Genomic DNA, 111,961 nt, shown 5'->3' on the forward strand with positions numbered 1-111,961 from the left:
GGCTGGTGCACCAGCGCTATCCCTACAATTGGGTGCCGAAGAAGGGCTATTGGAAGCGCCTCGTCCAGGCACACAAGCTGCACCATGCGACAACCTGCAAGGAAGGCGCGGTGAGCTTTGGCTTCGTGCTGGCACCTGACCCGCAGAAGCTACGCGTCAAGCTCCGTGAGCTGAAGGAAAAGCGCCGGGCGGCGGGGACCGCCTAAGCCGCGATCGTCTTGGCGAAGTAGCCGCGGATGAACTCTGCGAGCAGCGCCAGCGGTTTGTCCTTGCCGACAGCTCTCACCGCATTGTCGAGATGCTTGTTGGCGAGCGCCGTGCCGCCATCGATGCTGGCCCGCCCGCCAAGGGCCGCGGTCGACTTGCCCTCGTCCATGCCCGTGGTCTTGCCCGCTGTCGCCTCGCAGGCCGTCTGGTCGAGGACGTCGTCGAAGGCTTGATAGGCAAGGCCCAGAGCGCGGCCATAGGCCCTGAGGGCGCGGCGATCTTGGTCAGAGCAATTGCCCGAAGCGACGCCTCCACATTCGGCTGCCGCGATGAAGAGAGCACCCGTCTTGCCCTCATGGATAGCGTCGAGGGAGGCGGTGTTCTCGCCGGAATTGAGGTCGAGCGCCTGGCCATGCACCAGCCCCTGCCAGCCGACAGCGCGGGTGATGATGCGGAGGATTTCGATGCGCCGTTCAGCTTCCAGCGAAGGCGCCTGGGCGACGATCTCGTAGGCACCGTTGATAAGGCCGATCCCTGCGAGGATTGCAATGTCCTGGCCATATTCGGAGTGCGCCGTCGGCACGCCCCGTCGCAGGTCGGCGTCGTCCATGGCGGGCAAATCGTCAAAGACGAGCGAAGAGGTGTGGATCATCTCGATCGCGCAGGCTGCATCGAGAGCGTCCTCGATCGTGCCGCCGTGCGAGCGGGAGGCGATGAGGGTGATGATGGCGCGGAGGCGTTTGCCGGGTGCAAGGAGGCTATGGCGCGCAGCAGCGGCTGGTCCCTTGGGGTGACCCTCGGGTACAAGCTGGGCGAGCCTGACATTGATCAGCTCGCGCAGAGATTCGAGATCGAGCCCTGAGCCCAGTTGTGCTGCCATGGTTCCTTCTCCCGTAGGTGAAGGATATGGCTGAAACGGTTCCCGAGGAAAGGACTGAAACGCCAGTGCCGCACCTTCGTGCAGCTTCGGGCGCCTAAGCGGTGCGGCGAAGCTCGCGGATAGCGGTCAGCGCTTCGTCGACCGAGCTCTGGATCTGCTCCTTGAGCGCAACGCGGACCTCGAAGACGTCCTCGTCAGTGCCGGTCATCTTTTCAGCGCGTTCGCAATAGGCGCCGACGGTCCATGCACCGATCCCGCGCGAGGCACCCTTGAGAGCGTGGGCGATAGAGCGCCACTCCTCGTTCGGGCCTTCAGGGTTCAGAAGACGGAGGCAACGCGCAACCTGACCCTCGAAGATGGTCAGAACTTCGTCCCGCAGCGCCGCATCCCCTGCAACGTAACGGTCCAGATGATCAAAATCGATGGCTTGGTCAGTCATGGGGAGACAGTAACAGTCGAGCGTTAATGTCCCGTCTTCAAAGCCTTGATTTTGTCTTCACTTGGTGAGCGCGGAGCCTAGCGCTGGTACTTGATGAACGGGGTCTTCTTGGCGATCCGGTCGTAGAGCTTGCGCGCTTCGGCATTGTCGTCGGCGGTCAGCCAGTAGACGGCCCCGAACCCGCGCCTGTCGGCTTCAGCGTAGACGGCTTCGATCAGCGCCCGGCCGACCCCCTGCCCCCGGGCTTTTGGCGGTGCGAAGAGATCCTGAAGGTAGCAGACGTTGGCTTCCTTCCAGCAGTGCCGGTGCTCCATGTAATGGACGAGGCCAACCGCCTCGCCGCCTTCCCACGCGATGAAACCGCAAGGGTCATAGGGCTCGGCCGAGAGAAGCCGGGTGAAGGTTGAGGCGTAGACCTCTTCGGGCACGCCTGATTCGTAGAACTCGAGGTAGCCGCGCCAGAGGTCTCGCCAGACCCCGCGGTCGGCCTCGGTGATCGGCCGGACCTCGACCATCAATCCCTCGGCGAGATGACGTGATCGACGAACTCGCGAAGGCCCGTCTGGCGACGGCGTTTCAGGCGCTCGGCCTGGAGGATAGCGCGAAGCTGGGTGTCAGCCTTGTCGATGTCGTCGTTGAGGATGACATAGTCATACTCGGCATAGTGCCCGATTTCCTCGTCCGCCTGCTCCATCCGCTTGGCGATGACGTCGTCACTGTCCTGCTTACGGCGGCGCAGGCGGTCCTCCAGCGTGTCGCGAGAGGGCGGCAGGATGAAGACGGAGACCACGTCGCCGCCGGCGCGCTCATCGAGCTGCTGCTTCCCCTGCCAGTCGATGTCGAAGAGGATGTCCCGGCCCTCTTCGAGGGTGTTGAACACCGCTTCCTTGGGCGTGCCGTACTTGTTGCCGAAGACCGTGGCGCTTTCGAGGAAGAGGCCTTCCTCATCCATGGCTTCGAACTTTTCGAGGTCGGTGAAGTGGTAATCCTTCCCGTCGATCTCGCCCGGGCGCATCGGCCTTGTGGTGGCGGAGACGGACAGTTCGATCTCGGCATCGGTTCCGAGGAGACGTTTGGACAGAGTCGTCTTGCCCGCGCCCGAGGGGCTCGAGAGGACGAGAAGGAGGCCGCGGCGCTGGATCGAGACGGGGTTCGGCATCGGGCGGATCTACTCCTGACAGGCAAAGAAAGGCTTCAAGCACACCCCGTCCGGCTAGGCGAGGTTCAGGACCTGCTCGCGAAGAGAATCGACCATTTCCTTGAGGTCGAGGCCCTGGTTCTTGAGGGCAGCGGTGGGGAGCTTGGCCGTCAGGGTGCTCGCCTCGCGCATCAGCTCCTGCGTCAGGAACTCAAGCCTCCGCCCCGGCGTGCCGCCCTTGGCGAGGAGCTCGGTGAAGGAGGCGAGATGCACTTCCAGCCGGTCGAGCTCTTCGGAGACATCGGCCTTGATGGCGAGCATGGCCGCTTCCTGCGCGATGCGGTCAGGGGAGACGTGCTCAGCGAGGAGTTCTCCGAGTTGGGTCCTGAGGCGCTCGGCCATCTGGTCACGGGCGCCGGCGACGTCGTTGCGGATCGAGCCGACACGGTTGGTCATGTCTTCGCAGCGTTCGGTGAGGAAGGCGGCGATGCGGGCGCCTTCGGTGCGGCGAGCCTGGAGGAGCGCGTCGAGGCCTTCGCGGAAGCTTGCTTCGAGTGTGTCGAGGTCAGCTTCAGTCAGGGCTGCGTCATTGGTCGGCGGGGCGAGGACACCGCGCATGGCGAGGATCGCTTCGGGTCGTGGCTTGTCGCAGTCGACGGCCAGCTGGACCTTGGAGATCGCGGCAGCGGCAGCAGCGAGCGCTTCGTCATCGACGACAAGGCCGGTCAGAGCTTCGCTGCGGTCGAGCTTGAGCGAGATCTGGGCATTGCCGCGCCCAAGCGCCCTGCCCGCTTCGCGGATCTTGGGCTCCAAGGGGTCGGTGCCGACGGGCAGCTTGATCTTGAGGTCGAGGCCGCGGCCGTTGACGGATCTCAGCTCCCAGCGCCAGCCGAGGGTTTCGGAGCTGCCTTCAGCGACCCCGAAGCCCGTCATGGACTGGAGCGCGGAGGCGGCTCCTTCGCTCACTGGCCCTGCGCCTTGCGGGCCCGCTCAATGGCGCGCCAGCGCTGGACGTTGGCCTGATGCTCACGGAGCGTCGCGGCGAAGGCGTGACCGCCCGTGCCGTCGGCGACGAAGTAGAGATCGTTCGTGTCCGCAGGATTGAGGACTGCCGCAAGGGACTCCTTGCCGGGGTTGGCGATGGCCGTCGGCGGTAGGCCGCCGTGCCGGTAGGAGTTGTAGAGGTTGTCGGAATTGTTGAGCTCCGACTGGCGAAGACCACGGCCCAGCGGCTCACCGCCGGTGATGCCGTAGATGATGGTCGGGTCGGACTGGAGGCGCATGCCGCGGCGGAGCCTGTTGACGAACACGGCAGCCACACGCGGGCGCTCTTCGGGGACAGCCGTTTCCTTCTCGACGATCGAAGCGAGGATGACCGCCTCTTCGCGGGTCTTGATCGGCAGGTCCGGCTGGCGGTTTGGCCAGAGCTCGTCGAGCATCTCTTCGTGGGCGGCGACCATGCGGGCGACGAGCGCGTTCCGCGTCTCGCCCCGCTGGTAGGCATAGGTTTCAGGCAGGAGATGGCCTTCGGTGGGGAGCTCCGTCGCCTCACCTTCGAGCATCTCCGCAGCGGTCACGAGACGCGCGGCCTGGGCCACGGTGACGCCTTCGGGGATCGTGACGAAGCGCAGGAGCGGGTCGCCCTCGGCGAGGATCTCGGAGACATCCTTGATGGAGCTGCCGCCTGGCACGACGAACTCACCGGCTCGCAGTTCCTCAGCGAGGCCCGTGGCACGGCCGTAGTAGTAGAAGAGGCCCGGCTCTTCGATGATGCCCGCGACGGCGAGCTTGGTCTCGACGCGCTTGAGGCTGTCGCCCTGCTCCACCCAGACGATGGACTCTTCGCTCAGGGGGCCATCGGCCTGCACACGCCGGGCAAGCTCGAACGCCACGAAGCTCATCGCGGCGAGGACCGCGAGAACGAGGAGAATCAGAACGCGGGCGAAGCCTTCACTGCCGCGCATCTGATTAGACTTTTCGCATGATGACCGATGCATTGGTGCCCCCAAAGCCGAAGCTGTTGGATAGCACGCAATCGACCTGTTTCTCCACCGGTTCCTTCGCCGCAAGGTTGATCGGCGTTTCGACCGACGGATTGTCGAGGTTCAGGGTCGCGGGGCAGATCCCGTCATGCATGGCGAGGAGCGAGTAAATCGCCTCAATCGCGCCTGCTGCACCAAGAAGGTGACCGACCGAAGACTTGGTCGAGGACATGACCAGCCCGTCTGCGTCGGAGCCAAATAGGCGCTCGACAGCGCGCAGCTCAGCTTCGTCGCCGAGGGGCGTCGAGGTGCCGTGGGCATTGACGTAGCCGATGTCGGAAGCCGCAACGCCTGCGCGCTTCATGGCCATTTCCATGGCGCGGTAGCCGCCATTGCCGTCCTCTGCCGGGGCGGTGACGTGGTAGGCGTCGCCCGAAAGGCCATAGCCGATGACTTCGCCATAGATCTTGGCGCCGCGGGCCTTGGCCTGCTCCATCTCTTCAAGAACGATGATTCCCGCGCCCTCGCCCATCAGGAAGCCATCGCGGTCCTTGTCGTAGGGACGCGAGGCCGCTTCGGGGTTGTCGTTGAAGCCCGTCGTCAGGGCCTTGCAGGCGAGGAAGCCTGCATAGCCGATGCGGCAGATCGAACTCTCTGTGCCGCCAGCAACCATGGCATCAGCGTCGCCGAAAGCGATCAGGCGCGCTGCATCGCCAATGGCATGGACGCCCGTCGCGCAGGCCGTGACGACGGAATGGTTCGGGCCTTTGAGGCCGTGCTTCATGGAAACCTGGCCGGAGGCGAGGTTAATCAGGCAGCTGGGGATGAAGAACGGCGAGACCTTGCGCGGTCCCTTCTCATTCATCAGCTGGGTGGTCTGGGCGATGCCGTCGAGGCCGCCAATGCCCGACCCGATGAGAACGCCTGTGCGCTCTTTCTGCTCCTCTGTGTCGAGGGGCAGGCCGGAGTCAGCCAGCGCCATCTCCGCGGCGCCCATGCCGAAGATGATGAAATCCTCCATCCGACGCTGTTCCTTCGGAGGAACCCAGTCGTCGGCATTGAAGGCGAGATCGCCCTCGCGTGGGACCGGCGCGCCGATCTTACAGGCGAGGTCGGACACGTCGAAGCGCTCGTCGATACGGCGCGCACCCGATTTGCCCTCGAGCAGAGCCTTCCACGGCCCCTGCCAGGGTTCTTCGCGCGTACCGCTGCCGACGGGGGTGACAAGGCCAAGCCCAGTCACTGCAACACGTCTCATCATGGGGGACCTCCTCACCGCAGCCGGCATTCGGAGGAATTTTCAGCGGACGGGCAGCGCAGGAACCGGCTCAGCCTGCGCCCCGCCCGGACAAAGAGCTTAGGACTGGCGCTCTTTGATGAAGTTGATGGCGTCGCCGACCGTCTGGATGGTCTCAGCGGCGTCGTCAGGGATCTCGATGTCGAATTCTTCTTCGAAAGCCATGACCAGTTCGACGATGTCGAGGCTGTCTGCACCGAGGTCGTCGATGAAGCTGGCCTTCGGCTCGACCTTCGCAGCGTCCACATCGAGGTGTTCGACGGTGATTTTCTGAACGCGTGCTTCGATATCCGACATGGGTAACTCCTTATTCGTCTCTCAGAATCGTTCCGAGAGCCGTTTGATGATCTTCGCGCTGTAAGGGAAGCAAAAAGGCCGCGCAAGGCGGCCTTTCTACGAATATCATGGCTATTCTGCGGCGAGCCGCTCGGTTTCGCTTCCTCCGCCGTCTCCTTCGGAGCGCACGGGCAGCGGCTCTTTGAAGGTGAGCGTGCGGTAGGGGAAGGGGATCTCGATCCCAGCATTGTCGAGGGCTTCCTTGATCGCCTGAACGACCTTGTCCCGGCTTTCGTGCATGTCCAGCGGCTCGGGCCTCGCCCACCAGCGGACGTTGAAGTTGATCGAGCTGGCGCCGAATTCAGCTGCAAAAACCTGGGGTTTCTTGTCTGCTCCGAAGTCGAGCTTGTCGAGCGCGCCCTGAATCACCTCGCGGGCATGGGCGACGTCTTCGTCATAGCCGACGCCTGCCACGATGTCGTAGCGGCGGTAATCAGGATCGGTCCAAACGCGGACCGGGTTCTCGAAGAGATGGGCGTTCGGGACAAGCACCAGCTCGCCATCGACCCGGCGGAGATAGGTGTCCCTGAGCGTGATGTGCTCGATCCGGCCTTCGACGCCATCCGCCTGTATGTAGTCGCCTATGGCCATCGTCTTTCTTGCGAGGATCAGGACCCCGGCCATGAAGTTCTTGAAGATGTCCTGGAAGGCGATGCCAATGACGATGCCGCCGACGCCGAGACCGGCGACGATGGACCCGGCATTGATCGAGGGGAAGAGGACCGTCAGCGCTGCGAAGCCTCCGAAGAGCCACACGCCAACACCAGAGAGCGTCTTGAAGAGGTCCTTCAGCGACTGGCGCGTGTCAGCACGGTTGGCCAGCCATCCGACGATAAGGCGCACGGTGCGGGCGATGACCCAGGTGATGAGAAGAATGACCGCGACGACCACGAGCTTGGGCGTCAGCGCTAGGGCGCCATCCCAATAGTCGGCGAAGCGTTCGGTGAGATAACCCGGGAGATCCGAGATGCTCGTGACTTCAGACGGCTTGGCAGCGTCTGCCGTCGGCGACGCGCCAGGGTTTTCGGGGTTTGCGTTCTGCTGATCCTGCATGATGCAGTGCAAACGCCACCGATGACCAGACGTTCACCCGGCTCGCGAGGGCGTGAAGGTCTGCTGATGGGCCGGATGAGGGAGAGGAGTGGGTCACTCCCCTGCCCTCATGCGCAATCAGATCATCGCCATACCGCCATTCACGTGGATCGTCTGACCCGTGACGTAGGCGGCTTCGTCCGAGGCGAGGAACGCTGCGGCAGCGGCGATCTCTTCCGGCGTGCCCATGCGCTGGGCCGGGATGTTGTTGTTGATCGCAGCCTTCTGGTCGTCATTGAGGGCTTCGGTCATGGCCGTGGCGATGAAGCCCGGCGCGATGCAGTTCGCGGTGATGCCGCGGCTCGCGACCTCGGCGGCGAGGCTCTTGGTCATGCCAATCATGCCCGCCTTGGAGGCGGCGTAGTTCGACTGGCCCGGGTTGCCGGTGACGCCGACGATCGACGTGATGCCGATGATCCGGCCCCTCTTCGCCTTCATCATACCGCGCAGGCAGGCCTTGGCGAGGTGCCACGACGCCGTGAGGTTCACCTTGATGACATCGTCGAAGTCCTCCGCCTTCATCCGCATCATCAGATTGTCTTTGGTGATGCCTGCGTTGGCCACGAGGATTTCAAGGCCGCCCATCGCGTCCTGGGCGCGCTTCGGCAGCTCGTCACAGGCCTCAAGATCGGAGAGGTCAGCGGGCAGCACGTGCACGCGCTCGCCAAGATCCGAGGCGAGCGCTTCGAGTTTGCCTTCGTTGCGGCCGGAGATGGCGACGGTAGCGCCCTGTCCATGGAGGGTGCGGGCAATGGCCTCGCCAATGCCGCCGGTGGCGCCGGTGATGAGAGCGGTTTTGTCGGTCAGTGAAAACATGGCCGCTGGTTAGGCGGTGCCGGGGCAGCTGTCACGCGGGCAGTGCTGCCGGATCGAAACCTTTAGACCTCTGCTTCCTGCCTGGAAGATTGTTCAGCGCCGCCGAGTACCTGCTCAATCGCCTGCTTGAGGGTATCGGGTTTGAGGGGCTTGGGCACGAAGCCGTTGACCCCGACCTCGATCATGGCGGTCTGGTCGATTTCCATGGCGTCCGCAGTCACCGCGATGATCGGGAGGTTTCTCCGGCTATCGCTCCGCCCACGGATGGCGCGGACAAGGCCCTCGCCGTCGAGCTTGGGCATATGGCGATCCGTGAGCAGAATATCGAAGTCAGCTGCTTCGAGGATCTCAAGCGCCTCGGCACCGTCCTCAGCGAAGACTGGCACAGCGCCCCAAGCCCTCAAGAACTCTCCGAGCACGAGCCGGTTGACCGCGTGGTCCTCGGCAACGAGCACACGCAAGCCGTCAAAGCCGCCGAACTGGAGGGAGGAGGCAGGCTCGTCAGACGTCTGTTCAGCAGCCTCTTGCAAGGGAAGCGTCACCGCAAACTCGGTCTCGCCCGGTGTCGACCGGACCAGCTCGATAGCTCCGCCCATCAGTGTACAGAGCTGGTCAGAGATGGAGAGCCCAAGGCCGGTTCCGCCGTAGCGGCGGCTGGTATCCTGCTCGCCCTGCTCGAACGGCTTGAAGAGCGTACCTGCGGCTTCAGGCGTGATCCCCTTGCCTGTATCGATTACGCCGAAGCGGAGCTGTGAGCGGTCGGGCCGTCCAACGCGAACGGTGACGCTGCCCGTTTCGGTGAACTTGATTGCATTGGAGACGAGGTTGCTGAGGACCTGCCTCAAACGCTGGTCGTCGCCAACCACGCGCCTTGGGATGTCGTCGGCGATCTCCAGATCGAGGGACAGGCCCTTGCCATTGGCGGTCTCGCGGAACGTCTGCTGCACGGTGGCGAGGAGCACCCGAAGATCGAAGGGCCTCGGGTCGAAGGCGATCTTGCCCGCCTCGATCTTGGAGAAGTCGAGGACGTCGTTGAGGAGCGCGAGAAGGTGCTCACCGGATCCCTTCACATTGACGAGGAGGTCGTTCTGGCGGTCGAGGAGCGGACCGGGCCCGCGCGACAGGAGCGCCTCCGTCAGTCCGAGCACGCCATTCATTGGTGTACGGAGCTCATGGCTCATGACAGCGAGGAACTCGCTCTTAGCCTGCGCCGCGCGCTCGGCTCTTCGCCACGCCTTCTCGAAGCTCTGGAGCGCGCGCTCACCACCATAACTCAGCGCTGCTGACAGGCTGGTTGCGAGGGTCAGTGCGAAGAACGCCTGGAAAAGGCGCTGCTGCGCCGGCCCGGGGGTCCATCCGGGGTAGTCCGTCGAGCCGGAAAGCGTGATGCTGTACTGCATGAGCAGCACCAGCGTCGCGAACCCGTAAAGCACAAGCGAGGAGCGCCAGCCACCGATGAAGGCCGCCATCATCGGTGCCACGACGATGAACGGAAGAAGGGCACTGTGGATGCCAGCACCCTCGCTTGCGACGATGAGGCCGCCTAAACAGAAGACGCCAAAGGCGGCGACATAAAATGGCGGGAACTTGACCCAGCGAAGAAGGTGCGCGGTCGCGAGAAAGGCGACAATGCAGCCAAGGCTTGCCCAGTGGTCACTAGTCCAGGCGCGGTAGGTGTACCACATGCCCGCAAGGTTGAGGACCTGAAGCCCAACGAAGATCCAGGCGACATAGTAAGTGGCGCGGGCGCGCATCATATCCCAAGGACGCATCTCCTTGGAAATACGAAGAAACTTCTCGTAGCGCTTCAATACCTCTTGGGACATGCCATGCAGTCCTGGTCGCCAAGCCTCTGATAGTGAGGGCAAATGGTTGCCAGCGTCTCAATTCTGCATGGGCAAAGACTAGGACCAGTCTAGAGATTTAATCGCGTCCATGTCCTTCGGGTCGCCGAAGTTGGCGGTTTGCTTGGATCCGTCGATCTTTTTCATCATGCCGGAGAGGACTTTGCCTGCTCCGAGTTCGAGGAAGGTCTCTGCACCCTGCTCGCTCAGCGTGCGGATGCAGTCCTGCCAGCGGACGCGGCCGGTGACCTGTTCGGTCAGTGTGCGGCGGACCTCTTCAGGCGTAGTGACGAGGGTCTGGTCGACGTTCGCGATGACCGGCTTCTGCGGTGCTTCGACGGTCGCTTCGGCGAGAGCTTCGGCCATGCGCTCTTGTGCCGGGGCCATGCCGCGGGAGTGGAAGGCGGCCGAGACGTCGAGCTTCAGCGCGCGCTTGGCGCCCTTGTCCTTGGCGAGGATGCAGGCCTTGTCGATGCCTGCGGACGGGCCGGACAGCACGGCCTGTCCGGGGCAGTTGTCGTTGGCGAGCTCAACGCCAGCCTCAGCGGCGACGGCTTCTGCGTCCTCGATCGACAGGCCGAGAATCGCGGCCATGGCGCCCTCGCCCACCGGCATGGCGGACTGCATGGCATCACCGCGGATACGGAGGAGCTTGGCCGTGGTGCGGAGCCAGAGCGAGCCTGCGCAAGCGTGGGCGGAATATTCGCCGAGAGAGTGACCTGCAAGGCCGACGACCTTGTCGAGGGTAAGGCCGGCCTCATCCATCAGCACCCGGAAGGCCGCAACGGAACAGGCCATCAGCGCAGGCTGGGCGTTGGTGGTGAGGGTCAGCTCTTCCTGGGAGCCTTCCCACATGAGCTTGGAGAGGTTCTGGGAGAGCGCCTCGTCCACCTCCTGGAAGACCTCGCGGGCCACGGCAAAATTATCGCTGAGCTCCTTGCCCATGCCGACCTTCTGGCTCCCCTGACCGGGGAAGATGAGCGCGAGATGGGACATGGATGGCCTCCTTCAGTGAAACTGAGGAGCGTCTAGCGGGCGGCGGATGGCTTCGCAATCCGCCCTACGGTGGCCTACTCAGTGCCAACTTCCCGGCTGACCGGAGGGAGAGCCGGGATCCAAGACCTGAACTTTCTCGCAGAAAGCGCGTATCGGTCCATGGGTCCCGGATAAGCGCTTTCGCACTTTCCGGGAAAGCGTTCAGCGGGGCCTAGCGCAGCTTGACCGCCGTACCGTTGCAGCTGACCATCAGCATGCTTCCCTTTTGCGTGTCGACGGCTTCGTAGTCGATGTCGACGCCGACAACCGCATCGGCGCCCAGCTTCTTTGCTTCGTCGCGCATGTCGGCCATGGCGTGGTTTCTCGCCTCGCGCAGGGCCTTCTGGTAGCCGCCTGAGCGCCCGCCGATGATGTCGCGCACGCCTGCGAAGAGGTCGCGGAAGTAGTTGACGCCGAGGATCGCCTCGCCTGCCGCAATGCCGAGCACTTCGGTAGTCTCGCGCCCAGGAACGCTGTCGGTTGTGGTGATGATGGTCATTTCGTCAGTGTCCCCCGTGCCGGGTAGTCGTTCTTCATGATGTACTCGAGCCCGCTCGCGAGATCATCGAAGGGCGGCCTCGAGAATGGGACGCTCTGGACATAGGCAGCGTAAAGCTCCCCCGTCGGACGGATCAGGAACAATCCGGGCTCGGAGAAAACTTCCGGCTCTGACTCTTGGAAGCCCTCCGAGATATAGAGCCCCCATTCCCGCGCGGTGGCTTCGGGCAGGTCGTGGAGCAGCGTAAGGCCGTTCAGCTCCCAGTTTTCATAGGCCTTGGACGCCCGCTTCTGGCTGTCCATGGAGATCGCGACCGTGGTCACGCCGAGCTCCTCAAACCGCTCGCGGTGCTCAAGGAACTGCTTCAGCTGCTTCTTGCAGATCGGGCAGTGAAGCCCTCGGTAGAAGATCAGCATGGTGAAGTTCTGCGCGGCGGAGTTAGCCAGCCGCCAGCTGTCTCCACCAAGCATCGGCACTTCGAGTTCGGGAACGATTTTTCCGGGTGTGAGCATGGGATCCTCCTTTGCCATCGGGGACAGCGTGGGAGGGATGTAGGTTCCGGATCCCAGACAGCAAAAGGCCCGGTCAGCCCTCTCGCTGACCGGGCCTTCGTGCCCCCTCTGGACAGCCGCTTTTAGGCCGCGTCCTGAGCTGTGTAGACCTTCGTGGTGACTTCGCCGTCGAGTTTGAAGGCGGCGACGACGCGGTCGAGATGGTCGAACTCGTGCTTGGCTTCGCCGATAGCATGGGTGTTGCGGTCGACGAGGGTGTTGTTGCCTTGCGTCAGGCGATCGAGGTCGGACATGGCCGCGTTGATCTCGCGCAAGGTCAGGTTCTGACTGTCCGTGGCCTGAGAGACCTCGTCGATCAGGACCACGTTCTGGGAGACTTCCTCGACGATGGCCTTGAGGTCCTCGGCAGCCTTGGAGACGAGCGTCACGCCGCCCTTGATCTCCTCATTGGACTGACCGATCAGCTGGCCGATCTCTTTCGATGCATTGGCCGTGGACTGAGCAAGGTTCCTGACCTCTGCCGCGACGACTGCGAAGCCTTTGCCTGCCTCGCCCGCACGGGCGGCTTCGACAGAAGCGTTGAGCGCGAGGAGGTTGGTCTGGAAGGCGATCGATTCGATCACGGAGGTGATCTCGGTCACTTTCTTCGACGACTTGGCGACGCGGTCCATCGCTTCGTTCGCCTCGGTCATGACGCGGCCGCCCTGTTCAGCGCGATCCTGCGTATGGCGAGCATTGTCGCGCATCTCGCTGGTCCGCTTGGCGGTGCTTTCGACCGTGGTAGTGAAGCTCTGGAGCGACGCGGAGGTCTCTTCGAGGGTCGCCGCCTGGGTCGAGGTCTGGGCCGACAGTTCGTCCACGGAGCTCATCAGCTCGTTGAGGGACGAACCGACGCGGCTCGACGTGTTACGCAGATTATTGATGACGTTCTTCAGGCCATCGGCGGAGAAGTTCACACCATCGCGAAGGTCCGCGAACGCGCCTTCGAAATCGCCTTCGATCCGCTTCGTCAGGTCTGAGTCCTGAAGAGCCTTCAGCACGAAGATCGTCTCTTCGAGGCCACCCTTCACCGTGCCCACAAGGGCATTGAGGTTGGCAGCGAGCTCATTCAGCTCCTCGTCCTCGAAGTCAGCTTCCACAGTCTTGGAGAAGTCGCCGGACTGGGCCGCGCGGACCACTTCGCCGATCGACGAGCCGAGCTTCTGGATCATCGCGCGGCGTTCAGCCTCGAGACGTTCCTGGGCTTCGATCTCGGCCTGGCGCTGGCGTTCGGCGGCGGCTTCGCGCTCTTCCTGGGCCTTGCGTTCAGCTTCAGCGCGCTCTTCGAGGCGGCGTTTTTCTTCTTCCGCCTTCTCGCGCATGGCCTTGGCTTCGGCGTCTTGACGCTTCTTCTCGGCGATGCGCTCCTTCTCGGCAGCCTCTTCGCGGAGCTGGCGCTCACGTTCTTCGGCGGCGAGTTTTTCCTGGCGGCGCTGTTCTTCTTCCTGACGGCGGCGCTCGGCAGCGGCCTCGCGCTCCTGACGGGCAAGCTCTTCGGCCTCCGCCTTCTCTTTCATCAGGCGCGCTTCTTCTTCGAGGCGCTTGCGCTCCGCTTCGGCTTCGGCCTCGCGTTGACGTTCGCGGGCTTCCATCTCTTTCTGAGCGGCTTCTTCCTTGAGCTGACGTTCGCGTTCGGCAGCAGCTTCGCGTTCCTGACGGGCGCGCTCTTCTGCTTCCTGACGTTCCTTCTCAGCCTGCATCTCGGCCTTGCGGCGCTCCTCGGCAGCTTCGCGCTCACGGCGCTCCGCTTCGAGGGCCTGCTCCTGAGCAGCGAGCATCTCCTTGTTCATTTCCTCCGCCTTCAGAGCGTTCTCGCGGAACACTTCGAGGGCTCGGGCCATGGTGCCGATCTCGTCCTGAATATCGAGGCCTTCGGGCTTCTGGGTCAGGTCGCCTTCGGACACCTTGTTCATGACACCCGAAAGGGCATCCATGCGGCGCAAGATCCCTCTGTGGACGTAGAAATAGCCAAGCCCGACGGCGACGCCGAGGCTGATCACCGCGATGATCGAGAGGATCCAGGTGTTGGCTTCCGCGCTGGCGAGCGTCTTGGCTGCAGCGGCGTCAGCTGCGCCGGAGATGTCGGTCATCAGCTCGGAAATGGCTTCGTTCTGGCGCTGCACGGCGGCCTGAGCGAGGACGCGGGCGTCATCGGCGCTGGCGAAGTTTGAGAGCTCGTCACGGCGCACTGCGAAAAGGCCTGCCTCACCGGTGCCTGCGTTCAAGAACGCATCGGCAGCGGTACGGACGGCTTCGGTCGCGCTGGCGCCGAGGATGGCGAGGTTGATCCGCACATCGTCAGCATAGAGGGCGAAATCGCTTTCGAGGCCCGAAATGGCTGCCGGGTCTTCAAGAAGCGAAAGGTCCGAATAGAGCGTGGCGATGGTCTTCACCGACAGCCCGAGGCGCAGGAGCGTCTCGACGTCGGCGCCAGACGCGCCGTCGATGGCTTCTTCGAGGGCTTCGCTCAGCGTGCCTTGCGTCGCCTTGGCAGATGCGATGATGTCCATGCGCTGAAAGCGGCGCTCGAGATAAGCACCGTTCGCTTCGTGCACGGAATTGGTGGCGTCCATCAGGGACGTCCGGGCTTCCTCGACATTGATGAGGTGGCCCTCGCCGACGATTTCAGCGTCAAGCTCGCTGACGATCGTGGCGCTGTCTTCAAAACGGGTCAGGAAGCGCTGGTAGTTTTCCTCCCGCGCTTCCATCGTTTGCGAGCCGATCAGGTCGCCGACATCGTCGCCGAGGCGTTCCGATGCCGAAGCGAGTTCACTCGCGTGCCGGGCCTGGGGCAACTTCTGCATGCTGACCTGTCGGACAGCCTCCGATGTCGCAAAAAGCGCGACGACAGCGATCGCCAATGCAATGAGCTGCAGCAAGGCCGACGTTGTCAGCCCGCTGAGTAACCGTGTCCGGATCGTTGTAAAACGATGCATGTGCCCCAAGCCCTCTTTTTACTCAGACGGGTGATCAGCCCGTCAGTTTGAATTGAATCTTTTTGGTCAGAGTTGCCGGCTTGCCCGGCTCAAACTTCCAGCGCTGAACTGCGCGGGTCGCTGCCGTGTCGAAAATGCCCGGCGGCGTCGCGGAGACCACGGTGGCCGACGAGACACTGCCGTCATCACCGACGACGATGCTGACGATAACCTCGCCCTCGAGATCACGGCGTTCGGCTGCGCGCGGGTATTCCGGCGGAACTGCTTTCACCAGCGCAGGTTCCTGCGCCATTGCGAAACTCGAGCCCACCGATCCCAGGAACACAGCCGCAAGGGCGGCCGGAATCGAGGCGCGAGCAGATTTTTTGGTACTGATCATTGCTCTCTCCTCATGCGCCGGACCCCCTCCGGCGATGAGCAATGAGTAGCGCTTGGCTCTTAAGACTGCGTCATCAAACAGCCAATAAAGGCCTGCGCCAGATGCTTCTTTTAGAAAGAAGCGCTTAAGATTTGCGCAGGTTTGCTTTGAAAGCCGGTGCCGGAAGCCCTGCGATTCTTAGGCTTTTCTGAGAGATTACGCTTAACAGCGGGCCCCTGACCGATTGGGGCGGAAATAAGGAATGTTGGTGGCCGGGTAAGGCAAAGCGGCGGCCCGTCTGCCGGACCGCCGCTCTTTTGTTAGTTCAGCATCTGGCCCTCTGGCGCCCCGGAGAGCGGCGAGGAGCCGCCGAGGCGGAAGGCTTCACGCCCTGCCAGCGGCTTGCCGTTGAGGGTCAGGCCGTTCTCATCGGCGTCGATCAGGAGGCCCATGCCGTCTTTCACCTCGCCGGAGAGGATCCGCTCAGCCAGCGGGTCCTGCACAGCCTTCTGGATGACGCGCTTCAGGGGACGCGCACCGAAGGCCGGGTCATAGCCGGCTTCCGCCAGCCACTCGCGAGCCCCTTCCTGCAGGTCGATCGTGATCTTCCGCTCGACCAGGAGCTTTTCGAGGCGGGCCATCTGGATGTCGACGATCGCGCCCATCTGTGCCCGCTTGAGCCGGGAGAAGAGGATGATTTCGTCGAGGCGGTTCAGGAACTCGGGCCTGAACGCGCCGCGCACGGCATCCATCACCTGCGGCCGGACAAGCTCGACCTCCTGATCCTCCGCGAGGCCGGTCATGAACTCGGACCCAAGATTCGAGGTCAGGATGATGAGCGTGTTGCGGAAATCGACCACCCTCCCCTGACTGTCGGTCAGGCGGCCCTCGTCGAGGACCTGCAGGAGGATGTTGAAGACATCCGGGTGCGCCTTTTCCACCTCGTCGAAGAGGACGACTTGATAGGGACGCCTGCGGACGGCCTCGGTCAGGACGCCGCCTTCTTCATAGCCGACATAGCCCGGAGGCGCGCCGACCAGGCGGGAGACGGCGTGCTTCTCCATGTACTCCGACATGTCGATCCGCTGGATCGCCGTGTCATCGTCGAAGAGGAACGCTGCCAGCGCCTTGGTCAGCTCGGTCTTGCCGACACCCGTCGGGCCGAGGAACAGGAAGCTGCCCAGCGGTCGGTTAGGGTCCTGAAGACCGGCTCGCGCACGCCTGACCGCCGAAGCAACGGCGACCACGGCCTCGTCTTGCCCGACGACACGCTTGTGGAGAGCATCCTCCATCTTGAGGAGCTTCTCGCGCTCGCCTTCGAGCATCTTGTCGACGGGGATGCCGGTCCATTTGGAGACGACCTGCGCGACGGCCTCGGCATCCACGACTTCCTGCACGAGGTCGCCGGGGTCTGCGTTCTGGGCCGTTTCGAGCTCCTTCTCGACCTGCGGGATGCGGCCATATTTGAGCTCAGACGCACGGGCGAGGTCGCCGGTGCGTTCGGCATCGGCCAGCTCGGCACGCATGCGGTCGAGCTGCTCCTTCAGCTCCGTGGACGAAGCGAGAGCTGCACGCTCGCCTTCCCACTGGGCTGTCAGCTCAGCGGAGCGCTGCTCCATGTCGGCGAGCTCGATTTCGAGGGTCTGGAGACGGTCCTTCGACGCATCGTCCTCTTCCTTGAGGAGAGCCTCGCGCTCGATCTTCATCTGAATGATCTGACGGTCGAGATTATCGAGCTCTTCAGGCTTGGAATCGACAGCCATGCGCAGGCGCGAAGCCGCCTCGTCCACGAGGTCGATGGCCTTGTCCGGCAAGAAGCGGTCGGTGATGTAGCGGTTCGACAGAGTCGACGCGGCCACGATGGCGCCGTCGGAGATCCTGACCCCGTGGTGGAGCTCGTACTTCTCCTTGAGGCCACGCAGGATCGAGACGGTGTCCTCGACCGTGGGTTCGGAGACGAACACCGCCTGAAAACGCCTTGCGAGGGCCGCGTCCTTTTCGACGTGCTTGCGGTACTCATCGAGGGTCGTGGCACCGACGCAGTGGAGCTCACCTCGCGCGAGCGCAGGCTTCAGGAGGTTTGACGCATCCATCGCGCCGTCGGATTTGCCTGCGCCGACCAGCGTATGCATCTCGTCGATGAAGAGGATGATGCCGCCCTCGGCCGCTTCGACTTCCTGCAGGACGGCCTTCAGCCGCTCCTCGAACTCGCCGCGGTACTTCGCGCCTGCGATGAGCGCGCCCATGTCGAGGGAGAGGAGCTGCTTGTCCTTCAGGCTCTCCGGCACGTCACCATCGACGATCCTGAGGGCGAGGCCCTCGGCGATGGCGGTCTTGCCGACACCCGGCTCACCGATGAGGACAGGGTTGTTCTTGGTCCGGCGCGACAGGATCTGCATGGCGCGGCGGATCTCCTCGTCGCGGCCGATGATCGGGTCGAGCTTGCCTTCCCGGGCCCTCGCGGTGAGGTCAGCGGCGTAGCGCTTCAGAGCGTCATAGGCCTGCTCGGCGCTGGCACTGTCAGCGGTGCGGCCCTTGCGGATTTCGTTGATAGCGGTGTTGAGCGCCTGGGGGCTGGCTTTCGCTTTGGCCAGCGCGTCCTTGGCGCTACCTTCCATTCCGAGGGCCACGAGGATGCGTTCAGCGGTGACGAAGCTGTCGCCTGCCTTCTTCGCGATCTCTTTGGCGCGGGTCAGCACCTTGGCGAGATCTTGCGCGAGATAGGTCTGCGCACCCTCGCCTTCGACCGAAGGCAGCTTGGAAAGCGCCTGATCGGAGAGCTGGAGCGCAATGGCAGGGTCTCCGCCAGCGCGGCGGATAAGGTTGGAAGCGAGCCCCTCGCTGTCATCCAGCATCGCCTTCAGGAGGTGATGGGGCGTGATCTGTTGGTGGCTTTCCCGGACGGCAATCGTCTGGGCAGCCTGAATGAGACCGCGTGCACGGTCGGTGAAGTTCTCAAATTGCATAGCGACCTCTGTTGAGCATCGAACATTCCGGCGCCCCAGATGGCAGCGCCTTCCGAGAATGTGGGGATTAGCAGGTCCAGTTCAACGGCAGGTTGCGGCGAAACTGTCCGGACAGGCGCGCATCCACTTGATCGCAGCCCCGCTCTTGCGGTGCGCGGTGGTTACCCGCAGACCCTTGGGGACGTTTTTTCGGGGCCCAGCATGACCTTTTCGACCCTCTCCCGCGCCATTCTCATCGGCGCGTCCAGCATCGCCCTTCTCGCGGCCTGCGGGAACAACCGGGCCGAAGAGGCCGCTCCCACCGAGACCAGCGCCCCGGCGGCGAGCCCTGAAACCACCGCAGAAATGAGCGAAGACGCCCTCCTCGATCAGATCATCGCGGAGAGCACCAAGGCCTATTTCCGGGCCCATCCACGGAACGCCAGCTACGCCAACCTCTCGGCAGAAGATGCGGGCGGACGCTACAACAACCGGTTCGAGACCCCGGGGATCGCCGGTGTCGAAGAGCGCCGCGCCGTGGCCCAGCGCCTCAAGGACCGACTCGCTGGCCTCGACATGGACAAGCTCTCGCCCAAGCACCGCGAGATGGCCATGATCCTGACCGCGCAGGATGCCGATCTCGCTGAGCTCTACTCGATTGCTGACGATGCTGGCTACGTCCTCGGCGGCAGCTATCACAGCCCCTACGTCTTCAATCAGATCAGCGGCCTGCACGTCGACCTGCCGCAGTTCATGACGCAGGCACACGGCCTGTCGAACGCTGCCGACGCGGAAGCCTATGTCGAGCGGCTCGATGCTTTCTACGACCTCTTCATGGGCGATATCGAGATCTTCGAAGCCAACGCTGGCGCAGGTGTTCTGCCCCCTGACTATGCCATGGAAGGCGCGATCAACAACGCAGCCCGCTTTATCGCAGGCGAACCCGAGGACAACATCCTCGTGTCCCACCTCGCCGGAACGCTCGAAGAGCTGAGCGTCGAGAACCGCGACGAGCTGGTGGCGAGCGCCGTCGCCGCGGTCGAAACCTCCGTCTACCCCGCATATGAAGCACTTCTCGAAATGCTGCGCCGGCATCAGGATGACGCCACCCACGACGCCGGCATCTGGGATATTCCCCAGGGCGACGATCTCTACGCAGCCCTCGCCAAGGTGAATGGCGAGAGCGAGCGCACGCCTGGCGGCATCCACGAGCTGGGCCTCGCCGAAGTGGGCCGTATCCACAAAGCGATGGAAGCCCGCTTCGAGCAGATCGGCATGACCGAAGGCTCGATCGGCGATCGGCTCGCGGCGCTCACGGCGGACCCCGAGCAGCTCTTCCCGAACACGGACGAAGGCCGCGAAGAGCTTCTCTCCTATGTCCGGGAGCTCGCCGAGGAAGCCGACGACGTGATGGCCGACTACTTCCTCGTCATGCCGTCAATCGGCGTCGAGGTGGTCCGGGTCCCCGAATATGCCGAGCAAGGCGCACCGGGCGGTTATTACCTTCAGCCTGCTGAAGATGGCTCACGCCCGGGTCTCTACTTCATCAATTTGCGGGATACGGCGACCCAGCCGAAGTTCTCGCTGCCGACCCTCACCTATCACGAGGCCACGCCAGGCCACCACTTCCAGCTGGCCCTCGCCGTCGATGACAAGCAGACGCCCCTGCGCGTGCGTCAGGTCGCCTCGACCAATGGCTTCGCGGAAGGCTGGGCGCTCTACTCCGAAAGCCTTGCCGAGGAAGTCGGTCTTTATGCAGACGATCCCTATGGCGACATCGGCCGCCTGCGTGACGAGCTCTTCCGCGCCGTCCGCCTCGTCGTCGATACGGGGATGCACGAGAAGCGCTGGTCACGCGAGGAAGCGATCGATTACATGGTCGCCAATGCTGGCATGGAGCCTTCAGGCGTTGCCATCGAGATCGAGCGCTACTCCGTCTGGCCTGGCCAGGCCCTCGCCTACAAGATCGGCATGCTGAAGATCCAGGAACTGCGCGCAGCAGCTGAAGAGGCCCTCGGTGAGGATTTCGATATCGGCGCCTTCCACTATCAGGTCCTTCGCGACGGCGGTGCGCCGATGCCGGTCCTGAAAGAGCGGATCCAGGCCTGGGTCGAGGATGGTGGCCCGGCGCCTGAGCTCAACTGAGGGCGGCGGCGATGAAGCTCTACGGATACTGGCGCTCTGGCACGTCCTACCGCGTGCGGGTCGCACTGGCGCTCAAGGGCGTCCAAGTCGAGCAGGTCGCCGTCAACCTTCTGGAGGCGGAGCATAAGGGTGAGGAATATCTTGCCCTCAACCCACAAGGGCTGGTCCCTTCGCTGATCCTCGACGACGGGACGGTGATCAACCAGAGCCCAGCAATCCTCGAATATATCGACGAGGCGCTGGCAGGCCCGGATCTTCTGCCCAAGGACGCGCTTGGCCGTGCGAAGGCCCGTCAGTATGCGGCGATGATCGGGTGCGACATCCATCCGGTGCAGAACCTCCGCATCCTGAAATACATTCAGAACGAGCTTGGTCATGAGCGCGACGAAGCCTTCAATTTTGCCGCGCACTGGATCGACGTCGGCTTTGCCGCGATGGAAGAGCAGCTGTCGCGTGACAGCTGGTCTGGTCCCTTCGTGATGGGCGAGAAGCCGACGCTTCCCGACTGCTACCTCCTGCCCCAGCTCTACGCCGGCCGCAGATTCGGCGCATCGGTTGAGCGGTACACGAAGCTTCTCAAGATTGAAGAGGCCCTCAACGCCCTCCCCGCCGTCGCCGCGGCGCACCCCGACCAACAGGCGGACGCGCAGGTCTAGGGCTGCCTCTCGGGATCTGCGTTGCGTAGCCTCTGCGCCCGGATCGCAACGCTCTGCGGCAGGCGATGAGCGGGCGGGCGTTCCACAAAGCTTCGCCGCTGAGTGTCGATGCGGATCTCGGCTGCTGTGCCGATCGCCCAACCGCGGCGTGTGATTCGATGCTCTGTCGACAGCGGCTCCCGGACGCTCGCAATGATCGAGTGACACGCCGAGCCAAGGAAAGCGCGCAGTCTTCCGCTCGCGAAACACTCCGGACCTGTCTCTAGCCGCCTGCTGCCTGCTGCCTGCTGCCTGCTGCCTGCTGCCTGCTGCCTGCTGCCTGCTGCCTGCTGCCTGCTGCCTGCTGCCTGCTGCCTGCTGCCTGCTCGGGCCGTCAGCGATGATGCGGAGCAGGTCCAGACAAAATCATGCCGACGACGAACATGCCTTCAGCCAAGAAAAAAGGGCCGCGTGTCGATCACACGCGACCCTTGGAAGGATCACTCCGCCCCGGAGGAGCCGAGGCGCTGTTGGCCTTAGCCCTCTTCGGCGGGGGCTTCGGTTTCTTCAGAGGCGTCTTCAGCTTCCTCATCGTCGAGGCCCCGCTCGGCCCTGACGAGAGACTCTGCCGTTTCGCCGCCTTCTTCGACCTGAGCGACAAGCTCACGACAGGAGGCGATCTGCTCGTCGGGAACTTCCGTCCGGCCGCCAAGCTCGATCACGTCGAGGATCGATTCGCAGCGCGTGATCTCACGCTCCTTACGCTCGATTGCCTGGCGCAGCTCGACTTCGCGCTGTTGCGCGAGCGTGCTTTCGATCGTGTCGATGTAGGTCACCCACGAACGCGACGTAGCCCCCTGACCAGGGTATCGGCCTGCACGGACAAACTCGCGGCGTGCTGCGGCACGGCTTTCGGCACTATCGCTGTCCTCTTGGAACAGAGCGGTACCGATGAGCACGTAAGCATTGCCGATCTCGCGCTCGGTCAAGCCACCACGGCGGATCGCTTCACGGAGGTTGCGAATGGCAAGCTGGTAGCGCTCGTCAGCGAGATAGCTCTGACCCAGCTGGTAGTAGAGCGAACCGTCGCTGCGCTTCGGTGCGGCTTCGGCGAGGATCGCGATAGCCTCGTCCTGCTCACGAGCCGCGGCCCAGAGCTGGGCGAGAAGCTCGAGATTGCTGAGGTTACGCTCGACATTGCCAGCCTGCATCTCAGACGAGAGCAGCTTGGCACCGCGGAACGGGTTGTTCTGGTCGTAGTAGAACTGCGCCAGCGTCCGGATCTTGCCGCCATCGGTGATGAGGCCTGCTTTGTAAGCAAGCTCGAGCACCGCGAGGGCGTCAGCGTTCCGGTTCGCCTCGTTGTAGAGGAAGGCCAGCTGCGACCAGTAGCTCTCCGTATTCGGGAAGAAGTTCACGGCCTGCTCGAGGAGATCACGGCGCTTCGCGCTCATGTTCAGCTCGGAATAGATGAGGTTCAGGAGGCCATAATAGTTCTCGGTTCTGTTCCCTGCTGCTTGGTCAAGCTGCAGAGCACGCTCTGCAGGTCCCATGGCGCCGCGATAGTCATCCTTCTGGGCGTAAGCACCAGCGATGATGAAGTAGTCGCTGGCCTCTGCGTCCTGCGGGAAGTCGCGGACATAGTCCTGCATGAAGCGGATAGCGGCATCGAACTGCTCGGTCTGATAGTAGAGCTGCGCAATACCGCGGATGAGGTTCTTCTCACGCGCCGAGGGAAGGACATCGAGTTCCAACGCGCGACGGAAGTCACGGATGGCGCCCTGATAGTTCTCGACCTGGAAGTAGAAGTTACCGCGGATCTCGAGCGCCGTTGCCTCGTCATAAGGCGGGATGCTGCGCGAGAGGAGCTGGTCCAGACGGGCAATTGCCTGTTGGAACTGCGGAGGCTCTTCGTTGGCGAGGTTGAGGGCGTCATTGAGGGCCCGGCCCGAACGCTCAGAGAGGGTCTGACGCGAACGGCGTTGATCCTCGGCTTCTCGCTCGGCCTGCGTCTGCTGAGCAGCGAAGGCAGGAGCGGATACGACACCCGTTCCAGCGAGCATCAGCGCAATACACGCGGCCGATGCCTGGCGGCGGAGGTTCGAATGCTGACTTAGAAGCTTCATCGTCTCTTATCCGCCAATCTCGAAGCGAATGACCGTGCGCACACCGCGACGGGGAACCGCCTCGCCTTTCACGATCTTCGGCTGATACTTCCAGCGCTCTGCAGCGCGGATAGCGTAGCGTTCGTAGCAACGATCCGAGCTCTCGAGGACGCGGACGTTCACGACATTACCGTCCGGCGTCACGTCAAACTCAAGCGACACATACTCGGTGCCTTCGTCGTCATCGATGCAGCGTTCAAAGCCCGACGGGTTGACCCGCACGAGGGGCTGGGCGTCGCGGTCAGGGTTGAAGCCCGAACCGATGTCGACATCCGTGCCGAAATCAGGAGCAGCTGCGCTGACGCCTTCGACCTGCGGCTGGAAATTCTGCCGCTGGATCGCCGGAGGCGGCGGCGGCGGAGCGTCAAGCTTGGGACGCTCGAACCGGCGCTGGTTCTGGATCTCGGAGTCCTCGATCTGGTTGGTGATGCTGATATTCACCGGTTCCTTGTCTTCGCCGAGATCAACCTCTCCAGGAGCGATCTGGGACCACATCAACAGGAAGAGGCCCATAACAACGACAGCGGCGAGCGGAACGCCAACGACTGTCCGGATGATGCCACCCATGTTCTTCCTCCAATCAGCCATTCCCGCGCATCAGCGACGGGTGGCCTTGAAATTCTACTCAGCGACGGTCGACAGAGCGACGTCGGAAATGCCTGCGTCCTTGACCTGCTGAAGCACGTCGAGGGTGATCTCGGACTTCGCGCCTGCGTCAGCCTGAACAACAGCGTTTCCCTTCGGCGTTTCGCGGCGAAGTTCTTCAACCTTGTACCGGACCTCGGACAGCTCAACCTGTTCCTTGTTAATCCAGATCTGGTCGTTTTCATCGACAGCGACGAGAACTGCAGGTTTCTGCTCAACCTGCGTTTCTGCCACCGGACGGATCACGTCGACGCCGGGTTCCTTGATGAAGGTCGACGTCACGATGAAGAAGATCAGCATGATGAAGACGATGTCGAGAAGCGGCGTGATGTTGACGTCTTCTTCTTCTTCAGCTGCTGACTGCAGCGACTTTCTAGCCATCTGAACACCTATCGGTTCGGTTCAAACTACGCCTCTCGGCGCGGATACGGAGCGGGCACGGTCCCGAAGGACCGGACCCGGTTATTGCTTGGCCTGCGGCGCCAGGATGATCCGGGCGTAGCGGTCCGGTCCTGCTGCCTGGCGGGCTTCGTCGAGGGTCGTAACCATGATGCCCGTTTCACTGTCTCCAGCGGCAGAGATGATGACGACGCCTTTCGGCTCTTTCGCCATGAACTCTTCCACGACCGGCTTGGTCGATTTGGGGTCCACGACCCGGACATCGTCCACCAGCACGAAACCATCAGCCTGCACCGTAAGAAGGAGTGACGGCGGCGGAGCCGTGTCGTTTTCTTCTTCGTTCGGGGTCGGAAGATTGGGGTTCAGACCATCTTCATACACGAACGTCGCCGTCACGATGAAGAAGATCAGCATGATGAAGACGATGTCGAGGAGCGGCGTAATGTTGACGTCTGACGCCTCACCCGCTCCGCGTGCTCTTCTGCGCATCGCTTAGTCCTCCAGCGCAAGCTTGTCGGCGGCAGTGGCCACGGCTTGCTTCTGTTGGCGCTCAAGGAAGTTGAGCGCGATGATGCCCGAGAGCGATGCAACCAGACCCGCCATCGTGGGGATCGTAGCCTTCGAGATACCGCCAGCCATGAGCCGAGCGTTCGAAGAACCGGTCACGGCCATGACGTCGAACACCTCGATCATCCCGGTGACGGTTCCGAGGAGACCGAGAAGCGGAGACACCGCAACAAGCCCCTTGATGAAACCGAAATTGCTCCGGGCTTCGAGATCGACTTCGGAGATCAGCTTCTCGCGGACCGCCTTGGCGTACCAGGAACGGTGCTCGTCGCGAGCCGCCCAGCTCCGCTCGGCCTTTTTCTGGACCGAGCCGCGCGAGGCGAGGAAGTAGATGATCCGCTCCACAATCAGTGCCCACATAATGAAGGTCACGATCATGATGAAGCCGAGGACCGGGCCTCCCGCGAGGAGGAAGGCCTGAATCGCATCGAATGGGTTCAGGAGAATTTCCATAGACAACCTCCCGAGGTTGCCGAGGCGCGCTGGTTAGCGCGTCTCAGCGTGAGCGGCGATCATCCCAGCGGCCTGCTCTTCCAGGATCGAACCGATCGAACGGGCAGTACCCGAAGCCAGTGCGTGGAGGAGAAGGAGAGGGATAGCAGCGATAAGGCCCATAGCGGTCGTGATGAGCGCGAGGGAGATACCACCAGCCATGATCTGCGGGTCACCGGTACCGAACAGCGTGATCTGCTGGAAGGTCTGGATCATACCCACAACGGTACCGAGGAGACCGACGAGCGGTGCGATCGCGGCAAGAACCTTGAGAAGGTTGAGGCCGGAGTCGAGCTTCGGAAGCTCCTTGAGGACAGCGTCGTCGAGCTTGAGCGCGAGGGTCTCGGTGTCGGCGTTGGTGTTGCTGTCGTAGGCCATCATGATGCGGCCGAGAGCGTTGCCGCGCGAAGGCGACTTGCGGCGCATCTGGCTCTTCACGCCAGACTTCTGCGACGACAGGGTGACCAGCTTGTAGACGCCGATCAGCACGCCGAGCACGAGAATGCCGGTGATGAAGTAACCGAAGATACCGCCCGAGTGGAAGCGCTCTTCAAGAGTCGGGGTCTCGATGACGAGGCCGAGGATCTGGCCGAGCGACGGGTCGATCGTACCAGCGCGGAGGCCGTCACCGGAGAAGCCAGCGACACCGCGGGCGTTGGCGACAGCGTCAGCCGTACCTGGGTTACGTGCGAGCTGCTTCAGGCGGGCGCGGCCGTCCTGCAGAGCCTGCATCGTGTAGTAGTTGCCCGACGAGTCGAAGGCGACGAACGGACCGATACGGGTGATCGTGCCGGTGTTGTTCTCACCGCGAGCGTTCACGACAGTCGCGTCGAAGGTCGAGGTGTTCGACTGAGCTACGATCTGCTCGAACATCACGTCGGTGATGTAGCGGAGCTGGGTGTCCGACGGGAGTTTGTCCGACTGGGCAATCTCCTGGAGCGGCTCAACGCGACCCGGGAACTGGGCCGAGATGACCGAGTCCTGAAGCTGGGCAGCGAAGTCACCAGCAGCCGAACGTGCGGCACCGAAGAGCTCGCCGAAGTCGCCTTGGGCGGCTTGCAGCTCGCTGGTCAGCTCACCGATCGTGGCGTCGTTCTGCTCGTACTCGGCAGCGAGACGGTCCGATTCGGCGTCAGCTGCGTCGACCTGGCGACGGACTTCCGCAAGGCGAGCTGCCTGGCGGTTACGCTCGGCGAGGAACTCGGCCTCACGCTGCTGGTCCGCTGCCCGGGCTGCACGCTGCTCTGCACGAGCTGCGTTCAGGACGTCCTGGAGCGAGATGTTGTTGTTCTGGGCGGAAGCGGTCCCTGCCGTGGCCGCGAGAATCGCGGCGCCAGCGATGAGACCTTTGCTGAGTTTCTGAAGCATCATCATCCTCTTGATCTCGAATGACCGTTATTCGGCGGGAGCGGTCGAAACCGCTTCGATTGCAGCTTGCGGAGCCTTGACCGGAACCTGGAGCAGACCCGGGGGCAGCTGTTCCTTGGCCATGCGGAGGCCCATGCGAACGTCGTCGAGGAACGAGCGGTCAAGATCGTCCCAAGCGCCGGTTGCCTGGTTGTAGATGCGGAGGCCGCTGTCGTCGGCGGTCTTATAGATAAGAGCGATACGACCGATGCGGAGGAACTCGACGGTGAGCTCCTGATCGCCATCAACGACAGTGCCGTTATAAGCCTGGATCGTGCGGCCGTACTCGTTCTCGATCTGGTAGGCCTCGATGATCAGGCGGTAGCGCGAAGCTGCCGTCTGGGTCGGGTCAGCCATGACCGAGTCAAGACGGTCGAGGCGAGCCTGACGCTCGGCCGTGAGGAAAGGAATGTCAGCGGCGACGATGCGCTTGAGCTGCTCGAGCATGTCACCGATCAGCGGAACGACGGCCTGCTCGAGGCCTTCGACGTTCGCGATGTCGGTGCGGAGACCAGCGATCTGCTCGACCTGGTTCTCGATCTCGGCGCGCTGGCTGTCATTGAACCGGCGCAGGAGATCGAGCTGCTTGGTCGCAGCGCGGTAGTCATTGAGCAGTTCTTTGGCCTGGTCGTCGAGTTGCTCGACGCGCTGCTGCGAAGCAGCACCGTCACGGGCCGTTTGGCGGCTGATGTCGAGAGCCTGACTGAATTGTGCCGATGCGGGAACGCTCACCGACAGTCCGGCGACCATCGCCGTGCCGAGCAGCGCGATCTTCTTGTGCATGTGCTTCACCTTCAAGTGTCTCCACCCATCATGGTAACAAGCGCCGCAGCCAGAAGTGCCCGACGCCCTAAAAACTTTCTTCTCGTTGGGGGTGCTGGTCCGCATCGCGAACCGTTCCGCCCCACCTTACCCAGCCGCCTAGAGAGCGGAACCAAACCATGAAGCCAAACTGTCCATTTGGCAACAAATGTGACGCACGTGGTGAACACGAGCGTTCATGGCCCTCCCAGCGGGTGTCTGTTGGCAGCTTCTGCCCACAGACAGGTGACCGTGACGTAAAAACGTTCCGGGATCAATCGGGAGATCGCCTCTAAGGCGAATTTTCACGAAACTTTATCACGAACTGAACGCGACGTGATCGTCATTAGGACGTCAACGGACGATCGCGCTCACAAAAGAAGAAAAGATGGCTGGGGTGGCAGGATTCGAACCTGCGCATGGCGATACCAAAAACCGCTGCCTTACCACTTGGCGACACCCCAGCAGGGAGAGGCGTGAATAACGACCTCCGCCTAGGGATGCAACGCTAAATCGACATGAAATTTTGCCGCGCTTTTCCGATTGCGCGTACCTGGTGATCTCGCTATGGGCGCGGTTCTTCGGAGTGTAGCTCAGCCTGGTAGAGCACTGTCTTCGGGAGGCAGGGGCCGGAGGTTCGAATCCTCTCACTCCGACCATTCATAAAGAAGGAGCGGTCGCCAATGGATCGCCCACTGAACGGTCGAATCACTGTGGCGGGCCAGATTTCGCCCGACCAACTCCCAGCTATCAAAGCATCCGGTCACAATGTGCTCGTTGATTCGCGCCCCGACCAAGAGGTCGGAGACGATCTTCAGTCGGAACGCATGCGGATCGCGGCGGAAGCTGCGGGGCTGACCTTCCACTATATACCCATGACGCCGGGGCAGATGCCTGAGCCGTCAGCTGTCGCGGATTTCCTCGCGGCGCTTCAGGGCGGGAAGGTCTTTGCCTATTGCGGAGGCGGTCCCCGGGCGATCGTGCTGGCGAGCTTCGCCGCGGCCCAGGAAGGCAAGCCAATCGAAGAGATCCTTGACGACGCACGGTCGGCAGGGATCGACCTCTCCCCTGCTCGCCAACAGCTGATCGAACGCGGCGCGTCCGAGGGCTGATTCGCTCAGATTTCGTTGGGTTTCACGTCGTCGCCGAGGGCTTCGAGCCTCGCGGCGAGACCCGGATAGCTGGGGTCGATGACGGCTGCGCGTTCATAGAGGCCGGCTGCGCCGCGGACATTGCCTTCTTCCGCCTCGAAGTCGCCAGCGGCGATGAGGATCGCGGGATTATCCGGCTCCAAGGAAGCTGCTTTTTCGAAGTGCTTACGGGCTTCGTCGAGCTGGCGGACCGAACGGGCGACCTTGGCCCTGACAATCCAGACGCCGGGATGGCTTGGCGCGAGCTTGGATGCTGTTTCGGAGAGCTCTCTGGCGACAGAGACTTCGCGAGCTTCGAGGGCGACCAGCGCACGCTCGCAAAGGATGCCGACACCCACTTCCGGGCCGGTCTCAACAGAACAAACCTCCCGCCCGTAAGGCTGGAGGTCAGCTGCCTGAACGGCAGAGAAAAGAAGAATCGGCAACAACATCGGGTGAGACGCTAACCGAAGCGGGTTAACGCGCCAACCGAGAACACGATCAGAGTGAAGCCTGACAGGTGACCATAAGGTCAGGCGTCAGACTGCACCCCGAAGGGCTTAGCCCTGGCGTGCTTTGAAGCGGCGCTGCGTCTTGTTGATCACGTAGATGCGGCCCTTACGGCGCACCACGCGGCAGTCACGGTGACGGTTCTTCAGCGATTTGATCGAGCTGCGGACTTTCATCGGGGTCTCTCGCGAGGGAATTCACAAAGCGCGCCCCATGCAGCAACAGGCAGGGGTTCGTCAAGGATCAGAAGAGGTCCCCCTGCCCCTCTTTTTGCTGTTTTGGCGTCTTTTTCATCGAAGCCGCCCCGACACGGTGCTCTCCGTCCGCGAAAGTGAGCGTCAGCGCGCTGGCCTTGGCGGCTGAGGCCTTCGATTTGACGAGCTTCCCGTCGCAGTCAGTGACGAGGGCGAAGCCCCTTTCGAGGACGCCGCGATAGCTGACCGAGCCGAGCAGCCTTCCGGCCTGCGCCACCTTGTCGGCCCTTGCGTCGAGCCTCGCCATGAGGAGCCCTCCGGGCAGCTTCGCTTGGGCGAGCTTGGCCTCCATCTTCTCGACGGGCCTTAAGAGGAGAGACGGGACGAATCGCGGCGCGGCGCGGCTGAGCGCCAGCTCCCGGGATGAGGTCAGCCTGTCGGCGAGCGCAGAGAGCCTGGTCTCGGCACGGTCGAGGCGCTGCTCTGCCGTGCGGGTCAGGTTGTCCGGGGTGCCGAGGCCGCGAATCGCACTGCCGAGAGACAGCCGGGCGTTCTCCACGAGCGATGAGACCCCGCGGGAAAGCCGCGCTTCGGCCTGGGCGACGCGCGCGAGGAGTTCGCTCCTCACCGGAACGGCGAGCTCTGCCGCTGCCGTAGGCGTGGGCGCGCGGAGGTCGGAGGCGAAGTCGATCAGCGTCGTGTCGGTCTCGTGCCCGACAGCGGAGATCAGGGGAATCAGACTCGCCGCGGCGGCCCGGACCACGTCCTCGTCATTGAAGCACCAGAGGTCTTCAAGGCTGCCCCCGCCCCTTGCGACGATGATCACGTCGGGGCGCATTTCTTCGGTCAGGTTCGCGAAGCCCTTGATGCCCCGGACGATGCCCCTGGGTGCGCTCTCGCCCTGAACGAGGGTGGGCCAGACCATGACATGGCTTGGGAATCGGTCGCGCAGGCGGTGGAGGATGTCCCGGATCACCGCGCCCGATGGCGAGGTGACGACGCCGATGCGCCTAGGCAGCGACGGGATCGAACGCTTGCGGTCAGGATCGAAGAGCCCTTCAGCGGCGAGCTTCTTCTTTCTCTCTTCATAGAGCGCCATCAGCGCGCCCGCGCCGGCTGGCGAGAGCTGGTCGATGATGAGCTGGTAGCGGGACTGGCCGGGGAAGGTGGAGAGCCGCCCCTGGGCGATGACCTCCATCCCCTGCTCAGGCTTCACGGCCTGGCGCTGGGCCGTGCCCTTCCACATGACCGAGGAGAGAACGGCGCGCTCATCCTTCAGGTCGAGATAAACATGCCCCGACCCCGCGCGGGTCACGCGGCCAAGCTCGCCCCGTACACGGACATATCCGAAGCTGTCCTCAAGGGTCTTCTTGACCTGACCTGAGAGCTCGGAAACGGAGAATTCGGGGACGTTCTCGGACATGGATAGGGTTTGCCGCGGCTGGCCTTGTCACGCAACTGCGGGAAAAGCGAAGCTTCGCTAAAATCTGAAGTGTCCAGTTGAGAATGGCTTCAGCTGCACGCCATAGCTCAGGTGCAACGAGAACAATAATCCCCATCATAATCAGCTTACAAAGGATCAGCGTTCATGCTGAAAAGGATAGCGCTCGCGCTTTGCGCGGCGATCGGCCCGGCGCAGGCGGAAGAGACCGTCATCATCGGGTCGAGCACAGTCGCGCCCTACGCAAGGGCGGTCATTTCTCACATTCAGGGCACACTGACCAACAAGCTGCGGATTGATCCGCAGGGCTCGAACGCGGGGATCAGAGCGCTTTGCTCGGGAGCGAAGCCGCTCACGCTTTCATCGCGAAGGATGGCTCGGGACGAGCAGAGTGTCTGCGCGGAAACCCTCGGGACGCGGCTCTCGGAGTTCGCGATCGGCAACAACGGTGTTGTGCTCGTGACCTACCGCGAGACGGCACTGCCCAATTTCTCCGTGACCCGGGAGGAGCTTTTCAGGGCGCTCGCAAAGAATGTTCCGGATGCTGACTGCCAGCTGGTCCCCAATGAAGCGCTGACATGGAGAGATGTCTCAGAACGTCTGCCAGATGTCCCTATCAAAGTGTTCGGCCCCTCTGCCCGTCACGGCACCTACTCCTCCTTCGTGGACCTCGCCTTGGCTAAAGGCGCCAAGCGCAACTCTTGCCACGCGGCGCTGGAAGCGCAGGAGCAGGGCGCGATGGAGCGGACAGCGAAAGCATTGCGGACGGATGGCGTCTTTGTCGTTATGAACGAGGAGCGTTCCGATCTCGTCCTTAATCTGCACAAGGAACAAGGTGCCCTCGGGATCCTCGATTATGGAGCGTCACAGCGACTGAAGACGCATCTGCAAGTCGTTCGGGTTGAGGGACGTGCACCGACCAAGTTGACTTTGGGAGACGGTAGCTACCCTCTCGCCTCCCCACTTTGGATGTATCTAAATGACGCCGCCGTCGATCTCGATGAGGATTTGAAGGCGTTCAGAAACGCCTTCATGGCCGAGGAAGCGATAGGCCCAGGGGGTTATCTCAGCCGGATCGGCCTCATCCCTGCGAGGCACTGATCAGCTGCCCGAAGGACTGACGGGGTTGTAGGTGGCGGCGTCCTGGTCGCGGGCGCGCTCGGCTTCGATCTCTTCCTCGACGTCGTTGGGACGGCCGAACTCTTCGATCTGCTGGCGGCGGCGGACCTCGGCGAGGGCGCGCTCGTATTGCTCCTGCACCTCCTTGGGCACTTCGAGGCCCGAGGGGTAGCCGAATTCCTGCGGGTCCACGACGCGGCGAAGGGGGCCGTAGCGGATCTGGCGCCTTCCGGTGCCGAGCTCCGAGGCGAAGCGGTTCCAGTCATCGCCATAGGTGGCAAGCTCGGCCCGCCAGCCTGAGAGGATCTCGCGGCCTGCGCATTCGAGCGCCTGCTCGCGGTTGCCGGAGAAGACGCGGTAGCAGTCGATACCGACGACGCCGTCAGGACGGCCCTCGCCTGCGTCCACTTCAGGAAGTGCGACGGAGGGAACGTCGACGCCGATCTGGGCGGCGGTGACCTGCTCGCCAAGCTCTTCTTCCGGCGCAGCATCGCCAACCTGTTCGCCGACATCCTCGCCTTCTTCGATGGCGTTGCCTTCGGGGATAGTGTCGGCGCCGATGACGGCCTCTTCGGCTTCCTCGACCTCTTCGGAGAGATTTTCGGGGACGGGGTCAGGCTCATTCGGCAGGGCGTCGAAGAGACGGACAGTAACGACGCGCTCGCCGGGGCCTGCGTTCACGATGCCCTTGGCGACGAACGACGTGTAGCCCGCGGCGAGGCCTGCGATCAGGAGAAGGTTGAGGACACCGGAGGCTGCGTAGGGGGTCCCCTGGCGCACACGGCCGAGGGCCGCCGCGATCTTCGGACGGCGTTTCCAGCGGCGCAGGTGCACCCCCGCCCGAAGAAACCTCATTCTCATCATGGACCTCAGCCTCAACCCCAGCATAAAGCCGGTCACGTGACATAAGATAGAGGGTTACGACTTGAAGATCCTGCTCATCGGAAGCGGCGGCCGAGAACACGCCCTTGCCTGGAAAATCGCGCAGAGTCAGCTGGTTAGCCGCCTCGTGTGTGCCTCCTCCAACCCGGGGATGGCCGAGGCAGGCGATTGCCGCGACATCGCTGACCCTATCGTTTTCGCGAAAGAAGAAGGGATCGACCTGGTCGTGGTGGGTCCCGAGCAGCCTTTGGCGGAGGGTCTGGCGGACCGGCTGGAGGCCGAGGGCATCCCCTGCTTCGGCCCTGTGAAGGCGGGCGCGACGCTCGAAACCTCCAAGGCTTTCACCAAGGAAATCTGCGACGCGGCCGGCGTTCCGACGGCGCGGTATGGGCACTTCACCGAAAGCTCCTCGGCGAAGGCGTTCCTGAAGGAGTTCAAGGCGCCTTACGTCGTGAAGGCTGACGGGCTGGCGGCTGGAAAAGGCGTCATCATCGCAGACGACCTCGCCCGCGCTGAGGCGGCGGTGGACGAGCTTCTCAAGGTCTCCTGCTCTGTCGTCATCGAGGAGTTCATGGAGGGCTGGGAGGTCTCCGTCTTCGCCGTGACCGATGGCGAGAGCATCCAGCGCTTCGGCTCGGCGGGCGATTACAAGCGTGCCCATGATGGCGATGAGGGTCCCAACACGGGCGGCATGGGCGCAGTTTCTCCGCACCCGAACTTTTCCCGTGAGCTCGAAGACCAGGCCTATGCCGAGATTATCGAGCCGACCCTCCGTGAGCTGAAGAAGCGCGACATCGCCTATCGCGGTGTGCTTTACGCAGGGCTGATGATCACCGCCGAAGGTCCGAAACTCGTCGAGTATAATTGCCGGTTCGGTGATCCAGAATGCCAGATTCTCATGCGCCGTCTGCGCTCGGACGTCGTCCCCTCCCTCTGGGGCGCAGCGACGGGCAGGCTGGCCGGCGTGGGGCTCGACTGGAAGGATGAGGCGGGCGTGCTCGTGACCTACGCAGCCGAGGGTTATCCGGGTGCGTATGAAAAGGGTTCGGAGATCCAGGGCCTCGATGAGGTGCACAAGGACTTCGACACCTACGTCTTCCATGCAGGGACGAAGAACGACGGCGAGAAGATCCTCGCCAATGGAGGGCGTGTGCTGAGCGTTACGGCCCTTGGAGACGACATCCCCTCGGCCCGCGCGAAAGCCTACAAGGCGGCAGAAACGATTGACTGGCCGGAAGGTTTCTACCGGACGGACATCGCCAAGGGTCTCTGACTCACGCGCGTGCCTCCGCGCCCTGCCCGCGCTACCTTCCGAGGGCGATATTCCTTCGGAGGGCACCGGCATGACTGACATCAACCTCTCCCGCAGAGCCGTCACGGGCGCGCTCGGCGCTGCTGCAGCCCTGCCGATGCTTGGGGGCGTCTCGTTTGCGCAGGGCGGAGCGAAGGCCGTCGGCCAGCCCATGCCCCGCGGCGTCCGCCTTCCCGAAACACCGCCCCCTGCCCCGTCCGAAGGCTCGGTGGGCATCGCGATCGTTGGACTCGGCGGCTATGCGCTGAGGCAGATCATGCCTGCGTTCGCAGGGGCAAAGCACGTCCACATCGCGGGCCTCGTCTCAGGCAACCGCGAGAAGGCCGAGGAGGTCGCCGCAGCCTATGGCCTCGAAGACGACCAGATCTACGGCTACGACAATTACGCCGATATCGCGGGCGATGACCGGATCGACGCGGTCTATATCATTCTGCCGACGGGCCTCCATGAGAAGTACACGGTGGATGCTTTCACGGCGGGCAAGCATGTCCTCTGCGAGAAGCCAATGGCCATGGACCCCGGTGAATGCGAGCGCATGATCGCCGCGGGCAAGCGTGCAGGCCGTAGGCTGATGATCGGGTATCGGTGCCACTTCGAGCCCTTCAACCTCAAGGCCATGGAGATCACCAAAGGCGGTGGTCTCGGACCCCTCCGGCTGATCCAGACTCAGCACCAATATTCCGTAGGCGAAGGGGTGACGCCCCAAAACAACTGGCGCTTCAACCGCGCGCTGGCTGGCGGCGGGCCGCTTGAGGACTACGGCATCTATGGCGTGCAGGCGGCGCTCTATCTTTCCGGCGAGATGCCGACGCGCATTTCCGCGACACAGATGCTGATGCCCGACGATCCGAGGTTCACGGAGATCGTCCCCTTCATAGCCTCGCAGTTCACCTTCCCCTCGGGCGCGGCTGCGCAGCTCACCACGGGCTACAATGTCGATGGCCTCAACCGCGTCGATGCCTGGGGCTCTCGGCATACCCTCAAGATGAACCGCGCCACGGCCTATTCCGGACAGGAGATGCAGCTCACCGGCAGCGGCAAGGACGAGTCGCTGAACCCCGGCGATCCGTCGGTGCAGTTTGCCCAGATGATGGACCATTTCGGCCAGGCGGTGCGCGACGGCTCACCCATCCTCACGGGCGGAGAGATGGGCCTCCGCGATACGAGGCTGATCGAAGCGATCTACCGTTCAGCTGACCGAGAACGGCCGGTTGGCATCAGGCCTGATGGCACGATGCGCCGTCTCTGAAGAGAGCGTTCGTCACCCTGAAACCCCCGGCTGGCCTTGGGTTGGGCCAGCCCCGGCAGGGTTTGGGGGGTGATGAACACTTGGCGGGATCGATAAATATTTGCAGGAAATAGCTGGATTAAAAACTCAACTAATTCAATGTGATTCAAAGGTAGCAACCTGGGAGATGCAGATGCTCTTCCTCACGCGCAATCGTATAGTGCTATATATTACATCGACTTATTCAGCGATGCCAAGAGTCTACATTTAGTATTTAGGTAAGGATGCACCCCTGATTCGGTCCGATTCCGTTTATTTTCCTAAAATACAAAATACTCCGGGGGAACGGAGTATAGATGATGGAACAGGGAAATAACCAGTCGGGCAGCGTTCTCACTGACGACCAGATGCTTCAAGCCATTTCGGATCTTTTAGTTTCGACAAGGGCTTACCAGAACCGTAGCGACAGAGCCTATGCTGATGAACTCGTCGGCAGGATCGTCGAATCCATGAGCGAAGAGGGCAAGGTGAAGGCTGCGAGCTTCCTCGCGCGCCTTTCGAGCCCGCCCGAGGAACTGCTTCGCGAGCTGACCCTTTCTTCGACCGAAGCGGCCAAGGAAATTCTCTCCGCGCGCTATGTCTCGGACGCAATCCTGATGGAGTCGGCGTCGAAGGGTCCTGAGCTGCGCGAGATCATTGCGCGCCGCCCCCAGCTTTCCGAGCCGGTGGTCAACAAGCTCCTCTTCCACGAAGAGGCTGCGGTCGAGGGGCTCCTCCTCTCAAGGCCAGAGATCCAGCTTTCGAACAGCCGCGCTGCGCGCCTGATTAGCCGTGCTGACCGGGAGTCGACTCTCGGTTACCTTCTCAGCACCCGGAACGACATCACACCCCGCCTGAGCCTGAGGCTCTTCTGGCAGGTGAATACGGACAGTCGCAAAGCTATCCTGCGGAAGTTCAACGCCGATCCCAAGTTTGCAGCCGAGATCTTCACCAAGATGCTCGCCAGTGGTGCCCAACCCGCCAAGCATGACAGCGTCGGCTCGCTGGCGCGTCTGATTGCCGGGGTCCTTAAAGCTGACAGCGGCGATGGCCGGGTCTCGATCGAGGCGGAGGAGCTTCGCCAGTTCCGTGCGAAACCGCATACCGCGATCATCCAGAGCATTGCCGGCAAGGCCAACATCTCAGCAGAACTCGCCCGGAAGATCTCGGACGATTATGACGGCGACAGCTTCGCGATCCTCTGCCGGGCCGCCGGCGTGTCGGAGAAGACCTTCGCCAAGCTCGCCGCCGCGAAGCCGCCCAAGCCGGTGGGTCACGCACCGATGGACGCCGACAACCGCGAACGCCTGAAGGCTGTCTTCACGATGCTCAACGCCTCCGCTGCCATCGCGATCCTCAGCTATTGGGAGATCGACATTGTCGAGCAGGACAAGGCCGAGAAGCGCCGCAGGCTCGCCATGGACCTCAAGGCCATGGAAGAGCGCCTGACCGCGGAATTCGGTGAAGAGCGCAAGGACCTGATGGCTGCCGGCGAGCAGCCGCGGAAGAAGGTTCTGGGGGTCTTCTAAACCCCTGGAGCCAAGCCTGCGCGCAGCGCAGCAGCTCGCCGCGAACGGGCGGGATGCACCCAAGCTCCCGCCCCGCCTCGCTGCCAACCATCACAAACAATCCTTCATCGTTTGAGTGTTTGATGCCTGCCTAGCGAAGTGAGGGCAGGCTAATGACGGATAAGGGAAAACCAGAAGCTGGCCTGTCTGACGCGGCCATGGTCGCCGCTGTCTCGGAGCTTCTTGCGTCCGGTGGAGGCTTCAGCGCTGGTGTCGACAAGCACTACGCACAGGAGCTGGTCGGCCGGATCGTCGATGTCATGGGCGAAGCCGGCAAGGTCAAAACCGCCAAGCTCATCGTCAAGATGTCCAACCCGCCCGAGGATCTTCTGAGGCAGCTCGTGCTCGCTTCGAACGAAGCCGCGCAGGTCATCATCTCGACCAAGGTCGTCACCGATGCGGTCCTGATGGAAGCCGCTTCGCGCTCGCCTGAGCTGCGGGAGATCATCGCCCGCCGCCCGCAACTCTCCGAGCCCGTCGTGAACAGGCTCCTCTTTCACGAAGAGCCGCAGATCGAGGCGATCGTGCTGCCACGGCCTGAAGCTCCGATCTCGACGAGCCGGGCCAAGCGCCTCATCTCCCGCGTCCAGAATGGCGACAGCCTCGGCGCGATGCTCGCCAACCGCTTCGACCTCTCGCCCCGGCTTGCGCTGCGCCTTTTCTGGCGGGTCGATGCGGACAGCCGTCAGGCCATCCTGCGGAAGTTCAAATCTGATCCGTGCTTCGCAGCCGAGATCTTCGTCCGCCTACTGAAGAGTGCGGAGCCGGGCGGGAAGAGCGCTGGTCTCGTCAGCATGGCGAAGCTTGTCTCCACCGTCGCAAACGCCGACCGGGGTCCGGCTTCCCAGAGCGTTGCTTCGAGCGACCTGACCGAGTTCAGGACGAAAGCGACGACCTCATCCGTAATGAAGGTCGCCGAGCAGGCCAATATCAGCATCGAGCTCAGCAAGAGAATCGCCGCTGACTTCGATGGGGATGCCTTCGCGATCCTCGTGCGCGCCGTCGGCGTCAACGAGAAGTCTGCGGCGAAGCTCTTCGCGCTGAAGTCGCCGAAACCGGCCGGTCGGGACGAGCTCGATCCCTCCAACAAAGAGCGGCTGCGCTCCGTGTACGAATCGCTTCCGGTAGCGCGCGCGGTTGGCATCCTGAGCTATTGGGAGATCGACCTCGCCGAGCAGGCCAGAACGGCCATGGACCAGCAGCTCGAAGAGGACATCAACTCCCTCAAGAACCGCGTCGCTGAAGAGTTCTCCGAGGCCGGGGACGCGTCCGCGCCTGAAGTCGAGGACGAGGCGGCTCCAGCCGAAGAGCCTGTAGGCGAAGCTCCGGGCAAGAAGCGCTTCGGGCTCTTCTAGTCTCGCTCCTGACCCGCTGACGGTGTGAGGTGACAAGGTGCGGCGCAGCAACTAAGGCCGCGCCCATGAGAATCTTCATCGACACCGCTGATACGACCGAGCTCCAGGAGGCCTTCGATACGGGCCTCGTGGACGGCTGCACCACCAACCCCTCGCTGATCGCCAAGTCCGGCAAGGACTTCAAGGAAGTGATCGGAGAGATCTGCAAGATGACCGACGGCCCGGTCTCGGCAGAAGTTGCCTCCACCGAGGCTGACATGATGATCAAGGAAGGCCTGCGTCTTGCGCAGATTGCCGACAATGTGGTCGTCAAACTCCCCCTCACCTGGGACGGCCTGAAAGCCTGCCGGGCCCTGTCGGAGGAGAACATCGACACCAATGTAACGCTCTGCTTCACGGCGACCCAGGCCTGGCTCGCTGCGAAAGCTGGCGCGACCTACATCTCGCCGTTCATCGGCCGCCTCGACGATCTCGGCCAGCAGGGCATGGAGCTGATCGGTGAGATCCGCGGTCTCTACGACGCGCAGGATTACGACACCCAGATCCTCGCCGCTTCGATCCGTGGGCCGCTGCACGTGAAAGAAGCCGCCCTCCTCGGCGCTGACGTCGCGACGATCCCGCCGAAGGTCTTCAAGTCGCTCCTCAACCATCCGCTGACGGACAAGGGCCTCGACGCTTTCGTCAAGGATTGGGCAGGCACGGGTCAGACGATCCTCTAGCGCTTTACGGCATTGCTGGAATCAAAAGAGCCGCCCGGAATTTCCGAGGCGGCTCTTTCTTTGGGGCGGGTCTTGGGCCTTACAGCAAGGATCAAAACAGAACCGTCAGTTTGCTGATGGCGAGACCCAGACCGCTGGTGACGATCACGATCGTAGCAACCCAAGCGAGGGTGAGTGCGGTGTTTGAAAACGAAGACATGGCCTATTTCCTTTCTCGAATGAATGGCGGGGGATCCGCCGGGGTCGTGGACTCTAAGACTAGCGCCTTATTGATATTCGATATGGGACTGATTGGCCGACTTACAAGGGCGAACTCAGATTATTTGCACACTGTCAAACACTTTTTTTGACGCCGTTGACGCATGCTGAACAACAAAAAAGGGCCGCAGGACCAGTAAGGTCCTGCGGCCCTTCTCCCTACCGGGCCCTCCGTGGACGGAAGGTGGGACATCGGGGCGAACCGCCCGCCGATGGGCCCGGAAAGCTGTTCGTGTCAGATGCGGTCGAAGGCCGAGTGCATCTGCGCAAGAATGTCGTCGGCTGCCTCTTCGACCAGCTGGTCAAGGGTGTTGAGGCGGCAGGTTTCGACCATGCGAGCTTCATCAGCACCCGAAGCTTCGCCGCAGAATGTGTCGGCAGCGTTCTCGAGGATCGTGTAGACCTCGGCGCGGCCTTCGGCGGTGGTAAGCATGTCGGCTTCGTACTGGACATCCAGGAGCGCGGTCATGTTGGAGCTGGCGAGCGTGGCGGCGGCGATGGTTGCGATGATCATGGTCATTCCCTCTTCTCTTTCCCATTGCTCAGGATACAGACCAGGGTTCCGGTGTGAGCCGGTCTCTCCCCTGGGGTCGCCAGAGCGGTTTCCTCTTCGGTGGTGGAGCGGGGCCTCTCTCCCCTCTCCGGTGCTTCGGTATGGCTGAACGCCGTATCGATCTTCGATATTATTGCTTTTCGATGAGATACAAGGACCCGCGGCAAAAAATTTCTTGACTGGGTGCTTTTTTCTAGGGCTCACCGCGAAAGCGTCTGCGTATCAGGCGCAAAGATAGGTTTTGACCGAGCGGCTGAAACGCAGCAAATGCGCGGGATGCACGGCAGTTTCGAGGCAGCGAAGAAGGATGCAGGCGGTTGGGCGAAAGCCGCGACCGCAGCTGCAGTTAGCGCTGCGTTTCTTCTGGTTTTTGCCAAGGCCTGGGCCTTTTTCGCCAGCGGCTCGGTGGCGGTGCTCGGGTCCCTCGCCGATAGCGGCCTCGATCTCGTCGGGAGCCTCGCCGCATCTTTTGCGGTGCGGTATGCCGCCCTCCCCGCGGATGACGACCACCGGTTCGGCCACCAGAAGGCCGAGGCCGTGTCAGCGCTCGGCCAAAGCTTCCTGATTTCAGCCTCCGCGCTGTTCCTGGCCGTAGAGAGCTTCAAGCGGCTGATCTCGCCCCAGCCGGTCGAACAAGCGGGCGCAGCAATGGCTGTCCTCGTCCTCGGCCTTGTCGTCACCGTCGCACTCGTGACGTTCCAGACCTTCGCATTGCGCAAGTCGGGCTCCCTCGTCGTGGAGGGGGACAGGGCCCACTATCTGGGCGACGTGATCGCCCACGGCGGCGCGCTGATCGCTGTGTTTCTCTCGGCTCAGTACGGGTTCCTGCGGCTTGATGCGGTGGCGGGCCTCGTGGCGGCAGGCTTCCTCGCATGGTCAGTGTGGGAGCTCGTCACCAAGGCGCTGCCCCAAGTGATGGATCAGGAGCTGCCCGACGAGGACAAGGAGCGCATCATCGCCCTCATCGGCGAGGTCGAAGGCGCGCTCGACTTCCACAATCTGCGCACGCGGCGCTCAGGCGGCAGGCGGTTCGTGCAGCTCCACCTCGACCTCGATGGCGACATGAGCCTGCGCGATGCCCATGCCATCGCGGACCGCGTGGAGCGCCATATCTCGGGCGCCTTTCCCGACGCCGACGTCATCGTCCATCAGGACCCGGTTGACAAAAGCGACCCATGAAAAAGGGGCCCCGGAGGGCCCCTTTGTAAGCTCTGATTTGTGGCGATCAGGAATCCTGAAGCGCAGCAATCCAGCCGCCGTCATTCATAACTTCCAGACGCCAGTCGCCAAGATCGGCGACCATGCTGTCCACAAGATCCTGCGTGCAGTCGTTGAGGGTGCCGACGGTCACGCCGTTGCGGATGTCGTTACGGCACTCACGCGAGGCTGCCTTCACGAACGAAGAATAGACTTCCTTGCGGCCCTCATGGGTTTCGAGCAGCTCGCGGTCGAAGCTGACCTCGGTGTCGAGGGCAAAGGCAGACGGAGCTGCGGCGGTGACGGTGAGGGCAGCGATAGCGGCGGTGATGGCTTTTTTCATGGTGGGGTCTCCTCTTCCTTGACCTTTGTTGGCCGCATTCAGGCAGGCGTCAGGGTTCGGCCGAAGCCGTCCTCATGCCCTGGCGATCGCCGGGATGCGGGGTACACTGTTGAAGCTCCGCCAAGAGGGCTCTCCCACCCTCTCCGCGGTACGCGATCCAGAGCCTCTCTGTGCCTTGCATCGATATTCGATATTATCGCTTTTCGATGAAATACAAGAAGGCCCGCCGCAAAAAATTGCAGCAGGCCGTTTCTCTCAAGAACTCAATATCTTCGCTATTCAGCGAGGCAGGCAAGGCCCTTCCCGCGGTCGTCCGCACACTCATAAACCCGCACCCAGTCGACAAGCAGCTGGTTCGGATAGGTGTCCTCATCGACGCCGAGATCATTGAAAGGCTCGGACAGGTTACCGCCTACAGCGAGGTTGAGGATCAGGTAGAACGGCTGGTCGAAGGGTGCATTGTCATTGCCTGCCGCAGCCGGGGAGTTCACGAACCACTCGTGGTTTCTGACCGTGTAATGAAGAACGTCATCCACGAAAAAGTGCATGATGCCTTCCGCCCATTCGACCGACCAGACATGCCAGCCATCGGCAGGGTTTACGTTGCCGGGCAGGTTCGTCTTGTCGGTGATGAAGCGGTTGTTCGGCCAGAGATCACCGAAGTGAAGCGCCGAGGAGGTCCGGTTCTCGCCCACGTCGCCCGCGCACTCATTGCAGGTCGCTCCGAGGTTCACGGCTTCCATGATGTCGATCTCGCCGTAGAGAGGCCAGGTATCGCCGTAGGTCTCCGTCGCGCCGAGCATCCAGAACGCAGGCCACGTCCCCTGCCCCGCCGGGAGCTTGGCACGGATGGAGATACGACCGTAAGTCCACTCACCCCGTCCGCCTAGTGTACGGACTTTTCCTGAAGTGTAGGGTTGGGTCCGCTCGCCTTCCTGATCGGGATTGGTCTCGATCGAGTAGGTTCGGCCGGTGAACTCTTCCTCGAGAGCAACGAGGCGGAGCAGGCCGTTGACGACTTCGACATTGTCCTCGCGCTTAGTATAACACTGGCGCTCGTCATTGCCGCCGCCCCAGCAGGCTTCCTCAGCGATCCACTTGGTATCGTCGAGCGTGTCGCCGTCGAACTCGTCAGACCACACCAGATTCCAGCCCTTGCCCTCGGGATGATGGCTAGGACCGTCTGGTGCAGCAGCGGGGACCGGTGGCCGCTCAGGCTCCTCCGAAGCGGGCGGAGGGTCGGCAGGCGGTGGTGCAGGCTGCTGCACGGGAGGTGTGCTGGAGGAAGAACCGCCTCCCCCGCCGCTGCTGCAGGATGAGAGCGCGAGGCTGCCAGCGACGATGATCGCGGTGGCGGTTTTCAACGGAAGAGACATGGCCGGGGTCCCTGAAAAGCGTTGGGACCAAGAAAACCTGCACTTCGCACGGGTTTCAAGAACAATGCGGCAACCCGCCCCGCGGACGCGGCGAGCGGGATAAAAAAGGGCGGCGAGGTCTCCCCCGCCGCCCTGTTCTTGAGCCCTTCTAAACCCCTAAGACTGGTCGACCCGGCCGAGGTTCATCACCTTGGTCCAGGCATCGACGAAGTCGTCCACGAACTCGTCCTCTGCGCCGTCATAGGCATAGCGCTCGACGACTGCGCGGAGTTCCGAGTTCGAACCGAAGACGAGGTCGACATCCGTGGCGCGCCACTTCTCTTCGCCCGTCATGCGGTTCGATCCGACGAAGACGCCTTCCTGGCCCTCGGCAGGCTTCCATGCAGTCCGCATGTCGAGGAGGTTCTGGAAGAAGTCGTTCGTCAGCGTACCCGGGTTATCGACAAGGATACCTTCTTCCACGCCGCCCGCATTGGCGCCGAGAGAACGCATACCGCCCATCAGCACCGTCATTTCCGGAACCGTCAGTGTCAGGAGGTCCGCCCTGTCGACCATGCGCTGGACGCGGGTCAGGCGGCCCTCGACGGTTCCGTAGTTGCGGAAGGCGTCATAGGTCGGCTCGAGCCAGTCGAAGGACGCAGCATCGGTCATCTCCTCGGTGGCATCGCCGCGGCCCGGGGTGAAGGGCACGGTGATGTCATGGCCAGCATCGGACGCCGCTTTCTCGATGGCTGCCGCGCCAGCAAGAACGATCATGTCCGCCATGGAGATCTGACGACCGCCCGGGGCCCGGTCATTGAACTCTCCTTGAATGCCTTCAAGGACCGAGAGCACCTTGTCGAGCTCGGCAGGGTTGTTGACTTCCCAGCCGTTCTGCGGGGCGAAGCGAATACGTGCACCGTTGGTCCCGCCTCGATTATCCGTACCGCGATAGCTTGCTGCCGATGCCCATGCCGTGCGGACGAGCTCTCCGACGGTGAGCTCCGTATCCAGAATGTCAGCCTTCAGATTGGCGATGTCCCGGCGATTGACGAGCTGGTAGTCAGGGGCCTCGACCGGGTCCTGCCAGACGAAAGTCTCTTCCGGCGCCATGTCGCCGAGATAGCCCTCGCGCGGACCCATGTCCCGGTGCGTCAGCTTGAACCATGCCTTGGCGAAGGCCAGCTCGAACTCCTCCGGATCATTGAGGAAGCGCGTGGTGATCTCGCGGTAGGCTGGATCCTCTTTCAGCGCGATGTCCGTGGTCAGCATCATCGGCGCGTGGCGGATGTCCTCGCGGTGCGCATCGGGGACAAGCTGCTGGGCTTCTTCCTCGACAGGCTTCCACTGGATCGCGCCTGCGGGGCTTTCCGTCTTCTCCCACTCGAACTGGTAGAGGAAGGTCAGGTACTGGTGCGTCCAGCGGGCGGGGTCAGCCGTCCATGCGCCTTCGAGGCCGGAGGTGACGGTGTCCTCCGCATTGCCCTTGCCGCACTTGTTGTTCCAACCGACGCCCTGCCCCGCGATGCCGGTCGCAGCCGGTTCGCGGGAGAGGCATTCCTCTGGCTTATGCGCGCCGTGGGCCTTGCCGAAGGTGTGCCCGCCAGCGATCAGCGCGACGGTCTCCTCGTCATTCATCGCCATACGGCCGAATGTCTCGCGGATATCCGCTGCGGCCGCGATGGGATCATGGCTTCGGTTCGGGCCTTCTGGGTTCACATAGATAAGGCCCATGACGGAAGCGCCGAGGGGCTTCTTCAGCTTGCCGTCCTCGTCATAGCGCTTGTTGTTGGCGAGGAAGTCTTCCTCCGCACCCCAATAAACGAGCTCAGGCTGCCATGCGTCTTCACGGCCACCAGCGAAACCGATGGTCTCAAAGCCCATGGACTCCATGGCGACGTTGCCCGTGAGGACCATCAGGTCGGACCATGAGAGCGCGTGGCCATACTTGGCCTTGATCGGCCAGAGGAGCCTTCTCGCCTTGTCGAGGTTGGTATTGTCCGGCCACGAATTAAGCGGCTCGAAACGAAGCTGCCCGCCCGCTGCGCCGCCACGGCCATCGGCAAGACGGTAGGTGCCTGCGGAGTGCCAAGCCATGCGGATGAAGAAAGGTCCGTAGTGCCCGTAATCGGCTGGCCACCAATCCTGGGAGGTGGTCATGACCTCCTCGATGTCGGCTTTCACCTCGGCAAGGTCGAGCTTCGCAAACTCCTTGGCATAGTCGAAGTCTGGGCCGAGCGGGTTTGAGTCCGCCTCGTGCTGGCGGAGGGGTGAGAGGTCGACGGTCTCGGGCCACCAGAAGCGGTTGGGCTTGGGCATGCCTTGGGCGATCGGCGTCGCCAGCGCGCGCTCGGCCTCAGTGGTGCCTTCGAAAGCTTCGCCTGCGCCTTCCGCCGGAGCAGCGACACGCTCCTCGGCCGGAAGCTCAGCGCCGCGGGGCTGCTGGGCGCTTGCGGTATCGACCCGCTCGCTACTGTCAGAACCACCGCACGCCGCGAGCGCCAGAGCGCTCAGGGACACGCCAATCAGGGACCATCGGGAAAATCTTGCCATCACTTCCTCCATCAAGGGGAGGCTCGCTCGGCCAGCCCGCGACCACGCGGAATGAGGGTGCCGGAGCCGCCTCTTCTCGGAATGAGAATAGTCCGGTGCCCCCATGCGACCCATCGGATAATACAGATATCTGCAATCGACTGGCCCGATGGCCCGGAAGCCAAACCGTGCCTTGCCCTCACGCCGCTTTTCAGGTAGCGGCCCCGCTTCGAGTAGTGGTCGTCTGGCACCTTGGGATTGTCCCGCCGCCAGATGAGCCGAAGGCGGTCCAGCGTTCCCGCGCCCCGTCTCCACTGCCAGACAAGGGTGCAAGTACCTATGGCTCTCTACGAGCACATCTTCATTGCGCGCCAGGACGTAAGCCCCGCGCAAGTCGACCTCCTCACCGAGGAACTCCACGACATCATCAAGGAAAACGGTGGCTCGGTCGAAAAGGCCGAATATTGGGGCCTCCGCAACCTTCAGTACAAAATCAAAAAGAACCGCAAGGGCCATTACAGCCTGATGCAGATCGATGCGCCGCACGACGCGGTCACCGAGATGGAGCGTCAGATGCGCCTTAAAGAGGACATCCTGCGTTTCATGACCCTGCGCGTCGACGAGTTCGATCCTGAGCCCTCGCCGGTGATGAGCCGCCGTGACCGGGATGACCGCCGCGACGACCGCCGTGGAGACAGAGGAGACCGCCGCTAATGGCCAAGACCTTTTTCCGCCGCCGCAAGACCTGCCCGTTCTCGGGCGAGAAGGCGCCGAAGATCGACTACAAGGATCCCAAGCTTCTCGGACGCTACGTCTCCGAGAAAGGTAAGATCATCCCGTCGCGCATCTCGGCTGTCTCCGCGAAGAAACAGCGTGAACTGGCCCGCGCCATCAAGCGCGCCCGCTTCCTCGCGCTCCTTCCCTACGTTTCGCAGGACTAAGACATGACCCAGGTTATTCTCCTCGAACGCGTCGAGAAGCTCGGTTCGATCGGTGACGAAGTCGCCGTGAAGCCTGGCTTCGCCCGCAACTTCCTCATCCCGCAAGGCAAGGCCCTGCGCGCCAACGCTGCGAACCGTGCAAAGTTCGAAGCCGAGCGCTCGGCCATCGAAGCCCGCAACGCTGAAGAGCGCGAGAAGGCTGAACAGCTTTCCCGTTCGGTCGCCGACAAGCAGTTCGTCGTCGTCCGCTCTGCGTCGGATGCTGGCATGCTCTACGGTTCGGTTTCGGCTCGCGACATCGCCGAGATCGCTTCGACCAAGAAGCTCAAGCTCGACCGCCACAACGTCCTGCTCGATGGTCCGCTTAAGACCCTCGGGATCTTCCCGGTGCGCGTCCGCCTGCACCCTGAAGTGACCGTTGGCATCGAGATCAACATCGCCCGCTCGACCGAAGAGGCCGAGAAGCAGGCACGCGGTGAAGACATCTTCGCCCGCGAAAAAGAAGAAGTCGAACAGGTCACCGGCACGGGTGAGTTCGACGAAGACGGCGCCGTCCCTGTCGAAGCTCCGGCAGAAGAAGGCACCACGGAAAACGTCACCGACACTCCGTAAGCCGATCTTCAAAGATCCAAGGAAAAGCCCCGCATGTTCTGCATGCGGGGCTTTTTTGTAGGCAAATCAGTCCGTTCGGCACGGTCTGCTACTCTCGAGCCGGACCTCGTGAAACAATCCTAGTAGCGGCAAAGCCCTGGCGCGCCGATGGTCCAGCGGACGCCCTGCTGATCCGTGCCGTAGATCGGGCCGTCTGAGAGCCTTGCCCAGCCGGGTACCGAGACGACCGCCTGGCCATAGGCCGTCGGGATCGAGAAATAGTTCCGGTCACGGCGGTAAAGCTCCCGTCCCGCAGCGCGGTTCAGCTCCGCCCCGCTCCTCACGGTGGCGTAGACGAGCCGCTGCCTGCCATTGCCGCGGGAGACACAGACCTGGAGCGAGCGGGAGTTAAAGCCCGTATCGCCATAACGGCCATAGCCGGAGGGCGCGCCATACTGGCTTTCATACTGCGCCTGCTGGAGCCCTTGGGATATCCCGGTGATCAACGCTGCCTGCTCTTCCGGGGTGAGTTCACATCCCGTTGTTCCAGCAACAAGGATAACGGACAGTCCCAGTCGGCGCAGCATTGCTCTCTCCAGTTCCCGTCCTCAGAGGATGGGCCATTCTTAACCCATGTCAAAAGCGCGATGCAGCTGGGGGTGCGCACGCTTTGCCCCGCGAATCGGGAAAGCTTCAGCTTTCTTCGCCCCTCAGTTTTTGAGATGGTCGCCCCATGCCTGACGGATCAGCCCTCCCCGCCACCCTCGGTGGCCCCGACGAGAAGAAGCTCCCCTACTCTATTGACGCGGAGCAGGCGCTGCTTGGCGCGGTGCTTTACGACAATGAGGTCTTCTACAAGGTCAACGGGTACCTGAAGCCTGAGCATTTTTACGACCCGCTGCACGGCAAGATCTACGAAGCGTGCGACAAGCTCATCAGCTCGGGGCGCCTCGCCTCGCCTGTGATGCTGAACACCTATTTTGGGGATGAGACGGCGTTCCATGAGGCAGGCGGCGAGCGTTATCTCGTTTCGCTGGCGCAGGCGGTGCCGACGACGGTGGGCGCAGCTGACTATGGCCGGCTGATCTTCGACCTGCATACGAGCCGTGGTCTGATCAATATTGGCAGCCAGATGATCGAGCGCGCCAACACCGCCGACATCGACGACAACCCCAGAGGCCAGGTCGAAGCGGCGGAGAAAGAGCTCTACGCCCTTGCCGAGACGGGCCATTATGGCGGCGGTTTCGAGAGCTTCGAAAGCGCGCTGACGACGGCAATCAACATTGCCCAGGCTGCTTTCCAGCGCGGCGGCGGCCTCTCCGGCGTGACGTCTGGTCTTCGCGATCTCGATGGCAAGCTTGGTGGCCTTCACGGCTCGGACCTCATCATCCTCGCAGGGCGTCCCTCGATGGGAAAGACGGCCCTCGCGACCAACATCGCGGTCAACGCAGCCAAGGCCTTCGTTCCTGAAAAGGCCGCAGACGGATCATACAAGAACAAAGAAGGCGCCCGCGTCGGCTTCTTCAGTCTCGAGATGAGCTCGGACCAGCTCGCCTCGCGTATCCTCGCGGAGTTCTCCGGCGTTGCCTCCGACAAGATCCGGCGCGGCGACATCAACGAGCAGGACTTCGTCGAAATCTACGACGCCGCCGGAAAGCTCGAGCAACTGCCGCTCTACATTGACGACACGGGTGGCCTGACCATCGCGCAGGTTGCGGCCCGCGCGCGACGTCTCAAGCGCATGAACGGGCTCGACATGCTGGTCATCGACTATCTCCAGCTGCTCGCCGGCTCGAAGAAAGCAGGCGAGAACCGTGTCCAGGAGCTGACCGAGATCACGACGGGTCTTAAGGCTCTAGCGAAAGAGCTCAGCGTGCCGATCATCGCGCTCTCGCAGCTCTCGCGTCAGGTCGAAAACCGCGAGGACAAGCGGCCCCAGCTCTCGGACCTTCGTGAATCGGGCTCGATCGAGCAGGACGCCGACGTCGTCATGTTCGTCTATCGCGAGGAATACTATCTCGGCCGGACCGAGCCTCGCGAGGGTACGCCTGAGCATATCGAGTGGCAGCAGAAGATGGATGACGTGCACGGCATGGCCGAAGTCATCATCGGCAAGCAGCGCCACGGCCCCATTGGCACAGTGAAACTGAGCTTCGCGCCTGAGCTGACCCGCTTCGGCGACTATGCCGACCCTGACCGCTACCCACAGCAGTACTGATCAGGTGACGGACTACCGCCCTCGCCTGACGGTCGATCTCGCAGCGGTGCGGCGGAACCTTCGCGCGCTGAAGAACATCAGGCCCGGCGTGGAGATCATGCCGGTGGTCAAGGCGGATTGCTACGGCCTCGGCGCGGAAGCGGTCGTGCCCGTGCTGGTCGATGGCGGATGCAGCGCGTTCTACGTGTCTTATCTCGAAGAGGCTCAGGCTCTGGAGAAAGTCGCCCGCGGCGCGGTGTTCTACATCCTCAACGCAGGCTCCGGCGCTGGTCCGTGGACGGAGGAGCACCGACCGGTGCATTACGACGCCGAGGCGTTGAAGGCCTGGCAGAGTGGCCCTTGCGGCGTCCAGATCGACATCGGCATGAACCGGGTCGGGATGCCGCTTTCTGCGTTGGAGGATATGGCGCCGCGTGAGGATGTGAGCCTCGTAATCGGCCATATGAGTGATGCCGGTGATCCGTCGTCGGAGCGCAATGCAGACCAGCGCGCGCGGTTTGAGGAGATTAAGTCAAAGCTGCGCCAGACCTTCCCGCGCGCCCGCTTCGGCCTCTCCGCCACTGGTGGCCTCCTGCAAAAAGAGACCGTCGAAGAGGACTGCCTGCGGCCCGGCGTTGGGCTTTATGGCGCGGCGGCAGGGTCACTTGGTCCGCTCGAACAGGTCGCAACGTTCGAGGCCCGTGTGCTGACGGTCTTCGACGTCGAGCCCGGTGAGCTTGTGGGTTATTCGGGCCGCTGGTCGCCACAGCGGCCATCAAAGCTGGCGACACTGGCCGTCGGCTATGCGGATGGCCTGCCGCGCAGCTTACTGGGCGGCGGCAAGGTTTTTCTCGGCGGCGCACGATGCCCCTATGCAGGCGCGGTGAGCATGGACCTCCTGACCGTCGACATCACCGATGCGCCGGGCAAGGTGAAGCCCGGCGACTGGGCTGAACTCTTCGGCGAAGAGATCAAGGTCGACTGGCTCGCGGACAAGGCCGGGACGATCGGCTATGAGCTGTTAACCGCCGTACGCGGACGAACCCAGCGGGTCTATCGCGACAGCGACAGGTAGCGCAGCACGTCGTCGAAGTCGCGGCGCAGCGCGTTCTCACGCTCCTTCGCCTCGCCATCGACGCCCCACTTCTCAGCCTGAAATGCCTCGTCGAGCCTGGCGGCGGCGAAGGCGTTATCAGGCTCCTGATCCGCATAAAGAGCGAGGACAGCAGAGCCTAGGATCTCCGTCAGAAGCTTGCGCGGATAGAGCTCGGAAAGCTCCATCGCGCTAAGCCGGTCGCGCATCGCTTCGATGGTCTCGGGCGGCTGCTCGACTGGGATGATCCCGGCGGTCACGGCAAAGGTGAGGCCCTGCTCTTCCGCCCGCGCCAGAAACGGGCCGAAAATCTGCTCCTGCCGCTCCGCGAGCTTGGGCTCATCGGCGCGGTAGCAGAGAAGATCGCTCCCGGCATACTGGCAGATCGTGTCGGTGAACTCCGCCTTGCCCTGCTCGCCAGCGTCGAGGACAAAGCCGTGAAGCCTCGTCAAAGGCATCGTCTCCATGCGGACGGTATCCGTCTGAGCGTCCCATTCCTCGCGCAATGCTTCGGCCAGCTTCTTCGTCGCAACGAGGGGATGGCGCCCGACGGTCTTGGCGATCCGGCCATCGAGGGCGACGGCATATCCCCCGTCCTGCTCAAGGAGGGAAACCTCCTTGTAGAAACGTTTCGGTCCCTCGGTCACAGATCCTCCGGCCATTCGGGTTTGGCACGTTCGTCGAAATTGAAGAGCTTCCACGTCTCTTTCATGTGGCCATGAAGCGGTGCTTCGAGCACCAGCGGGCGGTTGCCGGGACGCGGGATAACAAGCCTGCGGCAGAAGAGGTGCATCTTTTGCGGCAGGCCATCGACCTTGGCGTCGGAGCCGCCATACTTACCGTCGCCAACAATCGGTGTACCGATCAGCGCCATGTGCGCACGCAGCTGGTGCGTCCTGCCGGTGATCGGGCGCAGCGCGACGAAGCTCGCCTTCTGCGCCGCCATTTCGATCACCTGGTAGTCGGTGATGGCTTTCTGTCCGTCATCGGAAGGCCGCGCCTTTTCCTGCCCTTTGGGGCCAGCCTTTTCGAGCTTCGCGTCGATGCGGCCTTCGAGGGGTTGCGGCACGCCCTTGACCAGCGCCCAGTATTCCTTCTCGATCGTCCTTCCACGGAAGGCTTCGGTCAGCCACTGCGCCGCCTTGCGGGTCTTCGCGGTGACGAGCAGCCCGCCCGTGTCGCGGTCGAGGCGGTGGACCAGCCTGATCCGCGCATCATCGGGGCTTACAGCCTCAAGGAGAGCGTCGATGTGGTCCGTGGTCTTCGCACCGCCCTGCACCGCAAGGCCGAAGGGCTTGTTGAGGACCATGACCCCGGCATCTTCGTACAGCGTCATCTCGGCCAGCCGTTCGCGCGCATCGGCGCGGGACATGGCCCGGGGCTTCGGCGCATCGCTTGGATCCGGCATGGGCGGCACGCGGATCATCTGGCCAGCCTCGATCCTGTGCGAGGCCTGCACCCGGCCGCCATCGACCCGCACCTGCCCCTTGCGCAGCATCTTCTGGAGCGCGCCGAAGCTTAGCTGCGGGTAGTGGTTCTTGAACCAGCGGTCGATGCGGATCCCGTCATCGTCCCACTTCACCTTCACCTGCGTCGGCCCGTTCATGATGCAGCCCTCACGAGCATGGTGCTTGCGATGAAGGCAAGAATGCCGAGGATCAGCGACAGGCCGACATAAAGCGCGGCTTGCGGCACCGAAACGCTCCCCAGACGGATGATATCGTAGGAATAGGTGCTGTAGGTTGTGAGGCCCCCAAGGAGTCCTGCGCCGAGAAACGCGGTCAGCACATCCGACCGCCCCTCCCCTGACGCGACCACGAGGCCGAGGAGGAACGAGCCCGCGACGTTGAGCGCGAGGATGCCCCACGCGCCGCCGAGGCCGAAGGTGACAAAGCCATAGCGCAGCGAAGCGCCAAGGGCGCCGCCTGCCGCAACGGCGAGGATGGTCTGAGGAAAATTGCTCACGAGGCGGCCCTTAGTCGCCAAGCCTGCCCGGGGAAAGGGTCAGGCGACCCGGCCCGCAACGATCGTGAGCGGCATCGACACTCTGCGCGGCGCGTCCCCGAACTTGCGGACGGCATCCTCCATCAGGTCATCGAGCGTCGCGCTGTGCCCATCGGCCCGGGCGCGGGTGACGGCGGACCATGTTTCCAGCATCTGGATCAGGCGCGGAACGCTCCAGTCGAGGTCCATCCGGATGGCTGGCGGCGTCACCTCTTCGAATGGGAAGCCGATCTCATCCCTTTGATAGCCGCGCAGGCTCAGGCGGTTGCCTTCTGCCCAGTAAGGGTCGGCGATGGCGAGAACCTCGTCCAGAAGCTCGCGCTGCACCTCTGGCTCGGCTTCGGTCAGGCCATAGGTCCAGCCGCAGAAAAGCGCGCCGGGTTTGCAGATGCGCCGCACCTCCTCCCAGAACTTTGGGAAATCGAACCAGTGGAGCGCTGTCGCCACGGTGACGGCATCGGCAACGCCGCTGGCGAACCCTGTCTTCTCCGCTGATGCGACGGCGTAGGTGATGTTTGGCGCGATGGGCGCGTGGGCGATCTGCTCTTCAGAGATGTCCGAGGCGAAGACATGAGTGAAGCGCTCCGCCAGCGACAGCGCGGCCTGGCCCGAGCCTGTCGCGATGTCGATGGCGCAGGCCGTGCCCGGGGCTTCGGAGACAATCCAGTCGAAAAGCTCGCCGGGATATCCGGGCCTTCCCTCGGCATAGCGCCGGGCATTGGCCCCGAAAGAGGTCGCGTTTTCAGTCATCAGTCGCTTTTTCGCACTGCAACACAGTCTTCGTCCAGCCTCGGGCGCAGCGCAAAGGAAGGCAGTGGAATCCAGCGCGGGATCAGCCTAGCGTTCCCGCGCTATGAACAACGTCGCCCGGTTCCCCTTCCCGCGCCCTGAGCTTCGCCTGACCCGACCCATCGTGCTGGTCGGCCTGATGGGCGCTGGCAAATCGACCACAGGGCGACGGCTTGCCAAGAAGCTGGGCGTGCCCTTCGCCGATGCTGACGATGAGATCGAAGAAGCGGCGGGCATGCGCATCGCCGATATCTTCGAGATCTACGGCGAGGAGGAGTTCCGCGAGGGCGAGCGCAAGGTTATGCAGCGGCTTCTGGAGTCGGGCCCCTCGGTGCTCGCGACGGGCGGCGGTGCCTTCATGAACGAGGAAACGCGGGCGCTCGTGAAGGCGACCAGCACATCCGTCTGGCTGAAGGCAGACCTTGCGACCCATGTCCGGCGCACGGCGCTGAGGGACACGCGGCCGATCCTGAAGCGCGGCGATCCGGAAGATATCCTCCGCAAGCTGATCGAAGAGCGTAGCCCTGTCTACGCGCAGGCTGACGTCACGGTGCTCTCGCAGGACGGCCCGCACAAGGACACGGTCGGTTCCATCATCAAGGCGCTGAGGAAGCGCGTTCGCGAAGGCGAGACGATATGACGACTGACGTTTCCGTTGACCTGCCGGGGCGTGAGTACCTTGTCCGCATCGGGCCTGGTGCGCTGGAGGCCTGCAGGCCGGAGCTCAGGCGCCTGACGGCGAAGCCTAGCGCTATCGTAGCCGATGAGGCGGTGCTCGCACAGCACGAAGATGCGCTGCGCAAGGTCCTGCCTGAGCTGCCCCTCATCACTGTACCTTCCGGCGAGGCCACCAAAAGCTGGCAGAGCTATGCGGACGTCAGCGAGAAGCTCCTCGAAGCAGGTGTCGAGCGCGGCGGGAGCGTCGTCGCCTTCGGCGGAGGCGTCACAGGAGACCTCGCAGGCTTCTGCGCGGCGACGCTCAGGCGCGGCTGCAGGCTCGTCATGCTGCCAACGACGCTCCTGTCACAGGTCGACAGTTCCGTAGGCGGAAAGACAGCGATCAACACGGCGTCAGGCAAGAACCTTGTCGGCGCGTTCCATCAGCCTTCCCTCGTCGCCATCGACACGAGCTTTCTCAGCACCCTGCCAAAACGCGAGTTGCTGGCTGGCTATGCGGAGGTCATCAAGTACGGCGCGCTGGGCGATCCGCAGTTCCTGTCATGGCTCGGCGAGCGCGGTGATGCCGTCCTCGCGCTCGAGCCAGCTGCGCTCACTGAAGCGATCGCAGTCAGCTGCCGGGCCAAGGCGGCCATCGTCACCGAGGACGAAACCGAGCGCGGCCGGCGCGCCCTCCTCAATCTCGGCCACACCTTCGGCCACGCGATCGAGGCGGAGGGCCAGTATGACGGACGCATCCTCCACGGCGAAGGCGTCGCCATCGGCATGGTCATGGCGGCCCGCTTCTCCGAGCGCGAAGGACACCTGAGCCCCGGCGAAGCGGAGAGGTTCGAAGCTCTGGTCGCGAGATCAGGCCTGCCGACACGTCTCGCCGATGTCCCGGACATCCCTGCTGATCCGGGCCGACTTCTCCTGCACATGAGACAGGACAAGAAGGTGGACAGCGGCGCCATGACGCTCATCCTGCTCAAGCGGCTCGGCGAAGCATTCGTCGCGAAGGATCAGGACGAAGCCCGCATTCTGGACTTCCTGGGCGAGGAGGCCCAACTGCCCAAGCTATGATCACGACAGCTCTCTTCATTCTCCTTCTTCTCTGCTTCTCCGCCTTCTTTTCAGGATCGGAGACGGCCCTCACCGCCACATCCCGCGCGCGGATGCGCTCGCTTGAGCTCAAGGGCGACAAGAAGGCCGCGGCCGTCAGCAAGCTGACCGAGGACCGCGAGCGGATGATCGGCGCGATCCTCCTGGGCAACAATGCAGTGAACATCCTCGCTTCGGTGCTGGCGTCGGGCCTGTTCATCCAGCTCTTCGGCGAAGGCGGCATGGCCGTGGCGCTGTCGACCATCGTGATGACCCTGCTGGTCCTCGTCTTTGCGGAGGTGATGCCCAAGACGGCTGCCATCGCCCGCGCCGATAGCATCGCGATGCTCGTCGCACCGATCATGCGCAGGATCGTCGCGGTGCTCGCGCCGATCGTCAGTGTGGTGAGCGCCATCGTCAGGACGACCCTGCACCGGGTCTTTGGCCTCGACGTCACGGCGATGGATGACGCCCTCTCCGCCCATGAAGAGCTGAAGGGTGCGATCGAACTGCACCACGAAGAAGGCCAGATGGAGAAAGAAGCGCGCGACATCATCAGGGGCGCCCTCGAACTCGACGACATCACCGTCGAGGACATCATGCTCCACCGGAAGTCGATCGAGATGCTGGACGTGAACACGCCCCAGATCGAGATCGTCGAAGCGGTGCTCGCGTCGAACCACACGCGCATCCCTCTCTATGACGAAGACCCGGACAATGTCGTCGGCGTCCTCCACGCCAAGGATATGCTCCGTGCCCTGTGGAAAGTGGGGAACGAGCCGGACAAGGTCGACATTCGCGAAATCGCGATGCAGCCCTACTTCGTGCCGGAGACCACCACGCTTCAAGAGCAGCTCGACGCCTTCAAGACTTCGCAGATGCACTTCGCCCTTGTGATTGACGAGTACGGAACGCTTCGCGGCCTCGTAACGCTTGAGGATATTCTCGAAGAGATCGTCGGCGAGATTGAGGACGAGCATGACGTGGTCGTTGTCGGCGTCGAGAAGCAGTCCGATGGCGCGGTGCTGGTCGATGGCGATGTCACGATCCGCGACCTCAACCGCATGATGGACTGGCGCCTGCCTGACGAGGAAGCGGTGACCATTGCGGGCCTGGTGATCCACGAGGGCCGCTGCATCCCCGATGTCCGGCAGATGTTCAGCTTCCACGGCTATCGCTTCGAAATCCTCGCCAAGCGCCGGAACCAGGTCACAAAACTAAAAGTCGTCCCCCTCGCAGAAGCGGCCTGATACACCCCAGGTGAGACATTTTGCCCGCGCGGCTGTTCCTTCCTCACGAAAGGAGCAGCCGAGCGATGCGCTTCGAACAATTGGTGCTTTCAGGGGGCGGCACGCGCTGCTTCTGGCAGGCAGGTTTTCTTCACCGGGTCAGGGACGAGATCAGCCTCGAACCCAGGCGGATCACTTGCGTTTCAGGCGGGGCGATGATCGCGGCAGGCTTTGCAGCGCGGCTCGGTCCTGAACTTCTCCGCCTTACTCGCATCCAGTTCCGCCACAGCCGCAACTTCCACTGGCCGTCGAGCCACCTCGGCTTCATGCCCCACGAAGAGGCCTACCGCCGTGTCGTGGACAAGGTCTTTGACGAGGAGGCCGTCGCGAAAATTGCGTCGGGCCCACCCATCGAAGTCGTCCTGACGGAGCTGCCCGCCCGCTACCCCAATGCGGTAGGAGCGACAGTTTCGCTCATCACCTACCTGATCGAACGCGCAGTGAAGGACGCGACCGACAAGAGCTGGACCCGCAAGCTCGGCATGCGCGAAATCCGCGCCGACCTCGCTCAAGCCGCCCGTGATGGGAGGCTTGCAGAGCTGATCACGACCGCAGCGCGCATCCCCCCTGTCTTCCAGTTCGAGTGCTGGGACAACCTGCCGGTGATCGACGGCGGCTCGATGAGCGATGCGCCCATGCCCAGCGAAGAAAACGGCCCAACGCTCTGCCTGCTCGCGAGCTATTTCAGCCACCTTCCGCATAAGGAAGACCGCATCTTCATCATGCCGTCGGAGACCATACCCACGGGCAAGATCGACCTGACCGAGTCAAAGGAAGTGCAGGAGGCCTGGGACCTCGGCGAGAAAGACGGTGAGGGCTTCCTGAAGCTCTGGCGGGCCGGTGATCTCGACTGGACCCGGCCTCACAAGATCGGCGATCCCACTTGGCGCGGGCGCCGTTGGAGGCCGGAGACGGAACCTGCTATGGCCTGAGCCATGGCCAAGGCTCAGAACATCGTCATCCTCACCGGCGCAGGCGTTTCTGCCGACAGCGGCGTTGATACCTTTCGCGATCCAGACGGCGCATGGGTGAAGAACGACCCCGTGAAGGTCTGCACGCCGGAGGGCTTCGCCGCCGACCCTGCGCTGGTCCACGCCTTCTACAATGCCCGCCGTGCGCAGCTACCGAGCGTTGATCCGAACCCGGCGCATTTCGCACTGGCGAAGCTCGAGGCCGAGACGGTGAAGGCAGGCGGCACGGTGACCCTCGTCACCCAGAACGTCGACAACCTGCACCAGCGCGCAGGCTCCGAACGGATCCTCCCGATCCATGGCCACCTCGACAAGGCGGAGTGCACGAGCTGCGGCAAGGTCCATCACTGGACGGAGGATCTCTCGACGGAGACTCCCTGCCCGGCCTGCGATGCGAAAACCATGCGGCCTTATATCGTCTGGTTCGGGGAAATCCCTCGCGGCTTTGACGAGGTCGAGGAAGCGATGATGGAAGCTGACCTCTTCGTCGCCGTCGGCACGTCAGGCAGCGTCTACCCAGCGGCAGGCCTCGTCGGCTTCGCAAGACAGCGCGCCATCCCGAGGGTCGAGCTGAACCTCGAGGCATCGGACAATGCGACGCTCTTCACCGAAGCGCGCTACGGAAAGGCCAGCGAGATCGTCCCTGCCTGGGTGGATGAGGTTCTCAGCAGCTAAAGTTGGCCAACCCGTAGCAACCTATCGATGCGTGCCTTCCCACCCGGCTCATACTCTCCGTAAAAAGATCGAAGGCACTTTGGGTTAAGAGGGTCTCGCTTGAGCCATTCCCAGCGAACGAATTCGGCGTTCGAAGCTCTTAGCCGTTCATCTATCGCCTCCAGAGAAGCGAGATAATCCGTGCCCTTCACAGGGTCCGCCGAAGAGATACGGACGGAGCGCGTGGGGAATACCACTTTATAAACCAACGACGCCCCGTCGTCAGTTTGATTGCAGCCCAGCTCGACAAGTTCCGCTGTAGACCATGGAAGGATCTTATTCTCTGTAAACGGAATAAACCGGTCAATCACGACCTCCTCTTCGGTGATGTAGTCTCCTGACGTGAGCTCAGCCCAGATAAGAACAACACCAACCGCTATTGGCAGCGACGCAATGCGAAGCACGCGCCTTATGTACTCTAGCAGCCAGCGGCGGGCGAATTCGTCAGAGGACGTAACACTGCTGGCATGCTCCGCCACGGCGTTCAACGCACCAGCTCCAAAAGGCTGCGAGTCGCTGCTCATCATGGCGTCGTGGACACGACTAAACCGCTTGTTCAATGGCAGCACGAGATAAACCAGCGCTAGGACTGCACCAGCTGAGAAGATCCACCCGAAAAGCCAGGCCAACATCCCAAATCCAAAGTCATTGCCGACCAGGATCGCACCAATCTGTGTCGCTTGTTCGGCGGCATGAGTATCCTGAAGCCGCTCGAAGTAGGGCCAAATCCAGCGCCAACCAACTCCAAACCCACCAACCATGATGATGAAGAACCCCCAGATCGAGAGCTGGTGTGCAAACCACCCCTTCGGCGGCTGATCGAAATTGAGCCGTATCTCTTCCGCGACTTCACGATTCACACCAAAAATGTCTTGGATTTCGTCGAGCTCCTCCTCGATTGGATCCTGAGGTCTTTGCGCCATCTCTGCTCTCAGCTGATTGTTCTCACGGTCTTTCTGCTAACCCCAAAAACAGGCTGCCGACCACCGCCAACTGCCGAACAAGCTAGGCCCACGCCCTGCGGCTGTGTCCCAGCTTGACCGTTCCCACGGCGGAGCGCACAGCCTCTTGATGAGCGAAAAGACCCTCCCCTCGCCGCGCGCGGCGCTCACCTTCATGTTCATCACGGTGCTTCTGTCGATGATCGGCTTTGGTATCATCATGCCGATCCTGCCCCAGCTCCTGATGGAGGTGACCGGTGAGAACGTCAGCCAGGCCGCGACCTATGGCGGCGTGCTCTACTTCGTCTACGCGCTGGCGCAGTTCTTCATGTCGCCGGTGATGGGCGGTTTGTCAGACCGCTATGGCAGGCGGCCTGTGCTTCTGATTTCGCTCGCCTTTTATGCGCTCGACTTCCTGTTGATGGCGCTGGCCCCGACCTATGCGTGGCTCGTTGTCGCGCGGTTCCTGTCAGGGGCGACCTCGGCAACCTATTCCACCGCCAATGCGGTGATCGCCGACATCTCCCCGCCGGAGAAGCGGTCGGGCAATTTCGGCCTGATCGGCGCGGCCTTCGGCCTGGGCTTCATTATCGGCCCACTGGTTGGCGGGCTTTTCGCGACGATCGACGTCCGCGCGCCGTTCTATGCAGCGGCAGCGCTCGGCGCGATGAACTTTGTTTTCGGATTTTTCTTCTTCCCGGAAACGAACTTCAAGAAACGCCCGTTCTCGCTGGCGCGCGCCAACCCGTTCGGCAGCCTCTGGTCCGTGACCCGGGTGCGTATCGTGATGGTGGTGCTCGGCGCCTATTTCCTGATGCAGTTCGCGCACAACTCGCTGCCCGCGGTCTTCAGCTACTTCGCTGTCCAGAAGTATGGCTGGTCGGGCCTCGACATCGGCTTCGCTCTCGCCTTCGTGGGGGTGACGGCGGCGCTGGTGCAAGGCGGGCTGACCCGGACCTTGATCCCCAAGATCGGCGAGCCGAGGGCCGTGCTGATCGGCGCGACGTCCATGACCATCAGCTTCATCGGCTACGCGTTCTTCGCGCCGACGGGCATGTGGATCTATGTCTGGATCGCCGTGGGCGCCCTTGGCGGCCTCATGATGCCGGCCATGCAGGGCCTCATGTCCTCCGCCATTCCGGCGGACAGCCAGGGTGAGCTTCAGGGGGCAATCGCCAGCGTCATGTCCCTGACCATGATGACGAGCCCTCTCGTCATGACCCGGATCTTCACTGAGTACACCGACAGCGAAGGCATCGTCTTCCCGGGTGCGCCGCTGCTCCTCGGCGGCATCTGCATCATGGCGTCGATGATCCCCTTCGCGGTCATCGTATCCCGGGCGAACCGGAAAGAGGCTCAGGCCTCGCCGGGGGTCAGTGCCTGAATTGAAAGGGCATGGACAGGCCCAGCGAGCTCGTCCTTCAGGGTCTCGTTCACGGCCCTCTGGCGCTCGAGCCGCGACATCTTGCCAAACAGCTCGGAGACGATCTTCACGCGGAAATGGCTCTCCCCGCCTTCGGGTGCGCCAGCGTGCCCCTTGTGAAGATGGCTCTGATCCACAATCTCTAAAACCAGAGGCTCAAACCGCCCCTTGAGCTTGCCTTCGATCGCTTCAGCAACCTGACCCATAAAATTTCTCCTATCTGGGGAAAAAAGCGCGACAGTCCGCCTGCGAACAAGCGGTAAGTCAAGCCTGTTCCCGACACCTCACAAGCACCATAATCACACCATGGCCGACGACTACAGCTACAAGCCGCGACACGGCTTCGACATCCGTATCAAGCCCACCAAAGGCTCGCGGAACGCCCGGAAATCCTGGGCGAAGACCGAGACGCGCACCTGCGACCGGGACGATTGCGACAAGCCGGCGGAGACCCGTGCGCCCAAGGCGCCGGACGCAATGAACGAATATCTCTGGCTGTGCACCGTGCACGCGCGGGAGCACAACAAGAACTGGAACTTCTTCGAGGGGAAGACCGACGCCCAGGCCGCGCAGATGCGCGACGCTGCGCGCTATGGCGACCGTCCGACGTGGAAGATGTCCAAGAACGGCCGCGCTGCCGCTGCTGCCCGGGCGGGCATGGAAGGCATGGCGGAGATCGACGACGCAATCGGCGGCAACACCCGTATGGAAAATTCGGGGCCAGACGAGGGTGTCTATCGCGAAGGCCGCAAACTGACCCGCCTCCAGCTCCAGGCGTTCCGCACGATGAACCTTAAAGCGAACGCTTCCTCATCGGAGCTGCGCAAGCGCTATGCGGAGCTCGTGAAGCGGTTCCACCCGGACTCGAACGAGGGCGACCGCTCTGCCGAGGAGCAGCTGCAGGAGGTCATCAAGGCCCACCAGATCCTCAAGAAGGCTGGCTTCTGCTGATCCATCGAGCGGGTTGAGAAGGACGCGAGGGGCGCTCACGGCGCCCCTTTTTGATTCGCGCCGCAAGATTTTTGAGCACTAAAGTCCCGATCAATAGATGACATCGATCTAAAATGCTCCCTCGTAACAGTTTTCTGCTAAGATTTGTTGCGGTCTAGCAACATTCATGCCGCGAATGAACTTTTTACGACGCAGCGCAGCATAAGCTGCTTGCGACTGCGAAGCTTAGTTCCCTAGCCTCTCTTCTGCGTTGCACACAGGAAGGGTGGATTATGCGACTATCGAAGGCCAGAAAGGCACTTTACTATTCCGTAGCGAGCATCTGCGCGATGGGCGTGCTGGGGGGCGGCACGGCCAGCGCCCAGATGTTCAACGGCTGGGCCTATTCTGGCGGCATCACGCTGGTCACGGACTATCGCTTCCGCGGTATCTCCCAGTCGACCAATGACCCGGCGTTCCAGGGATCGCTGAGCGCCAGCAAGAACGGGCTGACCGTCTCGGTCTGGGGCTCCTCAGTCGAAGGATTCGCCGACACCGAGCTCGACTTCATTGTCGACTATGGGTTCAGCTATGGCGAGAACTCGATCAATGTCGGGGCCATCTACTATAGCTATCTGGGTGCGGATGATCTTGGCTACGCCGAGGCCTATGCCACCTGGAGCCGCAGCTTCGACGACTGGACGGTTGGGCTCGCCAACTACATCTCGCCAGACTTCTTTGGAATGTCGGGCGTCGCCACCTATTCCGAGGCCAATGCCTCCTACGCCTTCAGCGATGCGATCTCGGTGACGGGCCGTTATGGCTGGCAGTATGTCGAGGAAAGCTCCGTCTACGGCGTTCCTGACTATGGCTCATGGTCGCTCGGCGTCGCCTACACGCCCAACAAGTTCACCTTTGGTGTGACCTACGAGGACACGGACCTCTCCGACAGCGAGTGCGGCGACGCTTGCGACGGGATGGTCGTCCTCTCCCTGAGCTTCCCGCTCTAGGGACGCCTGGCTGGCAGGTCGCCGAGGGGGATCGGCGGCCTGCCAGCGCTTCGCTTCAGTTGACGAGGAACGTCGCTGCCAGCCCCAGGAAGGCAAAGAAGCCGACGACGTCCGTCACCGTGGTGACGAACACCGCAGAGCTGACGGCAGGGTCTTGCCCTGCCCTCTGAAGCCCAAGCGGGATCAGGATGCCCGCGAGCCCTGCGCAGAGCATGTTGATGATCATCGCAGCCGCCAGAACCGATCCGAGTGCTGTGGCCTCCGCCCTCGGCTGACCGACGAGACCTGCGTACCAAAGACCGGCCGCGACACCCATCAGCACCGCGAAGGCAGCGCCGTTGATGACGGAGACGGCCGTCTCCTTCCAAACAGCCCGAACCGCTGTGGCCCCGGTCAATGTCCGTGTGGAGAGGTTCCGCACCGCGACCGTCATCGTCTGCGTCCCGGCATTGCCGCCCATGCTGGCCACGATCGGCATGAGGATAGCGAGCGCCACCATCTGCTGGATCGTCGCGTCGAAGAGGCCAATGATGAAGCTCGCGAGGATCGCTGTGCCGAGGTTCACCAGCAGCCAGACGAAGCGGGACCGCGCGACCTTCCTGATCGGCATGTTGATCGCGTTGTCTTCCTCGATACCCGCAAGCGCGAGCATGTCCTCGTTGATCTCCTCTCGGACGATCTCGACGACATCGTCCACCGTGACCATGCCTACGAGACGCTTGGAATCATCGACGACGGGCGCTGAGATGAGGTTGTACTTCTCGAAGAGGTAGGCAACCTCTTCCTGGTCCATCTTCGCGTCGATGACGATCGGTTCGGGCGTGCAAAGCTCCTGAACGATCTGGTCACGCTTGGCCTTGATGAACTTGCTCAGTGGGACGAGACCGATGATCTTGTAGCCTGGGTCGACCACGTACACGTCGTAAAACGTCTCTGGAAGGCGCTCGACAGATCGCAGACGATCGAGGATCTGGCCAACAGTCCAGTAGCCGGGCGCCGCGAAGACGTCCCGCTGCATGATCCGGCCAGCGGTCTCGTCGTCATATTCAAGCGCAGCCTTGAGGGCGAGCCGATCGGCGATCGGCATCTCGGCCAGGACTTCCGCCCTGTCCTTCTCCCCCATGTCCTCGAGGACGAAGGCTGCCTCATCTGTGTCGAGCTCCGCGACGGCTTCGGCCAGTTGCTCGGTCGAGAGCGCGTCAATGACCGTGTCGCGCGCACCATCTTCCAGCTCAGCCAGCGCCTCCGCTGGAAGCTCGGCCCCCTCGATCTCGACCAGCTTGCGTGTGTCGTCCTCGCCAAGCTGCTCGATCAGGTCTGCGACGTCGGCGGGCTTGAGCTCGGCGACCTGCCGCCTGACCTCGTCATCGTCCCGTTCGTCGATCCGCTCACGGATCATCCGAACGAATTCGGATGTCAGGTTCCCTCTCTCGTCAAGCGGAGCATCCTGCTCCAGCTCTTCGGGCGGCAACTCGTTGGCGTGGGGCGGCTCAGGCGTCAGGGTTTCAGACACTCGTCAGGCAATCTCCGGTGATGAATTGTTGGGATGACCAGCCCATAGCATTTTAGCCGGTTTTCCACAATTCAGAATCTCAGTCGCCTCACGCTATCGTCAGTCACTGCTCAGTATACCGCTCGAAATGACGGCGAAGACCACGATCCAGATCGGCACCGCAATCATGGTGGTCAGCCTGACCTTGTACCAGATGGCAGGATCGATCGGCGCACCGCGGTCGGTCCCCTTCGCATGCTGGTCAGGTTCTTCCCAGACAGACTTGGGCCGTATCGGCAGGACCGCAAAGAGGACCAGCCACCAGATCATTACGAAGGATACGATGCTTCCGCCGACACCCATGATCAGACCCTCAGTATATGGACAGCTATCTCAGAGCGCTTGCCCCAGCGGGGTGTCAGCTCTGACCTGATGCCGCGACGCACCTGCATCTCGACGTCGCGGTCGCTCTGGCGCTTGGGCCGTGGCAGCGCATCCAGCGCCTCGTCCACGGCTTCTTCGATGAGGGACAGCAGTTCCTCGCCCTCATCGTCTTCCTGCGGAATACCTTTGGCGAAGATCGGAGCGCGGTCCTTGATCTTCCCGTCCTTGTTGATCGCGACGGACACGACAATCACGCCCTCTTCGGCGAGCCGCCTACGCTGGCGGAGCGCGGTGTCCCCCTCCGCGAGGAGGATCTTGCCGTCGAGGTAGAGCCGGCCTGACGGCACCTCATCGATCTTCTTCGCCTCACCGGGCGCGAGCCGGATCAGGTCGCCGTTCTGGGGGACGATGGCGCGATCCGCGCCAATGGTCGTCGCATAGGCGCCGTGCTCGGCCAGATGGCGGGGCTCTCCGTGGACGGGGATCGCGAGCTCGGGACGGACCATCTGGTACATGTCCTTGAGTTCGTCCCTGTTCGGATGGCCCGAGACGTGCACAAAAGCATCGCTCTCCGTGATCACCGTGACGCCCTGCTCGGTCAGCTGGTTCATCAGCTCAAAGATCGGACGCTCATTGCCTGGAATGATTTTGGAGCTGAAAATGACCGTGTCGCCCTCATTCAGGACAAGCTCAGGGTGCTCATCCCGAGCGATCCGGCCAAGGGCAGCCCGCTCCTCGCCCTGGCTGCCGGTGCAGAGGTAGAGGACCTTGTCGTTCGGCAGATAGCCCGCCTCATTCGGCTCAACGAAGCTGACGCCGTTTGGCAGTAGACCGACCTGACGCGCGACGTCCGTCATGCGCAGCATCGACCGCCCGAGGAGACAGACCGAACGGTCCGCCTTCACCGCAGCACGGCAGACCGAGACCAGCCGACTGACGTTCGATGCAAACGTCGTAACGGCTACGCGCTCTTTCTGCTCACTGATGAGTTGCACCAGAGCATCCGCGACATCGCTTTCAGAGCCCGACCGGCCTTCGGAGAAGACGTTGGTCGAGTCGCACATCATCGCGAGAACACCCTCTTCGCCCAGGGCCTTAAGCGTATCGTGATCGGTCTCTTCACCGAGCACTGGCCGCGGATCGATCTTGAAATCGCCTGTGTGCAGAACAAGACCCAGAGGTGTCCGGATCGCGACTGCGTTAGGCTCAGGGATCGAGTGGGTAAGAGTGATGTACTCAAGATCGAACGGTCCGAGCTGGAACCGCGCACCGAGGTCCATGACCTTGATCGGCGCATCATGCTCGCCCGTCTCCGCAAACTTGCGGCGCACGAGCTCCGCCGTGAACGGGGTTGCGTAGATCGGGCCTTCAAAGGCTGGCCAGAGATGCGCCACGGCACCGATATGATCTTCGTGGCCGTGGGTCAGGACGAGGCCAAGGAATTCCGCTCCCTGATCAATCTCATCGAGAAGATAGTCAATGTCCGGGGTGATGAGGTCGATGCCCGGCAGGTCGTCGCCGGCAAACGTCACGCCGCAATCGATCATGAACCACTTCCGCGCATGCGCAGGCCCGAACCCGTAAAGGTTCAGGTTCATCCCGATTTCGCCCGAGCCGCCGAGGGGCAGGAAGACAAAGTCGTCGCTCATGCCTCCTCCTCCAGCCGTCTGGCTATCTCTATCAGTCCACTGATGGTGAGATCGGGGTCGAAATGGTCGATGGCTTTGGTTGCTCCTTCGAAGAGAGAGGAAACGCCGCCGGTCGCGACGACCGTCATCGGCTTTCCGTATTCGGATTTGATACGCTCGATCATGCCTTCGATGAGGCTGATGTAGCCGTAGAATGTGCCAGACTGGAGAGCCTGCACCGTGGTCTTGCCAATGGCGCGATCGGGCTCTGCGATGGCGATGCGCGGCAGCTGGGCTGCGGCCTCGTGGAGGGCCTTCTGGCTGAGATAGATGCCGGGCGCGATCACGCCGCCTTCAAATGCGCCATCCTCGGCCACGATATCGAAGGTGGTCGCTGTTCCAGAGTCCACGATAATCAGTGGACCGCCATAGCTCACATAACCCGCCACGGCGCCAACAAGACGGTCAGCGCCCGCCTCGCTCGGCCGGTCGATCCGGACCTCGATGCCGGGAATATTGGCATCGACGACCATCGGCTCGACTCCGACATAGCGGCGGCTGAGGTTCCTAAGATGAAAAAGGCTCTGCGGCACCACCGTCGAGATGATGCAGCGCTTGATGGTCTTGAGGCCGCCATGGCCGGAGAGCGCAAGAAGCTGGGTCAGCCAGACGGCATACTCGTCCGCCGTGCGCTCAGGCATCGTTGCGGCGCGCCAGCTCTCCTTGGTTTCGCTGCCGTCGATCAGCGCGAAGACCGTGTTCGTGTTACCTACGTCGATAGCCAAAAGCATAGGGGCGCCTTCTGCACGAAAGGCCGGGCCACGTCACGTGCGCGCAGCGTCGCCTGCCGTGATTGTGCGCATGGTGCCGTCGGGCAGCCGCAGGCGGAGATGTCCATGGGGATCGAGGTCCTCGAAAACGCCCTCGAGCGGAACGCCGGAGGTCCGGATCGCCAGGGGTTCACCCAGCCGCCAGGCCTGCTTTTTCCAGGCCTCGAGGATAGCTGGCATGCCGTGGGCCTCAGCCTGCGAAATCCAGCGCGTCAGCGCCGTGCCGAGGGTGTCGCCGAAGGCGCTCGGATCAGGTGCGCCATCCGCGAAAACTGCAGCAGCTGGGAAGAGGGTCTGGTCTGGCGCTTCCCGCAGGTTGACGCCGATACCGACAATGAAGGCGCGGCGGCTCTGGTCCTCGACAAACTCGGAGAGCACCCCGGCGACCTTCTTCTCCGAGAGGAGGACGTCGTTGGGCCACTTCAGCTTCAACTCGGCGGGGTTCGCGCCGAAGGCGGACAGCGCATCCCTGATCGCTAGCCCTGCGATAAGCGATAAGGCCCCCGGCTCCGAAAGGAGCGCGCGGGTGGCCATGACGAGGAAACTGCCAGCGAAATTGCCCTGAAGCTGAGACCAAGCCCGGCCCTCACGGCCGCGGCCCTTGGTCTGCTCGGCAGCGCTGATCAGGAGCGGAAGCGCGTCGCCCGCTTCGAAAGCACGCCGCGCCTCGTCATTGGTCGAGGCGCAGCTTTCGAGGCGGAGATGCCTCACCCGGCCGAACTGACTGGGAAGAGCGCTTCTGCCGCCGTGCCAGCCGAAGAGGCGAGCGGGCCGATCAGGAAGACTAGGCCAATCGTCACGACGACGGCTGAACCGATAGCCGTCACACGGACGATCGTATCATGCTCGCGCACAAAGTCCGGCGCAGGCTCGGCGAACCAGATCGTTCTGATCACGGAGAGATAGTAGAAGGTCGCGATCACACTCGTCACCACACCGACGATAGCGAGGATGAAGAGCCCCTCCTCCACCGCCGCGGTGAAGACGAAGAACTTCGCAAAGAAGCCGATGAACGGAGGGATGCCCGCAAGCGACAGGAACAGGACCGTGAACGCAATTGCCAGGCCCGGACGGCTCTGGCTGAGGCCTGAAAGGTCCGAAATGTTCTCAGCCATGCCTTCAGGACGGCGCATCATCAGGATGCAGGCGAAGACGCCCAGAGTCATGATGAGATAGATCAGCATGTAGCTGACCATGCCGCTGATCCCCGTGGCGGTGCCTGCGGTGACGCCGATCAGTGCGTAGCCCATGTGACCGATCGAGGAGTAAGCCATCAGGCGCTTGATGTTCGTCTGGACGATGGCGCTCAGTGAACCGACAACCATCGACGCAGCTGCGATGAGCCAAAGGACCGGCTGCCACTGATCCGTCAGGCCCGGGAAGGCCTGAACCAGAACGCGGCCGAAGAGGAACATGCCTGCAAGCTTTGGCGCTGCGGCGAGGAAAGCAGTCACCGGGGTCGGCGAGCCTTCATAGACGTCCGGCGTCCACATGTGGAACGGCGCGGCGGATACCTTGAAGGCGAGTGCCGACACGAAGAACACGAGGCCGAAGGACAGGCCAACAGGGCTGTCGGTCGAGACGCTGGCTGCTGCAATGTCCGCGAACTGGGTCGAGCCTGTGAAGCCGTAGATCAGCGATGCACCGTAGAGCAGGAAGCCCGAGGACAATGCGCCGAGCACGAAGTATTTGAGGCCAGCTTCTGTCGACCGCTTCGAATCGCGGTTCAGGGTCGCCATGATGTAGACGCAGAGCGACTGCAGCTCGACGCCGAGATAGACCGAGATGAGGTCCGTGGCGGAAACCATCAGGCCCATGCCGATGGCGCTGAGCAGCACCAGGACGACATATTCAGGACGCAGAAGCTTCTCGAGCTTGAAGAACGCGTGGCTGATCAGGAGCGCCAAAGCAGCGGCGATGAACACTGCAATTCGGCCAAAGCGAGAGAAAGCGTCAGCGCGGAACGCATCGTTAAATGCGGAGGCCGGACCTTCCGTAGACGGCACGAGGAAGCACGCGACCAGCAGCGAGAGCGCACCAGCATAGGAGAGCATCCGCGTGTGATCGTTCTTGAGGAACACACCGATGATCAGGATCGCCATGGCGGCGAGCGACAGGAAAAGCTCCGGCAGGAGGAGCTGAACGTCGACGAAGGGCTGGATCATTCCTGGACCTCGTTTTCGGCCAGTTCGGTCTCAGCAGCCTTGCGCGCTTCCATGCGCTGGTGGGCTGCGAGGACTTCTTCACTGATAGGCGCGGTCGGAACCGCAAAGACGTCGAGGGTCGGCGTCGGACGGACACCGAGATAAAGGGTCATCACGCCGAGGACCGTGAGAAGCGCAAGCTCCCTGCGGTTGAGATCAGGCGTGGTCGCCTCGGCATCTTTCGGCTGGTCAAAGACCACTTCGCGGTAGAGCCTGAGGCCGTAGGCGGCCGACAGGATCATGCCGAGGGCGGCGAGCGCTGCCACCCAGGTGTTGATCTGGAAGGCGCCGATCATGGTCAGGATCTCGCCGATGAAGCCTGACAGGCCCGGAAGGCCGACATTCGCCATCGAGAAGAAGAGGAAGAAGAAGGCGAAGACCTTCATCGACTTCGCAAGACCGCCGAATGCCGAGATCGAACGGGTGTGACGCCGCTCATAGAGGACGCCGACGCAGAGGAAGAGCGCGCCCGAGATGAAGCCGTGGCTGAGCATCTGGAACATCGCGCCGTCGATGCCCTGCTGAGTGCCGGTGAAGAGGCCCATGGTCACAAAGCCCATGTGGGCCACGGACGAATAGGCGATCAGCTTCTTCATGTCCTCCTGCGCAAAGGCCACGAGCGAGGTGTAGACAATCGCGATGACGCTCAGCGCAAAGACGAGCCCGGAGAAGTAGACGCTGGCATCCGGGAACATCGGCAGGCTGAAGCGGATGAAGCCGTAGCCGCCCATCTTGAGGAGGATGGCCGCCAGAACGATCGAACCGCCGGTAGGCGCCTGAACGTGAGCGTCAGGCAGCCAGGTGTGGACCGGCCACATTGGCATCTTCACTGCGAAGCTGACGAAGAACGCAAGCCAGAGCCAGCGCTGAACACCCTCGGCAAAGTCCGTCTGCAGAAGGGTCGGTACGTCCGTCGTTCCCACCGTCAGGTAGATGTAGATCAGGGCGATCAGCATCAGGAGCGAGCCGAGGAGCGTGTAGAGGAAGAACTTGAACGCTGCGTAGACCCGGTTCGACACCGTGCGGCCGAAGATCTCGCGCGTGCCGGGGCTTCCCCAGATGCCGATAATCAGGAACATCGGGATCAGCGATGCTTCGAAATAGACGTAGAAGAGGACCAGATCGAGCGCCGTGAAGACGCCCATGATCGCGGTCTCGAGGACCAGGAAGGCGATCATGTAGTCGCTGACCCGCGTCTTGATCGAGCTCCAGCTCGCCAGGATACAGATCGGCATGATGAACGCCGTCAGGAACACGAAGAGGACGGATATTCCGTCTACGCCGAGCTTGTAGCCAATGCCTTCGCCAATCCAGTTCGCTTCCTCGACCAGCTGGAAGCCAGCTTGTGTCGTGTCGAACAGAACGAAGTAGACAAACGCCGTGAGAACAAAGCCTGCGACCGTGGTCAGGAGCGCCACGCGGCGCGCAGCCTGCGCAACGCTTTCATCTTCGCCACTCGTCGCCATGAAGCGGCGAAAGGCGATGAACGCTGCACCGATCAGAGGCAGGAAGGTGATCAGCGAGAGCCAGGGGATATCTGTGGTGCTTTCGGCCATGTCAGGAAACGATCAGCAGAAGGATGATGACGCCGAGGAGCATCACAAAGGCGTAGTGGAAGACGAAGCCTGACTGCAGACCGACCGTCCGCTGGGCTCCGAGGTTCATGAGACGGGCAAGGCCATTCGGGCCGCCGCCGTCGATCGTGTTCTCGTCACCGCGCTTCCACAAGAAGCGGCCAACGATGCGCGCAGGCTCCTGGAACAGGATCTGATAGAGCCGGTCGATGTACCATCGGTTGGCGAGGAACTCGTAGAACATACCGCCCGGTGCGATCATGCCTTTCCTCAGCGGGTCCTTGCCCGGCTGGAGGTACTGGAACCAGGCGAATAGAAGACCGATCAGGCCAGCTGCCATTGGCGCCACGAGGACCCAGGCAGGGAAATGGTGCCCGCCGCCATGGTTCTCCTCAGCGTAGGCGCTGCCCTCTTTGGCTTCGTCAGCTTGGGAAGCATCAGCATACCCAGCATCGCCGCCGTGGCTGTCATCCTTGGCATAGCTGTCGCCGCCGTGGCCATCCGAAGCGTAGTCGCTGGAGTGAGCCTTGGCTTCCATATGGATGGCGCCGTCCCAGAATTTCTCTGCGCCTTTGCCGACGAACGGTTTGTAGAAGAACATGCCTGCCACCACGGCACCGAGCGCCAGCGGAAGAAGCGGCATGAGCATCCAGTTCGGCACAGAGTGCGGGTGCTTGCGCACCTCGGCATCGGCCCGCCACTCACCGTTGAAGGTGAGGAAGATGAGGCGCCAGGAATAGAAGCCCGTCAGCATTGCTGCGAAGAGGCCGCCGTAGAACGCAGCGCCGGCGAAAGCCTTGCCGCTTTCCATCTCGGCGAACGCGGTCTCGAGGATCATGTCCTTCGAAACGAAGCCTGCGAAGCCGACCGGGAACGGCGAGAGATCGGGGTAGATGAACGGGATACCGATACCGGTGATCGCCAGCGTACCAAGGAGCATGGAGAGCCAGGTCAGCGGCATCTGGGTGCGGAGGCCGCCCATGTTGCGCATGTCCTGCTCATGGTGGCTGAAGTGGATGACCGCCCCTGCCCCCAAGAAGAGGAGCGCCTTGAAGGCCGCGTGGGTCGTCAGGTGGAACATGGCCGCGCCGTAGCCGCCGAGGCCTGCTGCGAAGAACATGTAGCCAAGCTGCGAAGCCGTCGAGTAGGCGATGACCCGCTTGATGTCGGTCTGAACAAGGCCAACCGTCGCCGCGAAGACTGAGGTGATCAGGCCGATGACCGTGATCATCGCCGAGGCAGCGGGTGCCGCTGCGTAGAGGTCAGACATGCGGCAGACGAGGAAGACGCCCGCGGTGACCATGGTCGCGGCGTGGATGAGAGCCGACACAGGTGTCGGGCCTTCCATCGCGTCCGGCAGCCAGGTGTGCAGGATGAACTGCGCCGACTTACCCATCGCGCCGATGAAGAGGAGGATGCCGATGATCTCGATGGCGCTCCAGGTGCGGTCGAGGAACTGGATCGAGAGATCCGACAGGTGCACCGCTTCGGTCATACCGAAGGGCTGGACGAACCCGTCGTTCCGGACCGCATCGAGGATCGGATCGAACTCCACCGAGCCGAAGACGAAGAAGCAGGCCATGATACCAAGGCCCAAGCCGACATCGCCGACGCGGTTGACGACGAACGCCTTGATCGACGCGTCGTTGGCAGACTTCTTGTGGTGCCAGAAGCCGATGAGCAGGTAGGACGCAACGCCCACGCCTTCCCAGCCGAAGAAGAGCTGGATCAGGTTATCCGCGGTCACCAGCGAAAGCATCGCGAAGGTGAAGAGCGAAAGGTAGGCGAAGAAGCGGGGCCGCGACGGGTCCTCTTCCATATACCCGATCGAGTAACAGTGCACGAGCGCGGAGACCGTCGTGATTACGATCATCATGGTCGCCGACAGTGCATCGACACGGACCGCCCAATTGGCCTGGAGGTCGCCCGAACGCAGCCATTCAAAGAGGACGATCGTCTTCTCGCCATCGCCGAAGCCAACCTGGAAGAAGGTGATCCACGCGAGGGCCGCTGCGAGCGCGACGAGGATCGTCGTCGTCAGCTCAGCTGCGCGAGCGCCCGACGCCTTGCCGATGGGCATGGCGAGGAGCGCGCCGAAGAGCGGGAGGAGAACAATGAATGCCTGCACGTTCTAGTTCCGCATCGTGTTGGCCGACGTCACGGCGATATCGCCGCGATTTCGGAAGAAAGTGACGAGAATGGCGAGGCCGATGGCGGCCTCTGCTGCCGCAACCGTCAGGACCATGAAGGCGAACACCTGACCGACGAGATCCTGCAGGAACATCGAGAAGGCGACGAAGTTGATATTCACCGCGAGGAGCATCAGCTCGATCGACATCAGGATGATGATGACGTTCTTCCGGTTGAGGAAAATGCCCGCGACGCCGATGGCGAAGAGGATGCCTGCGACCGTCAGATAGGCGGAAAGACTGGTAGCCATGGTTAGATCCCCCTGCCCGTCGGCACCGAGACGACTTCGACCGAGTCCTCGCGCTTACGCCCGACCTGCTCGCCAACGTCCTGGGTCTTGATGCCCCGGCGCTCCCTGAAAGTTAGGAGAATGGCGCCGATCATGGCGACGAGGAGGACAAGGCCAGCGATCTGGAAGAAGTGGACATATTCCGTGTAGAGAACCTGCCCGAGCTGCTCAGCATTGTTGAGCTGTTCTCCTGAGGTATCGCGCATCACCTCTGTTGGCTGCTGGCGTGCGGCGACCGCCTCGTCTGGGATCTGCCAGACTGCCACCATCATGCCGATCTGGACGACTAGGCCGACCGCCACGAGCGCACCCAGCGGGGCGTAGCGCATGTAGTCCGCGCGAAGCTCGGCAAAGTCGACGTCGAGCATCATCACGACGAAGAGGAAGAGGACCGCGACTGCGCCGACGTAAACGACGACCAGCAGGAACGCGAGATATTCAGCCCCCAACAGGACGAAGAGCCCGGCCGTCGAAATGAAGGCGAGGATCAGCATGAGGACTGAGTGAACGGGGTTTCTCGCCAGAATCACACCGAGGCCGCTGACCACGGTGAAAAGAGCGAAGACTGTGAATGCTACGTCGGCAAAGCCCATAGGAACCATGAGTTCGGGAGGACCCGGAAGGAGACCGGATCGCTTCCCTCTGAAAGCTTCGCGGCGCGCTAGCGCAATCGGTCAGGGTAGGAAAGCCCTGCCGGAAGAAACCCTTTCCACCGGCAGGACAAAAAATGACGCGGCGAGTGCCAGAACCGGGATATCTCGCGGTTCCAGCTGCCTGCTGATCAGCCTTCAGCGGCTTCGTCGCCGCCGGGCTGGGCCAGCATGTCTTCAGCGATCAGGCCAGCATTCTGGCGGATCTTCGCTTCGATATCGTCAGCAATTTCAGGGTGGTCCTTGAGGAACTGCTTCGCGTTCTCGCGGCCCTGACCGATGCGTTCGGAATTGTAGCTGTACCAGCTGCCGGATTTCTCGATCACATTGCCAAGGACGCCGAGGTCGATCAGCTCGCCTGTCTTCGAAATGCCCTCACCGAACATGATATCGAATTCGACCTGCTTGAACGGAGGCGCGACCTTGTTCTTCACGACCTTCACGCGGGTTTGGTTGCCCAGGAACTCGTCGCGTTGCTTGATCGAGCCGATACGGCGGATGTCGAGGCGCACGGAGCTGTAGAATTTCAGCGCATTGCCGCCGGTGGTCGTCTCGGGCGAGCCGAACATGACGCCGATCTTCATGCGGATCTGGTTGATGAAGATCACCAGGCAGTTCGACTTCGCGATCGAGCCTGTCAGCTTCCTGAGCGCTTGGCTCATCAGTCTCGCCTGAAGGCCCGGCAGCGAATCACCCATGTCGCCTTCGAGTTCGGCGCGGGGCGTCAGCGCCGCCACCGAATCGATCACGAGGACATCGACCGCGCCGGAGCGCACAAGCGTGTCCGCAATCTCGAGGGACTGCTCACCCGTATCGGGCTGTGAAATCAGAAGCTGATCGAGATCGACGCCAAGCTTCTTGGCGTAGGCCGGGTCCAGCGCGTGTTCCGCGTCGATGAACGCCGCGGTGCCGCCAGCTTTCTGCGTCTCGGCCACCACGTGGAGCGTCAGGGTCGTCTTACCCGAGCTCTCAGGGCCGTAGATCTCGACGATCCGGCCTTTGGGCAGGCCGCCAATCCCGAGGGCGATGTCGAGCCCGAGGGAGCCGGTCGAGACCGATTCGATCGCCACCACCTGCTCTTTCGCGCCGAGCCGCATCACCGAGCCCTTGCCGAAAGCCTTGTCGATCTGCGACAGCGCCGCATCGAGAGCTTTTGCCTTGTCCATTCCGCCGTCCACTACTCTGAGGTTCTTGGTCATCTTCTGGGCAATCCTCTCTTCGGTGCCAACTCCCCGGGAGCTGCTTCTTCCGGTTGACGAGGACAGCCGTACACGTTTTGTTCTCACCCGCAAGGGTGTTCTGCAGTTTTTCTTTTCGGGAGAGTCGTCATGGGTTTGAACACACCGAATGAGATCGAGGCCGATCTTCAGGTGGGACCGACCGACACAGGGATGGTCCGGATCTACCTGACCGGGCCTGAGGTCGATCTCCCGCTCGATTTCGACCCTGAGGATGCCGAAGCGATCGCTGAAGAGCTCCGGGCCGCGGCGGCCAAGGCGCGGGAGATCAAGTGATGAAGTGGCTCCTTGGTATCCTCGTAGGCCTCGCCGCGCTCATCGGCGTCGCGATTTTCGCTCTCCCCATGCTGATCAGCACCGAGACACTGGTCAGTGAGGCTGAGAAGCAGGCTTCGACCGCGCTTGGCCGCGATGTGACCATTGGGTCGATCGGCGGCGTCAGCATTCTTCCTCCGCGGCTCTCGATCAACGATCTGACGGTCGGAAGCGGTGACGGGTTCGAGGCGGAAAACCTCGTCACGGTGTCGGAAGCCAGCCTCGCGGTGAGGCTGATGCCGCTCTTCTCGCAGCGGGTGGAGATCGAGACCTTCATTCTGCGCGAGCCGCAGATCTTCCTCGAGACGAGAGCGGACGGCACGAACAACTACACCTTCGAAGGAGCTCCCGCAGAGGAGACCCGCGAAACAGAAGGCCCAAGCGAAGCATCAGCTCCAGCGACTGGCCGCATCGTCGTGGAGAATGGCGCCCTCTCCTGGGTTGCACCTGACCAGAGCTATAGCGCCGAGGATGTCGACCTCACTCTTGTGCTTCCGCCGCTCGGCGAGCCGCTCACTCTTGATGGGTCGATGAGGCTTGAAGAACTCCCCGCGCGGGTGGGCCTCGAGGTGGCGGAGCCCTGGGCGATGACCGCGAACCAGGCGTCGGACCTGAGCTTCGACGTGGACCTCGCGGGCAATAAGGTCGGCGGGAGCTTCAACGCGCTGGCCGAGCCCCTGCGGATTGAGGGACCCCTCTCCGTCAAGCTGCCTCAGCTAGCGGCTCTGACCCCGCTCTTGGGCGCCGAGCTCGTTGAAGCCGCTGCGCCGTTTGGCGTGATCGAGGTCTCGGGGCAGGCCAAGGCCACAGCGGACACCGTTCAATTCGCCGGTGCCCGCTTCGCCACCGCCCTCGCCTCGGGCTCAGGCGACTTCAGTGCAGCTCTCGCAGGCGAGAGGCCGAAGCTCACCGGCAGCGTTGCGGCAGGACGGGTCGATCTCCGGCCGTTCTTCCCAGAAGCGATGCAGGAAGAGGAGAGCCCGACTGCGGGCGAAGGCTTCCCCGCATGGTCGGAAGAGCCGATGGACTTCTCAGGTCTCAAGGCCGCCGACGCAGATGTCAGCATGACGGCGGGGGAGATCGTCCTGCCGACCTACTCGATCACCGGCATCGCTGCGAAGGCGCGCCTTCAAGGCGGCAGGGCGAACATGTCGCTGGACCGAGGGCGAGCTTTTGGCGGAGATGCTTCAGGAAACCTCTCGCTGGACGCCCGACAGGCGACGCCAACGGTGGGCGCGGTGATGGAGTTCGCCAGCGTGAACTTCGGTGAAGCAGCCCCTGCCCTCCTCGGCACCAAGCGCCTCTTCGGCAAAGGGACGATCGGCTTTGACGTCTCCACACGGGGTCAGAGCCAAAAAGCCTTCATCGATGCGCTCACCGGAAGCGCGACGGCGGACATCGAGAACGGCCTGGTCGACGGGATCGATCTATCGGCCCTTGCGACAACCGGCATTGCGTTGATTGAGGAGCTCCAGTCCGACCGGGGCAAGCTGCCCGCAGTGACGTCGAGCTTCAACAGCCTGCGGACGAATGTCGTGGGCGCCGATTCGAAGACCAACTTCGATGTCGCGGACTTCGATTTGGCGATCGAGAACGGCGCTGTCAGCATTGGCGAAGCCAAGCTCCTGACCGACACGGTGCGCACGACGGTCAGGGGCAATGTCAGCTTGCCTGCCCAGGGCCTCGACCTCCGGATCCTCCTCGCGGCGAAGGCGCCTGAAGCGACCGGCTTCCGGGAGTTCCGCCTGCCTGTTTCCGTTGGCGGGACGTTCAGCAAACCGACCTTCGGTATCGATACGAAACCGCTGGCGTCTGAGATCGCGCGCGGTGCGGCGAGCGATGCCCTCGGCAGAGCCGGTATCGACGTTAGCGATGACGAGAAGATCGAGGACGCGATCAAGGACAAGGCGCGCGACGAGCTCCGCGGCTTCCTTGGAAATCTGGGCCGCAAGAAGAAGGATGAGCCGAAGGACGACGAGGCAGCAGACGAGCCTGCAGACGCAGAGACCACCGATGAAGAACCCGAAGCTCCGCAGCGCTAGCGGCATCAGACGAGGAACGCCACATGCCTGAAATCACGCTTCTTTACGCCGGTCTCCTTGGCCTCCTGATGGTAGTGCTGGCTCTTCGGGTCCCGATGAGGCGGCGCGCGCTCGGTGTTTCACTTGGTGATGGCGGCGACGAGGATCTCCTTGCGAGAGTTCGTGTCTTCGGTAATTTCACCGAGTATGTGCCGATGGTCCTGATCCTCATGGCTCTGGTCGAGCTTGGTGGCGGGGCAGGATTGTTTGTGCACGTTGTAGGGGTAGCGCTTCTCGTTGCGCGTCTCTCTCACGCTGCCTCACTCACGGCAGGAGCCATGACCCCGCAGCAGCGCATGGGGCGGATGATTGGCACAGCGTTGACGATGCTGGCTCTCCTGATCTCGTCAGCTTACGCTGTTTTTCTCGGCATCGCCTGACAAAAAAAGCCCCGCCGAAGCGGGGCTTTTCTCATCCCTGCACCGATGAAACTACGCTGCGGTGGGCAGCGTGTAGTCCTTGAAGTGCTCCCGCAGCTTGGTCTTCAGGACCTTGCCTGTTGCGCCGAGCGGGATCTCGTCGACGACCTGAACATCGTCCACAGCGCTGATCTTCGGCAGCTGCTTGTTCACGAATTCCTGGACTTCCTTGAAGTCAGCCTCCTGCCCCGGCTTGAGCTGGATCACGAGAAGCGGACGCTCGTCCCACTTGGGGTGGTGCATCCCGAGGGCTGCGGCCTGCATCACGGCCGGGTGGTTGAGGGCAGCGTTCTCGATATCGATCGAGCTGATCCACTCACCGCCGGACTTGATGACGTCCTTGGCGCGGTCGGTGATCTGCATGACACCGTCCGGATGGATGACCGCGACGTCGCCGGTGTCGAACCAACCGTCCTTGGTCAGAGCATTTTCCTCGAAGCCATAATAAGTGTCGATGATCCACGGGCCGCGAACCTGGAGATGGCCTTCAGCCTCGCCGTCATGAGCGAGCTTGGTGCCTTCCTTGTCGACGATGCGCATGTCGACAAAGGGCACGGCCGGGCCCTGCTTGATCTGGCGCTTCACGCGCTCTTCGATCGGCAGGTCGTAGAAGCCTTCAGGCTCAACATTGATCGTGCCGAGGGGCGACATTTCGGTCATGCCCCAGCCCTGACGGCACTTCACGCCATACTTGTCGTAGCCGCGGATCAGCTGCTCGGACAGCGCCGAGCCGCCGATGAGGGAGTATTTCAGCTTGCCGAAGTCGAGATTGTTGCCTTCGACGTGAGCAAGAAGGCCCTGCCAGACGGTCGGCACGCCAAGGGCATAGGTCACCTCTTCCTTGACGATCAGCTCGTGCAGGCTCGGACCGTCAAGACCCGGGCCAGGCATCACGAGCTTCATGCCGAGGAGAAGCGCCGTATAAGGAACGCCCCATGCATTGACGTGGAACATCGGAACCACGGGCAGGCAGACATCGCCCTGCTCACAGCCCAGCGAATTCGGCAGCGCACTGACGATACACTGAAGGACCAGCGAGCGGTGCGAATAGAGAACGCCCTTAGGTTTGCCCGTCGTGCCTGAGGTATAGCACATGGCGCAGGCAGTGTTCTCATCGAACGTTGGCCAGTCATACTCCTCGGCCTTGCCAGCGATCAGGGCTTCGTAGCTCTGGGTCTCGATTGGAACTTCCGTGACCTGACCTTCGGGGCACATTTCGACATAGTGCTCAACCGACTTGAGGTGCGGCGCGAGGCCAGCAGCAAGCGGGGCGAAGGTCGCGTCGTAGAAGACAGCCTTGTCGCCTGCGTGGGCCATGACGTACCCGGCATTTTCAGGGCCGAGACGCGGGTTGATCGTGTGACAGACGGCACCGATGCCTGCGAGCGCGTAATAGAGCTCGAGCTGGCGGTGAGTGTTCCAGCCGATGACGCCGACACGGTCGCCCATGCCGATGCCCATATCCGTCAGCGCGTGAGCGAGCTGGGCGATCCGCTTGCCGGCATCCGCGAACGTGTAGCGGTGCATGCCGCCTTCCACGAGGCGGGTGACGATCTCCTGATCGGCTGAGTTCCTGAGAGCGTGACGCAGAATATCGGTCAGCAGGAGCGGTGCCTGCTGCATCTGTCCGAGCATATGTTCCTCCGGTCGGGGTTGGTCCGAGCTTTTCCCAGATCACTAGGCCAGCGTGCACCGCACACGCAAGCACGGGCGGCTGCGGGTTCCCGCGAGCCGCCCGTGCCCGATTGACGCCTTTGGGGCCCGGCGTCAGTCCTTGCGAAGCTCTTTCAGCGCGAAGTTTCGCTCAGCCGGCGATGCCTTGGCGCGGAGAAGGAAGCTGCGAAGCTCGCTGGAGCTAATGTTTTCAGCGCCCTCGGGGATGCAGACCGCGCGGACCTTGTCGCCCGAGTGATCGACCTTGGCGGAGAGAATGCGGATGTCGTCGCTCTCCTCACGATGGTCTTCGCATTCCTCGGCAAGGTCACCGACGGTCTCGCCGATCTCGCCCATCTTCTCGCCCCAGGCTTCCATCTTCTCGCCGAAGACTTCCATCCTGGCCTCGAACTTCTCCATGGCCGCTTCGAACTCGGACATGTCAGGCTCGTCGGGGATCAGGATCCAGGTGCCTTCGTCGGTCTTCTTCTCCTTGATCTCCGGCGCCTTGATCTCGACGTGCGGAGGCTCAGGCGGCTGGACGTTCGGCATCTCGAGGTCAGCGAACGGGTCCGACATGAGGATCAGGTGACGGTCGTCGACCTTCCGGGATGTCCAGCGCGAGCCGACCTTCTCCTTGTCGCCGCGATGGACATAAAACGCGCCTTCATTGTCAGCCTTCGGATAGAAGACGCTGCGCTTGCCATCGAGGTCGATCGTGACGTTCTTGCCGTCCGAGTCTTCGAAATCGAAGACCACGTCACCGTTGCCGACCGTCTTGGCGTTCGCGAAGGCGAAGCGCTGACCTTTGAGAGCCTCAACCTTGCGGATCTCGACTTTCTTGCCGTTCGTATCGAGGTCGAAGCGGAACGTGTTTTCGTCATTGTGGTCAATCTGAACGTCGAGCTCGATGCCGTGCTTCTTCGCGAAGCGCTTCATCTCCTTCTCGTTCATCAGCTTGCCGTTCTCGTCGATCATCAACTCAAAGGCAGCGTCGCCTTCGTCGAGGACAACGATCTGACGGGTCTCGCTCTTCAGGTTGCCGTCGATCTTGCGGAGGAGCTTGCTCTCTTTACGGAGCTTTTCTGCCTTGGCGTGCTCTTCCTTCTGTTTGGCGAAGAGTTCTTTCTGGCGCAGGCGCATTTCGGCCTGCTTCTCGTGGCGCGATGCGCGTTCGACAGCCCGTTCGGCTTCACGGCGGCGGAGCTCTGCAACCCGCTCCACAGCGGCGCGGTCACGTTCCCGGGCCGCTTCAGTGCGCTTGAATTCCGATGACTTGCCTTCGGCAGGGAACTTCATCTCCCGGGTCGGCTTGCCGGATTTCTCGACGAAGGCCTTCCACTGAGCATCGCCATCACCGCCTGCTTCGAGGCTTTCGAGGAAGCGGGCCCAATCGGCGTCAGCATCCTCTGCAGACGATGCTTTCTTCTTGCCGCCTGAACGCTCCTCGACCTTTTCGTCTTCGCTGTCCTGGTACTCGACCACCGTGGTGGTGCCTGCGGTGAAGCCGGCAACGGCGATCGCGGAGACGCCAGCTGCGAGGATGAAGGCATAGCGCTTCATGGCGGAGGATACGGGGATCTGCATACGGATGATTCGTTCTTTGAGGCTGTGGTCCAGCGTCATTGCCGGGACCGGGCGCCCGTTGCTGGCAGCCTTCAGGAGAAGGGCAGCATAGTCCTTGGTGTTCACGCCGAGGTCACGGACAGCCTCGTCGCAAGCCGCTTCCTGGTCGGCGCGCAGTGCTTTGCGAGCATGCCGTGAGAGCGGGTTGAACCACTGAAGGGCAAAGGCAGCTTCAGAAGCCATCAGTACGCTGAGGTCACCGCGCTTGAGGTGGGTGAGCTCGTGGAGGAGAGCCATCTCCTGCTCGCTCGCCGTGTAGCGCTCGGTGAAGTCGGTCGGCAGGGCGAGGATCGGCTTGCCGAGGCCCATGATCTGGGGCTGGGCAGCAGCGCCAGAGACAACCAGCGTGAAGGGCTTGGACGTCCCTGCCCGCTCGGCCATCCGGCCTGCGAGGTCCGAGAGATCAGCGGGCACGTCCTTCGCCTCGGCGAGGAGCGTGCGGCGCCACCGGGCTCCGCGCATGGCGCAGAGGCCGAGCGCGGTCAGCACACCGACGAACCAGAGGCTCATGACCAGCGCAGCGACCATGTCTTCGGTGACGAAGCTCTGGATCAGGGGCCAGATCGCAGCGGAGGCGCTTTCGACCGGAGCCGATTCGACCGTCTCTGCCGGGCCGTAGGTGTAGACCGCCTCCCTGACCACTGGCTCAGCGGTGATGGCAGGCTGAGCCAGCGGTTCCGGGGCAGGCTGAATGGCCCAGTTTCCAGAGGCGACGGAAACGGGACCCTCCTCAGCAGGAGCCGCTAAAGGTGTATCGACGGAGACAGTCTCCTTGCGCGTCAGGACCGGCGCCACGAGGCGCAGGGCCGGAAGCGCCCAGAGAAGGATCGCAGCGCGCGAGCCGAACCGGGCTGTTACCGGGCCCCTCAGGGCCAGGACGAGGATGATCAGGAAACTGACCCAGAGGGTGGTCTCCAGACCGTGGATGAGCGTTTCGCTAGCGGTCATCTTTCAGCCTCCGAACAAGTGATTCGAGTTCTTCGATGTCGTCGTCGCTGAGGTCCCGCGCATCGGCGAGGTGAGCGACCAGCGGAGCGGCCTTGCCGCCGAAGAGCGTATCCGCGAGGCGGCCGACCATCGACTTGCGGTGCTCCGCGCGCTCGATCAGCGGATGGTAGAGATAGCGGCGACCCTCGGGTTCAGCGCGAAGGGCGCCCTTCTCGACGAGGCGTGCCAGAAGGGTCTTCACGGTCTTGTCCGACCAGTCATGACCCTCGATCCGGCCAGCAATCTCGGCGGCGCCAAGTCCGGGAGCGGACCAGACGATCTCCATAACCGAGAGCTCGGCATCACTGATGCGCATGGCGTTCTTCTCCCATGGCCGCGAAGGGCCTTTGACTACGAGTGTAGGCATTTGCACAGACTACGCCTGTAGTCAATAGAGTTCCATCCTACCTGTCCGGGGAGTCATGTGGGCAGGACATCAAGCCTTGCAACGCCTAGCGTTTAGCCGTTTCCGATCCCTGCACCAGAGGCCCGATGACATCGATCCGGTCGGTCATGATCGTGCCGGAGAAGCTGTCGGGAAGAAGCGCAAGGTCTTCTGCGGTATCAATGCCGCTGGAGCCACCGCCGATGGACTTGAGCCTGCCCGTCACCGTCACGCCGAAGGGTGTCTCCTCGAACCGGTTTTCCAGCCTTGAGGGCCAGCCCCAATAGAGGTGCCTGAGATCGAGGGGCACGCCAATGCCCATCTCGCTGCAGGCATCAGGGACGTGCCCCATCCAGCCGCGGGCGAGATAACCCTTGGCGCAGGCTTTGCCCTCCGCCCTGCTCGATGCGGGGATCGGTCCGCCAATCTCCCGCCAGCGCGCCAGCCATTTCGGCCCGGTGACGATGAACAGCCCGTCGCGATCCAAGTCATTCCGCTCACTGAGATACTCGTAGAGCTTCTCGGCATCGCGCGGATTGTTGCTCTTCGCGTTGATGAAGAAACGCTCCTCCGGGAAGGCATCGAGCACCTCGCCCAAGGTCGGCACCAGTCCTACGCCCTTGCCGCGAAAGGGAAACGTCTCGCCGCCGTCAGCGGTGTAGCCGTAGCCTATGTCCAGGGCTTTGAGCTCCGCCATGCTCTTGTCGATGGTCCTGCCCGACCCTTCGGTCCGGCAGTCTACAGTCCAGTCGTGGAACACCGCAAACTCGCCATCCGTGGTCGCATGAATGTCGATCTCGACAACATCTGCGCCATAGTCGAACGCTGCGCGCATGGAGCGGATGGTGTTCTCAAGGTATTCATGCGTAGGCGGAAAGATCCGCGTCGCCGTGCAGGTCTCGTTCGTCAGGCCTTCGCGGGAATAGGTCTGCGCAACACCGCGATGGGCGATGATCTGCACCACACGATCAGGCTTCGGCGCAAGCCATGAGGCGTTGAAAGCGTAGACGGCCGCCGCTGCCGCAATGAACAGACCAAGGCCGTATCGAAGTCCGCGCATGAGCTCCCCTTCCCGATGAAACGCTAAGGCGGTCGCCCCGGAACGACAACACTTCCCCTCGCAGCGCTTCCCCGCTAACCGCGCCCTCCCATGCTGCACATCAACGACCTCACCTACCGCATCGAAGGGCGGCCGCTCTTCGAGCAGGCGACCGCCATGATTTCCGACGGCTGGAAGGTCGGGTTCACGGGTCGCAACGGCACGGGGAAATCAACGCTCTTCAAGCTCATCCGGGACGAGATCAGCCCGGACGATGGCTCGGTTTCGATCCGTCCCGGCGCAAGGGTTGGCGGGGTCGCGCAGGAGGCACCTGCGACGCAAAGCAGCCTCCTCGAAACCGTCCTCGCTGCCGACGAGGAGCGCCACGGCCTCCTCGCCAGAGCCGAAACAGAGACCGACCCGATGGCCATCGCGGAGATCCAGACGCGGCTCGCCGACATAGAAGCGCACTCGGCAGAGGCGCGCGCGGCGGCAATCCTCTCAGGGCTCGGCTTCTCCACCGAAGAGCAGGCCAAACCGTGTGCGGAGTTTTCAGGCGGCTGGCGGATGCGCGTGGCGCTAGCGGGTGTCCTCTTCGCCAGGCCGGACCTTCTCCTCCTCGATGAGCCGACCAACTATCTCGACCTCGAAGGCGCGGCATGGCTTGAGAGCTATATCGCGAAATATCCGTATACCGCTCTCATCATCAGCCACGATCGCGGGCTTCTGAACCGGTCGGTGACGCACACCCTCGCCCTCGATCATAAGAAGCTGTCGATCCACAATGGCGGCTACGACACCTACGCAAGGCGCAGGGCCGAACAGGCACGCCTCGCCTCCATGCAGGCCGAGAAGATCGAGACCCAACGCGCCCACATGCAGGCGTTCGTCGACCGCTTCAAAGCCAAGGCATCCAAGGCGAAGCAGGCCCAGAGCCGGGTGAAGGCCATCGAAAAGCTCGCCTCGGTCGACCTCCCCGTAGCCGAGCGCACGACGCCCTTCCACTTCCCCTCCCCCAAGCCCGTCATGGCCCCGCCGATCGTCAGGCTGGAGCAGGCTGACATCGGTTATGAGGAAGGCAACCCGGTCCTGAGGAAGATCACCCTGCGGATCGACTCCGAAGACCGCATCGCCATCCTCGGTGCCAACGGTCAGGGCAAGTCCACCCTCGTCAAGGCCGTTTCCGGACGATTGGCGGTAATGGAGGGCAACCTCTACAAGCACAAGAAGCTCAAGATCGCCTATTTCGCCCAGCACCAGCTCGACGAGCTGAAACCGAAGCAGTCCCCTTTCGAGCATGTCCGGGCCCTGATGCCCGATGGCACCGAGGCAGAAGTCCGCTCACGGACGGCTCAGCTCGGCTTCGGCGCACAGAAGGCTGACACCAAGGTCGAGAAGATGTCTGGCGGCGAGAAGGCGCGGCTGCTCTTCGGCCTCATCACCTTCGATCATCCGCACATGATGATCCTGGACGAGCCAACGAACCACCTCGACATCGACAGCCGTGATGCGCTGATCGAGGCGCTGAACGCCTATGAAGGGGCGGTACTCCTCATCACCCACGACGCCCACCTCGCAGAAGCCGTGGCGGACCGTCTGTGGGAGGTGAAGGACGGCGATGTCCTGAAGCTCGACGACAGCCTCGACGATTACCGCGCCCGGGTGCTGGCGGCGGAGAAGAAAGAAACGAAGGCCGAGAAGCCGCAAGGCGAGACCGCAGCCGACCGCCGCCGTGATGCTGCAGAGAAGCGCAAGGCGCTCCAGCCGCTCAAACGCAAGGTCACGGACGCCGAAAAGCTCATGGAGAAGCACTCCGCGCTCATCGAAAAGCTCGATGGCGCCCTCGCCGATCCCAGCCTTTATGAGAAAGACCCAGCCAAAGCCGCGAGCCTCAACAAGGATCGCGCCGACGCCGTGCGGTCATTGGAGGCTGCTGAGGAAAGCTGGCTCGAGGCCAGCGCGGCTTATGAGGAAGCCCAGGCCGAGGGCTGAGGCGCAGCTCTCCGCTCGGTAACGTCTTCGCAGTTGCAGCATGCGGCGCAGCGGCGCATGGAACTCTCTCGAAGCCACGCGCGTTGGAAGGCGTGGTTAAGGAAAGGGACAACCAATGAACAAGCTGAGCATTCTCGCCGGCGCCGTTTCGCTCCTCGCGATTGCAGCGTGCGGTAACGACAACGACACGCTCGAAGACGATCTCGACGAGACCGCATCCGAGATCGAAGAAGCCGCTGAAGATATGGGCGATTCGATGCAAGACGCCGCCGAAGACACGGGCGACTCCATGGAAGAGGCTGCCGACGATATGGGCGACGCCGTCGAGGAAACCGTCGAAGAGGCTGAAGGCGCTGCAGAAGACGCCGCCGACGAGATGGAAGAAGCGATGGACGACGACGAGCCTCAGTAAGGCTCGCCCCATAGCAAATGCGAAAGCCCCGCCCTCACCGGCGGGGCTTTTTTCTGGACGGCCCCCTGTGCCGCTTGGCATGCTCTCCCTCGCGCACCGGGAGGGGAACGCCATGAAAAGCCTGATCAGCCTCGTACTCGCCGTCTTCGGCACGGCCATGCTGCTGCATGGATGGATTGGGCCCCTGACCCCTGCCGAGGGCTTTCCGACATTGGAAGTGATCGGGCTCTATGCCCTGCTGCCGGTGGCCCTGATCGGGATCAGCGTCGCCTTGACGGAGTCGAAGATCCTGAAGTTCCTGCTCAGCTTCCTGCTCATCGGCGCCGTGGCCCTTCTCGGCTACACGGCGCTGTCGATGACAGTCCTAACGTAGACCGAACTCGAACTCGATCTGGCGCAGCTCGTCCTCGGCAATGCCGGCCGCGCGCTCATAATCCACGAGCAGGAAGCGGAGCTGGTATTCGCGGCGCTCGAGGTGATCGAGGCTGGCAAAAGCCTCGTCGAGGTCACGGTTGATCCTCGCACGCTGCTCCCGGGACAGGTCCTTCTTCCTCAGCGCATAGCGAAGCCGGTCAATCTCCCGCCTGACAAAGCGTCGGCGCTCGAAGAGATTGTCGAACTCGAACCTTGCTTCGTCGAAACGCTGGTCGGCCTGCCGGAACCTGACCGCCGCACGGTGGATGCGGAGTAGATCCGGCTCGAACCCGCAGAGCGCCGCGTCGCCCTGGCCCTTGAGGCCCGCATTGTAGACGCCCGCCGGGGTGCAGAAGGTCTCAAGCCCCTTCTGGTGCCCGCGCCGCCAGGCCTCGGAGTTCACCGCCAGATCATACCGGGCGCATTGCTTCACATAGCTTTGGAATTTGGAGAGCGGAGCACCATTGATCCCGTCCTGCTCCCCGACCAGCTCCCAGTCGGAATACTGGCACTCACCTTCGGAGAGAGTCGCGCAGGAGGCTAGGAGGATTGCTCCCAAGACGAGGGGAAATGCAAAGCGAGCCATCGACCGGGCCTCCTGCGCTCCGGGGTTTGTGACATTTTCTCAAACCCCCTGCAATAAATATTAACCAATGAGCCTGCGATCGCTAATCGACAGAATTCGCGGGAGTTTTTCAGCCAGCGTCACGTCATGGGTGGCCATGATCATGGCCACACCCTCATCCTGCACCAGAGACAAAAACAGATCGAAAACGCGGGACGACGTCGTCTGGTCGAGGTTTCCGGTCGGCTCATCCGCTAGGAGGAGCGCAGGTTTGTTGATCAACGCGCGGGCGATAGCGACCCGCTGTTTCTCACCGCCGGAAAGCTGCGCTGGCTGATGGGTCAGCCGCTCGCCGAGGCCGAGGCGTTCAAGAAGCTCCGTTGCCCTGTTCTTCGCGGCTTTCTCCGTATGCCCCGCAATCAGCATCGGGATCATGACGTTCTTTAGCGCCGTGAACTCAGGCAGCAGGTGGTGGAACTGGTAGACGAAGCCGATACGCGAGCGCCTGATCGCCGTGCGCTGGCGATCGGAAAGCTTCGAGGTGTTCTTCCCCTCGATCAGCACCTCGCCGCCGCTCGACCGCTCGAGAAGCCCGGCGATGTGGAGGAGCGAGGACTTGCCCGAGCCCGATGGACCGAGAAGCGCCGCGGCCTCTCCCCGGCCTAGGGTCAGGTCGAGGCTCTCGAAGATCGTAAGCTCGCCATAGCGCCGGTCGACGCTGCGCAGATCGAGGACATTACTCATAGCGAAGCGCCTCCACCGGATCGAGACGCGAGGCGCGCCATGCGGGGTACGCGGAGAAGATCAGCGACATGGCCAGGGTAAAGACGAGCACCGTCGCCACCTCCCCGGGCTCGAAGATCGCCGGGACCTTGTCGAGATAGTACACCTCCGGCGGGAAGAGGCAGGTATCGAACTCCCGGCACAGGAACTTCTCGATCGGCGCGAGATAGATCGAAATGGCCGAGCCGAGGATCACGCCCATGAACGCGCCAGTCACGCCGATCAGTGCACCGACCATCAGGAAGATCCGCATCACCCCGCCGCTGGTCGCACCCACCGTCCTCAGGACCGCGATGTCGCCCGTCTTGTCCTTCACCAGCATCACGAGCCCGGAGAAGATGAGGAGCGTCGCGATGCCGATGATCATCGAGAGGATGATCCGCATCAGCCCGCGCTCGACCTCCAGCGCATTGAAGAAGCTGCGGAAACGGTTGCGCCAGTCAAAGACAAAGACCTGCTGGCCTGCCGCTGCCTCGATCTGGGGAAGGTAAGTGTCGATCTCGAGGGGCCGCTCGACGCGCATCTCTACCTCGGTGATCTGGCCCCGTTTGCCGGAAAAGATCTGCGCCTCCGAAAGCGGCATGTAAACGAGGAGGTTGTCGTACTCGTAGTTGCCGATCTGGAAGATCGCATCCACGCGATAGGCCTTCTGGGATGTCGGCAACGTTCCGAACGGCGTCGCGCGGGACCGCGCGGTGATCAGCGTCACGGCCTCACCAGCGGAGACGCCAAGCTTCGCCGCCACCCCGCTCGCAAGCGCAATGCCGACACCTGTGCCCTCTTCGCTTTCTCCGTACCCGTCAAATGTGCCCTGACGGAGCGCATCGATGCCGGAGACCTCTTCGATCTTGAGAAGGTCCTCTCGCGCCATGCCCTGAATGTAGACAGGCGCCTGACCGCCTCCATTGCTCACAGAGAACGCCTCGACCTTGAGGACCGGCACCGCGAACTCCACCCCGTCGACGCCTTCGAGGTTGGCGAGATAATCGTCACTGTCGGGCAAGGTCCCGCCTGCAGGCTGAATGAAGACGTGGCCGTTCACGCCGAGGAGCTGGTCGAGCAGCGTCACCCGGAAGCCCTGCATGACGCTCATCACGACGATCAGTGTAGCGACCGACAACATGATGCCGAAAAAGGCGATAAGGGTGATGAGGCTGACCCCCGCCCCCTTCCGCGTCGCTCTCAGATACCGGAGCGCCAGCATGCGCTCGAAAAGACCGAAAGGCTTCGGCCGGGCTTGCGTGTCGGACATGGACGGACCTTCTGAACTCCCCGGGGTTTGGCAAGTTCCGGCCCGTTGGACAAGCAACGGCTTGGACAGGTTGGTTCCCTCGCTTAGCCGAGAACCGGGAACCACATGCCGAAGGTCGCGAGCAGCACGCCAACCACCATTGCCGCGGCGGCAATCCACAGGAAGACTGCCATCGCTCCCCGGCTGAGAACGCCGCCGCCATCCCTCACCCGCCAGTATGTCTCGTAGATCACCAGCGGCAGGAACTGGATCAAGGACATGGCGTCGATGAAAGGCCCCGTCCCGTCGCTTGTGTTGATGCCGACGCCGCCGGTCGTGACGAACCAGACCATGATGATGACCCTGAAGAACCAGACGGCACTCGCGGCAAGGAACAGCCGCGTCGCCCATCTCATGTGGGTCGCGAAGTCTCTCGCCATGGCGTTCTTGACGGCAAGGACAGCGAACCACGCAATGAAGACCGCCTGCAGGATGAAACCGGACTTGAGGAAGATGCTGCCGATATCCCTGACCACCAGCATGTAGGCGCCGGAGACGATCGCCACGGTGACAGCGAAGATGAAGAGCCTGCCGTTCCAACGGTGAAAGCCCGGAGCCCTCGCCCTGACCGATGGCACGAGCTGCAAAGGGCCCAGCAGGTGGATAGCGATGGCCAGGAAGACATGCGCCGCCACCGCGCTGTTTCCGAGGGTCTCCCCCGGCTGGTAGGCATTGGAGATGTGCCCGTTCCAGGCCGCGAAGTCTCCGAACAGCGCAGGCCAAAGATAGGCATACAGAATATAGGCGGTGAAAGCCCACTGCCCGACCAGCACCGGTGCATACCAAGCCTTCGCCGCGAGCTGCAGCGCACCCTGACCTCGTCCGTTCATCGGATCGATCTTTCGTTCTGCCCAGTCTCAACGTATATCGTTTATCAATAAATCGCAACAGGGCTTGCGGTCTGGTCTCTCCTGCGTGAGACGGAGCGAGACTAGCAGAGGAGAGCCCGAGCGATGTCAGAGACTTGGAGCCCTCGCAGAACCGGTTGCCCGGGCCATGACGTCCTCGACGGGTCATCGGTCACCCTGACGCCGGTAGCTCAGGATGGGGTGAGTGAAGCCCTCGCCCGAGCCATGCTTCGGGAGAGCGCTGAGCTCTGGCGCTGGATGGGCATTGGTCCGTTTGCGGATGAGGAGACGTTCCTCGCGATGCTGGCTGAACAGGCGGAGGCTGGCCTCAACCTTATGGCGATCTCGAAGCCCGGAGGCCCTCCCCTCGGCATGGCCGCCTTCATGCGGATGAAGCCCCAGTTCGGCTGCGCCGAGATAGGCTCGGTGACCTATGGCCAAGACCTCCAACGGACCAAGGCCGGGACCGAAGCAATCTTCCTTATGCTGAAACATATCTTCGAGGACTATGGCTGGCGGCGCGCGGAGTGGATCTGCAACGACCAGAACAAGCCATCCGCCCGCGCCGGCGAGCGCTACGGCTTCACCTATGAAGGCACCTTCCGCAACCACCGCTGGGTCAAGGGTGCCAACCGGGACACGGCCTGGTTCTCAATGATCGACACCGAATGGCCGGAGCGGAAAGCTACCTTCGAGGCTTGGCTCGACGACGCCAATTTTTTTGCAGATGGCAAACAGCTGAAATCGCTGACTGATCTCCGCCACCGCTGAGCAAGGACAGTCCCAGGCCTTGCGCGCCTCCTATTCGATAATATCGTTCGTTAGGAAACGAACGGATAATGAGATGAACAGGCGACATTTACTGAAGACCGGCACGGCGGCAGCGATCATCCTTTCGACGTCAGTGCCGCAGGGCGCCCGGGCGATCGACGCGCCGCCCAAAGGTCCGCGTGCAGCATGGCAGCGAGCAGGCAGCAGCTTCGGCGATCCGCGGCTGGACGCCCTCGCCTTTGGCATTCTAGCGCCCAACCCGCACAATAAGCAGCCCTGGCTCGTGGAGCTTTCAGGCGAGAGCGACATCCTCGTCCGCTGCCAGCTCGACCGGCGTTTGCCGATGACGGACCCGCCGGACCGTCAGATCACCATCGGCCTCGGCGCGTTCGTCGAGCTGACGAAGATGGCGGCGAACGCGCAAGGATACTCCGCGGAAGTCACGCCATTCCCTCAAGGCACGCCAACGGACAGGCTCGATGACAGGCCGGTCGCCCGCATCCGCCTTAGCTCTGGCCCGGCCGAAGCCGACCCCCTCTTCGCACAGGTCCTTGAACGGCGGACCAACCGCGAGACCTACGAAGAGCGAATGCTTGACCCCAGCGCCGTGGAGGCCATTGTCGCGGCAGGAAGAACCGAAGGTCCGCACGCCTCGGATCCCGGATCCGTTCTGCAGGCGGACGATATAGAAGCCATCCGGCAAATCGCGACAGAGGCCTGGGCAATTGAGCATGGCACGGATCGGACATGGAAGGAGAGTGTCGACGTCACGCGCGTCGGCAAGCGGGAGGTCGCTCAGAACCCTGACGGTATCGCTGTGGAAGGATTCCCGATGGGCCTCCTGCGCGCCATCGGCATCATGTCCGAGGAAAACCTGATGAAGGAAGGCAGCATGGCCCGGCGTTCGTCGCTCGACTTCTATCAGAAGAGCATCGATACCGCTCGAGGCTTCCTGACCCTGACGGCTGCTGAGAATACGCGCGAGGGCCAGCTGACGACTGGCGCCCAGTGGCTCCGTATGCAGATGAAGGCCACGGAGCTCGGTGTTGCCTTCCACCCGCTGAGCCAGGCTTTGCAGGAGTTCAAGGAGATGGAGGGGCCCTATCGCGCCATCCATGAGAAGCTTCGCCCAACCGGCGTCGTTCACATGCTGGCGCGGATAGGCTACGCTGACAGGCCCGGGCCCTCCCCGCGCTGGCCGCTCGAATCAAGGATCACTGACGCCTGATGAATGATGACGAAGCGATCGTCGCGGCACTGACGGAAATCGGCATCATTCAGCAGCTGGTCGATACCGAGATGCGCCTCGCGCTCGCCCCCGCCCTCTCGGTCAGTGAGTTCGGCGTCCTCAGTCACTTCATCCGAAGGCCCGATCCGGTGGAGCCGGGACGCCTTGCCCGCGCGTTCCAGCAGGCAAAATCCTCCATGACCGCGACCCTCGCCAAGCTCGAACGCAAGGGCTTGGTCAAGATCGATCCGGACCCTGAAGATGGCCGAAAGAAGCTGGCTTCGCTAACCGATGAGGGGAGAAAAGCGTGGATGGAAGGCGTCGCTTCGACGACGCCTCTCAGGGAGAAATTGAAGGCCGGGTTCGGCGCGGATCAGCTCCGCACCATCCTCCCGGCCCTGTCGTCGCTCCGGGCCTGGCTTGATGAGGCCCGAAACGAGAGGGACGGCTTCTAGGCCGAAAGAAGCGTCGGCTCGAGCGGCTCGACGGTCTCTGCGCCTGCACGAACGGCAGGGGCGAAGCCCTGCGCACGCGGCAGGAGATTGTCGCAGTAGAAGCTGGCAATGTGCATCCGGCTGTCGTGATAGTCAGCCTGCGAAGCATCAGCCGCCTTGGCGCCGTGCGAAGCGATGGCGGCCTTCAGGAGGTAATGACCGCCAGCGACATAGCCGAACTGCTCAAGGAACGGCGTACCGCCTGCAAGGCCAGCTTCGGGCTTGGTCTGCATCGCGGTGACCATCCATGCCGTGTTCTCGCGAAGACTTTCCGCTTCGAGCTTCATCCGCTCACCGGCCCGCGCGAGGTCTGCGTCACCCGTTGCGATCGCGGCATCGGCGTTCTCGATCATCTCCTCGATGAGGTCATAGGCAAGCTTACCCTCGCCCATGCCGAGCTTACGGCCGATCAGGTCGATGCCCTGTATACCGTTGGTGCCCTCATAGATCGTGCAGATCCTCACATCACGGAAGAATTGCGCAGCGCCCGTCTCCTCGACAAAGCCCATGCCGCCGTGGATCTGAATGCCGATGTTCGTCGTCTCCAGCGCACGGTCGGAGGAGAAGGCCTTTGACAGCGGCGTCAGCAGCTCTTCGCGCTCCTTCGCCTTTGCCGCGATCTCGGGATCAGGCGAGCGGCGAGCGACGTCATAGGCGACCATGTTCGCAAGGCAGATCGCCTTGGACGCATCGGTCAGCGCTTTCATCGTGTACAGATTACGGCGCACGTCCGGATGGTTCCAGATTGCCGTGGCGGGGCCAGACTTCACGCCGAACTCGCGGCCCTGCGGGCGGTCCTGAGCATATTCGAGGGACTTCTGGAAAGCAGCTTCGCCTACCGATGCGGCCTGCATGCCGACGTCGATCCGGGCTGCGTTCATCATGACGAACATGTTGCGCAGGCCCTCATTCTCCTTGCCGACGAGGGTGCCGATGCATTCGTCATTATCGCCGTAAGCCATGACGCAGGTTGGCGAGCCGTGCTGGCCGAGCTTCTCTTCGATCGAGACGATCTTGACGTCGTTCTGCTGGCCGATATTGCCTTCGCTATCCACACGGAACTTCGGCACAAGGAACATCGAGATGCCGCGGGTACCTTCTGGCGCATCGGGCAGGCGCGCGAGGACGAGGTGGACGATGTTGTCCGACATGTCATGGTCGCCGTAGGAGATCCAGATCTTCTGGCCCTTGATATTGTAGGTACCATCGCCGTTCGGGGTGGCTTTGGTTTTGATGGTGGCAAGGTCCGAGCCTGCCTGCGGTTCGCTGAGGTTCATCGTGCCCGACCATTCAGCGGTCACGAGCTTCTCGAGGTAGAGCCGCTTCTGCTCATCATCACCGAAGGCGAGGAGCGCTTTAACGGCAGCGGTCGTCAGCATCGTGCCCATGGCAAAGCTGATGCAGGCACCCTGCATCGCGTCGACCACCGAGAGAGCGACGGAGTTCGGCATGTTCTGCCCGCCCCACTCCTCAGGGAACGCAACCGAGTTCCAGCCAGCTTCGACATACTGCGCGTAGGCTTCCTTGAACCCGGGGGTCGTGAAGACCTTTCCGTTCTCAAGGCGTGCACCCTGCTGGTCCGAGGTCCAGTTCAGCGGCGCGAGGATATCATTCGCGAACTTGCCGGCTTCTTCGAGGATCGCGCCGACAAAATCGTCGCTGAGGTCCTCAAAGGCACCGGTTTCGCGGACAGCATCGAAATCAGCGGCGTGGTTCAGCAGGTAATGCACGTCGCGGACGGGGAATTGGTAGGCCATAGCGGTCGTCTCCCTTGCGAGTTTTCGCTCTTTGTGCGCCTTCTGCGCGAGACTGAGCAGGAAAGCAAAGTGACGAACGGCAGCAGAATGTTGCGGCATCCCGACGAGGCTGCCGAGATCCTCAAAAGCGGCGGCATCTGTGCCCTGCCGACGGAGACGGTCTATGGGCTCGCGGCCCTCGCCTCCGACGGCAAGGCGGTGGCGCGCATCTACGAGACCAAGGGTCGGCCCAGCTTCAACCCGCTGATCGTCCACTGTGCGAGCCTTGAGCAGGCGGGCACCGTGGTGAAGCTCGACCACTGTGCGACAAAGCAGGCAGCCAGGTTCTGGCCGGGTCCTCTCACGATCGTCCTGGAGAAGCAGCCTGACGCCCCGGTGTCGCAGCTGGCAGGCGCAGGGCTCGATACCCTCGCGGTCAGGATCCCTGCCCATCCGCTGATGCGCGCGGTCATCGAGGCCGTCGGAGCGCCCCTCGTCGCCCCGTCGGCCAACCGATCGGGCAGGCTGAGCCCCACCACAGCAGAGCATGTGCTCGAAGAGTTTGCAGGCGAAGTCCCTGTCCTCGACGGCGGGCCTTGCGAGGCGGGCATTGAGAGCACCATCATCAGCCTCGCAAAAAGCCGCCCCACCCTTTTGAGGCCCGGAGCCATTCCTTCCGCAGAAATCGAAGCCGTCCTCGGCCACCCCCTCGCCTCTCCCGGAGAAGGCATCGAGGCCCCCGGGATGATGTCGAGCCACTACGCTCCCGACGCCGCGATCCGTCTAAGCGCGCACGCAGCCAGAGAGGGCGAGAGCCTCCTCGGCTTCGCCGGGACAGACGGCGCAACGCTCGACCTCTCGCCAACAGGTGACCTCCGCGAGGCGGCCACGAACCTCTTCGGCTACCTCAGACAGCTTGACGCCCTCGGCAAACCCATCGCCGTCGCCCTTATCCCGGAAACAGGCCTCGGCCAGGGCATCAATGACCGCCTGAGGCGCGCGGCGGCGCCGCGTCCCTGACCTCTCGGCGCTCGACAAGTTCCCCGGCGCGGGGCATCGTCCGCGCTTCTAGGGAGCCAAGCCATGTCCACGTTCAGCCGCAGGTCCGTTCTGACCCTCCTCGCCGCCAGCCCTCTCGCGGCCTGTAATTCCGAAGATCTCGGCAACGTCCTCGACGGCGTCCTGTCAGGTAGCGCGCAGGGCGGGCTAACCTCCGCAGAAGCGGCAGAGGGCATCAAGGCGGCGCTGACCCAGGGCATTGGCGAGGCAATCGGTCAGGTCGGCAAGCTCAACGGCTATTTCGCCGACGGCGCCATTCGCATCCCCCTCCCCGGAGACCTGAGGGAGATCCAGGAAGAGCTGGCGCGCTTCGGTCTTTCGGGCAGCCTCGATGATCTCGAACGGCAGCTGAACCGCGGCGCAGAACAAGCCGCACCGCAGGCGCGCGGCATCTTCCTTGACGCGATCCGTTCCATGTCGATCCGTGACGCCATCGACATCGTGCGCGGCAGCGACACCGCGGCAACAGACTATTTCCGGGGCAAGACCTCCGCAGGGCTCACAGCCGTCTTCTCGCCGATCATGACCGATGCCCTCCAGCGGGTCGGCGCGATCCAGACCTTCGACCGTCTGGTCAGCCGTCTCGCCATCGTTCCGGGCGCGCCGGAGCTCGGCGCCAACGCCAAGCAGGACCTGATCAACCACGGCGTGGACAAGGGCCTCGGCGGTCTCTTCTACTACGTCGCGCAGGAAGAGAAGGCGATCCGCGAGAACCCGGCCAAGCGCACCACCGAGATCCTGCGCCGGGTGTTTGGCTAAGCCCTTCCCCTGACTTGCAAGGGACTGCGCCACCCGGCATCTGTCGGGCATGACGATCCCTGCCGAACATATCGAAGCCCTGCGCGCCCTTGCCGATCCCAAATCGATCGTGCCGGAGGACGCGGCGGGCACGCACCTTGAGGAGTGGCGCGGCCGCTGGCCCGGTGAGAGCCCGCTGATCCTCGCGCCTTCCGCCACCGAAGAGCTGTCGCGCCTGATGGCCGAGGCCTACCGGCGCGGCGTGCCGATGGTGCCGCAAGGGGGGCATACCGGCCTTGTCGGCGGAGGCTCGGCCAAGGGCGAAGTGATCATCAGCACCAAGAGGATGCGGCAGGTCCGTGACGTCTCGGCCGAAGGCTTCACCATGACCCTCGAGGCAGGGATCACTCTTCAGGAAGCCCAGGAGCTCGCCAGGAAAGACGACCGCCTCTTCCCCCTCTCCATTGGCGCGGAAGGCACGGCCAACATAGGCGGTGTGCTGAGCACCAACGCAGGCGGTGTGCATGTCCTGCGCTACGGCAATGCGAGGGACCTCGTTCTCGGCATCGAAGCGGTACTGCCCGACGGACGGATCTGGAAAGGCCTCAACCAGCTTCGCAAGAACAATACGGGCTACGACCTCAAGCACCTCTTTATCGGCGGCGAGGGGACGATCGGCATCATCACGGCGGCGGTGCTCAAGACCTACCCGAGGCCGAAAGAGCACGTCACGGCGATGCTTGCCCTGCCCTCGCCTGAGCACGCCGTGAAGCTCCTGTCGCTGGCGCAGGCACGGTCAGGCGGGCAGCTTGGCTCGTTCGAAGTGATGAATGACGGAATGCTGGAGCTCGTCCTTCATCAGTTCCCGGATCTTCCGCGTCCGCTGGAGACAAAATCAGGCACCTACGTCTTGATGGAATTCTCTTCGGGGCAGGAAGGCACCCTCCGCGAAACCGCCGAAGGCATTCTCGAAACCGCCTTTGAAGAAGAGCTTGTGATCGACGGCACCGTCGCCTCCTCCGAAGCGCAGGCCGAGGCCCTCTGGACCATCCGCCACAACGCTTCCGAAGCGATGAAGAAAGACCCGAGCCCTTGCGTCAAAGCGGACGTCAGTGTGCCGATCGCCGCGATTCCTGAGTTCCTCGCCAAAGCTGACGCCAAAGTCCTTGAGATGGAACCGGGTGCACGGATCATCTCCTTCGGCCACATGGGCGATGGCAACATCCACTATGATATCTTAGGTCCTGCCGAAGGCCCCCACGACAAGTGGAAAGCCCGCATGGCCGAGTTCGAGCACAAGGTGCACGACATCGTCGTGGAGCTGGGCGGCTCGATCTCAGCCGAGCACGGCATCGGCCAGCTCAAGCGCGATGAACTCGTCACCCGCAAGGACCCCGTCGAAATGGATCTCATGCGGACGATCAAGCGGAGCCTCGACCCGAAAGGGTTGATGAACCCCGGCAAGCTCCTCAACCCATGAAGGGTGCGCCTCCGCGTCCCCTTCCCGACTCAGCCCCTGACCTATTAGTGACGCCCCATGAAGCTCGTCCTCTCCCCCGCCAAGAACCTCGACTTCGAACCTGCCGATGGCCGTCTCAAGACGACCGAGCCGCGCTTTGCCGAGGACACGGATCGCCTGCTGGGCACGCTGAAGAAGAAGTCGGCGCGGCAGCTTGGCCAGATGATGAGCATTTCTGACGACCTCGCGACCCTCAATGCGGAGCGCTACAAGGCGTTTGGCGAGCAGTCGAAGAAGCAGGCGATCCTTGCCTTCAACGGCGACGTCTATCGCGGCTTCGATGCGAGCACCCTCGACGCCGATGGCCTCCACGCCGCGCAGGAGCGGGTGCGCATCCTCTCAGGCCTCTACGGCGTCCTCCGGCCTCTCGATGAGATCGAGCCCTACCGCCTCGAAATGGGGACCAGCCTCAAGACCCGCCGCGGCGAGAGCCTCTACGACTTCTGGGGCGAACGTCTCGGCAAAGCGCTTGAAGAAGAGCTCGAAGGCCAGCCCCTCGTGAACCTCGCGTCCAACGAATACTTCAAGGCCGTCAAAGGGTTGAAGAGCCCGGTCATCACTTGCCAGTTCAAGGATGAGAAAGACGGCAAGCTCCGGACCCTTGGTTTCTTCGCCAAACATGCCCGCGGGATGATGGCCCGCTTTGCCGTCGACCAGCGCATCGATGACCCTGAAGGACTGAAAGACTTCAACGGCGGCGGCTATACCTTCAGCGCCGAGCATTCGAAGCCCAGGACCTGGGTCTTCACGAGGCCTCAGCCGCCCAAGGTCAGCTAGCCGCACTTTTTAGGGATGCCGGAGGCCAGTTCCAGCTTGCGGGCGGCCCGCGCGTCTCTTAACCTGCGGTTAACTCTGGAGGGCAGCATGATCCGTATTCTCGCAGCAGCCTGTGTGCTGCTGACGTCCTTTGCTTCGGCCGAAATCTCGGCTTCGAAGGCGAAGGAAGTACTCAACGACACCAACGCCGCGACGCTCGGCCCGGTCCTGCGTGCGCAGGGGCTCTTTCCTGAGACCCTCACCATCGAGAACCGTGAGGTCCTCGTTGTGCGCCAGAACGGCAATGTCGTGATGCTGCGCCCGCGCGTCTGCAACCCGGACTGCACCGGCCTCCTGATGTACATTGTCATGGAAGGCGCAGCGCCCGCCTCCTCGATCAACGCGTTCAACCAGCAGACCCCGGCCACCGTTGCCTACACCAATGGCCAGGCCACGGTGCTGTCGCGCTACTTGATCGCTGACCACGGCATCACGGCCGGCACGTTCCTCGTGAACCTCGATGTCTTCAGCCGCACGGTCTCCAAGTGGACCCAGACCCGCAATGCGCGCAACGCCATGTCGGTCTCGCTCCTCTCGTCAGCACCGATCGATGACTACGACCCGGACACCGAGGCCCTCGTCCGTGAGGCGCTGCGCCGTCCTGAGCTGCTGAGCGGCCGGATCGTCTCGGACTATTGATCCCGCCGACAGGCAGGAATGACGAGGGGGCCTACGCGGCCCCCTTTTCTTATGCGCCGAGCTTTGCTCCTAAGGGGGCATGTTTCTTCTCGTCGGCCTCGGCAATCCAGGCGCCAAGTATCAGGGCAACCGCCACAATGCGGGCTTCATGGCCATCGACGCCATCGCGGATGGCCTCGGCCTTGGCGCGTTCCGCTCGAAGTTTCAGGCGGAGGTCACCGACGGCAAGATCGGGACCGAGCGTGTCCTCCTGATGAAGCCGCAGACCTTCTACAACGAAAGCGGCCGCGCGGTTCAGGAAGCCTGCCGCTTCCACAAGATCCCGCCCGAGGATGTCCTCGTCTTCCACGACGAGATCGACCTTGCACCCGGAAAGCTCCGTATCAAGAAGGGCGGCGGCCTCGCAGGCAACAATGGCCTCAAGTCTATCGCGGCGCATCTGTCGCCGGATGTCTGGCGGTGCCGCATCGGCGTCGGTCACCCCGGCCACAAGGACGCCGTGACCCACCACGTGCTCAAGGACTTTGCGAAGGAAGAGCGCGACGGCTGGTTCGGCGAGATGCTTTACCGCATGGGTCCTGCTGCGAAGCACCTTCTTCCGCTGACAGATGAAAACACACAGCGCTTTGTATCAGCTGTGTTCCAGCCGCCCAAGGCCGAGAAGAAAGCCCCCCGCGCCGAGGCCAAGCCGAAGCCGCAGGCGCCTCCTCCGCCGGAGAAAACTCCCTCCGCCTTCGACGCCCTCAAGGGCCTTATCGGAAAAAAGGACTGACCCATGTTCCGCAAGCTGATCGCCGCCCTCATCCTGTTCGTGCTGCCAGCCTGTGGAGACACAATGACGTCCCCGGACGAACCGGTGCCCGAGGCCTTCGCTGACGTCACGATCATCGCCGTGGTCCCTGAGGGGACAGGCGATGTCTACCTCGCCACCAACCGCAACGGATGGTCGCCCGACGCCTCGCCGATGACGCCAGAGGGCGGTGCGCCTAACCGCAGGGTCGCGCAGCTCCTCCTCACTGAAGGCTTTGACCTCGAATACAAATTCACCCTCGGAAGCTGGGCTCGCGAGGCTGTGGATGGCGCAGGTCTTCCGCTCGAAAATGCGATCCTGACAGCCAGCGACGGCCTCTCCGTCACCCACGAGATTGAAGGCTTCAAAGCCGATCCCGAGACCCTCCTCGACACATGGCAGGACGCAGGCATCCTCGGCACGCTGATCTACTGGCGCGATGTCGAAAGCGAATTCCTCGACCGCACTCGGAATGTCTCGGTCTGGCTGCCGCCGGGCTATGCTGAAGCGGAGAACGAAGGCGTCCGCTACCCCGTCATTTACATGACCGATGGCCAGAATCTCTTCGATCCGCGCATCGCCAACACGGGCACCGACTGGGGCATTGATGAGGCGATGATGCGCGGCATGGAAAGCGGCGCGTTCCCGCCTGCCATCGTGGTTGCGCACTGGTCCACCGATATGCGCGGTCAGGAGTACAGCCCCTGGCACGACGCCTCCAAGCTCGCCCAGTTCGTAAAAGACGAGCTCAAGCCCCGAGTCGATCAAGAGTTCCGCACCCTGACCGACAGGGACAACACCTTCGCCATGGGCAGCTCCATGGGCGGCCTCTACGCGATGTATCTCGTCATGGAGCACGCTGAGACGTTCAGCGCCTGCGGCTGCGTCTCGAGCCACCTGCCCTTCTCCGAAGCGGTGATCGCCCAGTTCCAGGGCCAGGACCCGAGCGAAGCGGATGAGACCCCCTACTACCTCCGCGATATCGAAGCAGGCGGCCTCCTGATCCCCGACGGCGCGCGGATGTTCTTCGACTGGGGCACCGCGACCCTCGACGCCCTCTACCCGCCCGAGCACGGCAAGCTCCGCGAGCATTTCGAGGCGCAGGGCTACGCGTTCGGTGAGGACTACTACCTGCGCGAATATCCCGGCGCCGAGCATAACGAAGCCGCATGGCGCACCCGGGTGCAGGATCAGCTGCACTGGATGCTCGCCCGCGAAATCCCGCCGGGGGAGTAACCGTAGCGGATACGGCAGCACGCATCGCCACGTGAGGCGATAGGAATGTTACCGCTCGCATTTTTCCTTGATTCCTCTCACCCCTTGCGATGATACTCAGCCCGACAACGTTGACAGGGTCCGCCAGAATGCCCTGCGGAAAGGGAGAGAGATGCTTCGCCTTCACACCGCCGCAGGAGCGGCAGCCCTTCTCGGCTTCACGGCGCTCACCGCCTGCAGCAGCGGCGGAGGCGGCAACAGTACGCCACCTGCGCCAAATCCCGGCGGCGGCACACCGCCTCCTCCGACGGCAGTCACTGTCTCCGCGGTCTTCGCGAACCAGCACGGGTACCTGACCAACGGCGCAAAAGGCGCGACCGTCGTCACCGATGCGACATCCGCCCTCGAATGGGATCTGCTCAACGCTTCGGGAAGCGTCGTCGCGGACGGCACCACGACGACCTTCGGCGCCGATGATGCGTCTGGCGAGACCGTGCAGAAGATCGACTTCTCCGCCTTCGCCACCGCAGGCATGGGCTACGTCCTGAGGGTCGACGGCGTGGATAGCGAGCCCTTCGATATCGATGCGGACGTCTACGATGCTCTGCGCACGGACAGCGCAGCTTTCTTCTACCACCAGCGGGTCAGCACGCCGATCGAAGCGCAGTATGTGGGCGCAGCTCTCTCGCGCCCGACGGCCCATGACCCAGACAGCGGGACCTGCTTCGGGCCGGACGATGTCCGCGGCAACACATGGGGAGGCTGCCCCTATACCCTCGATGTCAGCAAGGGTTGGTATGACGCAGGCGACCACGGCAAATATGTGGTCAACAGCGGCGTCTCCGTCTGGACCCTGATGAATGCCTATCAGCGTACCGAGGGAACCACGGCAGGCAGCACATTTGCCGATGGCGGCCTGTCGATCCCCGAAGGCGCCAACGGTCAGCCTGACCTCCTAGATGAGGTTAGGTGGAACATGGACTTCATGCTGGCGATGCAGGTCCCTGACGGCACGACACTGAACCTGCCGCTGGGTGATCAGTACGGGAACCGTGATAGCCTGACCTTCACGTCCGTCGATGCCTCAGGGATGGTTCACCACAAGTTCCACGACGAGCGCTGGGCAGCCTTCCCCCTCGCACCCCACGACAACAACGCCACGCGCTACCTGTCCTACCCCTCAACGGCAGCCACGCTGAACCTCGCAGGGACAGCAGCCCAGTGCGCGCGCCTCTTCCGCAGCATCGACAATGCGTATGCGGACACTTGCCTCGCGGCCGCCGAAAAAGCCTACGCAGCGGCCGAGCGCGTCCCCGACGCCCTCGCCTACACGGTGACCGATGGTGGCGGCGGCGACTATGGCGACCAGAACCTCGCCGATGAGTTCTATTTTGCCGCCGTCGAGCTTTATCTCGCTACGGACGATCAGGCCTACCTCGACGACGCGAAAGCATCGAGCCGCTACCTCGCGGCAGGCGGGTTCAACTGGCCTGAGCTTTCGACGCCCGGCACCATTGCTCTTGCGACTGCTCCGCAGACCTCATCGCTCAGCGCGTCAGACCGCCAGGCAGCCGTCGATGCGGTTACAGCGTCTGCTGATGGCTTCCTGGCGGAGATCTCGGGCGAAGGCTTCCACGTGCCTTTCGACCGGACCTATGGCTGGGGCTCGAACAGCGACATGCTCTACCGCGCCATCGTCATCGGGACGGCCCATGACCTCACCGGCGAGGACCGCTACCACGACGGGGTCATCGCCGTCATGGACTACCTCCTCGGCAGGAACCCGCTCGGCCAGTCCTACGTGTCAGGGTACGGAGAAAACCCGATGCGCGCGCCGCATCACCGCTACTGGGCGGAGGCCGTGGACCCCAGCTTCCCGCCTCCGCCGCCTGGCGTCCTCGCAGGCGGCCCCAACAAGGAAAACCCCGCCGACAGCGTCGCCCAGTCCATCAACGCAACCTGCGCGCCCATGGCCTGCTACCGCGACGACGCAGACGCCTACGCCCTCAATGAAGTCACCATCAACTGGAACGCCCCCCTCCTCTGGGCAGCGCATTTCCTGGCGGACTAAAGCAAACGAATGGCTTCTTAGCCCGGCGCGGGAAGGAGAATAGTTCTCAGCGGAATTGCACGGTGTACAGACGATGGAAGGCGCGAATAATGCTCGTAAATCATTTGCGTCAGACCTCGACCGTCGATCAAGCGAATGTTCGGCTTCATCTGTTCGTACACGGATGCTTCGGAAGAGTAATGTCCCAAAGTAATGAATAAACCGAATTCGCTCGCGGCGATCGCGCCGTCCAGTTTCTGGACGTCAGGCCGCCCGATGGTTGAAAATGTCTGCTTGCACTGGACCTTGATGATGGGCGGCTCGAAACCGAGTTCGTCTTTGTGTGCGATAACGTCAACGCCGCCATCGTGGGAGTATTTTGTTGCGCGAGCATGATACCCCATGGCCTCGAGCAAATGGGCACAAACCTGCTCGAACTCCTGTGGATTGAAGGCCGTCTTCAGCTTCTTGAGGACATAATCGTCCGTCCCCTCGACCACGCTTTCGGAGATGAGCTCGACGTCCTCCTCTTCGGGCGGAGCGACGTCTTCGCTCGTCCCACGGAATGTCTCGAGAAGCGCGTCGGTGTTGTTCGCCACCTGGAAGAGGGTCAGGGCGGACCCGACTTCATTGAGGGTCGTCTGAGGGAAGGCCGTCCGTTCCAGCGCGCCGAGCCACCTGACCCTGCGCCTTATCTCGAGCTGCTCGATCGGCGCCTGCGGATGATACGTATAGGAACTATCGATTACGCCAAGATTGAGCATCCGGTCGTGCTTCGACGGATAGACGATTCCGTCGCCTATCTTGAGCACATGCAGGAACCTGTGGACGATGCCCGCCCAGAGCCGTTGGGCCCCGGGCTTTGCGTCGGGATAATGGGTCTCCATCGCCGCCTTCATAGCGTCGCGGGTCGGCTCGATCCTGGCCGGATCACCGAGCTCCGTCCAGCCCAGCGAGACAAACCCTTCGTCAAGGGCCTGCCGACCGCATTCGGTGGGCATATGGATACCCCACACGTTTTCGAACTCGGGGATTTTGGCGATCATGGGCAGTCCAGTTATCACGCTACGCGACTTGAGTGTCCTGCCTGCCGAACTCGCAGGACAAACGGAACTTCGTTCTGCAGCTTCCACCTGACGGACCCCGCCTCTTGCACCGCAGCATGGGCGGGGTCATAGCTTTGGGAACGAAAACAAGAAGGCGATCATGGGTTTCAAATGCGGCATCGTTGGCCTCCCGAATGTCGGGAAGTCGACGCTTTTCAATGCTTTGACGAAGACCGCAGCTGCGCAGGCTGCGAACTATCCTTTCTGCACGATCGAGCCGAATGTCGGCGATGTGGCTGTGCCCGAGGCGCGGCTGCAGAAGCTGGCGGAGATCGCAGGGTCGGCGGAGATCATCCCCTCGCGCCTTCAGTTCGTGGACATTGCTGGTCTCGTGAAAGGCGCCAGCCAGGGCGAAGGCCTTGGCAACCAGTTCCTCGCTAACATCCGCGAGGTCGACGCTGTCGCCTACGTCCTGCGATGCTTCGAGGATGACGACATCACCCATGTCGAGGGCCGGATCGACCCGATTGCCGACTATGAGACCGTCGAGACCGAGCTGATGCTCGCTGACCTCGAAAGCCTCGAGAAACGCCGGGTGAACCTCGAGAAGAAGGCCAAGGGCCAGGACAAGGAAGCCAAGGCGACCATTGTGCTGGTCGACCGCGCGCTGGAGCAGCTGCGCGATGGCAAGCCGGCCCGCAACGCCGAAGTTTCCGCTGACGAGGCCAAGGCCTGGAAAGGTCTCCAGCTCCTCACGACCAAGCCGATCCTGTTCGTAGCCAACGTCGATGAGGGCTCGGCGGCCGAAGGAAACGAATATTCAAGTAAGGTCTTTCAAGAAGCCGAGAAGCAGAACGCAAAGGCGGTCATGATTTCAGCGCGCATCGAAGCGGAACTTGCGACCCTCGAAGACGAGGAGGCGCAAGAGTTCCTGGCCGAGATCGGGCTGGAGGAACCTGGCCTCAACCGCCTGATTTCAGCAGGTTATGACCTCCTTGGACTTCACACTTACTTTACCGCGGGTCCCAAGGAGGCACGTGCCTGGACTATAAGGAAAGGGGCATTGGCCCCTGAGGCAGCAGGCGTGATCCACACGGATTTCGAGAAAAAATTCATTAGGGCCGAGACAATTTCCTACGAAGACTATGTCAGTCTTGGTGGTGAAAACGCGGCCAAGGACGCTGGTAAACAGCGCATCGAAGGGAAGGAATACGTCGTCAGGGACGGGGACGTTATGCACTTCCGAACGGGGAACTAGACCCATGACCAAGGACCACGGCCTCTCAGGTCTTTTCGGCGAGGATGGCTCCATCCGCGTCAAGGACCGCAAGAACGACGAGCCCGCACCGGCCGTCGAGGAAGAGCTGCCGCCGGTCCTTGAAGACGCTGACCGCTCGCCGCTGGACATGCTGGCCGACAAGATCGGTATGGGTGACCCTGAGCCCACCCCTCCGCCAGCGCCGCCGGCCCCTGCGCCTGTCGCTGCCAAGCCCGAGCCGACGCCAGAGCCAAAGCCTGCTGAGGTCCCGGCCAATCCCCTCGACGCTGCCATGTCCGGTGGTGAAGAGCGGCGCGCCGCACCAGAACCCGCGGACGCAGAGCCGCAGGCTTATGACCCGTTCGCTGCCGCGTTCGCCGCCGGAAGCATGGCCGCCTCGGAGCAGTCCGAGCGTCGTGCTCCGGACCCTGCCCCTGTCCACACGCCTGAAGCCTCCACGCCGCCGACCGAGCGCGAGACCGTTGCGCCCAAGCTCGAGCCAGCTTCCATGCGTCCAGCATCGGCTGAGAACGGAGGCATCCTCTGCTTCCTGGTTCCCAGCGACAATGATCGAGGCCGCAGGCGCACCCTCGAAGCGATCAACGTCGCCGCAGGCAATGGCGCCGTCAGGCTCCGGGCGCTGCCGGCTGATCCCGACGCCATGGACCAGGTCCTCGAAGAGGCCGTTTCCTCGGCAGAGTGCGATTTCGTCGCCTTCCTGAGCGCAGGCACCGAGCCTGCCGATGACTGGGCCCTCGAATGCGTCCGCGCCTTCGAAGAGATGCCCAGTGCAGGCGCCGTCACCGTGCGCGCAGCCAATGCCGACCCGCTCAGCACATGGGCAAGGGTCGCCTTCTTCATGGACGAAGCGGAGCGCCAGAAGGGCCGCTCGCGCGGCTTCGACACAATGGTCTTCCGCCGCTCAGCCCTGAACGAAATCGGCGAGAAGCTTGGCTTTGCTGTCCGCAATGGCCGTCTGGTCAGCGCTGTCGAAGGCCGCGGGCACAAGATTGCCCTCGCCACCGAAGCCCGCGTTTCAATCTCGACGCCTTCGGACCGCCGCGAGGTCTTCCGCTATATCCGGGAGCAGGCTCGCCTCGCAGCGCGCCAGAGCGCCCGTCAGAAGAACCCCGTCTCGCGCCTCTTCACGGCGCTGTTCATCCTCGCAGGCTACCCGTTCCGCATCCTCGCGGTCCGCAAGGCTGCCAAGCGTTCGGTGGGTACGACCCAGTTCCGTGAGGTTGCCTCGAAGATTGCCATGGCCGTCTTCGCCGACCGCCGGGTCAGGGCGACGACGATGCTCTTCCCCGGCAAGGACAAGCGCTAGAGCTTGCCGCGCAGGCGCAGGCTTTCGCGGTTCATTTCCGCAAGATCGGCCTCTCCGCGAAGGGCCGCCTCTCCGAGGGCGATCGCCTCCGTAAGAAGGCTCTCCTCTGCGTGCCGATAGGCAGGCCGGCGCTCGATCACCTCGTACCACACCTGACCGGCCGCATTGTCGAGGAGGATGCGCTGGAAGCAGTGGTCGAACACCACGGGCCAGCCGCGCGACCTCGCGACGGACGGCATCTCCTCCCTCGTCAAACGCAGCCAACGGTTCTCAAGCTCACGGCGGTTCATGGAGAGAGGATAGCCTGACCAGCTCCCGCGCGCCTATTGGCCAAAACACCGCTCTGGACGCATGCCCCGCACCCCTCCAATGTGCGGCGCTCAGGGAAACACCGGACATCAGGGGCAGAATGGCTGACAAGGCACGCCGCGGATTTTTGAAGACAGCGGCCCTCGCCGCTCCTCTGGCGCTGGCCGCCTGCGACTGCGCTGAGCGCTGCGCAGCCGTCGCGCCCGCGCAGGCAGCGGCGGGGATCGAGCCGCGGCGCCTCAAGATGGTGACCACCTGGCCCAAGGATTTCCCGGGCCTCGGGGACTCCGCCGAGCGCACGGCAGCTTTTGTCGGCATGCTGTCTGGCGGCGCGATCCAGATCGAAGTCTTCGCAGCGGGCGAGCTCGTCGGCGCGTTCGACAGCTTTGACGCTGTCGCTTCGGGTGCTGCTGATCTTTATCACGGTGCGGACTATTACTGGACGTCGAAGTCCCGGGCCTATCCCTATTTCACCGCCGTCCCCTTCGGCATGACGGTGACCGAGCAGATCGGCTGGCTTGAAGCAGGCGGCGGGCAGGAGCTCTGGGACCGTCTCGCCGCGCCCTTCGGCATCAAGCCGTTCGCGGCGGGCAACACAGGCCACCAGCTTGGCGGCTGGTTCAAGAATGAGCTGACGGACGTTGATGGCCTGAGGGGCCTTAAGATTCGTATGCCCGGCATTGGCGGCGAAGTGATGCGCCGCGCAGGTGCCTCGCCTGTTCTTCTTCCGGGTTCGGAGCTTTACCAGTCGCTCCAGTCCGGCGCGATCAGCGCCACCGAATGGGTAGGCCCCTGGAACGATCTTGCCATGGGCTTCTACCGCGAGGCCAAGTACTACATGTGGCCAGGGTTCCACGAGCCGAACGCCCAGCTCTCGATGGGGATGAACCTCGACCTCTGGAACAGCTTCTCGGCTCAGGAGCAGGCGATCTTCAACGCCGCAGCGCGCTCAGCGAACCATGAGCTGATCGGTACGTATGTCATCAGGAACGCCGATGCCCTCCGTGTCCTGACCGAAGAACATGGCGCTGAGCTGACGCCGATGCCCGAAGACGTGATGGCGCTCCTCGCAGAGAAGACGACAGAGGTTCTCGAGGAAATCGCGGACTCGTCGCCCATCGCGCGGGAGATCCATGACAGCTACATGGCGACCCTCAGGGACACGATGAAGCTCACGGCGATCACCGACGCAGCCTATATCGACCTGCGCCAGCGCCTGATCGGAGGCTGAGCCATGTTCCCGTTTTCCAAGCTCAGCGATCCCAAGACGTCATTCCCCGTGGTGGTGGGCCTCGGCTGGCTCACCGCGACGATCCCTGCCCTGATCATCGTCAACCTTCTCCAGATGGTCCTTCCGCCCGAGGCATTCCAAGCCGTTGAGGACGCGCTCATCTCCGGCGAGATGCCCTTCTGGGTCGACGCCGTCAGCATCGTGCTCTTCGCACCGCTAGTCGAAACGCTCATCATGGGTCTCGTCTTCTGGCTCAGCCGCCTTGTCGGCCTCGGAGTCCGCGGACAGGTCATCGTGCAGGTGATCTTCTGGGCCGCCGCCCACGGAGCATTTGCCTTTGCGTGGGCATTCGGCCCGGCATGGATCTTCTTCGTCCTCGCCATCATCTGGGTCGGTCAGCGCGAGGCGTCGTCAGGCAAGGCCTTCTGGGCCGTCTTCCTCGTCCACGCGCTGAACAATGGCCTTGCGACAGCAGCCATCGCGGCGGAGCGTTTCGCGGGATGAGCGTGAAGATCGCAGCCCTCATCCTGCTGCTCCTGCCTCTTCTAGCAGCCCTGCGCGTCCCAGCGGTGGAAGACGTCCTCACACGGATCGTCAAGCTCGGCTTCGTCATCGGCGCAGCCGCCTGCCTGCCGCTCTTTCTCGTCCAGTTCGCCGTGGTGATCTTGAGGAGCGTTTTCTCGATCAGTCTCATTTGGCTTCAGGAATCGACCCTCTACCTCTTCGGCGCGATGTTCCTCCTGTCGAGCGGATGGCTCCTCCTGACCGAGGGGCACGTCCGTGTCGACATCTTCTACGCCAAGATGAGCGAGGCCCGCGCGCGGATCGTCGACCTTCTTGGCACCACGCTCTTTGTCCTGCCGATCTCCATGCTGATCATCTATGTCAGCTGGAACTATGTCGGCACCAGCTGGGCGCAGATGGAACGCAGCCAGGAAGCTTCAGGCATCCACGCCGTCTTCCTCCTCAAATCCATGATCCCCGCCTTCGCTGTCCTCCTCCTCTTCGCAGGAGAGGTCAGGATCATCCGCCTCCTGAAGGGCGCGCGCGATGCTTGACCAGGCGATCCTCTGCTTCTGCGCCTGCGCCACGTGGCTCGACATCGCCATGGTCGTGGTCCTGTGCGCATGTCTTCTGGCAGGCTTCCCGGCGGCGTTCACGCTGGCAGGCACGGCGTTGGTCTTCGCGCTGATCGGCCTCGCGATGGGGGTTCTCGACCCCACCTTCATCACCGAGCCCTTCCCCATACGGATCTTCGGGATCATCAAGAACCAGGTGCTCCTCGCTGTGCCGCTGTTCGTCCTGATGGGCGTGATCCTCGAGCGGGCGAAGGTGGCCGAGGAACTGCTCGAGACGACCGCACGTCTCTTCGGCCCCCTGCCCGGCGGGCTCGGCATCGGGGTCATGCTCGTCGGTGCGCTGCTGGCAGCCTCCACCGGCATCGTGGGCGCGACGGTCGTCACGATGGGCCTTCTCAGCCTACCGACGATGCTCAGACGCGGCTACTCGCCCGCGCTCTCCTCAGGCACGATCGCAGCGGCAGGGACTCTGGGTCAGGTCATCCCGCCCTCGATCGTCCTCATCCTCCTCGGCGACGTCATGTCGAACGCCTATCAGGAGGCACAGATCAGCCAGGGCATCTTCTCGCCCGAGCCTGTGTCCGTAGGCGACCTTTTTGCAGGCGCGCTCGTGCCGGGCTTCGTCCTCGTCGGCCTCTACCTTCTCTACCTCACGGCCACCGCGATCCTGAACCCGAAGGCGTCCCCAGCCGTTCCCGCAGAGGACCGCTTCACCTTCAAAGAAGGCGCCATCGCTGCGGCGAAAACCTTGCCCGCGCCGATCCTTCTCATCATCGCCGTCCTCGGCTCGATCCTCACAGGCGTTGCCACGGCCACCGAAGCGTCCGCCATCGGCGCAGCGGGCGCGTTCCTCATCGCAGGCAGCAAGCGCGACGTGGTTCAGGGCCCTCTTCGCTACCTCGCCATTGCAGGCATCGCCTCGGCTATCGTCCTCGGCCTCCTCGTCACCCAGTTCGACCTGAGGCTCGGGCGCGAGGCGAGCGCTGCGGACAGCTTTGGCATCGTCCTCGCCATGATCGCCACCGGCGTCCTGGGCGCTGGCCTCCTCGGCAGCATCGTTGCCGTCGGCCGTGCCCTCCTCTGGCCGATGCTCAGCCAGACGACGAAGGTCACCTCGATGGTCTTCACCATCCTCATCGGCGCGGCGCTCTTCAGTCTCGTCTTCCGGGGCCTCGGCGGTGACGAGACCGTCGCCCATGCCCTGGAGTCGGCGCCCGGCGGAACCTTCGGTGCGCTCATCATGGTCATGGTGGTGATGTTCCTCCTCGGCTTCTTCCTCGACTTCATCGAGATCACGCTGGTCGTCGTGCCCTTGGTCGCACCGCCGCTTCTCATGGCAGGGGTTGATCCGGTCTGGCTGGGCGTGCTGATGGCTGTGAACCTGCAGACGAGCTTCCTGACGCCGCCATTCGGCTTCGCGCTTTTCTACCTGCGCGGCGTGGCACCGCCGGAGGTTCCGACAGGGGCGATCTACCGAGGGGCCTTGCCCTTTGTCGGTATCCAGATCGCCATGCTTATTCTTCTCGCGCTCCTGCCGGAGCTGGCCACATGGCTTCCGGAGCGCATCTACGGCTGACGGAGGCCTCAAGATGTTCCAGACGTTCGAACCCGTTTCCGACCGCACCTTCGCGTCGCGCCACCTGCCCCTCCTGAGGGAGAAGCTGGAAGCGCGCGACCTCGACGGCCTGATCGTTCCGCATGAGGACGAATATCTCAACGAGTACCTGCCCGATCACACCGAGCGGCTGATGTGGCTCACGGGCTTCTCAGGGTCCGCAGGGTCGGCCATCGTCCTCACCAAGAAGGCCGCAGCCTTCTCCGACGGCCGCTACGCAATCCAGCTCCCCCAGCAGGTGGATGCGGATCATTTCGAGCTCCTGATGACCCATGACGTGACGCCAGAAGAATGGCTGCGCGAGAATGCCGAGCCCGGCTCGACCATCGGCTACGATCCGCTCCTCTTCTCTCTCTCGGCGCTCGAAGGCTTTGAGAAGGTCGCGAAGAAGAAGGGCTTCACCCTCAAGGCTGTCAGCCCTAACCCCATCGACGAAGCCTGGCATGGCCGCCCCGATGCTCCGACGGCGGAGGTTTATGCTCACCCGCTGAAATTTGCAGGCGAAGACCACGCCGCCAAACTCAAGCGCATCGGCGAAGACGTCCGCGAGGCCGGCGCAGACGCTGCGCTCCTCACCTCCCCCTCCTCCATCGCATGGCTCTTCAATGTGCGCGGCGGTGACGTGCACGCAGCACCCCTGCCCCTTGGCCGCGGCATCATCCACGCCGATGGCACAGGCGAGCTCTTCCTTGATCCGCGCAAAGTCACAGCCGAGCTCCGCGCCCATCTCGGCGAGCATGTCATGCTGTTTGACGAAACCGCCGTGGACGAACGGCTCACGGCCCTCGGCAAGGAAGGCAAGAGCGTCCTCATCGACCGAGGCCTCACCCCCGTCCACTTCATCAGTGTCGTGACCGAAGCTGGCGGCCATGTCGTCAAGGGCGAAGACCCCGTCTCCCTCCCCCGAGCCATCAAGAATGAGACCGAGATCGAAGGCTCCCGCCGAGCCCATATCCGCGACGGAGCAGCCGTCACCCGCTTCCTCCACTGGCTCCACGATGAGGCGGACAGCGGCGATATCTCCGAGATAAACACGGCGGAGAAGCTCGAGAACTTCCGTCGCGAAACCGGCGTCCTCAAGGATATCAGCTTCGACACCATCACCGGGTCAGGCCCCCACGGCGCGATGGCCCACTATCGCGTCTCCACCGAGACCGACCGCAAGCTCCAGCCGGGTGAGCTCTATCTCGTCGACTCAGGTGGTCAGTATGAGGACGGCACCACCGACATCACCCGCGTTGTCGCCGTTGGCGCACCGACCCGAGAGATGCGCGAGCGCTACACCCTCGTCCTCAAGGGGCACATCGGCCTCGCCCTCGCCCGCTTCCCTAAGGGGACGTCAGGCCACGCCCTCGACTGCCTCGCAAGGCTCCCCCTCTGGAAGGCAGGCTTTGACTATGACCACGGCACGGGCCACGGCGTCGGCAGCTTCCTTTCAGTCCACGAAGGGCCGCAGAAGATCTCCAAGCACGCCATTGCCCAGCCTCTCGTGCCCGGGATGATCTGCTCGAACGAGCCCGGCTACTACAAGGCCGAGAACTACGGCATCCGCATCGAGAACCTCATCGTCGTCACCGAGGCCACGCCCATCGACGGCGGCGAACGCCCGATGATAGCCTTCGAGAACCTCACCCTTGCCCCTCTCGAGCGCGAACTCATCAACCCTGACATGCTCACCGAGGAAGAAATCCGCTGGGTCGATGACTACCACGCCGAGGTGAAGGCGAAGATTTCGAGCCAGCTCCCGAAAGAAGA

Annotated in this window: 109 protein-coding genes and 2 tRNA genes (2 of these 111 running past the window's edge); 49 read left to right on the top strand and 62 right to left on the bottom strand. The window is 62.8% G+C overall.

All coding sequences use genetic code 11. The features are described 5' to 3' along the window. Positions 1-206, top strand: partial view of a sterol desaturase family protein gene (locus HK107_RS02460; RefSeq protein WP_173198708.1) — the final stretch only. Its footprint begins 292 nt before the window's first position; 206 of the gene's 498 nt are visible here — the last part of the coding sequence; its start codon lies beyond the left edge, outside the window; the stop codon is at positions 204-206. On the opposite strand, the gene HK107_RS02465 is transcribed toward HK107_RS02460, so the two are convergent. The 17 genes from HK107_RS02465 to clpB all read right to left on the bottom strand — a co-directional run bounded on the left by HK107_RS02465 (position 203) and on the right by clpB (position 18,376). Then, positions 203-1,087 (bottom strand): polyprenyl synthetase family protein, encoded by an 885-nt coding sequence (locus HK107_RS02465; RefSeq protein WP_173196469.1) that lies wholly within the window; start codon positions 1,085-1,087, stop codon positions 203-205. The two genes, HK107_RS02460 and HK107_RS02465, sit on opposite strands and share 4 nt — an antisense overlap. A gap of 94 nt (positions 1,088-1,181) precedes the next feature. Continuing rightward, a complete protein-coding gene (locus HK107_RS02470; RefSeq protein WP_173196471.1) occupies positions 1,182-1,526 on the bottom strand; it encodes an Hpt domain-containing protein in 345 nt (114 codons plus the stop codon). A 77-nt stretch (positions 1,527-1,603) separates the two neighbouring features. Next, positions 1,604-2,041 (bottom strand): GNAT family N-acetyltransferase, encoded by a 438-nt coding sequence (locus HK107_RS02475; RefSeq protein ID WP_173196473.1) that lies wholly within the window; start codon positions 2,039-2,041, stop codon positions 1,604-1,606. Beyond that, positions 2,041-2,685 carry a guanylate kinase gene (gene gmk / locus HK107_RS02480; protein WP_173196475.1) on the bottom strand — a complete coding sequence of 215 codons (645 nt, stop codon included), beginning with the start codon at positions 2,683-2,685 and terminating at the stop codon, positions 2,041-2,043. The genes HK107_RS02475 and gmk overlap by 1 nt, the downstream gene beginning before the upstream one ends. Before the next feature lie 54 nt (positions 2,686-2,739). Next, the gene (locus HK107_RS02485) at positions 2,740-3,630 is read right to left on the bottom strand and encodes a YicC/YloC family endoribonuclease (RefSeq protein WP_173196477.1); all 891 of its coding nucleotides are present in this window, start codon (positions 3,628-3,630) and stop codon (positions 2,740-2,742) included. After that, the gene (mltG, locus tag HK107_RS02490; RefSeq protein WP_173196479.1) at positions 3,627-4,628 is read right to left on the bottom strand and encodes an endolytic transglycosylase MltG; all 1,002 of its coding nucleotides are present in this window, start codon (positions 4,626-4,628) and stop codon (positions 3,627-3,629) included. Before mltG ends, HK107_RS02485 begins: the two co-directional genes overlap by 4 nt. Positions 4,629-4,632: 4 nt before the next feature. Further along, positions 4,633-5,904 carry a beta-ketoacyl-ACP synthase II gene (fabF, locus tag HK107_RS02495; protein ID WP_173198710.1) on the bottom strand — a complete coding sequence of 424 codons (1,272 nt, stop codon included), beginning with the start codon at positions 5,902-5,904 and terminating at the stop codon, positions 4,633-4,635. Between the two features lie 99 nt (positions 5,905-6,003). Beyond that, entirely contained in the window at positions 6,004-6,240 is a 237-nt protein-coding gene (locus tag HK107_RS02500) for an acyl carrier protein (protein ID WP_173196481.1), read from the bottom strand. A 111-nt stretch (positions 6,241-6,351) separates the two neighbouring features. Beyond that, positions 6,352-7,332, bottom strand: a complete 981-nt coding sequence (locus HK107_RS02505; protein WP_173196483.1) for a mechanosensitive ion channel family protein — start codon at positions 7,330-7,332, stop codon at positions 6,352-6,354. A gap of 117 nt (positions 7,333-7,449) precedes the next feature. Then, on the bottom strand, positions 7,450-8,187 hold the full coding sequence (gene fabG / locus HK107_RS02510; RefSeq protein ID WP_173196485.1) for a 3-oxoacyl-[acyl-carrier-protein] reductase: 738 nt from the start codon (positions 8,185-8,187) through the stop codon (positions 7,450-7,452). 62 nt (positions 8,188-8,249) lie between these two features. Continuing rightward, a complete protein-coding gene (locus tag HK107_RS02515; RefSeq protein WP_173196487.1) occupies positions 8,250-10,013 on the bottom strand; it encodes an ATP-binding protein in 1,764 nt (587 codons plus the stop codon). 78 nt (positions 10,014-10,091) lie between these two features. Beyond that, positions 10,092-11,027, bottom strand: coding sequence for an ACP S-malonyltransferase (gene fabD / locus HK107_RS02520; RefSeq protein ID WP_173196489.1), 936 nt, complete (start codon positions 11,025-11,027; stop codon positions 10,092-10,094). 211 nt (positions 11,028-11,238) lie between these two features. Further along, positions 11,239-11,565 (bottom strand): YbjQ family protein, encoded by a 327-nt coding sequence (locus HK107_RS02525; RefSeq protein ID WP_173196491.1) that lies wholly within the window; start codon positions 11,563-11,565, stop codon positions 11,239-11,241. Beyond that, positions 11,562-12,077 (bottom strand): peroxiredoxin-like family protein, encoded by a 516-nt coding sequence (locus tag HK107_RS02530; protein WP_173196493.1) that lies wholly within the window; start codon positions 12,075-12,077, stop codon positions 11,562-11,564. The genes HK107_RS02525 and HK107_RS02530 overlap by 4 nt, the downstream gene beginning before the upstream one ends. A gap of 122 nt (positions 12,078-12,199) precedes the next feature. Then, positions 12,200-14,995: a methyl-accepting chemotaxis protein gene (locus tag HK107_RS02535; protein WP_173196495.1), complete on the bottom strand. Its 2,796-nt coding sequence runs from the start codon at positions 14,993-14,995 to the stop codon at positions 12,200-12,202. Positions 14,996-15,086: 91 nt separating this feature from the next. Continuing rightward, a complete protein-coding gene (locus tag HK107_RS02540; protein WP_173196497.1) occupies positions 15,087-15,431 on the bottom strand; it encodes an energy transducer TonB in 345 nt (114 codons plus the stop codon). Between the two features lie 299 nt (positions 15,432-15,730). Continuing rightward, complete coding sequence (clpB, locus tag HK107_RS02545; RefSeq protein WP_173196499.1) at positions 15,731-18,376, bottom strand: ATP-dependent chaperone ClpB; 2,646 nt, start codon at positions 18,374-18,376, stop codon at positions 15,731-15,733. Between the two features lie 201 nt (positions 18,377-18,577). Between clpB and HK107_RS02550 the strand changes: the two genes are divergently transcribed. Together HK107_RS02550 and maiA are read left to right on the top strand one after the other, a co-directional pair. Continuing rightward, the gene (locus tag HK107_RS02550; protein ID WP_173196501.1) at positions 18,578-20,500 is read left to right on the top strand and encodes a DUF885 domain-containing protein; all 1,923 of its coding nucleotides are present in this window, start codon (positions 18,578-18,580) and stop codon (positions 20,498-20,500) included. Between the two features lie 11 nt (positions 20,501-20,511). Continuing rightward, complete coding sequence (maiA, locus tag HK107_RS02555; protein ID WP_173196503.1) at positions 20,512-21,156, top strand: maleylacetoacetate isomerase; 645 nt, start codon at positions 20,512-20,514, stop codon at positions 21,154-21,156. 515 nt (positions 21,157-21,671) lie between these two features. Here maiA and HK107_RS02560 read toward each other — a convergent pair. The 8 genes from HK107_RS02560 to HK107_RS02595 all read right to left on the bottom strand — a co-directional run bounded on the left by HK107_RS02560 (position 21,672) and on the right by HK107_RS02595 (position 28,075). Further along, positions 21,672-23,261: a tetratricopeptide repeat protein gene (locus HK107_RS02560; protein WP_173196505.1), complete on the bottom strand. Its 1,590-nt coding sequence runs from the start codon at positions 23,259-23,261 to the stop codon at positions 21,672-21,674. A 6-nt stretch (positions 23,262-23,267) separates the two neighbouring features. Then, entirely contained in the window at positions 23,268-23,867 is a 600-nt protein-coding gene (locus tag HK107_RS02565; protein ID WP_173196507.1) for an energy transducer TonB, read from the bottom strand. A gap of 54 nt (positions 23,868-23,921) precedes the next feature. Continuing rightward, the gene (locus HK107_RS02570) at positions 23,922-24,326 is read right to left on the bottom strand and encodes an ExbD/TolR family protein (RefSeq protein ID WP_173196509.1); all 405 of its coding nucleotides are present in this window, start codon (positions 24,324-24,326) and stop codon (positions 23,922-23,924) included. Between the two features lie 81 nt (positions 24,327-24,407). After that, complete coding sequence (locus HK107_RS02575) at positions 24,408-24,833, bottom strand: ExbD/TolR family protein (protein WP_173196511.1); 426 nt, start codon at positions 24,831-24,833, stop codon at positions 24,408-24,410. 3 nt (positions 24,834-24,836) lie between these two features. Continuing rightward, the gene (locus tag HK107_RS02580) at positions 24,837-25,364 is read right to left on the bottom strand and encodes a MotA/TolQ/ExbB proton channel family protein (RefSeq protein ID WP_173196513.1); all 528 of its coding nucleotides are present in this window, start codon (positions 25,362-25,364) and stop codon (positions 24,837-24,839) included. Between the two features lie 33 nt (positions 25,365-25,397). Then, positions 25,398-26,771 (bottom strand): MotA/TolQ/ExbB proton channel family protein, encoded by a 1,374-nt coding sequence (locus tag HK107_RS02585; protein ID WP_173196515.1) that lies wholly within the window; start codon positions 26,769-26,771, stop codon positions 25,398-25,400. Positions 26,772-26,798: 27 nt separating this feature from the next. Further along, positions 26,799-27,593, bottom strand: coding sequence for a DUF3450 domain-containing protein (locus tag HK107_RS02590; RefSeq protein WP_173196517.1), 795 nt, complete (start codon positions 27,591-27,593; stop codon positions 26,799-26,801). 407 nt (positions 27,594-28,000) lie between these two features. Further along, positions 28,001-28,075 (bottom strand) — tRNA-Gln (locus HK107_RS02595). A 118-nt stretch (positions 28,076-28,193) separates the two neighbouring features. Between HK107_RS02595 and HK107_RS02600 the strand changes: the two genes are divergently transcribed. Next, positions 28,194-28,270 (top strand) — tRNA-Pro (locus HK107_RS02600). Between the two features lie 24 nt (positions 28,271-28,294). Beyond that, on the top strand, positions 28,295-28,723 hold the full coding sequence (locus HK107_RS02605; protein ID WP_173196518.1) for a beta-lactamase hydrolase domain-containing protein: 429 nt from the start codon (positions 28,295-28,297) through the stop codon (positions 28,721-28,723). Positions 28,724-28,728: 5 nt separating this feature from the next. Here HK107_RS02605 and HK107_RS02610 read toward each other — a convergent pair whose 3' ends face one another. The 3 genes from HK107_RS02610 to xseA form a co-directional block, all read right to left on the bottom strand. Beyond that, positions 28,729-29,187, bottom strand: a complete 459-nt coding sequence (locus tag HK107_RS02610) for a tetratricopeptide repeat protein (RefSeq protein ID WP_173196520.1) — start codon at positions 29,185-29,187, stop codon at positions 28,729-28,731. Between the two features lie 114 nt (positions 29,188-29,301). Beyond that, on the bottom strand, positions 29,302-29,427 hold the full coding sequence (ykgO, locus tag HK107_RS02615) for a type B 50S ribosomal protein L36 (protein WP_031553840.1): 126 nt from the start codon (positions 29,425-29,427) through the stop codon (positions 29,302-29,304). A gap of 67 nt (positions 29,428-29,494) precedes the next feature. Continuing rightward, complete coding sequence (xseA, locus tag HK107_RS02620) at positions 29,495-30,868, bottom strand: exodeoxyribonuclease VII large subunit (protein ID WP_173196522.1); 1,374 nt, start codon at positions 30,866-30,868, stop codon at positions 29,495-29,497. Positions 30,869-31,033: 165 nt separating this feature from the next. Here xseA and HK107_RS02625 point away from each other — a divergent pair, with 165 nt between their 5' ends. Further along, on the top strand, positions 31,034-31,987 hold the full coding sequence (locus HK107_RS02625) for a PstS family phosphate ABC transporter substrate-binding protein (RefSeq protein WP_173196524.1): 954 nt from the start codon (positions 31,034-31,036) through the stop codon (positions 31,985-31,987). On the opposite strand, the gene HK107_RS02630 is transcribed toward HK107_RS02625, so the two are convergent. Continuing rightward, the gene (locus HK107_RS02630; protein WP_173196526.1) at positions 31,988-32,869 is read right to left on the bottom strand and encodes a hypothetical protein; all 882 of its coding nucleotides are present in this window, start codon (positions 32,867-32,869) and stop codon (positions 31,988-31,990) included. A gap of 61 nt (positions 32,870-32,930) precedes the next feature. Here HK107_RS02630 and purD point away from each other — a divergent pair, with 61 nt between their 5' ends. The 5 genes from purD (at position 32,931) to fsa (ending at position 39,108) form a co-directional block, all read left to right on the top strand. Next, entirely contained in the window at positions 32,931-34,160 is a 1,230-nt protein-coding gene (gene purD / locus HK107_RS02635) for a phosphoribosylamine--glycine ligase (RefSeq protein WP_173196528.1), read from the top strand. 70 nt (positions 34,161-34,230) lie between these two features. Then, positions 34,231-35,448 (top strand): Gfo/Idh/MocA family protein, encoded by a 1,218-nt coding sequence (locus HK107_RS02640; protein ID WP_173196530.1) that lies wholly within the window; start codon positions 34,231-34,233, stop codon positions 35,446-35,448. 335 nt (positions 35,449-35,783) lie between these two features. Next, positions 35,784-36,995: a DUF2336 domain-containing protein gene (locus HK107_RS02645; RefSeq protein WP_173196532.1), complete on the top strand. Its 1,212-nt coding sequence runs from the start codon at positions 35,784-35,786 to the stop codon at positions 36,993-36,995. A gap of 152 nt (positions 36,996-37,147) precedes the next feature. Continuing rightward, the gene (locus tag HK107_RS02650; RefSeq protein WP_173196534.1) at positions 37,148-38,389 is read left to right on the top strand and encodes a DUF2336 domain-containing protein; all 1,242 of its coding nucleotides are present in this window, start codon (positions 37,148-37,150) and stop codon (positions 38,387-38,389) included. Positions 38,390-38,454: 65 nt separating this feature from the next. After that, entirely contained in the window at positions 38,455-39,108 is a 654-nt protein-coding gene (fsa, locus tag HK107_RS02655) for a fructose-6-phosphate aldolase (RefSeq protein WP_173196536.1), read from the top strand. A 493-nt stretch (positions 39,109-39,601) separates the two neighbouring features. Here fsa and HK107_RS02660 read toward each other — a convergent pair whose 3' ends face one another. Continuing rightward, positions 39,602-39,886, bottom strand: coding sequence for a UrcA family protein (locus tag HK107_RS02660; protein WP_173196539.1), 285 nt, complete (start codon positions 39,884-39,886; stop codon positions 39,602-39,604). Positions 39,887-40,195: 309 nt separating this feature from the next. Here HK107_RS02660 and HK107_RS02665 point away from each other — a divergent pair, with 309 nt between their 5' ends. Further along, a complete protein-coding gene (locus HK107_RS02665) occupies positions 40,196-41,098 on the top strand; it encodes a cation diffusion facilitator family transporter (RefSeq protein ID WP_173196541.1) in 903 nt (300 codons plus the stop codon). A 46-nt stretch (positions 41,099-41,144) separates the two neighbouring features. Here the strand turns inward: HK107_RS02665 and HK107_RS02670 are convergent, their stop codons facing one another. The 3 genes from HK107_RS02670 to katG form a co-directional block, all read right to left on the bottom strand. Further along, positions 41,145-41,459 carry a UrcA family protein gene (locus tag HK107_RS02670; RefSeq protein ID WP_173196543.1) on the bottom strand — a complete coding sequence of 105 codons (315 nt, stop codon included), beginning with the start codon at positions 41,457-41,459 and terminating at the stop codon, positions 41,145-41,147. Between the two features lie 275 nt (positions 41,460-41,734). Beyond that, positions 41,735-42,835, bottom strand: coding sequence for a glycoside hydrolase family 16 protein (locus HK107_RS02675; RefSeq protein WP_173196545.1), 1,101 nt, complete (start codon positions 42,833-42,835; stop codon positions 41,735-41,737). Positions 42,836-42,991: 156 nt separating this feature from the next. After that, positions 42,992-45,367 (bottom strand): catalase/peroxidase HPI, encoded by a 2,376-nt coding sequence (gene katG, locus HK107_RS02680; protein ID WP_269815564.1) that lies wholly within the window; start codon positions 45,365-45,367, stop codon positions 42,992-42,994. A gap of 318 nt (positions 45,368-45,685) precedes the next feature. On the opposite strand from katG, the gene rpsF reads away from it, so the two are divergent. From rpsF to rplI, 3 genes are read left to right on the top strand one after another with little or no spacing between them, the layout of a single operon-like run. Further along, positions 45,686-46,060, top strand: a complete 375-nt coding sequence (rpsF, locus tag HK107_RS02685; RefSeq protein ID WP_173196547.1) for a 30S ribosomal protein S6 — start codon at positions 45,686-45,688, stop codon at positions 46,058-46,060. After that, entirely contained in the window at positions 46,060-46,287 is a 228-nt protein-coding gene (rpsR, locus tag HK107_RS02690; RefSeq protein WP_173196549.1) for a 30S ribosomal protein S18, read from the top strand. The genes rpsF and rpsR overlap by 1 nt, the downstream gene beginning before the upstream one ends. A gap of 3 nt (positions 46,288-46,290) precedes the next feature. Continuing rightward, complete coding sequence (gene rplI, locus HK107_RS02695) at positions 46,291-46,899, top strand: 50S ribosomal protein L9 (protein ID WP_173196551.1); 609 nt, start codon at positions 46,291-46,293, stop codon at positions 46,897-46,899. A gap of 119 nt (positions 46,900-47,018) precedes the next feature. Here rplI and HK107_RS02700 read toward each other — a convergent pair whose 3' ends face one another. After that, the gene (locus HK107_RS02700; protein ID WP_173196553.1) at positions 47,019-47,465 is read right to left on the bottom strand and encodes a hypothetical protein; all 447 of its coding nucleotides are present in this window, start codon (positions 47,463-47,465) and stop codon (positions 47,019-47,021) included. A gap of 146 nt (positions 47,466-47,611) precedes the next feature. On the opposite strand from HK107_RS02700, the gene HK107_RS02705 reads away from it, so the two are divergent. Next, positions 47,612-49,096 carry a replicative DNA helicase gene (locus tag HK107_RS02705; RefSeq protein ID WP_173196555.1) on the top strand — a complete coding sequence of 495 codons (1,485 nt, stop codon included), beginning with the start codon at positions 47,612-47,614 and terminating at the stop codon, positions 49,094-49,096. Further along, entirely contained in the window at positions 49,062-50,150 is a 1,089-nt protein-coding gene (alr, locus tag HK107_RS02710) for an alanine racemase (protein WP_173196557.1), read from the top strand. Before HK107_RS02705 ends, alr begins: the two co-directional genes overlap by 35 nt. Here the strand turns inward: alr and HK107_RS02715 are convergent. The 4 genes from HK107_RS02715 to HK107_RS02730 are packed head-to-tail and all read right to left on the bottom strand — an operon-like array spanning position 50,129 to position 52,922. Further along, positions 50,129-50,815, bottom strand: a complete 687-nt coding sequence (locus tag HK107_RS02715; protein ID WP_173196559.1) for an ATP12 family chaperone protein — start codon at positions 50,813-50,815, stop codon at positions 50,129-50,131. The genes alr and HK107_RS02715 overlap by 22 nt on opposite strands. After that, positions 50,812-51,774: an RluA family pseudouridine synthase gene (locus HK107_RS02720; RefSeq protein ID WP_173196561.1), complete on the bottom strand. Its 963-nt coding sequence runs from the start codon at positions 51,772-51,774 to the stop codon at positions 50,812-50,814. The genes HK107_RS02715 and HK107_RS02720 overlap by 4 nt, the downstream gene beginning before the upstream one ends. Continuing rightward, positions 51,771-52,133 carry a CrcB family protein gene (locus tag HK107_RS02725; protein WP_173196563.1) on the bottom strand — a complete coding sequence of 121 codons (363 nt, stop codon included), beginning with the start codon at positions 52,131-52,133 and terminating at the stop codon, positions 51,771-51,773. Before HK107_RS02725 ends, HK107_RS02720 begins: the two co-directional genes overlap by 4 nt. Before the next feature lie 39 nt (positions 52,134-52,172). After that, the gene (locus tag HK107_RS02730; protein ID WP_173196565.1) at positions 52,173-52,922 is read right to left on the bottom strand and encodes a class I SAM-dependent methyltransferase; all 750 of its coding nucleotides are present in this window, start codon (positions 52,920-52,922) and stop codon (positions 52,173-52,175) included. A gap of 103 nt (positions 52,923-53,025) precedes the next feature. Here HK107_RS02730 and HK107_RS02735 point away from each other — a divergent pair, with 103 nt between their 5' ends. From HK107_RS02735 to HK107_RS02755, 5 genes are all read left to right on the top strand, one after another. Then, complete coding sequence (locus HK107_RS02735) at positions 53,026-53,601, top strand: shikimate kinase (protein WP_173196567.1); 576 nt, start codon at positions 53,026-53,028, stop codon at positions 53,599-53,601. After that, on the top strand, positions 53,598-54,701 hold the full coding sequence (gene aroB, locus HK107_RS02740; RefSeq protein ID WP_173196569.1) for a 3-dehydroquinate synthase: 1,104 nt from the start codon (positions 53,598-53,600) through the stop codon (positions 54,699-54,701). Before HK107_RS02735 ends, aroB begins: the two co-directional genes overlap by 4 nt. Continuing rightward, positions 54,698-55,969, top strand: a complete 1,272-nt coding sequence (locus HK107_RS02745; protein ID WP_173196572.1) for an HlyC/CorC family transporter — start codon at positions 54,698-54,700, stop codon at positions 55,967-55,969. Before aroB ends, HK107_RS02745 begins: the two co-directional genes overlap by 4 nt. Positions 55,970-56,034: 65 nt before the next feature. Next, positions 56,035-56,940: a patatin-like phospholipase family protein gene (locus tag HK107_RS02750; RefSeq protein ID WP_173196574.1), complete on the top strand. Its 906-nt coding sequence runs from the start codon at positions 56,035-56,037 to the stop codon at positions 56,938-56,940. 3 nt (positions 56,941-56,943) lie between these two features. Beyond that, positions 56,944-57,654, top strand: a complete 711-nt coding sequence (locus tag HK107_RS02755) for an NAD-dependent deacylase (protein ID WP_173196576.1) — start codon at positions 56,944-56,946, stop codon at positions 57,652-57,654. Here HK107_RS02755 and HK107_RS02760 read toward each other — a convergent pair. Continuing rightward, the gene (locus HK107_RS02760; RefSeq protein ID WP_173196578.1) at positions 57,651-58,616 is read right to left on the bottom strand and encodes a hypothetical protein; all 966 of its coding nucleotides are present in this window, start codon (positions 58,614-58,616) and stop codon (positions 57,651-57,653) included. The two genes, HK107_RS02755 and HK107_RS02760, sit on opposite strands and share 4 nt — an antisense overlap. Before the next feature lie 148 nt (positions 58,617-58,764). Here HK107_RS02760 and HK107_RS02765 point away from each other — a divergent pair, with 148 nt between their 5' ends. Then, positions 58,765-60,018 carry a TCR/Tet family MFS transporter gene (locus HK107_RS02765; protein WP_173196580.1) on the top strand — a complete coding sequence of 418 codons (1,254 nt, stop codon included), beginning with the start codon at positions 58,765-58,767 and terminating at the stop codon, positions 60,016-60,018. On the opposite strand, the gene HK107_RS02770 is transcribed toward HK107_RS02765, so the two are convergent. After that, positions 59,991-60,263: a BolA family protein gene (locus HK107_RS02770; RefSeq protein ID WP_173196582.1), complete on the bottom strand. Its 273-nt coding sequence runs from the start codon at positions 60,261-60,263 to the stop codon at positions 59,991-59,993. The genes HK107_RS02765 and HK107_RS02770 overlap by 28 nt on opposite strands. A gap of 100 nt (positions 60,264-60,363) precedes the next feature. On the opposite strand from HK107_RS02770, the gene HK107_RS02775 reads away from it, so the two are divergent. Continuing rightward, positions 60,364-61,008, top strand: a complete 645-nt coding sequence (locus HK107_RS02775; protein WP_173196584.1) for a DnaJ domain-containing protein — start codon at positions 60,364-60,366, stop codon at positions 61,006-61,008. 272 nt (positions 61,009-61,280) lie between these two features. Beyond that, positions 61,281-61,997: a TorF family putative porin gene (locus HK107_RS02780; protein WP_173196586.1), complete on the top strand. Its 717-nt coding sequence runs from the start codon at positions 61,281-61,283 to the stop codon at positions 61,995-61,997. Positions 61,998-62,052: 55 nt separating this feature from the next. Here HK107_RS02780 and mgtE read toward each other — a convergent pair whose 3' ends face one another. The 11 genes from mgtE to recA all read right to left on the bottom strand — a co-directional run bounded on the left by mgtE (position 62,053) and on the right by recA (position 74,437). After that, on the bottom strand, positions 62,053-63,510 hold the full coding sequence (mgtE, locus tag HK107_RS02785; RefSeq protein ID WP_332871476.1) for a magnesium transporter: 1,458 nt from the start codon (positions 63,508-63,510) through the stop codon (positions 62,053-62,055). A 99-nt stretch (positions 63,511-63,609) separates the two neighbouring features. Beyond that, on the bottom strand, positions 63,610-63,852 hold the full coding sequence (locus HK107_RS02790) for a DUF1467 family protein (RefSeq protein WP_173196588.1): 243 nt from the start codon (positions 63,850-63,852) through the stop codon (positions 63,610-63,612). Between the two features lie 2 nt (positions 63,853-63,854). Continuing rightward, positions 63,855-65,522 carry a ribonuclease J gene (locus HK107_RS02795; protein WP_173196590.1) on the bottom strand — a complete coding sequence of 556 codons (1,668 nt, stop codon included), beginning with the start codon at positions 65,520-65,522 and terminating at the stop codon, positions 63,855-63,857. Continuing rightward, positions 65,519-66,292, bottom strand: coding sequence for a type III pantothenate kinase (locus tag HK107_RS02800; protein ID WP_173196592.1), 774 nt, complete (start codon positions 66,290-66,292; stop codon positions 65,519-65,521). The genes HK107_RS02795 and HK107_RS02800 overlap by 4 nt, the downstream gene beginning before the upstream one ends. Positions 66,293-66,325: 33 nt before the next feature. Continuing rightward, the gene (locus HK107_RS02805) at positions 66,326-67,042 is read right to left on the bottom strand and encodes a biotin--[acetyl-CoA-carboxylase] ligase (protein ID WP_173196594.1); all 717 of its coding nucleotides are present in this window, start codon (positions 67,040-67,042) and stop codon (positions 66,326-66,328) included. Further along, a complete protein-coding gene (gene nuoN / locus HK107_RS02810; RefSeq protein ID WP_173196596.1) occupies positions 67,039-68,496 on the bottom strand; it encodes an NADH-quinone oxidoreductase subunit NuoN in 1,458 nt (485 codons plus the stop codon). The genes HK107_RS02805 and nuoN overlap by 4 nt, the downstream gene beginning before the upstream one ends. After that, entirely contained in the window at positions 68,493-70,091 is a 1,599-nt protein-coding gene (locus HK107_RS02815; RefSeq protein ID WP_173196598.1) for an NADH-quinone oxidoreductase subunit M, read from the bottom strand. The genes nuoN and HK107_RS02815 overlap by 4 nt, the downstream gene beginning before the upstream one ends. A gap of 1 nt (position 70,092) precedes the next feature. Further along, on the bottom strand, positions 70,093-72,237 hold the full coding sequence (gene nuoL / locus HK107_RS02820) for an NADH-quinone oxidoreductase subunit L (protein WP_173196600.1): 2,145 nt from the start codon (positions 72,235-72,237) through the stop codon (positions 70,093-70,095). A gap of 3 nt (positions 72,238-72,240) precedes the next feature. Next, positions 72,241-72,549 carry an NADH-quinone oxidoreductase subunit NuoK gene (gene nuoK / locus HK107_RS02825; protein ID WP_173196602.1) on the bottom strand — a complete coding sequence of 103 codons (309 nt, stop codon included), beginning with the start codon at positions 72,547-72,549 and terminating at the stop codon, positions 72,241-72,243. Between the two features lie 2 nt (positions 72,550-72,551). Beyond that, a complete protein-coding gene (locus HK107_RS02830) occupies positions 72,552-73,181 on the bottom strand; it encodes an NADH-quinone oxidoreductase subunit J (protein ID WP_173196604.1) in 630 nt (209 codons plus the stop codon). Positions 73,182-73,369: 188 nt separating this feature from the next. Next, positions 73,370-74,437, bottom strand: a complete 1,068-nt coding sequence (gene recA / locus HK107_RS02835; RefSeq protein WP_173196606.1) for a recombinase RecA — start codon at positions 74,435-74,437, stop codon at positions 73,370-73,372. A gap of 129 nt (positions 74,438-74,566) precedes the next feature. On the opposite strand from recA, the gene HK107_RS02840 reads away from it, so the two are divergent. From HK107_RS02840 to HK107_RS02850, 3 genes are read left to right on the top strand one after another with little or no spacing between them, the layout of a single operon-like run. Next, positions 74,567-74,752, top strand: a complete 186-nt coding sequence (locus HK107_RS02840; protein WP_173196607.1) for a DUF6324 family protein — start codon at positions 74,567-74,569, stop codon at positions 74,750-74,752. Further along, positions 74,752-76,833: an AsmA family protein gene (locus HK107_RS02845; RefSeq protein ID WP_173196608.1), complete on the top strand. Its 2,082-nt coding sequence runs from the start codon at positions 74,752-74,754 to the stop codon at positions 76,831-76,833. Before HK107_RS02840 ends, HK107_RS02845 begins: the two co-directional genes overlap by 1 nt. 23 nt (positions 76,834-76,856) lie before the next feature. Next, the gene (locus HK107_RS02850; RefSeq protein WP_173196609.1) at positions 76,857-77,252 is read left to right on the top strand and encodes an MAPEG family protein; all 396 of its coding nucleotides are present in this window, start codon (positions 76,857-76,859) and stop codon (positions 77,250-77,252) included. A 51-nt stretch (positions 77,253-77,303) separates the two neighbouring features. On the opposite strand, the gene HK107_RS02855 is transcribed toward HK107_RS02850, so the two are convergent. The 4 genes from HK107_RS02855 to HK107_RS02870 form a co-directional block, all read right to left on the bottom strand. After that, positions 77,304-78,926 (bottom strand): long-chain-fatty-acid--CoA ligase, encoded by a 1,623-nt coding sequence (locus tag HK107_RS02855; protein WP_173196610.1) that lies wholly within the window; start codon positions 78,924-78,926, stop codon positions 77,304-77,306. A gap of 132 nt (positions 78,927-79,058) precedes the next feature. Continuing rightward, positions 79,059-81,518 carry a M56 family metallopeptidase gene (locus HK107_RS02860; protein WP_173196611.1) on the bottom strand — a complete coding sequence of 820 codons (2,460 nt, stop codon included), beginning with the start codon at positions 81,516-81,518 and terminating at the stop codon, positions 79,059-79,061. Beyond that, a complete protein-coding gene (locus HK107_RS02865) occupies positions 81,508-81,873 on the bottom strand; it encodes a BlaI/MecI/CopY family transcriptional regulator (RefSeq protein ID WP_173196612.1) in 366 nt (121 codons plus the stop codon). The genes HK107_RS02860 and HK107_RS02865 overlap by 11 nt, the downstream gene beginning before the upstream one ends. Positions 81,874-82,009: 136 nt before the next feature. Beyond that, on the bottom strand, positions 82,010-83,002 hold the full coding sequence (locus HK107_RS02870) for a glycerophosphodiester phosphodiesterase family protein (protein WP_173196613.1): 993 nt from the start codon (positions 83,000-83,002) through the stop codon (positions 82,010-82,012). 90 nt (positions 83,003-83,092) lie between these two features. On the opposite strand from HK107_RS02870, the gene HK107_RS02875 reads away from it, so the two are divergent. The 3 genes from HK107_RS02875 to HK107_RS02885 all read left to right on the top strand — a co-directional run bounded on the left by HK107_RS02875 (position 83,093) and on the right by HK107_RS02885 (position 85,758). Then, positions 83,093-84,973: an ABC-F family ATP-binding cassette domain-containing protein gene (locus HK107_RS02875; RefSeq protein ID WP_173196615.1), complete on the top strand. Its 1,881-nt coding sequence runs from the start codon at positions 83,093-83,095 to the stop codon at positions 84,971-84,973. Between the two features lie 115 nt (positions 84,974-85,088). Then, the gene (locus HK107_RS02880; RefSeq protein WP_173196617.1) at positions 85,089-85,385 is read left to right on the top strand and encodes a hypothetical protein; all 297 of its coding nucleotides are present in this window, start codon (positions 85,089-85,091) and stop codon (positions 85,383-85,385) included. Positions 85,386-85,497: 112 nt separating this feature from the next. Further along, entirely contained in the window at positions 85,498-85,758 is a 261-nt protein-coding gene (locus tag HK107_RS02885) for a hypothetical protein (protein ID WP_173196619.1), read from the top strand. Here the strand turns inward: HK107_RS02885 and HK107_RS02890 are convergent. The 4 genes from HK107_RS02890 to HK107_RS02905 form a co-directional block, all read right to left on the bottom strand. After that, complete coding sequence (locus tag HK107_RS02890; protein WP_173196621.1) at positions 85,750-86,385, bottom strand: DUF2799 domain-containing protein; 636 nt, start codon at positions 86,383-86,385, stop codon at positions 85,750-85,752. The genes HK107_RS02885 and HK107_RS02890 overlap by 9 nt on opposite strands. A 60-nt stretch (positions 86,386-86,445) precedes the next feature. Continuing rightward, a complete protein-coding gene (locus HK107_RS02895; protein ID WP_173196623.1) occupies positions 86,446-87,108 on the bottom strand; it encodes an ABC transporter ATP-binding protein in 663 nt (220 codons plus the stop codon). After that, on the bottom strand, positions 87,101-88,399 hold the full coding sequence (locus HK107_RS02900) for a lipoprotein-releasing ABC transporter permease subunit (protein ID WP_173196625.1): 1,299 nt from the start codon (positions 88,397-88,399) through the stop codon (positions 87,101-87,103). Before HK107_RS02900 ends, HK107_RS02895 begins: the two co-directional genes overlap by 8 nt. A gap of 83 nt (positions 88,400-88,482) precedes the next feature. Next, entirely contained in the window at positions 88,483-89,268 is a 786-nt protein-coding gene (locus tag HK107_RS02905; protein WP_173196627.1) for a DUF2306 domain-containing protein, read from the bottom strand. Between the two features lie 123 nt (positions 89,269-89,391). Here HK107_RS02905 and HK107_RS02910 point away from each other — a divergent pair, with 123 nt between their 5' ends. From HK107_RS02910 to HK107_RS02920, 3 genes are all read left to right on the top strand, one after another. Continuing rightward, on the top strand, positions 89,392-90,057 hold the full coding sequence (locus tag HK107_RS02910; protein WP_173196629.1) for a GNAT family N-acetyltransferase: 666 nt from the start codon (positions 89,392-89,394) through the stop codon (positions 90,055-90,057). A 73-nt stretch (positions 90,058-90,130) separates the two neighbouring features. Next, positions 90,131-91,285: an Acg family FMN-binding oxidoreductase gene (locus tag HK107_RS02915; protein WP_173196631.1), complete on the top strand. Its 1,155-nt coding sequence runs from the start codon at positions 90,131-90,133 to the stop codon at positions 91,283-91,285. Beyond that, positions 91,285-91,740 (top strand): MarR family winged helix-turn-helix transcriptional regulator, encoded by a 456-nt coding sequence (locus tag HK107_RS02920; RefSeq protein ID WP_173196633.1) that lies wholly within the window; start codon positions 91,285-91,287, stop codon positions 91,738-91,740. Before HK107_RS02915 ends, HK107_RS02920 begins: the two co-directional genes overlap by 1 nt. Here HK107_RS02920 and HK107_RS02925 read toward each other — a convergent pair. After that, entirely contained in the window at positions 91,737-93,536 is a 1,800-nt protein-coding gene (locus HK107_RS02925) for an acyl-CoA dehydrogenase (protein WP_173196635.1), read from the bottom strand. The two genes, HK107_RS02920 and HK107_RS02925, sit on opposite strands and share 4 nt — an antisense overlap. 87 nt (positions 93,537-93,623) lie before the next feature. Between HK107_RS02925 and HK107_RS02930 the strand changes: the two genes are divergently transcribed. The 8 genes from HK107_RS02930 to HK107_RS02965 all read left to right on the top strand — a co-directional run bounded on the left by HK107_RS02930 (position 93,624) and on the right by HK107_RS02965 (position 102,362). Beyond that, positions 93,624-94,535: an L-threonylcarbamoyladenylate synthase gene (locus tag HK107_RS02930; RefSeq protein WP_173196637.1), complete on the top strand. Its 912-nt coding sequence runs from the start codon at positions 93,624-93,626 to the stop codon at positions 94,533-94,535. Positions 94,536-94,598: 63 nt separating this feature from the next. Further along, positions 94,599-95,333 (top strand): DUF4197 domain-containing protein, encoded by a 735-nt coding sequence (locus HK107_RS02935; protein ID WP_173196639.1) that lies wholly within the window; start codon positions 94,599-94,601, stop codon positions 95,331-95,333. A 49-nt stretch (positions 95,334-95,382) separates the two neighbouring features. Next, the gene (locus tag HK107_RS02940) at positions 95,383-96,792 is read left to right on the top strand and encodes an FAD-binding oxidoreductase (RefSeq protein WP_173196641.1); all 1,410 of its coding nucleotides are present in this window, start codon (positions 95,383-95,385) and stop codon (positions 96,790-96,792) included. A gap of 57 nt (positions 96,793-96,849) precedes the next feature. Further along, the gene (gene yaaA / locus HK107_RS02945; protein WP_173196644.1) at positions 96,850-97,608 is read left to right on the top strand and encodes a peroxide stress protein YaaA; all 759 of its coding nucleotides are present in this window, start codon (positions 96,850-96,852) and stop codon (positions 97,606-97,608) included. Positions 97,609-97,695: 87 nt separating this feature from the next. Continuing rightward, positions 97,696-98,286: a type III secretion system chaperone family protein gene (locus HK107_RS02950; RefSeq protein ID WP_173196646.1), complete on the top strand. Its 591-nt coding sequence runs from the start codon at positions 97,696-97,698 to the stop codon at positions 98,284-98,286. Between the two features lie 79 nt (positions 98,287-98,365). After that, the gene (gene pth / locus HK107_RS02955) at positions 98,366-99,058 is read left to right on the top strand and encodes an aminoacyl-tRNA hydrolase (RefSeq protein WP_173196648.1); all 693 of its coding nucleotides are present in this window, start codon (positions 98,366-98,368) and stop codon (positions 99,056-99,058) included. Positions 99,059-99,061: 3 nt separating this feature from the next. After that, positions 99,062-100,312: an alpha/beta hydrolase gene (locus HK107_RS02960; RefSeq protein WP_173196650.1), complete on the top strand. Its 1,251-nt coding sequence runs from the start codon at positions 99,062-99,064 to the stop codon at positions 100,310-100,312. 151 nt (positions 100,313-100,463) lie between these two features. Then, a complete protein-coding gene (locus HK107_RS02965) occupies positions 100,464-102,362 on the top strand; it encodes a glycoside hydrolase family 9 protein (RefSeq protein ID WP_173196652.1) in 1,899 nt (632 codons plus the stop codon). 17 nt (positions 102,363-102,379) lie between these two features. On the opposite strand, the gene HK107_RS02970 is transcribed toward HK107_RS02965, so the two are convergent. Next, a complete protein-coding gene (locus HK107_RS02970) occupies positions 102,380-103,387 on the bottom strand; it encodes a restriction endonuclease (RefSeq protein WP_173196654.1) in 1,008 nt (335 codons plus the stop codon). Between the two features lie 160 nt (positions 103,388-103,547). On the opposite strand from HK107_RS02970, the gene ychF reads away from it, so the two are divergent. Both ychF and HK107_RS15485 read left to right on the top strand, forming a co-directional pair. Beyond that, positions 103,548-104,645: a redox-regulated ATPase YchF gene (ychF, locus tag HK107_RS02975; RefSeq protein WP_173196656.1), complete on the top strand. Its 1,098-nt coding sequence runs from the start codon at positions 103,548-103,550 to the stop codon at positions 104,643-104,645. Between the two features lie 4 nt (positions 104,646-104,649). After that, entirely contained in the window at positions 104,650-105,972 is a 1,323-nt protein-coding gene (locus tag HK107_RS15485; RefSeq protein ID WP_198912275.1) for a glycosyltransferase, read from the top strand. Here HK107_RS15485 and HK107_RS02985 read toward each other — a convergent pair. Continuing rightward, positions 105,969-106,262, bottom strand: a complete 294-nt coding sequence (locus HK107_RS02985; RefSeq protein WP_173196658.1) for a GCN5-related N-acetyltransferase — start codon at positions 106,260-106,262, stop codon at positions 105,969-105,971. The two genes, HK107_RS15485 and HK107_RS02985, sit on opposite strands and share 4 nt — an antisense overlap. Before the next feature lie 119 nt (positions 106,263-106,381). On the opposite strand from HK107_RS02985, the gene HK107_RS02990 reads away from it, so the two are divergent. The 5 genes in view from HK107_RS02990 to HK107_RS03010 are tightly spaced (at most 13 nt apart) and all read left to right on the top strand, a layout consistent with a single transcriptional unit that may run on beyond the window. Further along, positions 106,382-107,512: a TRAP transporter substrate-binding protein gene (locus HK107_RS02990; protein ID WP_173196660.1), complete on the top strand. Its 1,131-nt coding sequence runs from the start codon at positions 106,382-106,384 to the stop codon at positions 107,510-107,512. Between the two features lie 3 nt (positions 107,513-107,515). Then, positions 107,516-108,016 carry a hypothetical protein gene (locus HK107_RS02995; protein ID WP_173196662.1) on the top strand — a complete coding sequence of 167 codons (501 nt, stop codon included), beginning with the start codon at positions 107,516-107,518 and terminating at the stop codon, positions 108,014-108,016. Further along, positions 108,013-108,570 carry a TRAP transporter small permease subunit gene (locus HK107_RS03000; RefSeq protein ID WP_173196664.1) on the top strand — a complete coding sequence of 186 codons (558 nt, stop codon included), beginning with the start codon at positions 108,013-108,015 and terminating at the stop codon, positions 108,568-108,570. Before HK107_RS02995 ends, HK107_RS03000 begins: the two co-directional genes overlap by 4 nt. Then, entirely contained in the window at positions 108,563-110,167 is a 1,605-nt protein-coding gene (locus HK107_RS03005) for a TRAP transporter large permease (RefSeq protein ID WP_173196666.1), read from the top strand. The genes HK107_RS03000 and HK107_RS03005 overlap by 8 nt, the downstream gene beginning before the upstream one ends. Positions 110,168-110,180: 13 nt before the next feature. Further along, a protein-coding gene (locus HK107_RS03010) for an aminopeptidase P family protein (RefSeq protein ID WP_173196668.1) crosses the window boundary here: on the top strand, positions 110,181-111,961 show its 5' portion. Its footprint extends 40 nt past the window's final position; the window shows 1,781 of its 1,821 coding nt (coding positions 1-1,781); it begins with the start codon at positions 110,181-110,183; its stop codon lies beyond the right edge, outside the window.

This window comes from Parvularcula mediterranea, from assembly GCF_013085255.1.
Classification (GTDB): Bacteria; Pseudomonadota; Alphaproteobacteria; order Caulobacterales; family Parvularculaceae; genus Parvularcula; species Parvularcula mediterranea.

Excerpts from the sequence above, each read along its gene's own strand:
- HK107_RS02960 (WP_173196650.1), top strand. The coding sequence starts at position 99,062 with ATGTTCCGCAAGCTGATCGCCGCCCTCATCCTGTTCGTGCTGCCAGCC.
- HK107_RS02775 (WP_173196584.1), top strand. The coding sequence starts at position 60,364 with ATGGCCGACGACTACAGCTACAAGCCGCGACACGGCTTCGACATCCGT.
- HK107_RS02665 (WP_173196541.1), top strand. The coding sequence starts at position 40,196 with ATGCACGGCAGTTTCGAGGCAGCGAAGAAGGATGCAGGCGGTTGGGCG.
- HK107_RS02860 (WP_173196611.1), bottom strand. The coding sequence starts at position 81,518 with ATGACCGCTAGCGAAACGCTCATCCACGGTCTGGAGACCACCCTCTGG.
- HK107_RS02650 (WP_173196534.1), top strand. The coding sequence starts at position 37,148 with ATGACGGATAAGGGAAAACCAGAAGCTGGCCTGTCTGACGCGGCCATG.
- fsa (WP_173196536.1), top strand. The coding sequence starts at position 38,455 with ATGAGAATCTTCATCGACACCGCTGATACGACCGAGCTCCAGGAGGCC.
- HK107_RS02985 (WP_173196658.1), bottom strand. The coding sequence starts at position 106,262 with ATGAACCGCCGTGAGCTTGAGAACCGTTGGCTGCGTTTGACGAGGGAG.
- HK107_RS02915 (WP_173196631.1), top strand. The coding sequence starts at position 90,131 with ATGAACAGGCGACATTTACTGAAGACCGGCACGGCGGCAGCGATCATC.
- HK107_RS02920 (WP_173196633.1), top strand. The coding sequence starts at position 91,285 with ATGAATGATGACGAAGCGATCGTCGCGGCACTGACGGAAATCGGCATC.
- xseA (WP_173196522.1), bottom strand. The coding sequence starts at position 30,868 with ATGTCCGAGAACGTCCCCGAATTCTCCGTTTCCGAGCTCTCAGGTCAG.
- HK107_RS02745 (WP_173196572.1), top strand. The coding sequence starts at position 54,698 with ATGATCACGACAGCTCTCTTCATTCTCCTTCTTCTCTGCTTCTCCGCC.
- HK107_RS02815 (WP_173196598.1), bottom strand. The coding sequence starts at position 70,091 with ATGGCCGAAAGCACCACAGATATCCCCTGGCTCTCGCTGATCACCTTC.
- HK107_RS02965 (WP_173196652.1), top strand. The coding sequence starts at position 100,464 with ATGCTTCGCCTTCACACCGCCGCAGGAGCGGCAGCCCTTCTCGGCTTC.
- HK107_RS02470 (WP_173196471.1), bottom strand. The coding sequence starts at position 1,526 with ATGACTGACCAAGCCATCGATTTTGATCATCTGGACCGTTACGTTGCA.
- HK107_RS02565 (WP_173196507.1), bottom strand. The coding sequence starts at position 23,867 with ATGGGTGGCATCATCCGGACAGTCGTTGGCGTTCCGCTCGCCGCTGTC.
- HK107_RS02755 (WP_173196576.1), top strand. The coding sequence starts at position 56,944 with ATGGCCAAGGCTCAGAACATCGTCATCCTCACCGGCGCAGGCGTTTCT.
- fabD (WP_173196489.1), bottom strand. The coding sequence starts at position 11,027 with ATGTCCCATCTCGCGCTCATCTTCCCCGGTCAGGGGAGCCAGAAGGTC.
- HK107_RS02850 (WP_173196609.1), top strand. The coding sequence starts at position 76,857 with ATGCCTGAAATCACGCTTCTTTACGCCGGTCTCCTTGGCCTCCTGATG.
- aroB (WP_173196569.1), top strand. The coding sequence starts at position 53,598 with ATGACGACTGACGTTTCCGTTGACCTGCCGGGGCGTGAGTACCTTGTC.
- HK107_RS02580 (WP_173196513.1), bottom strand. The coding sequence starts at position 25,364 with ATGGAAATTCTCCTGAACCCATTCGATGCGATTCAGGCCTTCCTCCTC.
- HK107_RS02590 (WP_173196517.1), bottom strand. The coding sequence starts at position 27,593 with ATGCACAAGAAGATCGCGCTGCTCGGCACGGCGATGGTCGCCGGACTG.
- HK107_RS02880 (WP_173196617.1), top strand. The coding sequence starts at position 85,089 with ATGAACAAGCTGAGCATTCTCGCCGGCGCCGTTTCGCTCCTCGCGATT.
- nuoN (WP_173196596.1), bottom strand. The coding sequence starts at position 68,496 with ATGATCCAGCCCTTCGTCGACGTTCAGCTCCTCCTGCCGGAGCTTTTC.
- HK107_RS02645 (WP_173196532.1), top strand. The coding sequence starts at position 35,784 with ATGATGGAACAGGGAAATAACCAGTCGGGCAGCGTTCTCACTGACGAC.
- maiA (WP_173196503.1), top strand. The coding sequence starts at position 20,512 with ATGAAGCTCTACGGATACTGGCGCTCTGGCACGTCCTACCGCGTGCGG.
- HK107_RS02625 (WP_173196524.1), top strand. The coding sequence starts at position 31,034 with ATGCTGAAAAGGATAGCGCTCGCGCTTTGCGCGGCGATCGGCCCGGCG.
- HK107_RS03000 (WP_173196664.1), top strand. The coding sequence starts at position 108,013 with ATGAGCGTGAAGATCGCAGCCCTCATCCTGCTGCTCCTGCCTCTTCTA.
- HK107_RS02465 (WP_173196469.1), bottom strand. The coding sequence starts at position 1,087 with ATGGCAGCACAACTGGGCTCAGGGCTCGATCTCGAATCTCTGCGCGAG.
- HK107_RS02640 (WP_173196530.1), top strand. The coding sequence starts at position 34,231 with ATGACTGACATCAACCTCTCCCGCAGAGCCGTCACGGGCGCGCTCGGC.
- rplI (WP_173196551.1), top strand. The coding sequence starts at position 46,291 with ATGACCCAGGTTATTCTCCTCGAACGCGTCGAGAAGCTCGGTTCGATC.
- HK107_RS02905 (WP_173196627.1), bottom strand. The coding sequence starts at position 89,268 with ATGAACGGACGAGGTCAGGGTGCGCTGCAGCTCGCGGCGAAGGCTTGG.
- HK107_RS02505 (WP_173196483.1), bottom strand. The coding sequence starts at position 7,332 with ATGCAGGATCAGCAGAACGCAAACCCCGAAAACCCTGGCGCGTCGCCG.
- HK107_RS02940 (WP_173196641.1), top strand. The coding sequence starts at position 95,383 with ATGACGATCCCTGCCGAACATATCGAAGCCCTGCGCGCCCTTGCCGAT.
- HK107_RS02530 (WP_173196493.1), bottom strand. The coding sequence starts at position 12,077 with ATGCTCACACCCGGAAAAATCGTTCCCGAACTCGAAGTGCCGATGCTT.
- HK107_RS02870 (WP_173196613.1), bottom strand. The coding sequence starts at position 83,002 with ATGCGCGGACTTCGATACGGCCTTGGTCTGTTCATTGCGGCAGCGGCG.
- HK107_RS02525 (WP_173196491.1), bottom strand. The coding sequence starts at position 11,565 with ATGACCATCATCACCACAACCGACAGCGTTCCTGGGCGCGAGACTACC.
- HK107_RS02670 (WP_173196543.1), bottom strand. The coding sequence starts at position 41,459 with ATGAAAAAAGCCATCACCGCCGCTATCGCTGCCCTCACCGTCACCGCC.
- HK107_RS02700 (WP_173196553.1), bottom strand. The coding sequence starts at position 47,465 with ATGCTGCGCCGACTGGGACTGTCCGTTATCCTTGTTGCTGGAACAACG.
- HK107_RS02935 (WP_173196639.1), top strand. The coding sequence starts at position 94,599 with ATGTCCACGTTCAGCCGCAGGTCCGTTCTGACCCTCCTCGCCGCCAGC.
- HK107_RS02800 (WP_173196592.1), bottom strand. The coding sequence starts at position 66,292 with ATGCTTTTGGCTATCGACGTAGGTAACACGAACACGGTCTTCGCGCTG.
- HK107_RS02830 (WP_173196604.1), bottom strand. The coding sequence starts at position 73,181 with ATGGGCTTTGCCGACGTAGCATTCACAGTCTTCGCTCTTTTCACCGTG.
- HK107_RS02660 (WP_173196539.1), bottom strand. The coding sequence starts at position 39,886 with ATGACCATGATCATCGCAACCATCGCCGCCGCCACGCTCGCCAGCTCC.
- HK107_RS02865 (WP_173196612.1), bottom strand. The coding sequence starts at position 81,873 with ATGCGCATCAGTGATGCCGAGCTCTCGGTTATGGAGATCGTCTGGTCC.
- HK107_RS02765 (WP_173196580.1), top strand. The coding sequence starts at position 58,765 with ATGAGCGAAAAGACCCTCCCCTCGCCGCGCGCGGCGCTCACCTTCATG.
- HK107_RS02780 (WP_173196586.1), top strand. The coding sequence starts at position 61,281 with ATGCGACTATCGAAGGCCAGAAAGGCACTTTACTATTCCGTAGCGAGC.
- alr (WP_173196557.1), top strand. The coding sequence starts at position 49,062 with ATGCCGACCCTGACCGCTACCCACAGCAGTACTGATCAGGTGACGGAC.
- HK107_RS02845 (WP_173196608.1), top strand. The coding sequence starts at position 74,752 with ATGAAGTGGCTCCTTGGTATCCTCGTAGGCCTCGCCGCGCTCATCGGC.
- HK107_RS02475 (WP_173196473.1), bottom strand. The coding sequence starts at position 2,041 with ATGGTCGAGGTCCGGCCGATCACCGAGGCCGACCGCGGGGTCTGGCGA.
- rpsF (WP_173196547.1), top strand. The coding sequence starts at position 45,686 with ATGGCTCTCTACGAGCACATCTTCATTGCGCGCCAGGACGTAAGCCCC.
- ykgO (WP_031553840.1), bottom strand. The coding sequence starts at position 29,427 with ATGAAAGTCCGCAGCTCGATCAAATCGCTGAAGAACCGTCACCGTGAC.
- HK107_RS02770 (WP_173196582.1), bottom strand. The coding sequence starts at position 60,263 with ATGGGTCAGGTTGCTGAAGCGATCGAAGGCAAGCTCAAGGGGCGGTTT.
- clpB (WP_173196499.1), bottom strand. The coding sequence starts at position 18,376 with ATGCAATTTGAGAACTTCACCGACCGTGCACGCGGTCTCATTCAGGCT.
- HK107_RS02840 (WP_173196607.1), top strand. The coding sequence starts at position 74,567 with ATGGGTTTGAACACACCGAATGAGATCGAGGCCGATCTTCAGGTGGGA.
- HK107_RS02930 (WP_173196637.1), top strand. The coding sequence starts at position 93,624 with ATGTTGCGGCATCCCGACGAGGCTGCCGAGATCCTCAAAAGCGGCGGC.
- HK107_RS02560 (WP_173196505.1), bottom strand. The coding sequence starts at position 23,261 with ATGAAGCTTCTAAGTCAGCATTCGAACCTCCGCCGCCAGGCATCGGCC.
- HK107_RS02910 (WP_173196629.1), top strand. The coding sequence starts at position 89,392 with ATGTCAGAGACTTGGAGCCCTCGCAGAACCGGTTGCCCGGGCCATGAC.
- HK107_RS02900 (WP_173196625.1), bottom strand. The coding sequence starts at position 88,399 with ATGTCCGACACGCAAGCCCGGCCGAAGCCTTTCGGTCTTTTCGAGCGC.
- mltG (WP_173196479.1), bottom strand. The coding sequence starts at position 4,628 with ATGCGCGGCAGTGAAGGCTTCGCCCGCGTTCTGATTCTCCTCGTTCTC.
- HK107_RS02585 (WP_173196515.1), bottom strand. The coding sequence starts at position 26,771 with ATGCTTCAGAAACTCAGCAAAGGTCTCATCGCTGGCGCCGCGATTCTC.
- HK107_RS02605 (WP_173196518.1), top strand. The coding sequence starts at position 28,295 with ATGGATCGCCCACTGAACGGTCGAATCACTGTGGCGGGCCAGATTTCG.
- HK107_RS02515 (WP_173196487.1), bottom strand. The coding sequence starts at position 10,013 with ATGTCCCAAGAGGTATTGAAGCGCTACGAGAAGTTTCTTCGTATTTCC.
- HK107_RS02970 (WP_173196654.1), bottom strand. The coding sequence starts at position 103,387 with ATGATCGCCAAAATCCCCGAGTTCGAAAACGTGTGGGGTATCCATATG.
- HK107_RS02925 (WP_173196635.1), bottom strand. The coding sequence starts at position 93,536 with ATGGCCTACCAATTCCCCGTCCGCGACGTGCATTACCTGCTGAACCAC.
- rpsR (WP_173196549.1), top strand. The coding sequence starts at position 46,060 with ATGGCCAAGACCTTTTTCCGCCGCCGCAAGACCTGCCCGTTCTCGGGC.
- HK107_RS02705 (WP_173196555.1), top strand. The coding sequence starts at position 47,612 with ATGCCTGACGGATCAGCCCTCCCCGCCACCCTCGGTGGCCCCGACGAG.
- ychF (WP_173196656.1), top strand. The coding sequence starts at position 103,548 with ATGGGTTTCAAATGCGGCATCGTTGGCCTCCCGAATGTCGGGAAGTCG.
- HK107_RS02855 (WP_173196610.1), bottom strand. The coding sequence starts at position 78,926 with ATGCTCGGACAGATGCAGCAGGCACCGCTCCTGCTGACCGATATTCTG.
- recA (WP_173196606.1), bottom strand. The coding sequence starts at position 74,437 with ATGACCAAGAACCTCAGAGTAGTGGACGGCGGAATGGACAAGGCAAAA.
- katG (WP_269815564.1), bottom strand. The coding sequence starts at position 45,367 with ATGGCAAGATTTTCCCGATGGTCCCTGATTGGCGTGTCCCTGAGCGCT.
- HK107_RS02895 (WP_173196623.1), bottom strand. The coding sequence starts at position 87,108 with ATGAGTAATGTCCTCGATCTGCGCAGCGTCGACCGGCGCTATGGCGAG.
- HK107_RS02890 (WP_173196621.1), bottom strand. The coding sequence starts at position 86,385 with ATGGCTCGCTTTGCATTTCCCCTCGTCTTGGGAGCAATCCTCCTAGCC.
- yaaA (WP_173196644.1), top strand. The coding sequence starts at position 96,850 with ATGAAGCTCGTCCTCTCCCCCGCCAAGAACCTCGACTTCGAACCTGCC.
- HK107_RS02720 (WP_173196561.1), bottom strand. The coding sequence starts at position 51,774 with ATGAACGGGCCGACGCAGGTGAAGGTGAAGTGGGACGATGACGGGATC.
- HK107_RS02750 (WP_173196574.1), top strand. The coding sequence starts at position 56,035 with ATGCGCTTCGAACAATTGGTGCTTTCAGGGGGCGGCACGCGCTGCTTC.
- nuoK (WP_173196602.1), bottom strand. The coding sequence starts at position 72,549 with ATGGCTACCAGTCTTTCCGCCTATCTGACGGTCGCAGGCATCCTCTTC.
- HK107_RS02885 (WP_173196619.1), top strand. The coding sequence starts at position 85,498 with ATGAAAAGCCTGATCAGCCTCGTACTCGCCGTCTTCGGCACGGCCATG.
- HK107_RS02540 (WP_173196497.1), bottom strand. The coding sequence starts at position 15,431 with ATGATCAGTACCAAAAAATCTGCTCGCGCCTCGATTCCGGCCGCCCTT.
- HK107_RS02675 (WP_173196545.1), bottom strand. The coding sequence starts at position 42,835 with ATGTCTCTTCCGTTGAAAACCGCCACCGCGATCATCGTCGCTGGCAGC.
- HK107_RS02795 (WP_173196590.1), bottom strand. The coding sequence starts at position 65,522 with ATGAGCGACGACTTTGTCTTCCTGCCCCTCGGCGGCTCGGGCGAAATC.
- HK107_RS15485 (WP_198912275.1), top strand. The coding sequence starts at position 104,650 with ATGACCAAGGACCACGGCCTCTCAGGTCTTTTCGGCGAGGATGGCTCC.
- pth (WP_173196648.1), top strand. The coding sequence starts at position 98,366 with ATGTTTCTTCTCGTCGGCCTCGGCAATCCAGGCGCCAAGTATCAGGGC.
- fabF (WP_173198710.1), bottom strand. The coding sequence starts at position 5,904 with ATGAGACGTGTTGCAGTGACTGGGCTTGGCCTTGTCACCCCCGTCGGC.
- HK107_RS02730 (WP_173196565.1), bottom strand. The coding sequence starts at position 52,922 with ATGACTGAAAACGCGACCTCTTTCGGGGCCAATGCCCGGCGCTATGCC.
- HK107_RS03005 (WP_173196666.1), top strand. The coding sequence starts at position 108,563 with ATGCTTGACCAGGCGATCCTCTGCTTCTGCGCCTGCGCCACGTGGCTC.
- HK107_RS02550 (WP_173196501.1), top strand. The coding sequence starts at position 18,578 with ATGACCTTTTCGACCCTCTCCCGCGCCATTCTCATCGGCGCGTCCAGC.
- HK107_RS02950 (WP_173196646.1), top strand. The coding sequence starts at position 97,696 with ATGATCCGTATTCTCGCAGCAGCCTGTGTGCTGCTGACGTCCTTTGCT.
- fabG (WP_173196485.1), bottom strand. The coding sequence starts at position 8,187 with ATGTTTTCACTGACCGACAAAACCGCTCTCATCACCGGCGCCACCGGC.
- HK107_RS02790 (WP_173196588.1), bottom strand. The coding sequence starts at position 63,852 with ATGGGTGTCGGCGGAAGCATCGTATCCTTCGTAATGATCTGGTGGCTG.
- HK107_RS02875 (WP_173196615.1), top strand. The coding sequence starts at position 83,093 with ATGCTGCACATCAACGACCTCACCTACCGCATCGAAGGGCGGCCGCTC.
- HK107_RS02995 (WP_173196662.1), top strand. The coding sequence starts at position 107,516 with ATGTTCCCGTTTTCCAAGCTCAGCGATCCCAAGACGTCATTCCCCGTG.
- HK107_RS02575 (WP_173196511.1), bottom strand. The coding sequence starts at position 24,833 with ATGCGCAGAAGAGCACGCGGAGCGGGTGAGGCGTCAGACGTCAACATT.
- gmk (WP_173196475.1), bottom strand. The coding sequence starts at position 2,685 with ATGCCGAACCCCGTCTCGATCCAGCGCCGCGGCCTCCTTCTCGTCCTC.
- HK107_RS02990 (WP_173196660.1), top strand. The coding sequence starts at position 106,382 with ATGGCTGACAAGGCACGCCGCGGATTTTTGAAGACAGCGGCCCTCGCC.
- HK107_RS02500 (WP_173196481.1), bottom strand. The coding sequence starts at position 6,240 with ATGTCGGATATCGAAGCACGCGTTCAGAAAATCACCGTCGAACACCTC.
- HK107_RS02570 (WP_173196509.1), bottom strand. The coding sequence starts at position 24,326 with ATGGCTAGAAAGTCGCTGCAGTCAGCAGCTGAAGAAGAAGAAGACGTC.
- HK107_RS02760 (WP_173196578.1), bottom strand. The coding sequence starts at position 58,616 with ATGGCGCAAAGACCTCAGGATCCAATCGAGGAGGAGCTCGACGAAATC.
- HK107_RS02630 (WP_173196526.1), bottom strand. The coding sequence starts at position 32,869 with ATGATGAGAATGAGGTTTCTTCGGGCGGGGGTGCACCTGCGCCGCTGG.
- HK107_RS02735 (WP_173196567.1), top strand. The coding sequence starts at position 53,026 with ATGAACAACGTCGCCCGGTTCCCCTTCCCGCGCCCTGAGCTTCGCCTG.